At 73.1% G+C, this 114,720-nt stretch carries 99 protein-coding genes, 1 tRNA gene and 1 pseudogene (2 of these 101 only partly in view); 36 read left to right on the top strand and 65 right to left on the bottom strand.

What is annotated here, in order from left to right:
* The 10 genes from BRM1_RS10810 to dcd all read right to left on the bottom strand — a co-directional run.
* A protein-coding gene (locus tag BRM1_RS10810) for an ATP-binding protein (protein WP_268525826.1) crosses the window boundary here: on the bottom strand, positions 1–962 show its 5' portion. It extends 655 nt beyond the left edge of the window; 962 of the gene's 1,617 nt are visible here — the first part of the coding sequence; it begins with the start codon at positions 960–962; the stop codon falls past the left edge of the window.
* On the bottom strand, positions 959–1,711 hold the full coding sequence (locus tag BRM1_RS10805) for a response regulator transcription factor (RefSeq protein WP_268525824.1): 753 nt from the start codon (positions 1,709–1,711) through the stop codon (positions 959–961). Before BRM1_RS10805 ends, BRM1_RS10810 begins: the two co-directional genes overlap by 4 nt.
* 144 nt (positions 1,712–1,855) lie before the next feature.
* Positions 1,856–2,515 carry a monovalent cation/H(+) antiporter subunit G gene (gene mnhG / locus BRM1_RS10800; RefSeq protein WP_268525822.1) on the bottom strand — a complete coding sequence of 220 codons (660 nt, stop codon included), beginning with the start codon at positions 2,513–2,515 and terminating at the stop codon, positions 1,856–1,858.
* The gene (locus tag BRM1_RS10795) at positions 2,512–3,168 is read right to left on the bottom strand and encodes a monovalent cation/H+ antiporter complex subunit F (protein WP_202411002.1); all 657 of its coding nucleotides are present in this window, start codon (positions 3,166–3,168) and stop codon (positions 2,512–2,514) included. Before BRM1_RS10795 ends, mnhG begins: the two co-directional genes overlap by 4 nt.
* Entirely contained in the window at positions 3,165–3,815 is a 651-nt protein-coding gene (locus tag BRM1_RS10790) for a Na+/H+ antiporter subunit E (protein ID WP_160953692.1), read from the bottom strand. Before BRM1_RS10790 ends, BRM1_RS10795 begins: the two co-directional genes overlap by 4 nt.
* Positions 3,808–5,538 carry a Na+/H+ antiporter subunit D gene (locus BRM1_RS10785; RefSeq protein ID WP_268525819.1) on the bottom strand — a complete coding sequence of 577 codons (1,731 nt, stop codon included), beginning with the start codon at positions 5,536–5,538 and terminating at the stop codon, positions 3,808–3,810. Before BRM1_RS10785 ends, BRM1_RS10790 begins: the two co-directional genes overlap by 8 nt.
* A complete protein-coding gene (locus BRM1_RS10780) occupies positions 5,535–6,188 on the bottom strand; it encodes a Na(+)/H(+) antiporter subunit C (protein ID WP_268525817.1) in 654 nt (217 codons plus the stop codon). Before BRM1_RS10780 ends, BRM1_RS10785 begins: the two co-directional genes overlap by 4 nt.
* The gene (locus BRM1_RS10775) at positions 6,185–9,190 is read right to left on the bottom strand and encodes a Na+/H+ antiporter subunit A (RefSeq protein ID WP_268525816.1); all 3,006 of its coding nucleotides are present in this window, start codon (positions 9,188–9,190) and stop codon (positions 6,185–6,187) included. Before BRM1_RS10775 ends, BRM1_RS10780 begins: the two co-directional genes overlap by 4 nt.
* A 112-nt stretch (positions 9,191–9,302) precedes the next feature.
* Positions 9,303–10,331, bottom strand: a complete 1,029-nt coding sequence (locus BRM1_RS10770; RefSeq protein WP_268525814.1) for a hypothetical protein — start codon at positions 10,329–10,331, stop codon at positions 9,303–9,305.
* The gene (gene dcd / locus BRM1_RS10765) at positions 10,331–10,912 is read right to left on the bottom strand and encodes a dCTP deaminase (protein WP_268525812.1); all 582 of its coding nucleotides are present in this window, start codon (positions 10,910–10,912) and stop codon (positions 10,331–10,333) included. The genes BRM1_RS10770 and dcd overlap by 1 nt, the downstream gene beginning before the upstream one ends.
* Before the next feature lie 333 nt (positions 10,913–11,245).
* Here dcd and BRM1_RS10760 point away from each other — a divergent pair, with 333 nt between their 5' ends.
* Genes BRM1_RS10760 through BRM1_RS10750 form a run of 3 tightly spaced genes read left to right on the top strand, consistent with a single transcriptional unit; the run spans position 11,246 to position 15,181 of the window.
* Complete coding sequence (locus BRM1_RS10760; RefSeq protein ID WP_268525810.1) at positions 11,246–12,904, top strand: LPXTG cell wall anchor domain-containing protein; 1,659 nt, start codon at positions 11,246–11,248, stop codon at positions 12,902–12,904.
* A gap of 26 nt (positions 12,905–12,930) precedes the next feature.
* Positions 12,931–14,112, top strand: a complete 1,182-nt coding sequence (locus BRM1_RS10755) for a hypothetical protein (RefSeq protein WP_268525809.1) — start codon at positions 12,931–12,933, stop codon at positions 14,110–14,112.
* 43 nt (positions 14,113–14,155) lie between these two features.
* Positions 14,156–15,181 carry a hypothetical protein gene (locus tag BRM1_RS10750; protein ID WP_268525807.1) on the top strand — a complete coding sequence of 342 codons (1,026 nt, stop codon included), beginning with the start codon at positions 14,156–14,158 and terminating at the stop codon, positions 15,179–15,181.
* A 62-nt stretch (positions 15,182–15,243) separates the two neighbouring features.
* Here BRM1_RS10750 and BRM1_RS10745 read toward each other — a convergent pair whose 3' ends face one another.
* A complete protein-coding gene (locus tag BRM1_RS10745; protein WP_268525805.1) occupies positions 15,244–17,181 on the bottom strand; it encodes an NHL domain-containing thioredoxin family protein in 1,938 nt (645 codons plus the stop codon).
* 83 nt (positions 17,182–17,264) lie between these two features.
* Between BRM1_RS10745 and BRM1_RS10740 the strand changes: the two genes are divergently transcribed.
* From BRM1_RS10740 to BRM1_RS13995, 5 genes are all read left to right on the top strand, one after another.
* On the top strand, positions 17,265–18,578 hold the full coding sequence (locus BRM1_RS10740; RefSeq protein WP_268525803.1) for a molybdopterin molybdotransferase MoeA: 1,314 nt from the start codon (positions 17,265–17,267) through the stop codon (positions 18,576–18,578).
* Complete coding sequence (moaC, locus tag BRM1_RS14000; protein WP_326956927.1) at positions 18,575–19,258, top strand: cyclic pyranopterin monophosphate synthase MoaC; 684 nt, start codon at positions 18,575–18,577, stop codon at positions 19,256–19,258. The genes BRM1_RS10740 and moaC overlap by 4 nt, the downstream gene beginning before the upstream one ends.
* The gene (locus tag BRM1_RS10730; RefSeq protein WP_268525800.1) at positions 19,255–19,653 is read left to right on the top strand and encodes a TOBE domain-containing protein; all 399 of its coding nucleotides are present in this window, start codon (positions 19,255–19,257) and stop codon (positions 19,651–19,653) included. The genes moaC and BRM1_RS10730 overlap by 4 nt, the downstream gene beginning before the upstream one ends.
* A 129-nt stretch (positions 19,654–19,782) precedes the next feature.
* A complete protein-coding gene (gene modA / locus BRM1_RS10725; RefSeq protein WP_268525797.1) occupies positions 19,783–20,562 on the top strand; it encodes a molybdate ABC transporter substrate-binding protein in 780 nt (259 codons plus the stop codon).
* A gap of 52 nt (positions 20,563–20,614) precedes the next feature.
* Entirely contained in the window at positions 20,615–22,567 is a 1,953-nt protein-coding gene (locus BRM1_RS13995; RefSeq protein WP_326956922.1) for an ABC transporter permease, read from the top strand.
* A 63-nt stretch (positions 22,568–22,630) separates the two neighbouring features.
* Here the strand turns inward: BRM1_RS13995 and BRM1_RS10710 are convergent, their stop codons facing one another.
* The 3 genes from BRM1_RS10710 to BRM1_RS10700 are packed head-to-tail and all read right to left on the bottom strand — an operon-like array spanning position 22,631 to position 25,733.
* Complete coding sequence (locus tag BRM1_RS10710) at positions 22,631–23,377, bottom strand: uridine kinase (RefSeq protein WP_268525795.1); 747 nt, start codon at positions 23,375–23,377, stop codon at positions 22,631–22,633.
* On the bottom strand, positions 23,374–24,606 hold the full coding sequence (locus BRM1_RS10705) for a ThiF family adenylyltransferase (RefSeq protein ID WP_268525793.1): 1,233 nt from the start codon (positions 24,604–24,606) through the stop codon (positions 23,374–23,376). Before BRM1_RS10705 ends, BRM1_RS10710 begins: the two co-directional genes overlap by 4 nt.
* Complete coding sequence (locus tag BRM1_RS10700; protein ID WP_268525790.1) at positions 24,603–25,733, bottom strand: molybdenum cofactor biosynthesis protein MoaE; 1,131 nt, start codon at positions 25,731–25,733, stop codon at positions 24,603–24,605. Before BRM1_RS10700 ends, BRM1_RS10705 begins: the two co-directional genes overlap by 4 nt.
* 123 nt (positions 25,734–25,856) lie before the next feature.
* On the opposite strand from BRM1_RS10700, the gene moaA reads away from it, so the two are divergent.
* Both moaA and BRM1_RS10690 read left to right on the top strand, forming a co-directional pair.
* Positions 25,857–26,987: a GTP 3',8-cyclase MoaA gene (gene moaA / locus BRM1_RS10695; protein WP_268525788.1), complete on the top strand. Its 1,131-nt coding sequence runs from the start codon at positions 25,857–25,859 to the stop codon at positions 26,985–26,987.
* A gap of 2 nt (positions 26,988–26,989) precedes the next feature.
* Entirely contained in the window at positions 26,990–27,391 is a 402-nt protein-coding gene (locus BRM1_RS10690) for a hypothetical protein (protein ID WP_268525786.1), read from the top strand.
* 203 nt (positions 27,392–27,594) lie between these two features.
* On the opposite strand, the gene BRM1_RS10685 is transcribed toward BRM1_RS10690, so the two are convergent.
* The 11 genes from BRM1_RS10685 to paaA form a co-directional block, all read right to left on the bottom strand.
* A complete protein-coding gene (locus BRM1_RS10685; RefSeq protein WP_268525783.1) occupies positions 27,595–28,752 on the bottom strand; it encodes a TIGR03364 family FAD-dependent oxidoreductase in 1,158 nt (385 codons plus the stop codon).
* 109 nt (positions 28,753–28,861) lie between these two features.
* Positions 28,862–29,773, bottom strand: a complete 912-nt coding sequence (locus BRM1_RS10680; protein WP_268525781.1) for a LysR family transcriptional regulator — start codon at positions 29,771–29,773, stop codon at positions 28,862–28,864.
* Positions 29,774–29,984: 211 nt separating this feature from the next.
* Positions 29,985–31,481, bottom strand: coding sequence for an aldehyde dehydrogenase family protein (locus tag BRM1_RS10675; protein ID WP_268525780.1), 1,497 nt, complete (start codon positions 31,479–31,481; stop codon positions 29,985–29,987).
* A gap of 5 nt (positions 31,482–31,486) precedes the next feature.
* Positions 31,487–32,767: an MFS transporter gene (locus tag BRM1_RS10670; RefSeq protein ID WP_268525778.1), complete on the bottom strand. Its 1,281-nt coding sequence runs from the start codon at positions 32,765–32,767 to the stop codon at positions 31,487–31,489.
* Between the two features lie 238 nt (positions 32,768–33,005).
* Complete coding sequence (gene phnA, locus BRM1_RS10665; RefSeq protein WP_268525776.1) at positions 33,006–34,352, bottom strand: phosphonoacetate hydrolase; 1,347 nt, start codon at positions 34,350–34,352, stop codon at positions 33,006–33,008.
* 218 nt (positions 34,353–34,570) lie between these two features.
* Positions 34,571–35,371 carry an enoyl-CoA hydratase/isomerase family protein gene (locus tag BRM1_RS10660; protein WP_268525774.1) on the bottom strand — a complete coding sequence of 267 codons (801 nt, stop codon included), beginning with the start codon at positions 35,369–35,371 and terminating at the stop codon, positions 34,571–34,573.
* A gap of 107 nt (positions 35,372–35,478) precedes the next feature.
* Positions 35,479–36,624: a 1,2-phenylacetyl-CoA epoxidase subunit PaaE gene (gene paaE / locus BRM1_RS10655; protein WP_268525771.1), complete on the bottom strand. Its 1,146-nt coding sequence runs from the start codon at positions 36,622–36,624 to the stop codon at positions 35,479–35,481.
* Complete coding sequence (gene paaD, locus BRM1_RS10650) at positions 36,624–37,199, bottom strand: 1,2-phenylacetyl-CoA epoxidase subunit PaaD (protein WP_268529823.1); 576 nt, start codon at positions 37,197–37,199, stop codon at positions 36,624–36,626. The genes paaE and paaD overlap by 1 nt, the downstream gene beginning before the upstream one ends.
* Positions 37,200–37,363: 164 nt before the next feature.
* On the bottom strand, positions 37,364–38,404 hold the full coding sequence (gene paaC, locus BRM1_RS10645) for a 1,2-phenylacetyl-CoA epoxidase subunit PaaC (protein ID WP_268525769.1): 1,041 nt from the start codon (positions 38,402–38,404) through the stop codon (positions 37,364–37,366).
* Positions 38,401–38,775 (bottom strand): 1,2-phenylacetyl-CoA epoxidase subunit PaaB, encoded by a 375-nt coding sequence (paaB, locus tag BRM1_RS10640; protein WP_160953156.1) that lies wholly within the window; start codon positions 38,773–38,775, stop codon positions 38,401–38,403. The genes paaC and paaB overlap by 4 nt, the downstream gene beginning before the upstream one ends.
* Complete coding sequence (gene paaA / locus BRM1_RS10635; RefSeq protein ID WP_268525767.1) at positions 38,775–39,860, bottom strand: 1,2-phenylacetyl-CoA epoxidase subunit PaaA; 1,086 nt, start codon at positions 39,858–39,860, stop codon at positions 38,775–38,777. Before paaA ends, paaB begins: the two co-directional genes overlap by 1 nt.
* A 378-nt stretch (positions 39,861–40,238) precedes the next feature.
* Between paaA and paaI the strand changes: the two genes are divergently transcribed.
* From paaI to BRM1_RS10615, 4 genes are all read left to right on the top strand, one after another.
* Complete coding sequence (gene paaI, locus BRM1_RS10630) at positions 40,239–40,700, top strand: hydroxyphenylacetyl-CoA thioesterase PaaI (protein WP_160953158.1); 462 nt, start codon at positions 40,239–40,241, stop codon at positions 40,698–40,700.
* Positions 40,701–40,754: 54 nt separating this feature from the next.
* Complete coding sequence (gene paaK / locus BRM1_RS10625) at positions 40,755–42,125, top strand: phenylacetate--CoA ligase PaaK (RefSeq protein ID WP_442864253.1); 1,371 nt, start codon at positions 40,755–40,757, stop codon at positions 42,123–42,125.
* A gap of 58 nt (positions 42,126–42,183) precedes the next feature.
* Positions 42,184–42,873, top strand: coding sequence for a TetR/AcrR family transcriptional regulator (locus BRM1_RS10620; RefSeq protein ID WP_268525764.1), 690 nt, complete (start codon positions 42,184–42,186; stop codon positions 42,871–42,873).
* A 345-nt stretch (positions 42,874–43,218) separates the two neighbouring features.
* Entirely contained in the window at positions 43,219–44,322 is a 1,104-nt protein-coding gene (locus tag BRM1_RS10615; protein WP_268525762.1) for a zinc-binding dehydrogenase, read from the top strand.
* An 883-nt stretch (positions 44,323–45,205) separates the two neighbouring features.
* On the opposite strand, the gene BRM1_RS10610 is transcribed toward BRM1_RS10615, so the two are convergent.
* Both BRM1_RS10610 and paaZ read right to left on the bottom strand, forming a co-directional pair.
* The gene (locus BRM1_RS10610) at positions 45,206–45,916 is read right to left on the bottom strand and encodes a hypothetical protein (protein WP_268525746.1); all 711 of its coding nucleotides are present in this window, start codon (positions 45,914–45,916) and stop codon (positions 45,206–45,208) included.
* Between the two features lie 202 nt (positions 45,917–46,118).
* A complete protein-coding gene (gene paaZ / locus BRM1_RS10605) occupies positions 46,119–48,338 on the bottom strand; it encodes a phenylacetic acid degradation bifunctional protein PaaZ (RefSeq protein WP_268525744.1) in 2,220 nt (739 codons plus the stop codon).
* Positions 48,339–48,666: 328 nt separating this feature from the next.
* Here paaZ and BRM1_RS10600 point away from each other — a divergent pair, with 328 nt between their 5' ends.
* The 4 genes from BRM1_RS10600 to BRM1_RS10585 all read left to right on the top strand — a co-directional run bounded on the left by BRM1_RS10600 (position 48,667) and on the right by BRM1_RS10585 (position 53,421).
* On the top strand, positions 48,667–49,119 hold the full coding sequence (locus BRM1_RS10600) for an Lrp/AsnC family transcriptional regulator (RefSeq protein WP_268525742.1): 453 nt from the start codon (positions 48,667–48,669) through the stop codon (positions 49,117–49,119).
* A gap of 158 nt (positions 49,120–49,277) precedes the next feature.
* The gene (gene pdhA, locus BRM1_RS10595; protein WP_268525741.1) at positions 49,278–50,465 is read left to right on the top strand and encodes a pyruvate dehydrogenase (acetyl-transferring) E1 component subunit alpha; all 1,188 of its coding nucleotides are present in this window, start codon (positions 49,278–49,280) and stop codon (positions 50,463–50,465) included.
* The gene (locus tag BRM1_RS10590; protein WP_442864252.1) at positions 50,462–51,541 is read left to right on the top strand and encodes an alpha-ketoacid dehydrogenase subunit beta; all 1,080 of its coding nucleotides are present in this window, start codon (positions 50,462–50,464) and stop codon (positions 51,539–51,541) included. Before pdhA ends, BRM1_RS10590 begins: the two co-directional genes overlap by 4 nt.
* Positions 51,538–53,421 (top strand): dihydrolipoamide acetyltransferase family protein, encoded by a 1,884-nt coding sequence (locus tag BRM1_RS10585; RefSeq protein WP_268525739.1) that lies wholly within the window; start codon positions 51,538–51,540, stop codon positions 53,419–53,421. The genes BRM1_RS10590 and BRM1_RS10585 overlap by 4 nt, the downstream gene beginning before the upstream one ends.
* A gap of 164 nt (positions 53,422–53,585) precedes the next feature.
* On the opposite strand, the gene BRM1_RS10580 is transcribed toward BRM1_RS10585, so the two are convergent.
* The 6 genes and pseudogenes from BRM1_RS10580 to BRM1_RS10555 form a co-directional block, all read right to left on the bottom strand.
* Complete coding sequence (locus BRM1_RS10580; RefSeq protein WP_268525737.1) at positions 53,586–54,305, bottom strand: DedA family protein; 720 nt, start codon at positions 54,303–54,305, stop codon at positions 53,586–53,588.
* A 203-nt stretch (positions 54,306–54,508) separates the two neighbouring features.
* Positions 54,509–55,186, bottom strand: coding sequence for an ABC transporter ATP-binding protein (locus BRM1_RS13990; protein ID WP_326958654.1), 678 nt, complete (start codon positions 55,184–55,186; stop codon positions 54,509–54,511).
* Positions 55,187–55,719: 533 nt separating this feature from the next.
* Positions 55,720–56,427, bottom strand: a pseudogene (locus BRM1_RS10570) (ABC transporter transmembrane domain-containing protein); the annotation flags it as partial.
* Between the two features lie 235 nt (positions 56,428–56,662).
* Complete coding sequence (locus BRM1_RS13985) at positions 56,663–57,424, bottom strand: ABC transporter ATP-binding protein (RefSeq protein WP_326956904.1); 762 nt, start codon at positions 57,422–57,424, stop codon at positions 56,663–56,665.
* A gap of 119 nt (positions 57,425–57,543) precedes the next feature.
* On the bottom strand, positions 57,544–58,671 hold the full coding sequence (locus BRM1_RS10560) for an ABC transporter transmembrane domain-containing protein (protein WP_268525736.1): 1,128 nt from the start codon (positions 58,669–58,671) through the stop codon (positions 57,544–57,546).
* 20 nt (positions 58,672–58,691) lie between these two features.
* Positions 58,692–59,438, bottom strand: coding sequence for a siderophore-interacting protein (locus BRM1_RS10555; protein WP_268525734.1), 747 nt, complete (start codon positions 59,436–59,438; stop codon positions 58,692–58,694).
* A gap of 296 nt (positions 59,439–59,734) precedes the next feature.
* Here BRM1_RS10555 and BRM1_RS10550 point away from each other — a divergent pair, with 296 nt between their 5' ends.
* Both BRM1_RS10550 and BRM1_RS10545 read left to right on the top strand, forming a co-directional pair.
* Positions 59,735–61,192 carry an NAD(P)/FAD-dependent oxidoreductase gene (locus BRM1_RS10550; protein WP_268525732.1) on the top strand — a complete coding sequence of 486 codons (1,458 nt, stop codon included), beginning with the start codon at positions 59,735–59,737 and terminating at the stop codon, positions 61,190–61,192.
* A gap of 74 nt (positions 61,193–61,266) precedes the next feature.
* The gene (locus BRM1_RS10545; protein ID WP_268525730.1) at positions 61,267–62,457 is read left to right on the top strand and encodes a YibE/F family protein; all 1,191 of its coding nucleotides are present in this window, start codon (positions 61,267–61,269) and stop codon (positions 62,455–62,457) included.
* Between the two features lie 56 nt (positions 62,458–62,513).
* On the opposite strand, the gene BRM1_RS10540 is transcribed toward BRM1_RS10545, so the two are convergent.
* From BRM1_RS10540 to BRM1_RS10520, 5 genes are all read right to left on the bottom strand, one after another.
* The gene (locus BRM1_RS10540) at positions 62,514–64,238 is read right to left on the bottom strand and encodes an FAD-dependent oxidoreductase (protein WP_268525728.1); all 1,725 of its coding nucleotides are present in this window, start codon (positions 64,236–64,238) and stop codon (positions 62,514–62,516) included.
* Positions 64,239–64,302: 64 nt separating this feature from the next.
* Positions 64,303–66,147 carry a Na+/H+ antiporter gene (locus BRM1_RS10535; protein ID WP_268525726.1) on the bottom strand — a complete coding sequence of 615 codons (1,845 nt, stop codon included), beginning with the start codon at positions 66,145–66,147 and terminating at the stop codon, positions 64,303–64,305.
* 112 nt (positions 66,148–66,259) lie between these two features.
* Entirely contained in the window at positions 66,260–67,543 is a 1,284-nt protein-coding gene (locus tag BRM1_RS10530) for an amidase (protein WP_268525724.1), read from the bottom strand.
* Between the two features lie 27 nt (positions 67,544–67,570).
* Positions 67,571–68,521, bottom strand: coding sequence for an HNH endonuclease (locus BRM1_RS10525; RefSeq protein WP_268525722.1), 951 nt, complete (start codon positions 68,519–68,521; stop codon positions 67,571–67,573).
* A 17-nt stretch (positions 68,522–68,538) separates the two neighbouring features.
* The gene (locus BRM1_RS10520) at positions 68,539–68,967 is read right to left on the bottom strand and encodes a (deoxy)nucleoside triphosphate pyrophosphohydrolase (RefSeq protein WP_268525720.1); all 429 of its coding nucleotides are present in this window, start codon (positions 68,965–68,967) and stop codon (positions 68,539–68,541) included.
* 203 nt (positions 68,968–69,170) lie between these two features.
* On the opposite strand from BRM1_RS10520, the gene BRM1_RS10515 reads away from it, so the two are divergent.
* A complete protein-coding gene (locus BRM1_RS10515) occupies positions 69,171–70,130 on the top strand; it encodes a C-terminal binding protein (protein WP_268525718.1) in 960 nt (319 codons plus the stop codon).
* 162 nt (positions 70,131–70,292) lie between these two features.
* Here the strand turns inward: BRM1_RS10515 and BRM1_RS10510 are convergent, their stop codons facing one another.
* The 4 genes from BRM1_RS10510 to BRM1_RS10495 form a co-directional block, all read right to left on the bottom strand.
* Entirely contained in the window at positions 70,293–71,666 is a 1,374-nt protein-coding gene (locus BRM1_RS10510) for an NAD-dependent succinate-semialdehyde dehydrogenase (protein ID WP_268525716.1), read from the bottom strand.
* A 435-nt stretch (positions 71,667–72,101) separates the two neighbouring features.
* Entirely contained in the window at positions 72,102–73,442 is a 1,341-nt protein-coding gene (locus tag BRM1_RS10505; protein WP_160953867.1) for a Dyp-type peroxidase, read from the bottom strand.
* 221 nt (positions 73,443–73,663) lie between these two features.
* Complete coding sequence (locus BRM1_RS10500; protein ID WP_160953868.1) at positions 73,664–74,293, bottom strand: copper chaperone PCu(A)C; 630 nt, start codon at positions 74,291–74,293, stop codon at positions 73,664–73,666.
* A 632-nt stretch (positions 74,294–74,925) separates the two neighbouring features.
* Positions 74,926–75,654: a hypothetical protein gene (locus BRM1_RS10495; RefSeq protein WP_160953869.1), complete on the bottom strand. Its 729-nt coding sequence runs from the start codon at positions 75,652–75,654 to the stop codon at positions 74,926–74,928.
* A 419-nt stretch (positions 75,655–76,073) separates the two neighbouring features.
* On the opposite strand from BRM1_RS10495, the gene BRM1_RS10490 reads away from it, so the two are divergent.
* On the top strand, positions 76,074–77,558 hold the full coding sequence (locus tag BRM1_RS10490; RefSeq protein ID WP_268525711.1) for an APC family permease: 1,485 nt from the start codon (positions 76,074–76,076) through the stop codon (positions 77,556–77,558).
* Positions 77,559–77,816: 258 nt separating this feature from the next.
* On the opposite strand, the gene BRM1_RS10485 is transcribed toward BRM1_RS10490, so the two are convergent.
* From BRM1_RS10485 to BRM1_RS10435, 11 genes are all read right to left on the bottom strand, one after another.
* Positions 77,817–78,233: an LPXTG cell wall anchor domain-containing protein gene (locus BRM1_RS10485; protein WP_268525709.1), complete on the bottom strand. Its 417-nt coding sequence runs from the start codon at positions 78,231–78,233 to the stop codon at positions 77,817–77,819.
* Between the two features lie 40 nt (positions 78,234–78,273).
* A protein-coding gene (locus BRM1_RS10480) for an IS3 family transposase (protein ID WP_268525614.1) occupies positions 78,274–79,508 on the bottom strand; the annotation gives its coding sequence in 2 pieces (ribosomal slippage) (positions 78,274–79,226 and positions 79,226–79,508; 1,236 coding nt in all).
* Between the two features lie 112 nt (positions 79,509–79,620).
* Positions 79,621–80,346: a GntR family transcriptional regulator gene (locus BRM1_RS10475; RefSeq protein WP_268525707.1), complete on the bottom strand. Its 726-nt coding sequence runs from the start codon at positions 80,344–80,346 to the stop codon at positions 79,621–79,623.
* A gap of 89 nt (positions 80,347–80,435) precedes the next feature.
* Positions 80,436–81,299, bottom strand: a complete 864-nt coding sequence (locus tag BRM1_RS10470) for a fumarylacetoacetate hydrolase family protein (protein WP_160953991.1) — start codon at positions 81,297–81,299, stop codon at positions 80,436–80,438.
* Between the two features lie 62 nt (positions 81,300–81,361).
* Positions 81,362–81,679: a hypothetical protein gene (locus BRM1_RS10465; protein WP_160953990.1), complete on the bottom strand. Its 318-nt coding sequence runs from the start codon at positions 81,677–81,679 to the stop codon at positions 81,362–81,364.
* 141 nt (positions 81,680–81,820) lie between these two features.
* Complete coding sequence (locus BRM1_RS10460) at positions 81,821–81,970, bottom strand: VOC family protein (protein ID WP_160953989.1); 150 nt, start codon at positions 81,968–81,970, stop codon at positions 81,821–81,823.
* A gap of 330 nt (positions 81,971–82,300) precedes the next feature.
* Positions 82,301–82,579, bottom strand: coding sequence for a mycoredoxin (locus BRM1_RS10455; RefSeq protein ID WP_268525704.1), 279 nt, complete (start codon positions 82,577–82,579; stop codon positions 82,301–82,303).
* A gap of 352 nt (positions 82,580–82,931) precedes the next feature.
* Complete coding sequence (locus BRM1_RS10450; RefSeq protein ID WP_268525701.1) at positions 82,932–84,149, bottom strand: M20 metallopeptidase family protein; 1,218 nt, start codon at positions 84,147–84,149, stop codon at positions 82,932–82,934.
* A gap of 234 nt (positions 84,150–84,383) precedes the next feature.
* On the bottom strand, positions 84,384–85,196 hold the full coding sequence (locus BRM1_RS10445; RefSeq protein ID WP_268525699.1) for a TetR/AcrR family transcriptional regulator: 813 nt from the start codon (positions 85,194–85,196) through the stop codon (positions 84,384–84,386).
* A gap of 31 nt (positions 85,197–85,227) precedes the next feature.
* Complete coding sequence (locus BRM1_RS10440) at positions 85,228–86,037, bottom strand: type 1 glutamine amidotransferase (protein ID WP_268525697.1); 810 nt, start codon at positions 86,035–86,037, stop codon at positions 85,228–85,230.
* A gap of 135 nt (positions 86,038–86,172) precedes the next feature.
* A complete protein-coding gene (locus BRM1_RS10435; protein WP_268525695.1) occupies positions 86,173–87,645 on the bottom strand; it encodes a TIGR01777 family oxidoreductase in 1,473 nt (490 codons plus the stop codon).
* A 357-nt stretch (positions 87,646–88,002) separates the two neighbouring features.
* Here BRM1_RS10435 and BRM1_RS10430 point away from each other — a divergent pair, with 357 nt between their 5' ends.
* The 4 genes from BRM1_RS10430 to BRM1_RS10415 all read left to right on the top strand — a co-directional run bounded on the left by BRM1_RS10430 (position 88,003) and on the right by BRM1_RS10415 (position 92,237).
* Complete coding sequence (locus BRM1_RS10430; RefSeq protein ID WP_268525693.1) at positions 88,003–89,328, top strand: trans-sulfuration enzyme family protein; 1,326 nt, start codon at positions 88,003–88,005, stop codon at positions 89,326–89,328.
* 248 nt (positions 89,329–89,576) lie between these two features.
* Positions 89,577–89,963, top strand: coding sequence for a hypothetical protein (locus BRM1_RS10425; protein ID WP_268525692.1), 387 nt, complete (start codon positions 89,577–89,579; stop codon positions 89,961–89,963).
* A 119-nt stretch (positions 89,964–90,082) separates the two neighbouring features.
* On the top strand, positions 90,083–90,745 hold the full coding sequence (locus BRM1_RS10420; RefSeq protein ID WP_160953982.1) for an isochorismatase family protein: 663 nt from the start codon (positions 90,083–90,085) through the stop codon (positions 90,743–90,745).
* 91 nt (positions 90,746–90,836) lie between these two features.
* Positions 90,837–92,237 (top strand): dihydrolipoyl dehydrogenase family protein, encoded by a 1,401-nt coding sequence (locus tag BRM1_RS10415; RefSeq protein ID WP_268525689.1) that lies wholly within the window; start codon positions 90,837–90,839, stop codon positions 92,235–92,237.
* 28 nt (positions 92,238–92,265) lie between these two features.
* Here the strand turns inward: BRM1_RS10415 and BRM1_RS10410 are convergent, their stop codons facing one another.
* The 5 genes from BRM1_RS10410 to BRM1_RS10390 all read right to left on the bottom strand — a co-directional run bounded on the left by BRM1_RS10410 (position 92,266) and on the right by BRM1_RS10390 (position 95,323).
* Positions 92,266–92,919: a methylated-DNA--[protein]-cysteine S-methyltransferase gene (locus tag BRM1_RS10410; protein WP_442864356.1), complete on the bottom strand. Its 654-nt coding sequence runs from the start codon at positions 92,917–92,919 to the stop codon at positions 92,266–92,268.
* Between the two features lie 32 nt (positions 92,920–92,951).
* Positions 92,952–93,449, bottom strand: coding sequence for an RNA polymerase sigma factor (locus tag BRM1_RS10405; RefSeq protein WP_268525686.1), 498 nt, complete (start codon positions 93,447–93,449; stop codon positions 92,952–92,954).
* A 49-nt stretch (positions 93,450–93,498) separates the two neighbouring features.
* Positions 93,499–94,014 carry a methylated-DNA--[protein]-cysteine S-methyltransferase gene (locus BRM1_RS10400; RefSeq protein WP_268525684.1) on the bottom strand — a complete coding sequence of 172 codons (516 nt, stop codon included), beginning with the start codon at positions 94,012–94,014 and terminating at the stop codon, positions 93,499–93,501.
* Between the two features lie 191 nt (positions 94,015–94,205).
* Positions 94,206–95,084: an aldo/keto reductase gene (locus BRM1_RS10395; RefSeq protein WP_268525682.1), complete on the bottom strand. Its 879-nt coding sequence runs from the start codon at positions 95,082–95,084 to the stop codon at positions 94,206–94,208.
* A 155-nt stretch (positions 95,085–95,239) separates the two neighbouring features.
* Positions 95,240–95,323 (bottom strand) — tRNA-Leu (locus BRM1_RS10390).
* 224 nt (positions 95,324–95,547) lie between these two features.
* Here BRM1_RS10390 and BRM1_RS10385 point away from each other — a divergent pair.
* From BRM1_RS10385 to pknB, 7 genes are read left to right on the top strand one after another with little or no spacing between them, the layout of a single operon-like run.
* Positions 95,548–96,384 carry a DUF3662 and FHA domain-containing protein gene (locus BRM1_RS10385; protein ID WP_268525681.1) on the top strand — a complete coding sequence of 279 codons (837 nt, stop codon included), beginning with the start codon at positions 95,548–95,550 and terminating at the stop codon, positions 96,382–96,384.
* Complete coding sequence (locus BRM1_RS10380) at positions 96,381–96,956, top strand: FHA domain-containing protein FhaB/FipA (protein WP_160953976.1); 576 nt, start codon at positions 96,381–96,383, stop codon at positions 96,954–96,956. The genes BRM1_RS10385 and BRM1_RS10380 overlap by 4 nt, the downstream gene beginning before the upstream one ends.
* Positions 96,953–98,692, top strand: coding sequence for a PP2C family protein-serine/threonine phosphatase (locus BRM1_RS10375; protein ID WP_268525678.1), 1,740 nt, complete (start codon positions 96,953–96,955; stop codon positions 98,690–98,692). Before BRM1_RS10380 ends, BRM1_RS10375 begins: the two co-directional genes overlap by 4 nt.
* Positions 98,689–100,572: an FtsW/RodA/SpoVE family cell cycle protein gene (locus tag BRM1_RS10370; protein WP_268525675.1), complete on the top strand. Its 1,884-nt coding sequence runs from the start codon at positions 98,689–98,691 to the stop codon at positions 100,570–100,572. Before BRM1_RS10375 ends, BRM1_RS10370 begins: the two co-directional genes overlap by 4 nt.
* On the top strand, positions 100,569–102,038 hold the full coding sequence (locus BRM1_RS10365; RefSeq protein ID WP_160952045.1) for a peptidoglycan D,D-transpeptidase FtsI family protein: 1,470 nt from the start codon (positions 100,569–100,571) through the stop codon (positions 102,036–102,038). Before BRM1_RS10370 ends, BRM1_RS10365 begins: the two co-directional genes overlap by 4 nt.
* Positions 102,035–103,843, top strand: coding sequence for a protein kinase domain-containing protein (locus BRM1_RS10360; RefSeq protein WP_268525673.1), 1,809 nt, complete (start codon positions 102,035–102,037; stop codon positions 103,841–103,843). Before BRM1_RS10365 ends, BRM1_RS10360 begins: the two co-directional genes overlap by 4 nt.
* Entirely contained in the window at positions 103,840–105,789 is a 1,950-nt protein-coding gene (gene pknB / locus BRM1_RS10355) for a Stk1 family PASTA domain-containing Ser/Thr kinase (RefSeq protein ID WP_268525671.1), read from the top strand. The genes BRM1_RS10360 and pknB overlap by 4 nt, the downstream gene beginning before the upstream one ends.
* A gap of 182 nt (positions 105,790–105,971) precedes the next feature.
* On the opposite strand, the gene BRM1_RS10350 is transcribed toward pknB, so the two are convergent.
* The 4 genes from BRM1_RS10350 to BRM1_RS10335 all read right to left on the bottom strand — a co-directional run bounded on the left by BRM1_RS10350 (position 105,972) and on the right by BRM1_RS10335 (position 109,604).
* The gene (locus BRM1_RS10350) at positions 105,972–106,637 is read right to left on the bottom strand and encodes an anthranilate synthase component II (RefSeq protein ID WP_268525658.1); all 666 of its coding nucleotides are present in this window, start codon (positions 106,635–106,637) and stop codon (positions 105,972–105,974) included.
* Positions 106,634–106,810 (bottom strand): hypothetical protein, encoded by a 177-nt coding sequence (locus BRM1_RS10345; protein WP_235936187.1) that lies wholly within the window; start codon positions 106,808–106,810, stop codon positions 106,634–106,636. The genes BRM1_RS10350 and BRM1_RS10345 overlap by 4 nt, the downstream gene beginning before the upstream one ends.
* Positions 106,807–108,204 carry a class E sortase gene (locus tag BRM1_RS10340; RefSeq protein WP_268525656.1) on the bottom strand — a complete coding sequence of 466 codons (1,398 nt, stop codon included), beginning with the start codon at positions 108,202–108,204 and terminating at the stop codon, positions 106,807–106,809. Before BRM1_RS10340 ends, BRM1_RS10345 begins: the two co-directional genes overlap by 4 nt.
* Before the next feature lie 131 nt (positions 108,205–108,335).
* The gene (locus BRM1_RS10335; protein WP_268525654.1) at positions 108,336–109,604 is read right to left on the bottom strand and encodes an MFS transporter; all 1,269 of its coding nucleotides are present in this window, start codon (positions 109,602–109,604) and stop codon (positions 108,336–108,338) included.
* A 648-nt stretch (positions 109,605–110,252) separates the two neighbouring features.
* On the opposite strand from BRM1_RS10335, the gene BRM1_RS10330 reads away from it, so the two are divergent.
* Both BRM1_RS10330 and yczE read left to right on the top strand, forming a co-directional pair.
* Positions 110,253–111,137 (top strand): cell division protein CrgA, encoded by an 885-nt coding sequence (locus BRM1_RS10330; RefSeq protein ID WP_268525652.1) that lies wholly within the window; start codon positions 110,253–110,255, stop codon positions 111,135–111,137.
* Between the two features lie 4 nt (positions 111,138–111,141).
* Positions 111,142–111,798: a membrane protein YczE gene (yczE, locus tag BRM1_RS10325; RefSeq protein WP_268525650.1), complete on the top strand. Its 657-nt coding sequence runs from the start codon at positions 111,142–111,144 to the stop codon at positions 111,796–111,798.
* Between the two features lie 219 nt (positions 111,799–112,017).
* Here yczE and BRM1_RS10320 read toward each other — a convergent pair whose 3' ends face one another.
* Both BRM1_RS10320 and BRM1_RS10315 read right to left on the bottom strand, forming a co-directional pair.
* Positions 112,018–112,800 (bottom strand): rhomboid family intramembrane serine protease, encoded by a 783-nt coding sequence (locus tag BRM1_RS10320; protein ID WP_268525648.1) that lies wholly within the window; start codon positions 112,798–112,800, stop codon positions 112,018–112,020.
* Positions 112,801–112,843: 43 nt separating this feature from the next.
* Entirely contained in the window at positions 112,844–113,383 is a 540-nt protein-coding gene (locus BRM1_RS10315) for a peptidylprolyl isomerase (protein WP_160952041.1), read from the bottom strand.
* Positions 113,384–113,630: 247 nt separating this feature from the next.
* Here BRM1_RS10315 and BRM1_RS10310 point away from each other — a divergent pair, with 247 nt between their 5' ends.
* The gene (locus tag BRM1_RS10310; RefSeq protein WP_268525647.1) at positions 113,631–114,515 is read left to right on the top strand and encodes a hypothetical protein; all 885 of its coding nucleotides are present in this window, start codon (positions 113,631–113,633) and stop codon (positions 114,513–114,515) included.
* A gap of 128 nt (positions 114,516–114,643) precedes the next feature.
* Here BRM1_RS10310 and BRM1_RS10305 read toward each other — a convergent pair whose 3' ends face one another.
* On the bottom strand, positions 114,644–114,720 hold the final stretch of the coding sequence (locus BRM1_RS10305; RefSeq protein ID WP_160952039.1) for a CoA transferase. It continues 1,126 nt past the right edge of the window; only the last 77 of its 1,203 coding nucleotides appear in the window; its start codon lies beyond the right edge, outside the window; the stop codon is at positions 114,644–114,646.

Here is a 114,720-nt window from a genome sequence, read left to right as displayed (position 1 = left end):
AGGATGCGGCCGGCCCGCTGCGCATCGCGCGGGCTGCGCGGCGGCGCGACCTGCTCCCCGGCGCGCTGCGCCCCGGCCTCGCGGGCGGGATCGTCGGCGAGCACCGGCAGCAGCACGCGCACGCTCGTCCCGACGCCCTCCTGGCTGAAGAGCTCGACCGAGCCGCCGTGGCGGGCGATGATCGCGCGCACAAGCGAGAGGCCCATGCCCGAGCCCGCGACGCTGCGCACCCGCGCGCCCCGCGAGAGCTCCTCCCACACGCCCTCCTGCTCGTCGACGGGGATGCCGGCGCCGGTGTCGGCGACCTCGATGACGACCCAGCGGTAGCCGTCGATGACCTGCTCGTTGGCGCGCAGCTCCACGACGTCCGTGTCCGCCGAGTACTTGAGCGCGTTGCCCAGCAGGTTGAGCACAGCGGAGAGCAGCAGGTCCTCCTCGCCGGCCACGTCGGGCAGCTTCCACGGCGCGCGGGCCACCGTCGCCACGATCATCCGGTCCTCGGCCCCGGGGGCCGTGCGGGCGTCCTCGACCGCCTGGTGGATGAGGCTGTCCGTGTCGACGCGGCGGTAGTCGAGCTGGCGCGATTCGACGTCGGCGAGCTTGCGCAGGTCCGCGAGCAGGCGCGCCACGCGCCGGCTCGACGAGTCGATCTGGCGCACGGCGGGCAGCATCTCCGGTGGGGCGCCCGCCCCGTCGCCCACCGCCTCGCGCACGGTGGCCGCCGAGGTGCGCAGCGCTGTGAGCGGGTTCTTCAGCTCGTGGTCGAGGCGGATGAGCATGCGATTGCGCTTGGCCGTGGCCTCGCGCTCGGCCTCCGTGCGCACCTGCTCGCGCAGCGCGGCGTCGGCACGGCGGCGGCGGCGGCGCAGCCAGAGCCAGGCCCCGACCGCCAGCCCGGCGAGGACCAGCAGGACCACGAGGAGCAGCCAGCCGCGCACTTCGAGGACGACGAAGCTGTTCATGCGTCGTCCAGCGAGTCGGCGCCCGCGACCTCGGCGATGAAGCGGTACCCCTTTCCCTGCACGGTGGCGATCCAGCGCGGCTCGGCCGCGTCCTCGCCGAGCACCCGGCGCAGCTCGGCCACGCGGGAGTCCACGGCGCGCGTGCCCACCGCGTCGTCGAAGCCCCAGAGCACCTCGAGGAGGCGGCTGCGCTCGATCAGCTCGTCCTGGTGGACCATGAGGTATTCGAGCAGCGTGAAGCCCTTGGGGGTGATGACGAGCTCGCGCTCGCGCAGCCATGCCCGGCGCCCCACCCGGTCGACCTTCAGCCCGAAGGTCGACACGAGCACGGACGCGGTGGCCAGCGGGGGCCCGCCGCTGCGGGTGCGCCGCAGCACGGCGCGCACGCGCGCCACGAGCTCGTGGGGGTCGAACGGCTTGTTCAGGTAGTCGTCGGCGCCCTCCTCGAGCGCCATCGCGCGCTCGACCGCCTCGCCCACCTGGGTGAGCAGCAGCACCGGCACCCAGTTCTGCTCGCGGCGCAGCGTGCGCAGCACCTCGCGGCCGTCGGCGCCGGGCATGAGCACGTCGAGCACGCACGCGTCGGGGCCGTGGCGGCGGATCTCGTCGAGGGCCAGCCGGCCGTCCGGTGCGCTGATGACGCGGAATCCCGAGCGCGAGAGGAACGGCACGATCGAGCCGAGCACGTCCGGCTCGTCGTCGGCCACGAGGACGAGGGGGCGGTCATCGGTCTGGGCTCCGGCGCTCATAGTCCCTCGGATTGATCGGCGGCAGGCGGCCGCGGCGGTGGGCAACTCGACACCGTCATCATAGCCACAGCGCACGCGGCCGGGCCCGGGGATGCCCGTGCCCTCCCGGCACGGCGGTCGCGCCCCGTCCCCGCCCGATCCCGGTTAGCCCCGCTCGTCGGGCTCGCTGGCCTGACCCTCCGGCAGGCACACCGCGGGCGAGGAGCCGCCGGCCGTGGGGCGTGCGCCCGCACCCGCGTCGCCGTCGCCGTCGGCGTCACCGTCGCCGTCGGTCCGGGGCTCCGCCCGGCTTCGATCGGCGGTCGGGTCCTGGACGACGGCACGGTCCTGTGCCTCGGCACCATCCTGGTCGGCGGCGCGGTGCTGGTCGCCTGCGCGGTCCTGTGCTTCGGCGGAGTCCTGCGCGTCTGCGAGGTCCCGTGCCTCATCGGCCTCGGCACGCTCCTGGGCCGCGGCCCGCTCGCGGGACTCCGCGCGGGCGACAGCATCGGCGAGGTCGTCGCGGAAGAGCAGGGACGAGCGCAGGTGCTTCGTCCGGTAGCCGGCGCGGCCCACCATGTGCACGCCCACCGGGGTGGTCCCCATCTGGAACAGCACGATGACGATGAGGGAGGACACGGTCGCCCAGTGCGGATTCTGCAGCGCGGCCCCCAGCAGGATGAGCAGCAGGCCCAGGATCTGCGGCTTCGCGGCCGCGTGCATGCGGGAGAGGAGATCGGGGAAGCGCATGAGGCCGATCGCCGCGCACACGCTGAGCAGCGCGCCGGCGAGGATGCAGATGAGGGAGACGATGTCGGCGATCATGGGCGCTGCCCCTCCGGTCCGGCGGCACCGGTTCCGGCGGCATCGGGGCCCACCTCATCCGGGCCGGCCGCGTCCGGACCGACCTCGTCCGGCTGCCCGCCCGCCGGGGCCGAGGCGCCCGGGGCCTCCCCCGCGCCCTCGGGGCCGGCGCAGTCGGCACCGGTGTCCGAGCCCTCGGCGGGGGCCTCGGCCTCGGCCGGCAGCGCGGGCTCGTCGTCGAAGACGGGCCGGCCGCGGGCATCGCGGGGCCGCGCCTCACCGGGGGCCGGCAGCTCATCGCCGGCGACCTCGGACCGGCCCCCGGTGCCGTTGAGCAGGCGGCCCGCGGCGCTGAGCGCGGCATCGTCCTGCGCATCGTCGGCCGCGTGGCGGGTGACGTAGCGAGAGACGCCCACCGAGCCGATGAAGCCCAGTGCGGCGATGACGAGCATGACGGGCAGCAGGTCGACCCTGCCGTCGATCGCGACCACCGCGCCGATCCCGCAGAGCAGGGTGGCCAGCAGCACATCGGTGCCGATCATGCGGTCGAGGATGCTGGGCCCGCGGATGATGCGCACCACCGCGAGGACGGTCGCCGCGGAGAACAGCAGCCCGATGACGGGCCCGGCCCAGGCCAGCAGCGCGGGGTCGATGAGCAGGGTCTCCTCCGTCATGGCCGCTCACCTCCGCCGCGACGCCCGGCGGCGCCCCGGCGCCCGCGCAGCGAGCTGGCCTCGCTCACGGTCTTCAGGCCGTTCTCCGCGCGCCAGTCGTTGAGCACCTGCAGATCGTGGGCGGAGCCGATCGCCGCGACGACGAGCAGCTCGATGCGGTGGGTCTGGGCCCGCACCTTGGCGATGTCGGCCTCCGAATCGCAGCCGAGCGCGTGCATGTAGAGCACCGAGCTCGCGCGGTCGGCTTCGACGACGAACGAGCCGGGGATGAGGCTGGCGACCTGGGCGATGACGGTGAGCACGAGGTCGGAGCGCACGTGCAGCGTGACGGCGACGACGGACGAGGCCGGCATCCGGCCCGGCCGGATCGCGGCCCACGCCACCTCGGCCGATGCCGTGACCAGGGAGTAGGCGAACCACACCACGAACACCGCGAACCGCCAGACGTTGAAGCGGCCGGAGAGCTCGAACGCCGGCAGGTAGAAGGCCCGGGTGACGCCGAAGCTCACGATGATGCCGGTGAGCACGGTCATGGGGGTCACGGCCTCCCAGAGCATGACCCACAGCGCGACGAGCACGGTGATGAGCAGGAGCTGGCGCAGCGCGCGCACTGCGCGCTCGCGGCCCCGCACGGCTGCCTCAGCCATCTGAGCCTCCCCGCTGGGCGTCCTCGATGACCTGGCCCGAGCCGTTGTCCGGCGCCTCGACCGCATCCGGGCCGAGCACCTGCTCGGCATAGGCGCCGGGATTGTGGAGGTTCTCCGCGGCGCGGGTCGACAGGGCCCACAGCGGCCCGGCGAAGACCGTCAGCGCCACGCTCACCGCGACCATGGCGGCGGTGGGCAGCACCATCGTCAGCGGCAGCCGGGCCGGGGCGGCCTGCTGCGGGACGGTGTCGATGGCCGGCGCGATGGGCGCCTCGGGCACCGGCCGGCCCTGCTCCCCGGCGTGCTTCTCCGCCCGGCGGCGCAGGGCCTGCTGGCGCGAGCGCGACTCGCGCAGGTGGGCCATCTCGTCCACGAGCTCCGGGGTGGGCTCCTCGACCTGGTCCGGGTCGCGCCAGAAGGCGAGGTTCCAGGTCCGGCCGATGACGTAGAGCGTGAGGAGGCTGGTGAGCGCGCCGGCGGCGATGAGCGCATAGTTGAGCCAGTCGCCGCCCTCGGCGCCGGCCTGGAACAGCGCGACCTTGCCGATGAACCCGCTGAACGGGGGGATCCCGGAGAAGTTGAGGCCGGGCACGAAGAAGAGCACCGCGAGCAGCGGGGAGAGCAGGGCCAGGCCGCCGAGCCGCCGGGTGGACGTGGTGCCGGCCCGCTGCTCGACGAGGCCCACGGCCAGGAAGAGCGCGGTCTGGACGATGATGTGGTGGACCGTGTAGAACAGCGCGGCCGCGAGCCCGGCCACCGTCCCCATCGCCACGCCGAACAGCAGGTAGCCGATGTGCGAGACCAGCGTGAAGGAGAGCATGCGCTTGATCTCCGTCTGCGCGATGGCGCCCAGGATGCCCACGATCATCGTGAGTCCCGCGACGACGAGCAGCGGCACGCGCAGGTTCGAGGCGATGAAGATGACCGTCTCCGTGCGGATGATCGCGTAGATGCCCACCTTCGTCAGCAGCCCCGCGAACACGGCGGTCACCGGGGCGGGCGCGGTGGGATAGGAGTCCGGCAGCCAGAAGGACAGCGGGAAGACCGCGGCCTTGATGCCGAAGCCCAGGAGCAGCGCGATGTGGAGGATGAGCTGGACATCGGCGGGCAGCTGGTCGAGGCGCTGGGAGAGCTGGGCCATGTTCACGGTGCCGGTCGCCGCGTAGACGAGCGCGATCGCGACGAGGAACACGAGCGAGGAGACGAGCGAGATGACGATGTAGGTCGCGCCCACGCGGATGCGGTCGGCCGTCGCGCCGAGGGTGAGCAGCACATAGGAGGCCGCGAGCAGCATCTCGAAGCCCACGTAGAGGTTGAACAGGTCGCCTGCGATGAAGGCGTTGGCCACCCCCGCGCACAGGATGAGGTAGGCCGGGTTGAACACGCTCACCGGCGTCTCGCGGCTGGTGTCGGCCATCTCCTGGCCCACGGCGTAGAGGAGGACGCCGAGCGTCACGATCGTCGAGACGACGAGCATGAGGGCGGAGAGGCGGTCGACGACGAGGGCGATGCCGAACGGCAGCTGCCAGCCGCCCACGGCGACCACCTGGGTGCCGCCGGAGTCGACGCCCACGAGCAGCACGATGCCGATCGCGAGCACGGCGGTGAGGGTGCCGACCGTGACCGCGTTCTGCAGGCGCACGCGACCGGCGAACAGCAGCGTGAAGCCCGCGCCCAGCAGGGGCAGCACGACGGGCAGGGGAACGAGGGCTGCGATGCTCACAGGCTCTCCCCCCTCTCCTGGGACCCCGAGGCGCTGTCCGAGTCCCGGCCGACACCGGGTTCCGGCGCGGCGCCGGGCTCGGGCGCCGGCCCGTCCGCCCCGCCGGCGGCGTGCGCGGGCTCGGCCTCGTCGTCGAGCGCGGCCTCGTGATCGAGGGCCGAGTCGCGCTCGGCGGGGGTGCCGTCGCGGTCGACGTCCGGGGCGCCGGGCACGGGGTTCTCCGCCTCGTCGCCGAATTCGGTGTCCTCCTGGTCCACGCCGGTGCCGGCCTCCTCCTGCGAGCCCCGGCCCTTCGTCACGGCCACGCGGATGTCCTCGAGGTCGTCGTCGATGTTCTCGCGGCGCACGAGCCTCCAGGAGCGGTAGATGAGCGCCAGCAGGAACGCCGTCATGGCGAACGTGATGACGATGGCGGTGAGCACGAGCGCGTGGGGCAGGGGATCGCTCATGCCGTCGGTGCTCAGGTCCTTGCCATCGGTGATGGGGGGCCGGCCGGCCCTGCCGCCGGTGAGGACGATGAGGATGTTGGCCCCGTTGCCGAAGAGCAGGAAGCCCAGCAGGACGCGCGTGAGCGAGCGGTCGAGCATGAGGTAGGCCCCGCAGGCGAAGAGGACGCCCATGGTCAGCAGCATGACGAACGGCGGGGTCACAGCCGGCCCCCATCCGAGCCGGGCGCGAGGTCGAGGCTGTCGACCTCGCCGAGCAGCTCGTGCAGCCGCTCCTCGTGCGGAGCGTCGGCGACCTCGCTGATCGTCTGCGCGAGCGCCTCCTCGTCCGCCTCCTGGTAGAGGTCGACCTGGGCGCCCAGGCTGCGCAGGATGTCGAGCATGAGGCCCACGACGATGAGGTAGACGCCGATGTCGAAGATCGTCGAGGTGCCGAACGACAGGTGGCCCAGCAGCGGCACGTCGAAGGCGAGGTACTCGGACTGGAGGACGCTGTCGCCCCACACGAAGCCTCCGAGCGCCGTGAGGGCGACGATCGCCATGCCGAAGCCCAGCAGGCGCCCCGCATCGACGTGCGCGGCCTCCGCGAGCTCGTAGCGCCCGCCGGCCAGGTAGCGGGCGATGAGCGCGAGGCCCGCCACCAGTCCGGCAGCGAAGCCGCCGCCGGGCATGTTGTGGCCGGCGAAGAGGAGGTAGACGGAGAAGACCATCATGGGGTGGAACAGCAGCCGGACGATGACCTCGAGGATGATCGAGCGGTTGCGGGGGGCCAGCGTGCGCCCGGCCAGCAGCCATGCGCTGCGCCCGCCGGCCTCCTGCGCCGAATCGGAGGCCTCCGCGGAGAGCGCCTCGGCGACCGGGGTGAAGCGGCCCGTGCGGCTGAGCTCGGCCGGCGCCTCGAAGCGCTGCAGCTTGCCCTCGCGGCTGCGCACGAAGATGAGGCTCGCGACGCCGGTGGCGGCCACGACGACGACGGAGAGCTCTCCCAGGGTGTCCCACGCGCGGATGTCGACGAGCGTGACGTTGACGATGTTCTTGCCGTGGCCGATCTCGTAGGCGAGGCGGCCGAACTGCTCGGAGATGGGCGCGGCGTCCCGCGCGGCCATCGCCACGGCCGCGACGCCCATCATGAGCGCGCCGAACAGCCCGCCGACGATGGCGCGCATGGTCGGCGAGAAGCGGCCCTCCGATCGGCCGATGCCGGCCGGCAGCCGGCGCAGCACGAGGACGAAGACGACGATCGTGATCGACTCGACGAGGATCTGGGTGAGCGCAAGGTCCGGGGCGCCCTGCGCCGCGAAGAACGCGACCATGCCGTAGCCCGTGACGCCGACGATGACGACGGCGGCGAACCGCTTCGTCGCGACCGTCGCGGCGATCGCGGCGGGGATCATGCACACGGCGATGACGATCTGCGGCCACGAGTCCGCGAAGACGAAGTGCGCGGGCCAGGTGCCGTTGAGCAGCATGGCGAGGCCGATCGTGACGATCGCGACGACGTAGATGACGGCCTGGTAGAAGGGCAGCGAGCCGCGCTGCGTGCGGGCCGTGACCCACGAGGAGACGAACTCGACGCCCTCGACGATGCGGCGGTAGACGCGGTTGGCGCTGGGCAGCTGGGGCGCAGCGGCCTGGAACAGGGAGATCGGCTGGGCCGCCGCGATGAGCACGGCGCCCAGGCCCAGGGTCAGGGCGGAGAGCCACAGCGCCGGCTCGAAGCCGTGCCAGAGCGCCAGGTGGTAGGCCTTGCCCTCGCCGGCGAGCCCGGCCGAATGGGCCGTGACGAGGGGGTCGAGGAGGAAGACGAGCGGGCCGAGCAGCGCGCACAGCCCGGCCAGCAGCACGACGGGCGCCATGAACACCGGCGCGCTCTCGCAGCGCTTGACCGGCTTGACCCCCGGCTTGGAGCCGAAGGCGCCGAAGACGAACCGGGCGGAGTAGGCGACGGTGAGCACGGAGCCCGCGATCGTGCCGATGAGCGCGATGAGCCCCGCCGTGGTGCCCGTCTCGAGCAGGGTGGAGTAGACCGCCTCCTTCGCGGCGAACCCGAGCAGCGGGGGGATGCCCGCCATCGACGCCGCGGCGACCGTGCCGCACACCGCGAGGACGGGGGTGCTGCGCGCCATCCCGGAGAGCTTGCGCAGGTCGCGGGTGCCCACCTGGTGGTCGATGATGCCGACGGTGAGGAACAGGCAGGACTTGAACAGGGCGTGGGAGACGAGCATGGCAAGGGCCGCCGTGGCGGTGTCGCGCGTGCCGAACGCGCTGATGACGATGAGCAGGCCCAGCTGCGAGACGGTGCCGTAGGCGAGGACGAGCTTGAGGTCGAACTGGCGCAGCGCGGTCCAGCCGCCCATGATCATCGTCGTGATCCCGAGCGCCAGCAGCACGGGCAGCCAGCCGGGCATCGTGTGGAAGCCCGGGGCCAGCCGGAGGATGAGGTACACGCCGGCCTTGACCATGGCCGCGGCGTGCAAGTAGGCGCTCACGGGCGTGGGGGCGGCCATGGCGCCGGGCAGCCAGAAGTGGAACGGCACGAGCGCGGACTTCGAGACCGCGCCCACGACGATGAGGAGGACCGCGGTGATGACGAGGCCCGCGTCCGGGCCCCCGCGGTAGCCCGCGGCCACGATCGCGGAGATGCTGCCGGTGCCGTAGACCGCGGAGAGCATGATCATCCCGACGAGCATCGCGAGCCCGCCGAACGTCGTGACGATGAGCGCCTGGAGGGCGGCCTGGCGGGAGGCCTTGCGGCTGGTCGAATGGCCGATGAGGAGGTAGGAGAACACGGTCGTGCCCTCCCAGAAGATGTAGAGGACGAGCAGCTCGTCGGCGATGACGAGGCCGTACATCATGCCCGCGAACGCCATGAGCACGCCGGCGAAGCGGCCGATCGACGGGTCGCCGGGCTCGAAGTAGCGCGCGGAGTAGAGGAAGACGAGCGCGCCCACGCCGGTGACGAGCAGGCTCATCACCCACGAGAGGGGATTCATGCTCAGGCTCATCCCCATGCCCAGCGGCGCGAGCCAGTCGAGCGATTCGCGCACCTCGCCACCGGCGAGCACGGTGGGCGCCACCGCGATCGAGTAGCCCAGGGCCACGGCCGGCACGAGTGCCATGAGGAAGAAGGCGCTGCGGCCCATCCGGGCGAACAGCGGGGGCGCGATGAGGGCGGCGGCGAAGAACGCCGTGATCAGCGCGGTCACTGCCTCACCCCCGGTTCGCAACTGTCGGCAGGTGACATTGTTTCATGCTCGCGGCCCCGCCCCGTCCACCGCGTTCCCAGTCGCGCCGCGGGCGCCGCCGGCCCGGGTCCGCTCAGCCCAGCTGGCGCTCCGAGACGAGGAAGCCGTCGTGGTCGAGGGCGATGCCCGCGGTGGCGCGCATGATCGCCCCGGCCAGCGCCTCGATGCGCTCGGCGGCCCCTGCCCGCATGCGCCGCACCGCCGGGTCCGCGGTGTCGAGCGCCTCGCCGAGGTCCTGGGCCAACGGCTGCCAGCGCACCCGGTAGGCGATCTGCGGGCCCGCCGCGTGGGCCGCGACGATGCCGGGCACCGCCTCCTCGAGGAGGACCCCGATCTCGATGAGGCCGGCCTCCAGTCCGAGCTCGGCGAGGTCGACCTCCACCGCGTAGCCGTCGAGGACGATGGGCTCAGCGGGGTCGATCTCCGCCCCCAGGCGCTCGAGCGCCTCAGCGGACACGGGCAGCGGCATGCGCGCGCCCGGGGCCACGGCGCGCACCCGTTCGAGCAGGACGTCCGGGGCGAGCCAGTAGTGGGAGTAGACGGCGAGGTCGATGTGGGCGTCCGGATCCGGGGTGAGGATCCGCTCCGCGCTCGATTGCCCCGGTGTCGAACCCGCGGCGGCGAGCCCGGCGGGATCGGACTGCGCGGTGCCGCCCGAGGCCTCGTCGGCGCAGCGCACGGCGGTGTGCAGCCGGCGGGCCAGGGCGACGAGGAGCGCCAGCCCGCGGCCCTCCTCGCGGTCGGGCAGGCCCGCCGGGAAGTAGGAGGCGAGCTCGTCGGCGCGGCGCACCCACTCCGGCGGGGGCTCGGCCTCGCGGTCGCGGGGTCCGGCGAGCGCGAAGGCCGCGCGCGCCCACGCGGGCAGGCCGAGCTCCGCGCGCAGCGGCGCGTCCAGCGGGACCGGGCCCACGAGGCGGGAGTGGCGGCTGAGCCGGCGCTCGGGGATGCCCCCGGGCCCGGGCTGGGCCGCGGCCAGCTCCGGCTGGCGGTTGGAGATGAGCGCCGCGACATCGCTGGGCTCCACCTGCCCGTCGAGGAGGAGCAGGTGGCAGGCGGCGAGGAAGCCGGGCAAGCCCGGGGCGGCGGCGTCGGGCGCGGGCATCAGAACCCGCCGCGGTAGAAGTTCTCGAACGAGCGCGAGGCCGTGGGGCCCCGCTGCCCCTGGTAGCGGTTCGCGGTTGCCGGGTCCGAGCCGTAGGGGTGCTCGGCCGGCGAGCTGAGCTCGAAGAAGCACAGCTGGCCGATCTTCATCCCCGGCCACAGCGTGATGGGCAGGGTCGCGACGTTGGACAGCTCGAGCGTGACGTGGCCGGTGAACCCCGGGTCGATAAATCCCGCCGTCGAGTGGGTGAGGAGCCCCAGGCGGCCCAGCGAGGACTTGCCCTCGAGCCGCGCCGCGATGTCATCGGGCAGCGCGACCGCCTCGCGAGTGGCGCCCAGCACGAACTCGCCGGGGTGGAGGACGAAGGACTCGTCCGGGGCCACCTCGACGAGCCGGGTGAGGTCCGGCTGCTCGAGCGCGGGGTCGATGACCGAGTACTTGTGGTTGTCGAAGAGCCGGAACCAGCGGTCGAGCGTGACGTCGACCGAGGACGGCTGGATGAGCGCGGGGTCGAAGGGCTCAAGGCGCACGCTGCCCGCATCCAGCCGGGCGGCGATATCGCGGTCTGATAGAAGGCTCACACCGGCAAACCTACCGGCCGCGCCCGCCAGCGGCCAGCGGCTGCGGGGCCTGTCGCGCCGGGCGGGGCCGGCGGCCGCCGGGCTGGCCGCGCCGGGCGGGGCCGCACCGGGGCCGGCGCGGCTGCGCCGCCGGGGAGGCCCGCGCCCATATCACGATCCCGCAACGGTTGGGGCGGCGTGTTCACACGATTCCGCGTGTTCGCTCAGCCCATGCTCTACAGTGGAGCACGAACTACGCCCGCGCCGATGGTGCCTTCCCCCTTTGCCAAGGATGGGCGGGATGTCGCTATCGCCTTTTGCGTGGACGTGAAGCCACAACCGAAAGGCCATACTGTGAAGACTTTCAAAAGTCTTGTACTTGCCCCCGCAGTAGCAGCCGCCGCGGTTACCGGCATCATCGCCGCACCCGCCGCCGCTTCCACCGCTCCGACGAGCGCTCCCGCACAGTCCGAGGAGGACGGCGCCGCAGCGCTGCCGTCCGCAACGGCCGGGCCCGCCCGCGCCGTGCCGACGTCCTCGGCGCCCGCGGCCAGCGCAGCCCCGTCGGCCCCGGCGAGTACGAGCGCACCCAAGACCAGCACCGCGACGGCGAAGGCCGACGGCCCCGCCGCCCAGGTGGAGAGCGCCACCGTCAAGCAGTCGGTGATCGGCGACCAGGCCAAGGGCCTGAAGTTCACCGGCACCGGCTTCTCGGCCAACTCGAAGGCGACCGTCACCGTCGTCGCCCCCGACGGCAAGGACTACACGCCCGGTACCGAGCTCACCGTGACAGCCAAGGGCACGGTCAACGGCACGTACTTCTTCACCGTGGACAAGGGACAGAAGGTGCCGACCGGCACCTACAAGCTCTCCCTCACGGACGTCTCGACCAAGACGAAGACGAAGCCCGTCGAGTTCGAGGTCGTCTCGGATACCGCGCCCACGACGACCACTCCGGCCCCCGCGCCGGCGCAGTCGAGCACGGCCCCCGCGAGCTCCGCCCCGGCATCGAGCTCCGCCCCGGCACCGAGCACGGCCCCGCAGACCACCGCCCCGCAGACGCCTGCGAGCAGCGCGCCCGCGACGTCGGCGGCGCCCACGACGAAGGCGCCGGCTACCACGGCGGCGCCCACCACGCAGGCGCCCACCACCGCGCCCGCGACGACGCAGGCACCGAGCGCGAAGCCCACCACGGCCGCGCCGGCGACCACGCCGGCCGCCACGCCCACCACGACGGCACCGGCGACCACCGGCGCCCCGACGACGGCCCCTGGCACCGCCGCGCCCTCGACGGCCGCCGGGCCGTCGAGCTCGGCCGCCGTCCAGCAGCCCACCCTGCGCGTGGATCCCGAGCGGATCTCCACGACGGAGTTCTCCGATTCCGACGGCGGGGTCTCGATCGTGCTCGAGCACGCCCCGGCGAACACGAAGGTCACCCTCTCCGTCGAGCAGGCGCAGGGCAAGGTCAAGCCGTTCGAGCAGGTGAAGAAGACCGACGCGAAGGGCGTCGCGCGCTTCGGCGTCCGCTCGAAGACCGCCCCGGTGCTCGGCACCTACAAGCTCGAGGTGACGGGCAACAAGGTCGATGAGGCCGGCTCGTTCAAGGTCGTGACGACGCGCGCCGCGGACGCGGACCAGAGTGCGGCCGCAACCGACGGGGCCGGCGGCTCCAATGGGTCCGACGGGTCCGACGGCGCGAACGGCGCTGGCGGCTCCGATGGGTCGAACGGTGCCAACGGGTCGAACGGCGCCGGCGGTTCCGACGGCGCGAATGGGGCCGACGGTGCCAACGGCGCAGGTGCGGCCGACGGTTCGAACGGCGGTGCGGCCGGTGCCGACTCCGGGTCCGACGCCTCGGGCTCCGGGAGCACCGACTCCGCCGGCAGCGACCTGCCGCGCACCGGTGCCGAGATGACCGGGCTGGCGCTGGGCGCCGGGCTGCTCGTCGTGGGCGCCGCCGCCGTCATCATCACCCGCCGCCGCGCAGACTCGGCCGATCCGGCCGACTTCTGAGCCGCACGCACGGGCACGCGCGACCGGTGGGGGCCGTCGAGCTGGATCTGAGCACGATCGTGCTCGCCGGCACCCCGCTGGCTCCCGCACCGCTGGGCGCCTCCGACCGACTCGTTCTCATGGGGCAGAGCGAGGAGGTCGGGGGCGCCCTGCGCGCTGTCCGGGCGCTGCCCGGCGCGGCCGGCGTGCCCCGCCCGCCGCGGGACGGCCGGCGTGTGCGCGCCTGGGCCAGGGCCGCCCTCGCCGAGGCGCTCGCCGGGACCCGCATCCGCCGCTCCGCGGTGCGCGCGGCGCTTGTGCGCGCCGGCGCGGACTGGGGCCTGCCCCGCGCGGTCCTGACGCGCGCGCGCCTGCGCGACCTCACACCCCTGCAGCGCTCGCGCCTGCAGAGCGCACTGGCAAGCGCCGCCGCCGAACTGGGCGGCGCGGGCTGGCTCGTGCTCGAGGCGCCGTTCGGCGGTCTGGCGGGCCGCGAGCGCGCGGGCGCCCGCGACCACCTCGTGCGCACCCTCGCCCGGCGCGGCCTGGGCCTCGTCATGAGCACCGCGGATCCCGTGGACGCGGGGGTGGTCGGCGGGCGCGTCACGGTCCTCGAGAAGGGCCAGGTCGCCGATTCCGGCCCGTTCGGCGCGCAGCTCGCAGCCCCCCGCTCGAACCTGGCCGCCGGCCTGGCGGGCGTCAACGTCTTCTCCGCGCTGGCCCGCGGCGGGTGGATCTCGATCGGCCACTCGCAGGTGCGCGCGCGCACCGAGCTCGACGGCAAGCTCTTCGTCACGATCCCGACCTCCGCGGTGCGCCTGGCCGTCGACGAGTTCTCCGCGCACCTGACCTCCGATGCCGTCTTCGAGGCCGTCGTGGTGGGCATCCACGACCGCGGCGAGGGCGTCCAGCTCACCCTCTCCCCCACCGACACCGAGGCCGGGCTCACCCTGGCCGCCGACCTCTTCGACTTCTCCGCCGCCGCCGCGCACGCAGCCGCCGCCCGCGCCGCCGGCGCGCAGGACGCTGGAGCGGGGAGCGCTGAGGCACAGGCTGCCGAACCGGAGGGAAGCGGCGCGCCCGCATGGGGCATCCTCCACCCGGGCCTGGGCGCGGACGTCGCGGCGCAGCTCGCGGTCACCGGCGTGGGCGCGCACCTGTTCGTCGAGGTCGACACCGCGGCGCTGCGCGCGTACCCCGTGGACCGGGCGCCCACCGCGCTCCAGTAGCCGGCCGCGGGCTGGCGGCGGGCCGGCGCGGAGCCTTGCGATAGTGTGCACGAACAGCGCCCAGACCGAGCCGGAGGTGGACATGCGCGAAGCAGCGCGCAGCGCCGCGGCCTCCCAGTGGGCGCTCATCGCGGGCCTCCTCATCGTGGTGCTCGGCGTCGCCTCCGTGCCGCTGGCCAATGCGGTGCTCTACACCCCGCAGCGCGCCGTGCTCGCCTACCTCGACGCCCTGGGCGACGCCGATGCCGGCCGGGCCCGCGGCTACCTCCAGGCGCCCGACGCCGCCAACCCGTCCGCGCTCAGCGATGCGGCGCTCGAGGGCGCCGCCGCGCTGCCCGCCCAGGCGCGGATCACCTCGGCGCAGGTGGAGGGCGCGAGCGCGCGGGTGAGCGCGTCGTACGTGCTGGGCTCGAAGCCGCACGAGACGACGTTCGAGGTCATCCGCACCCGGCCCGTGTGGGGCCTCTACAGCCGCTGGGCGATCCGCATCGAGCAGTGGCCGACGCTCGACCTCGACGTCTCCGGCGCCTCCGCGGTGGACGTGGGCAGCGCCACCGTGGCCGCCGAGGGCGGTCCGCCCGCCGTGCTGTTCCCCGTCAGCTACGGGATCGGCTTCAACGAGAAGTACCTGCGCGCGCAGACGAAGCGGGTCGACGTCGTCAGCGCCGACGATGCCGCGCGCGCGGCGCTCAAGCCCCAGCCCACCGAGGAGCTGCGCAAGCGGGTCGACGAGATCGTCCGCTCCCAGCTCGACGAGTGCGCCAAGCAGCCCACGCTCATGCCCGCGGGCTGCGCGTTCGGCTACGAGACGAACAACGACGTCCTCGGCAAACCGCAGTGGACGGTCGTGAAGTACCCGAAGATCGAACTGCAGTCCGAGGGCGACGAACTGCGGGTCGTGCCCACGACGGTGGGGCTGCGGCTCACGGCGCGGATGCGCGACGCCGTCACCGCCTACATCTCCCAGACGCAGGAGCCGGTCTCCGCCCCCCTCGGCGCGAGCGTGCGCGTGGTGGGCGACGACGTCACGGTCGAGCAGGACACGGGCGAGTCGCTCGGCGGGAGCTGAGCCGGGCGCTGCGCCCAGCGCTCAGCCGCCCGCGGGGCAGGCCGCAGCACAGTCGGCGGAGCTCAGCCGCCCGCGCCGCGCAGGTCGAGGTCGAGCACCGCGGGGCCGTCCGCGCCCAGCTCCACCGGGATGCCCCAGTCCTGCTGGTAGAGGTGGCAGGCCGCGTGCAGCGGGATCTCGCCGCCGGGTTCGCCATCGCAGGCGGCCGCGCGCGCGGTGATGTGCAGCACCCCGGAGTCGAAGCCCTCGGCCAGCTCGATCGTCCGGTCGATGCCCTCGGATCCCCCGGCGCCGGCCGCGATGAGCTCGGGGGGCGTGGCGGAGACCTGCAGGTACGTCGGATCGCCCCAGCGGTCGTCGAGCTTCTGGCCCCTGGGGACGTCGAAGTGCACGCGCACGCGCACGCTCCCGGTGCCGATGCGGGTGGCCGGCCGGCTCGTCTGCTGCGCCCCCTCGGTGACCCGGGCCAGCTGGTCGGCGATGGCGACGGCGGTGAGGCGGTGGGCGGCCGATTCGACGACGAGCAGGTGCGCCGGTAGGCCGTCGGCCTCGCCCACGACGAGGAGGTCCGAGGGCTCCGCGAGGCCGCGGGCCAGCGTGCCGACCTCACCGGTGGCCGGGTCGTAGCGGCGGATGGCCCCGTTGTACGTGTCGGCCACCGCGATCGAGCCGTCCGGCAGCTCGGCCGCACCCAGGGGGTGCTGGAAGCGGGCCTGCTCCGCCGGGCCGTCCTGAAACCCGAAGTCGAAGAGGCCGGTGCCGACGTACGTCGTGACCTCCCCCGTGGCCGGGTCGAGGCGGCGCAGGGCCGAGGTCTCCGAGTCCGCCACGATGAGCGAGCCGTCGGCCGCGGGCGCCAGGCCGGAGGTCTGGGCGAACCACGCCTCCTCCGGCCCGCCGTCGACGAGTCCCTCGTTCATCGTGCCCGCGAACTGCCGGATGGTCCCGGCGGCCGGGTCGAAGGACCAGATCGTGTGGTTGCCGGCCATGGCGACGAGCACCTCGGCGGTGGGCTGCGAGAACGCGAGGTCCCACGGGCTCGACAGCTTCACGGCGCGGGCGGCGCCGCTGTAGCGCCCGGCCTCGCCGCTGCGGCCGGCGACGTTGTCGCTCGCGCCGATCATGTACTGCTCACCGGTGCCGGCGACGGTGCTCACGGTGCCGGCCGTCAGGCTAATGCCGCGCAGCAGGTGGTTGACCGTGTCCGCGGCGACGAGGTCGTAGCCCACCCGCTGGGCGAGCTCGGGCGGCAGCTCGACGGCGCCGCCCGGCTCCGCGAAGCGGGCGGCGGCGAAGTCCCCGTCGGCGCGGCCCCGCTCGCCGCTGCCGATGCGCTGGAGGAGCCGGGCGCCGCTGGGATCGTATTCGGCATAGGAGTGGTGGCCGGAGTCCGCGACGAGCAGATTGCCCTCGTGGCCGGGTGCGGTGAGCCGGATGACCTTGCCGGGGAAGCGCAGCTCGCCCTCCACCGGCTCCGGGGGCACGTAGGGCCCATCACCGCGGTGCAGGGTGCCCTTGGCCGCGTGCTCCGCGATGAGGTCCTCGATGAGCCCGGCCAGGCCCGCCGAGTGGCCCTCGCCGGACATCGAGGCGACGAGGTAGCCCTCCGGGTCGATGACGGCGAGCGTGGGCCACGCGCGGGCGGTATAGGCCTGCCAGGTCACGAGGTCCGGGTCGTCGAGGACGATGTGCTCCACCTGGTAGCGCTCGACCGCCTGGTCGACGGCCTCGACCGTGCGCTCGAACTCGAACTTGGGGCTGTGGACGCCGATGATGACGAGCTCGTCGCGGTACTTCTCCTCGATGGGCCGCAGCTCGTCGAGGACGTGCAGGCAGTTGATGCAGCAGAACGTCCAGAAGTCCAGCAGCACGACCTTGCCGCGCAGGTCGGCGAGGCTGAGCTCGCGGCCGCCGGTGTTGATCCAGCGGCGGCCGGTCAGCTGCGGGGCGTGCAGGCGCGGGGCGCCGCCGCGAGCCGGGGAGGGTGCGGATTCGCTCATGCGCACAGTGTGGCACGCAGCCCCAGCGCTCCAGGCGGCGCGGGTCACGGGGCGTCACGGCCGTCTCCGGCTAGGATCGGCGCATGGTCACGGTGAGCGAGTACCGCAGGACGATCTTCGACCTCGTGAGCCGGCTGCGGCGCAGCGAGGAGGTGCCGCTGGCCGCGAGTGCGGGGCACGTCCTCGTCCTCGCCGAGGACGTCCACAGCCCCGCCGACGTCCCCCCGTTCGACAACTCGCAGATGGACGGCTTCGCCGTGTCCTCCGAGGATCCCGCCGTCACCGGGGCGCAGGCCCCGGCCGCCCCGGCGCAGACCGCGGGGGACGTGCGCGCCGCCGCGGACGCGAGCTTCGGGGGCCCCGCCCTGCCGCTCATGCCCATGGTCCCCGCCGGCCGCGCGCCCGAGCCGCTGCGCCGCCGGCACGCCGCGCCCGTCATGACCGGCAGCCGGATGCCCGAGGGCGCCGACTGCGTGATCCCGGTCGAGCAGACCGCCGACGGCTTCGGGCGCGCCGACGCCGTGTCCTTCACCGAGTCCCTGGGCGAGCTCGCCCAGCCCGGCCGGTTCGTCAGGCGCCGCGGGTCCGACACCGCCGCCGGCGAGCGCATCGCCCGCGCGGGCGAGCGCCTGAGCCCCGCGCTGGCCGGCGTCCTCGCCTCCTGCGGGCTCGCCCACGCCCCGGTCTGGGCGCCGCTGCGCATCCTCGTCGTCTCCACCGGCGACGAGGTCGTGGCGCCCGGCGCCGAGCGCGGCGAGGCGCAGATCTTCGACGCCAACGGCATCGCCGTGACCGGCGCGCTCATGGCCGCAGGGGCCCGGATCGTCGCGACGCTGCACGTCTCGGACGATCCCGCGGACCTCTTCGCCCAGGTGGGCCGGTGGGCCGCGCAGACGGACCTCGTCGTGTCCATGGGCGGCATCTCCCAGGGCGCGCGCGAGGTCATCCGCCTCGCCGCCGCCGCGGAGGCCGAGGGTTCCGGCGGCGCGGTTGCCGGCGGCATGGTGTTCGACGCCGTGGGCATGCAGCCGGGCGGGCCCCAGGCGCACGGCAGGCTCGCGGGCCTGCCGTGGATCGCGCTGCCTGGCAACCCGGTCTCCAGCCTGGTGAGCATCGAGATGTTCGTGCGGCCCGCGCTGCTCGCTGTGTCCCCGGAGCGGGCGCCCCGGCCCGTCGCCGAGGCGCGCCTCGAGCTGGCGGCGCCCCAGGACTCGCCGCCGGGCAAGCTCCAGGTCCGCCGCGCCCACCTGCGCCCGGACGCCACCGTCGAGCTCATCTCCGGGCCCAGCTCGCACCTGCTGGGTGCATACGCGCGCGCCGATGCCCTGGCGCTCATCGGCGCGGAGACCACGCAGATCGCCGACGGCGACGAGGTCATCGTGTGGAGCATCGCATGAGCGGCGGGGCGCACCGGCCCGGGCCCGCGCAGCGCGAGCCCGCAGCGGAGCGGGGGCCGGCGGGCGCCTCGGGCGCGGCGGGCCGGCTCAGCCACCTCGACGAGGCAGGCCGGGCGGTCATGGTCGACGTGTCGGACAAGGACGTGACGAAGCGCAGGGCGGTGGCCCGCGGGAGGGTGCGGACGACGCGGCAGGTCATCGCGCTCATGCGCGCGGGCGGCCTGCCCAAGGGCGAGGCCGTGCACACCGCGCGGCTGGCCGGGATCATGGGGGCCAAGCGCACCGCCGAGCTCATCCCCATGTGCCACCCGCTCCCGCTGTCGGGCATCGACGTGGACATCGAGCTGGGTGAGGCCGAGGTGCGCCTCGTCGCGGCGGCGAAGACCACGGGCCGCACCGGGGTGGAGATGGAGGCCCTCACCGCCGTGAGCATCGCGGCGCTCACGGTCGTGGACATGATCAAGGCCGTGGACCCGGCCGCGGTGATCGGCGACATCACGGTCGTGGAGAAGTCCGGCGGCAAGTCTGGCCACTGGCACAGCCCAGCGGACCCCGCCGGCACCGCAGACGCCACGAGCACCGCAGGCAGCGCAGACAGCGCAGGCAACACAGAGACCGCAGGCACCGCACAGCGGTCAGCAGACACCCCGGAGCACCCAGCAGAGACGGAGCCATCATGAGCATGCACCGCGTCGCCCAGGCAGCAGCGTTCGTGGGGGTGAGCACGGACACCCTGCGGCGCTGGATCGCCCAGGGGCGCCTGAGCGAGCACCAGGACTCGGCGGGCCGCCTCGTGGTCGACGGGGCCGAGCTCGCGGCCCTCGCCCGCGACACCGCCATCCTGCCGGCGGACCCGAGCGGCGTGGCCTCCTCGGCCCGCAACCGCCTCGTGGGCCTCGTCACGAAGGTCACGACCGATACGGTCATGGCGCAGGTCGACATGCAGTGCGGGCCCCACCGGATCGTCTCCCTCATGTCGCGCGAGGCCGTCGAGGACCTCGACCTCAAGCCCGGCGATGTCGCGGTCGCCTCGGTCAAGGCGACCACCGTCGTCGTGGAGACCCCGCGGGACTGAGTGCGCGGTTGCCCCGTTCGGCACACTCTGACAAAACACGTGAAATCCCGCGCGGAGCCGCACCTGCAGGCGAACGCGGCCACCGCAGGCGCATATGATGGAATCACCAGCCCCCGTCAAGGAGATCCCATGCTGCACCGCACCCGTCTCACCGCCGCCCTCGCCGGCTCCGCCGCGCTCGCCCTCGCCCTGAGCGCCTGTTCGGGCGGGCAGGGCTCCGATTCGAAGGACGGCGGCGAGAAGACGCTCACCGTCTTCGCTGCCGCCTCGCTGAACTCGACGTTCACCCAGATCGGCAAGCAGTTCGAATCCGACCACGACGGCGTGAGCGTGAAGTTCAACTTCGCCGGCTCCTCCGACCTCGTCAGCCAGCTCAAGGAGGGCGCCCCCGCGGATGTCTTCGCCTCCGCGGACGAGAAGAACATGAAGAAGGCCACCGACGACAGCCTCATGGACGGCGAGCCCAAGGCCTTCGCGACGAACGTCCTCACGATCGTCACCGCCCCGGACAACCCCAAGAAGATCACCGGGCTCAAAGACCTCTCGAAGAGCGGCGTCCAGACCGTCGTGTGCGCGGACGGCGTGCCCTGCGGCAACGCCACGAAGGAGGTGACCGAGAAGGCGAAGGTCACCCTCAAGCCCGTGAGCGAGGAGTCCAAGGTCACGGACGTGCTCGGCAAGGTGGAATCCCGCCAGGCCGATGCGGGCCTCGTCTACGTCACGGACGCCAAGAGCGCCGGCGACAAGGTCGAGGAGGTCGACTTCCCCGAATCGAAGTCCGTCGTCAACACGTACCCGATCGGCGTTCAGGCCGCCCAGGACAAGGACCTCGCGCAGCAGTTCGAGGACGCGGTGATGTCCGAATCGGGGCAGAAGGTGCTGGGCGAAGCGGGCTTCGGCAAGCCGTGAGCGTCCTCCTCCGCGCGGCCGGGCCTGTGCGCCCGGCCCGCCGGAGGCACTGATGCGCGTTCCGCTGCCCCGCTGGCTCTATGCGCCCGCGGCACTCGGCGCGCTGCTCATCGTGCTGCCCCTGGTGGGGCTCATCGCGCGCGTCGACGTCGCCGCGTTCTGGGGCCTCATCACGTCCCAGAGCGCGCTGACGGCCCTGGGGCTCTCGCTGCGGACCTCCCTGGTCGCCACGGCGATCTGCCTGCTGGTGGGCGTGCCGCTGGCGGTGGTCCTGGCGCGCAGCCGGTTCCCGGGCCAGCGGCTGCTGCGCACGCTCGTGCTGCTCCCGCTCGTACTGCCCCCGGTGGTGGGCGGCATCGCGCTGCTCTACACGTTCGGCCGGATGGGCCTCGTTGGCACGTACCTCGAGGCCGCGGGGATCCGCATCGCCTTCACCTCCGCGGCGGTCGTGCTCGCGCAGTCGTTCGTGTCCCTGCCGTTCATGGTCATGACGGTCGAGGGCGCCCTGGCCAGCCAGGATGAGCGCTACGAGGTCGTGGGGCTGGGCCTGGGCGCCTCACCGGGCTACGTGCTGCGCCGCATCACGCTGCCGCTGCTGCGCCCGGCGCTCGTGTCCGGCACGGTGCTCTCCTTCGCCCGTGCGCTGGGCGAGTTCGGTGCGACGATCACGTTCGCCGGCTCCCTCGAGGGCACGACGCGCACCCTGCCGCTCGAGATCTACCTCCAGCGCGAGACGGACCCGGATGCCGCCGTCGCGCTCTCCCTCGTCCTCGTCGTCATCGCCGTCGTCATCGTGCTGGCCACCTACGGCACCCAGGGCGCCAGCGCCGGCGGTGCCCTGCGGCGGCTGCGCGCGTTCCGGCGCGGGCACGGGGAACGCACCGGGCGCGGGAAACGCGGTGCGCACGGTGGGCACACGCCGCTGGGCGATGCGCCCGAGCGTCCCCGCGGGGACGCCGTCGCGGTGAGCCCCTCCGGGCAGCCCCCCGCCGCCGAGGCGCCCGCCGGGCCGGCCGCGTCCGCACCCCCAGAGCCGGTGCCGATACCGATACCGGGTGAGGATGCCAGCGATGCTCCGGCCGGCGCCACACCCGAGGCCCCCGCTTCCGAGGCGCCCGCGGGGCCGGTCGCGCCCGCGCCCCCGGTGGCCGCCGAGGGCACGAGAGGGGCTCCGGCCGGTCCCGCATCCGAGTGTCCCGCGGACACCGGGTTGCGCGTCGCGTTCGCGTGCCCGGAGCGTGGGATCGCCGTGGACTTCACCGTGGCCGCGGGCTCGACCACGGCCATCATCGGGCCGAACGGCGCGGGCAAGTCCACGTGCTGCGAGGTCATCTCCGGCCTGCTGCGCCCCGCGGCGGTGCTCGTCGAGCTCGACGGGCGCGTCCTGGCCCGCGAGCATCGGCGCCGCGGGCACGCACCCACCGCGGAGCCTGGGGGCACGGGGGGCGCGGGGGTTGACGAGATTCGCGCCGCGATCGCCGATGCGGGGAGCGGGCGCGCGTGGGTGCCCTCGCACCGGCGCGGGGTCGTACAGCTGGCGCAGAGCCCGCTGCTGTTCCCCACGCTGCGGGTGGAGGAGAACGCGGCGTTCGGACTGCGCGCGGCGGGCGAGGGCCGCACGGCCGCGCGGTCGCGGGCCCGTGCGATGCTCGCGCGGGTGGGCGCGCTCCCGCTGGCGGACCGACTGCCGTCCGAGCTGTCCGGGGGGCAGGCCCAGCGCACCGCGATCGCGCGGGCGCTGGCGGCCCGGCCGCAGCTGCTGCTCCTCGACGAGCCCATGGCCGCGCTCGACTGGGACTCCGCCCGCGCGATCCGCGAGCTGCTCGGCGGTGTGCTGGCCGCTCAGACGGCACTGCTCATCACCCACGACGTGCGCGATGTGCGCGCCCTGGCCGACCACGTCATCGTGCTCGAGGACGGCGGGGTGCTCCAGTCCGGCACCGTCGCCGAGGTGTTCGCAGCCCCCGCGTCCCCGTTCGTTGCGCGCTTCGCCGCGCAGGGGTAGCAGCACGGCACGGTGAGAGGCCGGCCGGCGACAGCAGCGGCGGACGGGCTCAGCGGCGGGGATTTAGCGGAGCACCGGGCGTTCGAGGTCCGTGTTGTCGAAGATCCAGTCGGCGCGCTCGCGCGGGCGCGCCTCGGCCAAGTAGAGCCGCTGGCCGCCCACGTAGCGGTGGTTCGAGTGGGCCTCGGGGTCCGGGTCGTGGAGGCCCGGATAGCGCTGCGCGCCCCGCGGGACCGTGACCTCGAACGGCGCATCCACCCACACGACCGCATCCCAGACCCTGCCGAGTTCGGGGCGCTGCAGGAAGATCCCGTCGACCACGACGAGCGCGCCCGGTGGGACGTCCACGGAGCGCGGCTCAACAGGGGCGTCCACGTCGACATCCCAGACCTCCGGGGCGATCGGCTCGCCCCGGCGCAGCGGCTCGACGACGCACGCCCGGAATGCGGCGTAGTCGTAGGAACCGCGATAGGCGCCCTCCGGGCCCAGGCCCGCGGCCGCGCGCTGGGCTCGGGGGACGTGGAAGCCGTCGATGCCGACGTTCACGACGGGTCGGCCGCCCGTGCGCTGGGCGCGCAGCACGAGCTCGGCCGCCAGGTGGGACTTGCCCACCCCATCGACGCCGTCGAGGGCCACGAGCGCACGGCGCTCGGGGTGCACCGCGCGCAGCCGCTCCAGTAGGCGCTCCACGACGAGACCCCGGCGGGACTCCGACGGAGCATCGGGTTCACCGGGCTCCGCCTGTGACTTCGACTCCTGCGCCGATCCCGGTTCGCTCGCTGGCTCCGCTCCCGCTCCGCCAGCGCTCATGCCGGCTCCGTGCGGGTCCACGCCTCGAACCCGCCGGTCACATCGAAGACGCGCGGGGCTCGGGGGCGCGCGCGGGCAGCCGCCAGGAGCGCCTCGACCGCCATCGCGGAGCGCGCGCCGGAGGCGCAGTGGACGTAGAGGGCGCCGTTCGCCCCGGCACTGGCCTTCGGGTCCCCTGCGGCCGGCCTACGCGGCCCTGCCGCCGGCTCCCACGACGCCGACTCCCCCGGCGCCGCGAGGTCCAGGACCGCCGCGGGATCGGCCAGCACGCGGGCGAGCGGCACGTTGACTGAGCCGGGGATCGCACCTGCGGCCGCCTCTGCGGGCTCGCGGACATCCACGACGACCGCGCCCTGCCCGGCGGTCGCCAGGACCTCCCGCAGCCGCGCGGCGGTGACGGACGCGGCCAGGCCGGCCCCCACCTCGGCGGCGGACTGCGGGCGTCTGACCTGCGGGTTCGCGGCAAGGGGCAGCTCGTCCCAGCGGCCGTCGCGCATGTCGTAGACGGCCACGCGGCCCACCAGCGGCTCGCCCCAGCCCAGGGTGAGCTTGAGCGCCTCGGCCGCCAGGGCCGTGCCGAGGATGCCCGGCACGGTGCCGAGCACGCCCGCCTGCGCGCAGCTGGGCACGGAGCCGGCCGCGGGGATCGTGGGGAACAGGTCGCGGTAGACGGGGCCGCGGCGGGCGTCGAAGACGCTGAGCTGGCCGCCGGAGCCCAGCACCGCCGCCCACACGTGCGGAATGCCGAGCAGCGTGGTCGCATCGGAGACGATGTAGCGGGTGGCGAACGTGTCCGCGCCGTCGATGACGAGGTCGTAGCCGGCCACGAGTTCCAGGGCGTTGCCCGCCTCGAGGCGCACGGGATGGGCGATGACAGTGGTGTGGGGGTTGAGCGCGCGCAGCCGCTCGGATGCGGAGTCCGCCTTGGATCGTCCCAGGTCAGGCGTGGCGTGCAGCGGCTGGCGGTGGAGGTTGCTGAGCTCGACGACGTCGTCGTCGATGATTCCGATCGTGCCCACGCCGGCCGCGGCCAGATAGGTCGCCGCGGGCGACCCCAGGCCACCGGCGCCCACGCACAGCACCCGCGCCGCGGCGAGCCGGCGCTGGCCGTCCGGTCCGACACCGGGCACCGCGAGCTGGCGGGCGTAGCGCGGATCGGCGGCCGGGTCAGCGCAGGCGCCCGATGCAGCGGTGGCATCGCAGCGCGGAGCGTGGCCCGTCCCGCTCACTGGAGTCCCACCCAGTCGTGGCCGCCGGCGGCGTAGTGCTGCTGCTTCCAGATCGGCACGCGCGCCTTGACCTCGTCGACGACCTGCGCGCAGCACGCGAAGGCCGCCCCGCGGTGCGCCGCCGCGACGGCCACGACGATGGCGTCCTCGCCCACAGCCAGCTCGCCGATCCGGTGCCGGCAGTAGACGCGCACCCCGGGGTGGCGCTCGGCGACCTCGGCGACGACGCGCGCCATGACCGCCTGCGCATCCGGGTGCGCGGTGTAGTCCAGGCCCACGACGTCCTCGCGGCCGGCGTCGTGGTGCCGGATGAGGCCGCGGAACTGCGCCACGGCGCCCATCGCGGGGGTGACGACCGCGGCCGCCGCCGCATCGGCGTCGAGCGGCGCGGCCCCCACGGCGGCCTCGACGACTGCGGAGTCCTCGGTCGCGGGCACTGCGGCCCAGGCGCGGGGCGCGGAGGACCCGTCGGCGGGCGCTGTGGAGTGCGCACCGTGGCCCTTGCCACCGGTGTGCGGCCCCGCTCCGGCATGCGGACCCACGCCCGCGTGCTCCTGGGCCTGGGCCCTGGCGTGCTGCTGGGCGCGCGGGGCGTGGTCGCGGATGTCGTCGAGCTGGGCAAGCAGGTGCGGCAGCAGCGGTTCGAGCACGGCCATCCCATCGCGCACCCCGCCCTCCGAACCGGGCAGGTTGACGATGAACGTGCGACCGGCCACCCCGGCCAGCCCCCGGGAGAGAACCGCGGTGGCGGTGTTGCGGGTGCCCGCCTCCCACAGCGCGTGGGCGATGCCCGGCAGCGTGCGGTCGAGCAGCGGGGCGGTCTGCTCGGGGGTGAGGTCCGCGGAGGTGACCCCGGTGCCGCCCGAGGTGACGATGACGCGAGGGCGGCGCGCCTCGGGCTCGGCCAGGAGCGCGGCGAGCGCGGCGCCCACGGGCGCGCCATCGGCCACGACCTGCGGCTCGCCGCAGCGCAGGCCCAGGCCCCGCAGCCACGCGACCAGCCGCGGACCGGTCGTGTCCGCCGACCGGCGGGCGGCCGCGGAGTTCGAGGCGATGATGACGGCGGCGCGGTGGCCCGTCACAGCGTGTTCCGAGCTCGCGTGAGCCGCATGCGATTCGCTGTCCATGCCCACCACGCTACCGCCGCCGGCGCGCGGTCCCTGCCCGCACCGCTGGGCCCCGCGGCGCCGCGCAGCCGGGTCGACCGCGGCGCCTGCGGGCGCACAGCCCGCGTTGTTACGATGGTCCGCATGTCCATCGCGCTGGGTATGCCCTCGCTGCGCGCCCCCGAAACCCCCGGTGAGCGCGCGCTCGAGCTTGAGCGCGGCCTGGCCGAGCGCGCCGGCGATGCCCCCCGCTCGGCAGCGCTGGGCGATCGCTTCGGCCGCGCCGCCACGGACCTGCGGATCTCCCTGACGGACAAGTGCAACCTGCGCTGCACCTACTGCATGCCGGCCGAGGGGATGGACTGGATGTCGCAGTCCTCCCTGCTCACCGCCGCGGAGGTCGCCCGGCTCGTGCGGATCGGAGTGGAGCGCTTCGGCATCGCCGACCTGCGCCTGACCGGCGGGGAGCCGCTCATCCGCCCGGACCTCGAGGACATCATCGCCCGCGTGCGCACCGCCCACCCCCGGCTGCCCATCGCGCTGACGACGAACGCGATCGGCCTGGCCAAGCGCGCACACGGCCTCGCCCAGGCGGGCCTCACGCGGATCAACATCTCCCTCGACACCATCGACGCGGACACCTATGCGGCACTCGCCCGGCGCGACCGCCTGGGCCAGGTGCTCCAGGGCATCGACGGGGCGCTGGCGGCGGGCCTCGCGCCCATCAAGATCAACGCGGTGCTCATGCGCGGCGTCAACGACGAGCAGGCCCCGGAGCTCCTGCAGTTCTGCCTGGACCGCGGCCTGCAGCTGCGCTTCATCGAGCAGATGCCGCTCGACGGCGAGCACGGCTGGACGCGGGAGAACATGGTGACGGCCGCTGACGTGCGGGCCCGCCTGGCCGAGCGCTTCGACCTGCTGCCGGACTCGCACGCCCGCGGCGGCGCCCCCGCCGAGCTCTTCCGGGTCACAGCGCGCGGCGGCGGCCCGGTGCTGGGCCGGGTGGGGGTCATCGCCTCGGTCACCGAGCCGTTCTGCGCCGCCTGCACCCGCACGCGCATCACCGCCGAGGGCAAGGTGCGCTCGTGCCTGTTCTCCCACGAGGAGTTCGACCTGGGCGCGCTGCTGCGCTCCGAACGCGACGACGCACAGGTGGCGCGCGCCTGGCAGCAGGCCATGTGGCTCAAGCCGCGCGCCCACGGGATGGACCACACCGGCCTCGGCGCTGCGGACTACGTCCAGCCAGAGCGCTCGATGAGCGCGATCGGCGGCTGAGCATGCTCACGGTCCGCTACTTCGCCGCGGCGAAGGCCGCCGCCGGCCTGCCCTCCGAGCAGGTCGACTACGCGGAGTTCGCCGCCGAGGTGCGCGCGCAGGCCTCCGCGTCCGCCGGGCTGGTCGGAGTGGCCGGGGACACGGCCGGAGCGACGGCCGGGCAAAAAGGCGACGACGCGGCTTCGGGTGCCGACGGGGAGCGCCTCTCCCCCGCCGAGGTGCACCGGCGGGCGCTCTTCGCCCTCCTTGCGCGCCGGCATCCTCAGCCCCCGCCCGGGGAGCCCAGCCTGGAGACGGTGCTCGCCCAGAGCACGTGCCTGGTCGACGGCCTGGCCCTCACCGGTAAGGCGCAGCTGGCCGACGGCGCGCGCGCGGACGTGCTGCCGCCCTTCGCCGGCGGCTGAGCCGTACCCCGTCGCCCGGGGCCGGTCCCGCGCCTGCGCTCCCTTCCGCTCGTGTGCCGCGCCCGCGCTGGCCCCTGAGCCCCGCGGGCGCACAAAGGCGGTCGGTCGGTGCCCGAACCGGGCCAGCACAGCCGGTCCGGGCACCGACCGACCGCCGGTCCGGAGGTGCGGTGCCCCGGTGGCGCGCACCGGGCACCCGGGGGTCAGCGCGCAGCTGCCCCTGCACCCGCGCCCACGGGTGCCGCGCCCAGGTCGTCGAGGGTGTACGAGGCGATGCCGAACGACAGCGTCATGCCGATCCCGCTCGTCACGGAGATCGCGCGGGTGCGCACGTCGACGTCCTCGCGCACGAGCGAGGTGAGCGGCGAGGAGGCGTAGATGCCCTGCCAGCGCTGCGTGATGGGCAGCGGCGCGCCGATGATCTGGGAGATGTCGCGCACGGCGCGCTCCGTGATGGAGTCCTCCATGAACGGGGGCATGGTGTCCGCGTACGCGTGGCTGTCGCCCAGCAGCATGGTCCCGTCGGGGCGGCGGGTGAACATGATGTTCGCGCCGAAGTCCAGCATGTCCTGCGAGGACTGCTGCAGCTCCGCGAGCACCTCCGCGTAGCCGGGCATCGTGGTGAAACCGTCGTAGCGGGTCATCGAGGTGCCCGTGAGCACCGCGGACTCGGTGGTGAACGACGCGGGCGCTGGCGCCATCGCCATCTGCAGCGAGCAGCGGGTGATCTGATTGGCCGCGGCGACGTCCGGCTTGAGGTAGTCGAGGTCGTGGCCCACGCAGATGAGCACGCGATCGCCCGTGAACTCCCCGCGCGAGGTGCTGACCGCGCCATCGGCCACCGCGCCCACCGTGGTGCCCCACTCGATCGAGACCCCGGGCTGCTCCTGGAGCCACAGTCCCAGCTCAGGGGCCGCGGTGCGCGGGTCGACCCGCAGGTCCGCGGGCAGGAACGCGCCGCCGACGATCGTGGGATCGGGGGTCCCGCCCAGGCGCTGGCCGACCTCGTCCTTCGTCTGCATGATGACAGCATCGTCCCCGCGCTCCTGGCGCAGCTCATCGAGCACGGCGAGCTCGAGGTCGGTGCGGGCCACGACGATCGCGCCGGCCTCGCGGGCCCAGAAGCCGGCGGCCTGGGCAGCGGCCAGCCAGCCGTCGCGCGAGCGGTAGGCGATGGGCAGCAGGTCTCCGGCCTGCGCCGTGATGCAGGCGTGGCCGAAGTTGCGGATGGAGGCGCCGTTGGGCGCCCAGTCGCGCTCGACGACGCGCACGCTCAGGCCGCGGCGGTGGGCCTCGAAGGCGTGTGCGAGGCCGATGATGCCGCCGCCGACGATGAGGAGGTCGGTGTGCTGCTCGGTCATGGTGTCGCTCCTTGTGCTGGATTCCGTCGTGGTCTGGCCGCCGCGCGGGCGACGGTGCTGGTGGCAGAGGCGATCGGGCGGTCAGCGCGGGGCGGCCGCCACGCGCGGCTCAGGCCGCCGGCCACGCCTCGAGGCCGGTGAAGGCCGCGGTGAACTGCGCCTCGAGATCGGTCAGCCGGACCCCGGCGGGCTGGAGGGCGGTGACCGGCCGGCGCGGTGGGGGCGGGGCGATGCGCAGGGCCGTTAGGGTGCCGAACTCGAGGTCCTGGGCGATGACGTGCTCGGAGACGAGGACGATGCCCAACCCGGCGCGGGCGCATTCGCGGGCGCCCTCCGCGCCCCAGATCGTCCACTGCTCGGCCTCGGCGAGCTTCCAGGCGGCCAGCGTCGACTCCTGCACTGAGCGCGTCGCGGAGCCGATCTCCCGCATGAGGAACCGGTGGCCCCGCAGATCCTGCAGGTGCAGCTCCCGCTCCTCCTGCGCCAGCGCCAGCGGGTGGCCCGGGGCGGCCGCGGCGACGATCGCCTCGTCGAGGAAGAGGGTGCTGCGCAGCTGCGGATGGTCGATCCGGCCGGCCGCCAGACCCACGGTGGCCTCCCGGTCGATGACCCACTGGATCACCTGCTCCGCATTGCCCACGCGCAGCTCCACTCGCACCGACGGGTGGTCGGCCGTGAAGCGGGCGAGCATCTGGGGGACCAGGTAGCTGCCCAGGGTGGAGGTCGCAGCAACCGCGAGCCGGGAGTCGACGAGCCCCTGGGCCGCCGAGACCTCGGCCTCGATCCCCCCGATGACGGAGAGGATCTCCGCCGCCCGCGCGGCCAGCACGCGCCCCGCCGCAGTGGGCGTCACGCCCGTGGGCGAGCGCTCGAGCAGGTGCGTGCCGAGCGCGGTCTCGAGGCTGCGGATCTGCGCGGAGACGGACGGCTGGCTCATGTACTTCGCCCGCGCGGCCTTCGACAGGCTGCCGTGCTCGACGACGCTGAGGAAGATCCCCAGGCTGTGCGTGCTCAGGTGCATGCTTCATTCCACCACACGCGCACCGCCTGCGGAGCGCCCTCTGCGCGCCGGGCAGCTGAAGTCTGGGTGACCCGCCGGTGACGGCCGCCGCCGGGCTCGCGAAGGTCCCCGGGCCCGCAGCCTCCGGCGCGCGCGCTGCCGCCCCCGCGCGCGGCAGCGCGGGGCACCGGGGCGGCATACGGGCGGCGGAGGCGGCGGTCATGGTCTCGGCTCAGCTCGGGAAGGCGACGCAGGCCGAGCGCCACTCGGTGTAGAAGTCCCAGGTCTCCGCCGAGCACTCCGGTGGGCCGTACTGCGAGAGCTTGGCGCCCATGTGGGGCATGTGCGGCCAGGCGCCTACTCCGGGGCGGCTGACGTGGAGCATGCCGGCCTCGAAGCGGTCGAGGGCGTCGTAGATGTGCCCGCGGTCGTTCGTGAAGATCGTCCCGGACATCCCGTAGACCACGGAGTTCGACACGTCCATCGCATCGTCGAAGCCGTCGACGTCGATGACGGAGAGCACCGGGCCGAACACCTCCTCCGTGCCGATGTAGGAGTCCCGGGCGACGTCGGTGAGCACGGTGGGCTGCATGAAGTAGCCGCCCTCGAGGTCGCCGTCGGTGGCACGCTTGCCCCCCGTGACGATCGTCGCACCGTCCTGCTCCGCACGCTCGACGGCCGCGAGGCAGGCGCTCAGCCGGGCGTCGTCGACGACGGGTCCCAGGGTCGTGCCGTCCTGCGCGGGGTCGCCGATGACGAACGCGTCGAGCCGCTCGCGCAGCCGGCCCACGAGGTCGTCGCGGACCCTGCGGTCGACGAGCACCCGGCTCGTGGCGCTGCAGCGCTGGCCCGCCTGGCCGAACGCCCCGAAGACGATCGCGTCGGCCGCGGCGTCCAGGTCCGCGTCGTCGAGGACGATGACCGCGTTCTTGCCGCCCAGCTCCAGCTGGGTGCGGGCGAGGCGGCCGGCGGCGGCCTTCTGGATGGCCTGGCCCACCGGCAGCGAGCCGGTGAATGAGATGCCGCGGACATCCGGGTGCGCGGTCAGGGTCTCCCCGGCCTCGCGGTCGCCCTGGACGAGGTTGAGCACGCCGGCGGGGACACCGGAGTCGATCATGATGTCGACGATCGCGGCGGTGCACAGCGGGGCCAGCGGCGAGGGCTTGATGATCGCGGTGCAGCCGGAGAGCAGCGCAGGGGCGATCTTCCACACGGGGATGGCGACGGGGAAGTTCCACGGCGTGATGAGGGCGACGATGCCCAGGGGCCTGCGCCAGGTCAGCGCCATCGTCCGGCCCGAATCGGCCGGCAGGGTGGAGCCGTGCATGCGCCGGCCCTCACCCGCGGTGAAGCGCAGGATGTCGATGCCGCGCTGGACCTCGCCCCGCGCCTCGGCGAGGGTCTTGCCCTGCTCGCGGGTGACGATCGCGGCGAGTGACTCCTTGCGCTCGGCCATGGTCTGGGCGGCCGCGAAGAGGATGTCCCCGCGCTTGATGGAGCCCAGCTTCTCCCATTCGGCCGCCGCGTCCGCGGCCGCCTGGATGGCGGCGAGCGAGTCCTCGCGGGTCGATTCGGGGAACCTGCCGATCACGTCGGAGGTGTCCGTGGGATTGATGTCGGCGAACGTGGCGCCGTCCGAGGCCGGGACCCACTGGTCGCCGATGCGGTTGAGGAGCAGCCGGCTGGGGACTGCGGTGGGCGTGGTGGCGGATTCGACTGTCGTGGTCATGGTTCTCACTCCGAATTCGGTCGCTTGTTCCAGCAGGGGATGAGGATGAGCGCGGCGACGGCGGCGGCGCCGGCGAACACGTAGAAGACGGTCGCGGTGCTGAGGAAGCCGGGCAGCAGGCCGCCCATGATCGCGCCGATCGAGCCGCAGCCGTTGATGAAACCGGTGGCGCCGGCCGCGTACTTGCTCGTGCCGAAGTCCACGGCGGCCACACCGGAGACCATCGCGTCCGCTCCGTAGGCGGTGAGGCCCACGACGCCCAGGAGCACGCAGACCAGCGCGATCGACTTCGTGTGCGCGGCGGGGCTCCACAGGATGAGGGCGATGACGAGGATGCCCAGCGAGAGCACGGTGGGCGGGATGCGGCGGGCGTGGAAGAGCGTGTCCGAGGTCCAGCCCACGGCCACCGGGGCGATGACGCCGGCGATGCCGAACGCGATCGGGACCATCGAGGCGGTGACGGCGGAAAGCTCGGGGATCGCGTCGAGCACGAGCACGGGGCCCCACAGCAGGACCGCGTAGCGCGCCGGCTTGATGAGGAAGTACACGATGCCCAGGCGCAGCACCATCGCGTCATTGCGGGCCGCGGCGATGAGGTCGTGCGGGGAGAACCTGTTGGCGACCTTGACCACCGGGACGGGCGCGCGCGTCTTGCGGTGCTCGTACGGTTCGTCGAGGCCGGAGAGGTCGTCGTCGATGGCGGGCAGGCCCACCTCGCGCGGGCTGTTGCGCTGGAAGACGAGGAACAGCGCGAGCGCCAGGAAGATGACCGCCGCGCCGGCGAAGAAGGCCGCGTGCCACGTGTGGAAGATCGAGTAGGCCACCCAGCTGAGGATCGGCACGGCGACGAGGCCGCCGAAGGCGTAGCTCGTCGAGAACAGGCCCATGGCCCGGCCGCGGGTCCTGATGGTGAAGAACGAGGCGATGTTCTTGCTCAGGGCGGACCAGCCGGTGGACTGGGCAAGGCCCTGGACGATCATGAGCGGCATGAACAGCCACAGGGCCGGGATGAGGCCCATGAAGAGCGCAGCGACACCGGCCATCGCCATGCCACCGGCAACGACGACGCGGGTGCCGAAGCGCTCGGCGAGCGCACCCCAGACGAACTGGCCGACCGCATAGGCGGCGAGGTAGCCGGAGTCGAGGATGCCCAGGTGCTGGCGGGACATGAAGCCGTCGTCGAGGATGCCGACCTTGGCGGCGGAGAAGGCGTTGCGGGGGAAGTAGAACGCCGCGTAGGACAGCCAGGACAGGGCGAAGATGCGCAGCTGCCACGTGCGCAGCACCTGGCGCTTCGTCTTGCGGACCCGGCCGTCGGGGCCGATGCTGCGGCTGGTGGCGGGCTGCGCCGACGACGCTGTCGGCGACTGGGGGCTGCGCTCGGGGGCTCGGGGGAATCGCGGGGAGCGGGGGCGGCTGTGCCGGCGGTGCCTGAGTTCTGCGGGTCGATCATCGTGATCTCACTTCCGTCTCAGTCCGGCCGGCGGCGCGGGCGCAGTGCCCGCGCCGCCGGGCGGGGAGGAATCACACCGGGGCGCCTGCGGTGACGGCGGCGTGGGTGGTGACGACCCAGTAGGCGTCGTAGTTGTGGAGGATGGCCGTGCTGCCGTCGGGGCCGGTGGCCTCGGTGTCCGTGGGGGCGGGCAGCGTGCGGTTGATGATGAACGGGATGTTCAGCTCGCCCAGTCCGCCGTGCGAGCGCAGCGGCACCTCGAGGTTGCTCAGGTCGTGCCAGGCCGGGAAGCGGCCGATCGCGGCGTCCTTGTCGGAGAGCACGGTGAGGTCGCCCATGCGGTCGAGGGGCATCTCGTAGATCTCCGCGGCCTCCTCGGACGGCAGGACGGCGGAGACGCCCTCGCGCCCGCGCAGCGCCTCGATGACCTTGTTCCGGTGCGCGCCCTCGGGCAGGTAGACGTTGGCGAACGAGCCCAGCGCGCCGTGGTGGACGGTGTAGGGGTCGGTGATGGGGAGGATGACGCGGCTGCCGGTCTCGCCCTCGCCGATGCCCAGGATCGTGTCGACCTCCTCCTCCAGGTAGATGACGCGGGGCGTGCCGTCCGCATGGTGCTTGGGCGACATGCCGTGGTCGGCGGTGATGGCGACGACGGCGCCCAGCTCGTCGAGCTGCGAAGCGTAGGTGTCGACCATCGCGTAGAAGTCGTTGGCCACCTCGGTGCCCGGCGCGTTCTTGTGCTGGATGTAGTCGGTGAGCGTGAGGTACATGACGTCGGGGCGGCGGGTGCGCAGCAGCTCGACGCCGGCCGCGAGCGCGAACTTGCTGAGCTCGGCGGAGTAGACGCTGGGCAGCTCCATGCCGGTGAGGCCCAGGGCGTCCTCGATCCCGTTGTTCTCCTGCGTCACCGTGTCGGCCTTCTCCGCGGAGAAGCAGATGCCGGGGTTCTGGGGCTCGACGTACTCGCCGGAGCCATCGGGGTCGAGGCCGGGCTGCGTGATGCCGGAGGCCAGCAGGCGGCGCAGCTTGTCCTTCGCGGTCACGACCGCGACGTCGAGGCCTGCTGCGGCCGCGGCGGCGAAGACGGTGGGGGCGCGCAGGAACTTGGGGTCGTTCATGAGCACCTCCTCGCCGGTGGAGGGGTCGAGGATGTAGTTGCCGCAGATGCCGTGGTAGGCCGGCGGGCGGCCCGTGGCGATCGACATGTTGTTCGGGTTGGTCAGCGTGGGGATCGCGCAGTGCGCGCCCCAGTACTCGCCCGTCTGCGATTCGAGGAGGTTCTTGAGCCACGGCATGCGCCCGGCCGCGATGGCCTCTTCGTGGTACGCGGGCTCGCTGCCGTCGATGCAGATGACGACGACCGGTGTGCCGTCGTGGACGTATTCGCGGCCGTTGACGTCGAACTTCACAGTGCTCATTTCGGCTCCTTGTCGGTGTGCTGGTGAGTTCAGTCTTCGCCAGCGCACTCCGAAGCAGAAGTGGGCGTTTATATATGGGGGTATAGGCGCGCTCTATGGCCTGCGCTGCGCGTTGGGAACATCCCGCGGGCAGCGGGGGGCAGCGGGGCAGGGGGCACGTGCAGACTCCGCCGCCGAGGCGCGGGCCGGGCACGGCGCGCCCGCGCCGGCTGCGGCCGTCACCGGCCGGTGAACTCCGGGCGCCGGCGCCCCTGGAAGGCCGTGAAGCCCTCCCGGTAGTCGGCGGTGGTGCGCGCGGCCTCCTGGAGCCGCGCCTCGGCGGCGAGCACCTGGGCGACCGGCGGGCGCTGGTCGAAGGCCTCCTGGGTGTACGCCTTCTCCATGGCGGAGGCGCGGGCCGGGCCCGCGGCGAGCCGCGCGGCCGTGGCGGTCACCCGCTCGGCCAGCTGCGCGGCGGGCAGGGCGCGTGAGACGAGGCCGGCGGCTGCCGCATCGGTGCCGGTGAGGAGCTCGCCGGTGAGGATGAGGTCCATGGTGCGGTGGTAGCCGAACGCGTCGAGGAAGTAGCGGTGGGCCCCGGAGTCGAGCACGGCGCCGAGTGCGGCGAACGGCGAGCCGAACTTCGCGTCCGCCGCGGCGTAGACGAGGTCCGCGGCCGCGGCGAGCCCGAACCCCAGGCCCAGCGCGGCCCCCTGGACCTGGGCGATGACGGGGATGGGCAGGGCGCGCAGGGACTCGAAGACGGGCCCGAAGTGCTCGGTGAGGAATGCGTGGGCGTCGTCGCGGTCGACGTCGACTGCCGCGATGTCGCGCCCGGCGCAGAACACGCTGCCCTCGCCGCGCAGCACGAGGACGCGCACGCGCCCCGCGGTGTCGAGGGTGCCGGCGGCGGCGGTGACGCGGTCCACGGCCGCGCGCAGCTCGCCGAGCGCGCGGGTGTCCAGGGCGTTGCGGGTGCGCGGCCCGTCCAGGACGATCGTCGCGATCGCACCGTCGATCTCGAGGCGGATGTCCGTCATTGCTGCTCCTTCTTCCGCGGTTTCCTCCGCGGCGTTCGCCGGCCGCGCTCGGCCTGCCCGTTGCGCTCGGCGTTTCCGCCGTGCTGTGCCCTCCGACGCCGCGCCGCCTACTGGTCGTAGTCGACGTCGACGACCTCGCTGGTGGGGGTGGACTGGCAGGTGAGCACGTACCCGGCGGCCAGCTCGTCGGGTTCGAGCGCGAAGTTGTCGGCCATGTCCACGGTGCCCGCGCACAGCTTGGCCTTGCAGGTGCCGCACACCCCTCCGGCGCACGCATAGGGCACGTCCGGCCGCGTGCGCAGGGCCGCCGCGAGGATCGTCTCCGGGCTGCGCCGCGGGGTGCGCACGGTGCCGGTGCGCCCGTCGAGGGTGAATCGGATGCTCGCCTGGGGCCCGGTCTCCTCGTCCGGGCGGGCGCGGCGGGGGGCCGGCGCGCGGTCCTCCCCGGGCCTGCCCGTGTTGAACAGCTCGAAGCGGATCCGCGCGCGCTCGACGCCGCGCGCGTCGAGGTGCGTGCGCGCGAGCTCGACGAGCGGCAGCGGTCCGCACAGGAACCACTCGTCCACCGTCTCCGGCGGAACCAGGTGGGTGAGCAGGGCATCGAGCTTCGGCGCGTCGATGCGTCCGGAGTAGAGCTCCGCGGAGCGCCCCTCCGCGGAGAGCACGTGGTGCATGTCGAAGCGCACGGGATAGCGGTCCTTGAGGTCGGCGAGCTCCTCGAGGAACATGACGTCGGCACTCGAGCGGTTGGCGTAGACGAGGGTGAACGTGCACCCCGGCTTCTCCCGCAGGGCCGCGGCTCCCAGCGCCATGACCGGGGTGATCCCGGAGCCCGCCGCGATCGCGACGATCCGCCCGGACTGGACCTCGGAGGTGAATGTGCCCTGCGGATTCATCACCTCCAGCTCGTCGCCCACGGTGAGTTCGCGGCGCACGAACGAGGAGAACAGCCCGTCCGGGGTCTCCTTCACGCCGATGCGCAGCTGGCGGCCGTCCGGGGGCGCGCACAGGGAGTAGCTGCGGCGCACCTCGTGCCCGTCGATGCGGGTGCGGACCGCGATGTGCTGGCCGGGCACGAAGGAGAACTCCTGGGCCAGCGCCTCGGGCACGGCGAAGGCGACCTCCACGGCGTCGGCGGTGAGCTCGCGGATCTCCTGGACGCGCAGGGAGTGGAAGGCCAGCCGGCGCCGAGGCGGGGGCTGGGTCGCGGGGCCGCCCTCCTGGGCGGCGGCGGGCGCGGCGGTCTGGCTCATCAGTGCACCTTGAAGTAGTCGAAGGGCTCCAGGCACTCGAGGCACTGGTGGAGCGCCTTGCAGGAGGTGGAGCCGAAGCGGGAGAGCTCGCGCGTGCGCAGCGAGTGGCAGCGGGGGCACTTGACCGCCAGGCCCAGTGCGACGGGCCCGGTGGGACGGGCGGCGGCGATGCCGCTGGGCGGGGCGATGCCGTACTCGGCCAGCTTGGCCCGCCCGGCGGCGCTCATCCAGTCCGTGGTCCACGCGGGCTGGAGCGACAGGTCGATGTCGACCCGGCCTGCCCCGGCGCTGCGCGCGGCGCGGGCGATGTCGTTGCGGATCGTCTCCATCGCGGGGCACCCGGAGTACGTGGGGGTGATGACGACGCGGACGCAGGGGGCGAGCGCCTCGTCGGCATCCGCCTGGCGGCCGTGGGCGAGTCGTTCGGTGTGCCCCCGGCCGTCCGCCGGAGGGGATGGCCGGTCGTCTGCCGGTTCCGCCCGCGCGTCGAACTCGAGCGCGCGGAGGATGCCGAGGTCCGCAATGCTGAGCACTGGGATCTCCGGGTCCGCGACGGCGGCGATCGCGGCGCGGATCCGCGCGCGGTCCGCCGACTCGTCCCGCGGAGCGGCCGCAGCCGCCGCGGCATCGGGCCCGCGCGCCACCTCGGGCTCCCGAGTCCCCGCGGGTGCGGGCGGACCCTCGCCCACCCCTCCGGGGACAGTGCGCTGGCCCACGCGGTCCTGGCACACGGCGGCGCTCACCAGGTCGCCCCGGGGTGCTGGCGCGCGAGCACCTGCATCCCGGCCAGGAGGAAGCCCAGGTGCGGGGTGTGGCGGCCCTGGCGCGCGCCCACCATGAGCGGAGCAGCGGTCGGAACGCTCAGCGTCGCCTGCTCGATGACCTCGGCGACCCGGGCCTCGAAGGCCTCGCGCAGCCCTGCGCGCTCGGGGGCGATGCCCGCGGTGATGAGCTCGGCGTTGCCGGTGTCATCGAAGAGCTCGGCCACGGCCGGCCACACCTCCGCGAGCCCCTGCTGCATGCGGCGGTGCGATTCGGCCGTGCCATCGCCCAGCCGCAGCACCCACAGGTCCGCGTGCTCCACGTGGTAGTCGACCTCCTTGAGCGATTTGGCGGCGACGGCGGCGAGGAACTCGTCCGCGGAGCCCAGCAGGGCGCCGTAGAGCAGCTGCTGGAAGTGGGCGACGAGGAAGACCTTGGCGATCGTCTGCGCGAAGTCGCCGTTGGGCTGCTCGACGAGGGCGCAGCAGCGGAACTCCGACTCGTCGCGGAAGTACGCGAGCTCGTCCTCGCTGCGGCCCAGCCCGCGGCCGGCGTACTGGAGCAGCAGGCGGGCCGCGCCCAGCTGGTCGAGCCCGATGTTCGTCAGCGCGATGTCCTCCTCCAGCTCCGGGCCCTTGGCCACGAGCTCGCCCAGGCGCTGGGCCATGATGAGCGCGTCGTCGCCCAGCTCGAGGGCGTAGCGTGCGGTCGCCTCAGCGGGGACAGCGGTGATCGCGGCGGTGAGCGGCGTACCGGCCTGCGGGTCGAGGGCATAGGCCTCGAGCTCGTCGGCGACGGCCGGCATGCCGTACGCGGCCGGCTGGGCTGCGGTCTGCTCGGCGGCGTGGCCCGCCACCTGATCCGGGGCCTGCTCGGCGGCCTGGCCGGCAGCCTGGCCCGCAGGCTGGCCCGCGCGCTGCCCCTCGGCCTGGCCCGCGGTCTGCTCTGCCGCCTGGCCAGCCGGTGCCGCGGCGGCGGGCGCCTGCGGCTCCGGCGCGTGCGCGTCTGCCCCGTTCACAGGTGCGGCACCCCCTCCGCGCGGGCGTAGAACGTGGGGTGGCGGTAGACCTTGTCGCCCGCCGTCTCGAAGTAGGCGCCCCTGCGATCTGGATCCGAGGCGGTGATCTGGGCACTGGGCACCACCCACAGCGAGACGCCCTCGGAGCGCCGCGTGTAGAGATCGCGCGCGTTCTCCAGCGCCATCTGGGCATCCGCGGCGTGCAGCGAGCCCGCGTGCACGTGGCTCAGCCCGCGCGCCGAGCGCACGAAGACCTCCCACAGCGGCCAGCTGCGCGCGGGCAGCTCGGCCACACCCGCACCCTGCTCGGCGGGCGAGCGCCGATCCTCCCCGCTCGCCGTGGCATCCCGAGTGCCCCGCTCGTCGGCCATCAGCTCGCCTCCGCCATCCGCCGATCGTGTGCCGAACCCTGCCCCGAGCCCTGCGCTGCGGCCCGCTCCTCGTTCGCAGCCGCGCCCCCTCCGGCCTGGGCAGCGGCGCGCGCAGCCTGCTTCTGCGCGTAGGCGGCGGCCGCCTCGCGCACCCAGGCGCCGCCCTCGTGGGCGCGCCGGCGGTTGGACACGCGCAGGGCGTTGCAGGGCCCGCGGCCCTTGAGGACCTCCGTGAACTCCGTCCAGTCGATCTCGCCGGAGTCGTAGTGCCCCGTCGCCTCGTTCCAGCGCAGGTCCGGATCGGGCAGGGCGAGGCCCAGCACCTCGGCCTGGGGCACGGACATGTCGATGAAGCGCTGGCGCAGCTCATCGTTGGTGAAGCGCTTGATCTTCCACTCCATGGACTGGGCGGTGTTGGGCGAGTCCGCGTCCGGCGGGCCGAACATCATGAGCGCCGGCCACCACCAGCGGTCCACGGCCTCCTGGGCCATGCGGTGCTGGGCGGGCGTGCCGTGGCTGAGCTCGTAGAGGATCTCGAAGCCCTGCCGCTGGTGGAAGGACTCCTCCTTGCAGATGCGCACCATGGCGCGGCCGTAGGGCCCGTAGGAGGCGCGGCACAGCGGGACCTGGTTGCAGATCGCGGCGCCGTCGACCAGCCAGCCAATCGCACTCATGTCCGCCCAGGTGGGGGTGGGGTAGTTGAAGATCGACGAGTACTTGGCGGTGCCGTCGATGAGCTGCTCGGTCATGGTCGTGCGGTCGATGCCCAGCGTCTCCGCGGCGCTGTAGAGGTAGAGCCCGTGGCCCGCCTCGTCCTGCACCTTGGCCATGAGGATGGACTTGCGCTTGAGGCTGGGCGCGCGGGTGATCCAGTTGCCCTCCGGCTGCATGCCGATGATCTCCGAGTGCGCGTGCTGGCCGATCTGGCGGATGAGGGTCCTGCGGTACGCCTCCGGCATCCAGTCGCGCGGCTCGATGCGCTGCTCGGCCGCGATGGTCGCGTCGAAGCGCTCCTGCAGGTCATCGAGTTCCGCCTGGTCCACGAGGTGTGCGCCGTCGGCGGGCGCGGTCTTCGCGTGCTCCATTGCTCCTCCACGAAGGCTGTCCGGCTCCATCGCCGGGAATTACTGACCGTTTGGTCTTTAAATATAGCCGCCGAGGCGCGGGCCGGCAAGGCGCATTCCGCGCCCGCCGCTCAGATTGCCCGCCCCCGAGGCGCGGGCCCGCAGGGCGTGCGCTCGGCGCACCCGCCCGCCGAGCCGTCCCCGGGGTGAGGGTCGGTGCGGTGCTCGCGCCCGCCGCCCGCGCTGCGGCAATCCGGCCGCGGCTTGACAGGCGGCAGGCGTGCGGTGTTGATTTAGTGACCGTATGGTCGGGAAATGCCGCGCGGAGACCCAAGCGGCGACGGCGAGGGCAGCACCGCCCCGCCGGCCACCCCGCCACGGCGGCTCAAGGAGGAGCACATGGGCACGACGCCCCTGACCCCGGGCCTGGCGCCCTCGCCCGGCTCCGATGGCACCGGCGTCGTCGAAATGTACGCCGGCGACCGCGCCTCGCAGGCCCTGGGCATCGTCGTCGAGGACTTCGGTGAGGACTGGGCACGCTGCTCCATGACCGTGGGCCCGGACATGGCCAACGGCCACGGCATCACCCACGGCGGCTACCTCTTCCTCTTCGCGGACACGACGTTCGCCATGGCCTGCAACACCGAGGGCTCGGTGACGGTGGCCTCCGGCGGAGACATCACGTTCCTCAGGCCCTCGCACGTGGGCGATGCGCTCACCGCGGAGGGCCGAGCCGTGGCCACGACCGGGCGCTCGGGGGTCTACGACATCACGGTGCGCCGCGGCGACGAGGTCATCGCCGTCTACCGCGGCCGCTCGCGCACGCTGCCCGCCCGCCCGGCTCCGCCCGCCGCGGGCTGAGCCCGGGCGCACCGCGAACCGGCCAAGCCCACAGCAGACGAAGGAGTCACGCGCATGGCGACAACCACCTCGGCGGCCCAGCCCGCGAACCCCACCGGACGCGCCCACCCGGGGCGCGGGGACGCGGGAGCGGGCGCAGGACTCGATCCGGCCGAGGCGATGGGCCTCGACGAACTGCGCGCGCTGCAGCTCGAGCGGATGCGCGCGACCCTCCAGCGCGCCTACGAGGCCATCCCGTTCTACCGGAAGAGCTTCGACGCGGCCGGGACCCATCCCAGCGAGCTGCGCGAGCTCGCGGACCTCTCGCGCTTCCCCTTCACCCGCAAGTCGGACCTGCGCGACCAGTACCCGTTCGGGATGTTCGCCGTGCCGCGCGAACGGCTGGCCCGCATCCACGCCTCGTCCGGGACCACCGGCAAGCCCACCGTCGTGGGCTACACCGCAGGCGACATCGAGGCGTGGGCCGGGCTCATCGGCCGCAGCCTGCGCATGGCCGGTGGGCGGCCGGGCGACATGATCCACAACGCCTACGGCTACGGGCTCTTCACCGGCGGGCAGGGCGTGCACACCGGCGCCGAGCGCTCCGGCTACTGCGTCGTGCCCATCAGCGGCGGCCAGACACCGCGCCAGGCACAGCTCATCAACGACTTCCGGCCGGACATCATCACCGCAACCCCCACGTACCTGCTCACGATCATCGACGAGTTCGCCCGCCAGGACATCGACCCCGCGGGGACCTCGCTGCGCATCGCGGTATGCGGCGCGGAGCCGTGGACGGACGGGATGCGCCGGGAGATCGAGGGCGCGCTGGGCGTGGATGCGGTCGACATCTACGGGCTCTCCGAGGTGATGGGGCCGGGGGTCGCCATGGAGTCCGCGGAGACGAAGGACGGGCCCACGGTGTGGGAGGACCACTTCTGGCCCGAGATCATCGACCCGTTCACCGGCGACCCGGTGCCCGACGGCGAGGAGGGCGAACTCGTCTTCACGTCGCTGACGAAGGAGGCCACACCGGTCATCCGCTACCGCACCCACGACCTGGCGCGCCTGCTCCCGGGCACCGCTCGGCCGGCCATGCGGCGGATGTCGCGGATCACCGGGCGCTCGGATGACCTCATGATCATCCGCGGCGTCAACGTCTACCCCGCCCAGATCGAGGAGGTGCTCTTCGAATTCCCGGAGCTCAGCCCGCACTTCCAGCTCGTGCTCACCCGGCCCGGCCGGATGGACGAGCTGACGGTCGAGGTCGAGTCGCGTCCGGGCCACGGCGCGGGGGGCGTACCCGGCCTCGCGACGTCCGTGATCGCGACGATCAAGGAGCGGGTGGGCGTGACCGCGGCCGTGTCGATCGTCGAGCCGGACACGCTCGTGCGCTCCGTGGGCAAGCTCAAGCGCATCATCGACCGCCGCGAGGGCGTGCGCTGAGGTGGGTGCCGCGCAGGCGCCGGCGAGCCGCGGTGGGGTCGTCATTAGGATGAGGGGCATGGCGCACCCCGGGACCCCAGCGAGCGCCGGCCCGCCCCCGCGGCCGGCGGTGCGCAGGCTGTCCGCCGTGGGCTCCCCGCCCAGCCCGGAGCGCGGGTCGAGGCCCGGCCGGGGCCGCCCCGGCTACGACCGGGAGACGCTCATCGCCCGCGCCATCGAGGTCTTCATGCGCCGCGGATACGACGGCACCTCCATGGATGTCCTGGCCCGCGAGCTGGGGATCACGAAGTCGGCGATCTACCACCACGTGGGCTCGAAGGAGGAGCTGCTGCGCTCGGCGCTGTCCGTGGGTCTGAGTGAGCTCGACGCCGCGCTGACCCGCCAGGAGCAGCGGGTCGGGATCAGCGCGGGCGAGCGCCTGCGCGGCGCGGTCCGCTCCGCCGTCGAGGTGCTCGTCGCCCACCAGGCCTCCGTCACGCTGCTGCTGCGCGTGCACGGCAACTCGGAGGTCGAACGCGAGGCCCTCGAGCAGCGCCGCCAGATCGACCGCCGCCTCACGGCCCTCGTCCGGCAGGCGCAGGCCGAGGGCTCCGTGCGCGCGGACCTCGACGCCCACGTCGTGGCCCGCCTGCTGTTCGGCACCGTCAACTCGCTCACCGAGTGGTATCGCACGGACTCGCCGATCTCCGCCGGCGAGGTCGCCCACGCCCTCACGACGATGGCCTTCGAGGGCCTCTCCGTCCGGTAGCGCGGGGCCGCGGGGCCGGGGACAGCCGGCACGAGCGGGGCGCTGCCCCCCGCTGAAGGCGCAGTCTGAGCGCAGGCGCACCCCAGACCGAGCCCGGTGCTGTGCGCTCGCCGGCCCGTCTTCTCTCGCGATGGCACTGCCGCGGGGCCCTCGAGTGCGAGAGCGCCCCACGCACCCCGCGACACCCCGCTCAACTCGCACGGCAGCCACGCGCCTCGAACCCCGCCGTCGCGTGCCCTCCCCCACCAGGGGCCACTCCCTGTCATCCCACCCCCGCGACCCTCGCCGGCCACCTTCCCTTCACCCGCCCGTGCGAGCATGAGCCCACGCAGAAAGGGGCGTCTCATGGCACAGGAGCGCACAGCGCAGACGGCCGGCACCCACACGCCGGATGCAACCGCCACGGCGGCCGTGTGGTCCGGAAGGGCGCTGACCGTCGAGCAGCTCGCCCTGCCCCGCCTGTCCCCCGGCGAGGTGCTGGTGCGCACGGAGCTCGCCACGATCTGCGGCAGCGATCTGCACACGATCAACGGCGATCGGCAGACCCCGGTGCCCACGATCCTCGGCCACGAGGCGATCGGCGAGGTCATCGCCCTCGAGGGCGAACCGCGCTGCACCGACGGGACGCCGGTGGGCCTGGGTGACCGCATCACCTGGACGATCGGCACGTCCTGCGGGGAATGCCCCCGCTGCTCCGCCGGCCTGTCGCAGAAGTGCGAGTCCGTGCGCAAGTACGGCCACGAGGCCATGGACGACCGCTGGCGCCTGAGCGGCGGCTTCGCCTCGCACATCCACCTGCTGCCGGGCACTGGCCTGGTGCGCGTGCCGCCGGACATGGAAGCGGCGCTCGCCGCGCCGGCCAACTGCGCCACGGCCACAGTCGCCGGAGCAGCCCGCCGCATCGCCCTGGAGGCCCGCGACACCGTGGTCGTCATGGGCTGCGGCATGCTGGGCCTCACCGCCATCGCCTACGCCCGCCACCGCGGGTGCTCCACCGTTATCGCCAGCGACGTCGACCCGCGGCGCCTGCGGCTGGCGGGCGAGTTCGGAGCAACGGCCACGGCGACTCCCGCTGAGCTGGGCGCAGCCGTTGCCCGGGAGCACGGTGCCGATGCCGTCTTCGAGCTCTCCGGCAGCCACCGGGCGGTGCAGGCGGCACTGGACCTGACGGCGATCGGCGGACGGATCGCGCTCGTCGGCTCGGTTTCGCCGGGCCCCGCCGTGCAGGTGGAGCCCAGCTCCATCGTCAAGAGCCTCACGAGCATCGTCGGCTGTCACAACTACCGGGCCGACGACCTGGAGGACGCCATCGGCTTCCTCCAGCGCAGCGCGGTGCGCGACAGGCTCGCCCAGCTCGTCTCCGAGCCGTGGCCGCTGGCCGAGATCGAGGCGGCGATCGCGGCCGCCAACACCGGCACGCACCCCCGCGTCGCCGTTGCCCCGCATTGACCTAGGACCGCACTCACCGTCCTGCGCCATCGCCACATCGGCCACGTGTAGCCGAACCCGCCGCATGGCATCGCCGAGCAAAAACCGCAATCTTCCAGGCCGCAAGTCCGGCTCACACAGCCCCAACACTGCCAGCGAAGGCATCACCGGATAGCCGACTACTCTGCTTCCGGAGCGGCACGCTGGCGCACGAGGCCCTCCCACCAGCGCAAGAAAAGGATTTCAACGGGCGATAATGAAAATCTGCTGCGTCACACACGGCCGGTACAGGCCGCTCAGGCGGCGGCCCTTTTCTCAGACAGGGTCGACGACCCACGACAGGTGCCTCACCAACACCCTAGAACTCGCCGCGTCGGAAAGCGCGGACTGGATAGTCAACACCGTTGACCCTGCGAAAGTGACCACGTACTTCATGTGCATGAGTTGACACACCCCGATTCCGCATCATTCGGCCAACACTTGAATGCCGGTTCAGCACACTCACTGCGGGTACCTCACTAAATTCATAGGCAGAAGTCAAAGTTAAACCGAGTCCAAACTCTTCTTGAATGCGAAGCAGGGAACCATCCAGCGGGATTTTAGTCAACGGTTTAGTACTCGAAAATGTCGCAACGAGTATAAAGACGGCTATTTGGCGATCGAACACCTCTATTTCAACGTTTGCGGACGCTCGCGGGAATGGAAAACTGACGTACGCCTGTCTGTTGACGTTGTTGTGCAATACAACCTGCAGGCCCGATTCTCGCGTCGCAACCTCCATCAACGTGATGTTCATTGATCGACTTACAGCAACGGGATGCTCGAATGCTATAAACCACCGTTTATTTACGCTCAGCTCACCCGCAAGCCAATATACGTCGAAAGTTAATTTTCCGTCGAATTGCTAACGAAGATCTTTTACGCAGGCCGCGACAGCGCTGGCTGTCCATTTCACAACCGCCCCGCGGTCGCCGGAGCTGCCATATTCAGTCGCTATTGACTCCTTCACACTCTGATCCTCTAACGGCTCGGCGTTCCCCGCTTGAGAGCTGTTCACCGCTTGGTGCCCTGTCGGCCGCTCTGCGCCTGCTCGTATGCTCGCATGGTTGGCGCGCACGGTCTCAATAGGCACGTAGAGAATACTTCGCCAGCCAAGATCAAAGGCAACCAGAATGTAACTTCGGCGTTGTGACTTAAGGTGCTCAGCGTACAGGGTGATCGCTTTTTGAAGCGCAAATTGGGTGGACCTCCTTGCGGTCGGTCCACGCTTCGAAGCTCTCAGCATAGCTTGGAGTTTTTCCCGTGATCGTTTTTCTTGCCCAAACACCATCGATGTGATGAGTAGTATTTGCAGTGCCCAGCCTATTTCTTTGGCCCTCCGTGCAATCCGTTCTGCGATCATTCTCGCGACCTTATCGCCGAAACTTCCGCTTAGCCGCTCACTGTACTCGAAGAGCTCAGACACACTTGCGTTCTCGATTATTTCGCTTAGATACTGCGCAGTTTTTGAGTCACTCTTCAAGCCGCGCCTAATCTTTTCCGAAGCAAGATTGCCGGGGTCCGCAACCGGCCCTCGCTTCAGTTCATTCTTTATAGCGTCTATGGCATCCAGCATTTACGCGGCCCCTCGCACTCCGATTCACCAGGTATGAACCTCGAGTTCCGGTCGAGATCTGTGTTCAGCACTGTCCCTGAATTTGCTTTTCTCTCAGCGCTCTAATCTTCTAACCCAGACTTTCGCACCCTCTGTCACACGCCAGTTTAGGAGGGTCTGGTCGACGCCGCCGTAACCAGCTGGTGACTCGCGTCGGCTCGTACTAAGACGGCCGTGCCCCCGCGCGCTCCTTGGCCACGAGCGTGAGCACGTCGTAGGCGGCCACGGGCGCCCCGTCCTGGTTGACGACCTGCGCGTCCCAGCGCACCTCGCCGTAGTCGGAGCCCTCGCGCGGGGTGATCTGCTTGGCCGTGAGCGTTACGGTCAGCGCATCGCCCGGGCTCACGGGTGTGATGAACGACAGGTTTTCCAGCCCGTAGTTGGCCAGCACCGGACCCGGGTCCGGCCACACGAAGAGGCCCGCGGCGAACGAGACGACCAGGTAGCCGTGGGCCACGCGCCCCGGGAAGAACGGGTTGGCCCGCGCGGCCTCCTCGTCCGTGTGCGCGTAGAAGGTGTCGCCGGTGAACTGCGCGAAGTGGTCGATGTCCTCGAGCGTGACCGTGCGCGGCCCAGCGATGATCGCATCGCCCAACCGCAGCTCGCTCAGGCTCAGCGCGAACGGGTGCTCCCCATCCGTGTGCCGCGGCGCACCCTCGATCCATGTGTGCGTGAGCGCGCCCAGCATCTGCGGTGAGGCCTGGAGGGCGGTGCGCTGCATGAAGTGCGTGACGCCGCGCAGTCCGCCCAGCTCCTCACCGCCGCCGGCGCGGCCCGGGCCGCCGTGGATGAGCTGCGGCAGCGGAGACCCGTGGCCGGTTTGTCGCTTGGCATCGTCACGGTCGAGGACGAGCAGCCGCCCGTGCCACGGCGCGGTGCCCATGACGACGGTCCGCACCGTCTCGACATCGTGGCTCACCACGGAGCCCACGAGTGAGCCGCGCCCGCGCCGCGCCAGTCGCACGGCCTCGTCGAGGTCCTGGTAGCCGATGAGCACGGCCACCGGCCCGAACGCCTCCACATCGTGGATGGCATCGGCCCACGGATCCTCGGCCACGAGCAGCGTGGGCGCCACGAACGCCCCGCCCACGGTCACAGCGTCCGCCGCATCCGCGGCGTGCGCTGCATCACCCGCCGAGGCACCGCTCCCGGCCCGCTCGCCGCGCTCATCGCGTTCGCTCAGCCCGTCGCGCTCACCGCGCTCCGCCCGCAGCCGCCGCGCCAGCTCATCCGAGGCCTCCCGGCCGCCCACGGCGGCCTGCGCTCCGGCCGCGATGAGCGCGTCCACCGCCTCCAGTACGTCCTCGCGCTGCGCTGCGGAGACCAACGGCCCCATCGTGGTGCCCGCCTCGCGGGGGTCGCCGACCACGACCGCGGCCAGCCGCTCGCACACCGCCTCCCGCACTTCGGCGACCGAGCCCGCGGGCACGAGCGCGCGGCGGATGGCCGTGCACTTCTGCCCGGCCTTTGCGGTCATCTCCCTCACGAGCGAGTCGACGAACAGCTCGAATTCGGGCGCACCCGGCCGTGCGTCGGGGCCCAGCAGGGAGAAGTTCAGCGAGTCGGCCTCCGCGGTGAACCGCGTGCCGCGCTCCACGACGCAGGGGCTCGCGGCCAGGGTGCGCGCGGTGGCGGCCGAACCGGTGAACGCGATGGCGTCCTGCTCGCCCAACTCGTCGAACAGGCCGTCCAGCGACCCGCACACCAGCTGCAGCGCCCCGTCCGGCAGCAGGCCGGAGTCCACGATGTCGCGCACGACGGCCCATGTGACCTGCGCCGTTGCGGTGGCGGGCTTGACGATGGCCGGCCGCCCGGCGACCAACATGGGGGCAAGCTTCTCGAGCATGCCCCACACGGGGAAGTTGAACGCGTTGACCTGCACGCCCACCCCGGCCGCACTCGTCCACACGTGCGCGCCTGCGAACGTGGAGTCCTTCGCCAACCGCTCCACCGCACCGTCGAGCATGAGCACGTCGTTGGGCATCTGGCGCCGGGCCACCGAGGAGTAGGCGAGGAGCGTGCCGATGCCGCCCTCCACGTCGATCTGGGCGTCGGCGGCCGTTGTGCCGGTCGCCTGCGAGATCCGGTGGTACTCCGGTGCCCTCTCCAAGAGGTGCTGCCCGAGCTTCTTGAGCACCATGCCGCGCTGGTGGAAGGTGAGCGCGGTCAGCGCGGGCAGGCCCGCCTCGCGGGCGTAGGAGACGGTGGCGGGCGCATCGAAGCCCGCACTCGTCACGCGGGTGACGGGCGCCCCCGTGCTCGCGTCGCGCACCTGCGCCGCCGAGGCGCGGGTCGCCTCGGCCGGTTCGTGCCAGCCGCCGTGGACGAAGGAGGGCAGGACGTCGGGCAGGTCAACGCGCGGTGCGGCGGCGGTCTCGGTCATGTTGGCTCCTCGTCGAGTCGGGCGGTGCGCGGCGGCCGGGCGGGCCGGGTGCAGCCGCGCGGGCCGCGCGGGCCGCAGCGGCAGCCCGGCGGGATTCGGCCCCGGGTGCGCCCGCCGCACACCGGGCAACGCGGCGGACGCACAGCCATACGCTATACCAACCATTCGGTCGGTAATTGGCGCCTATGGCTGACCATGCGGTCGGCTATCCTTCGTACAGCGCGGCCCGGCTCTGCCCGGGCCGGCCGCGGCGGATTCGCACGCCGCGGCCGCCGCCTGCGGACCCGCGCCCGCCGGCGCCGCACCGCCCATGCTCCAAAGGAGAAGCATGAAGTACCGCCTCGACGACATCGACCGGCGCATCGTCGCCGAACTCGCGGAGGACTCCCGCCTGTCGGTGCGCCAGCTCGCCGAGCACGTCCACATCTCGCGCTCCGCCGCCCACTCGCGCCTGGCCGCACTCGTGGCCGACGGCATCATCCGCCGCTTCACGATCGACGTCGACCGCGCCGCACTGGGCCAGGGCGTCTCCGCGATCATCGTCGTCAAGATCGGCGACCGCCCCTGGCCCGAGGTGCGCGACGAGCTGGCCCTCATCCCCTGCGTCGAGCGCGTGCAGGCCGTCAGCGGTGACATCGACGCGCTCGTCACCGTCCACGCGGAGTCGAACACGGAGCTCTCGCAGGTCATCCTCGCTCAGGTCCACGAGGTGCCCGGGGTCGTCGCCTCCCGCTCGCTGCTCATCCTCGACGAGGCCGAGGGGCAGGCGATCCGGAGCTGACCCCGGGGCCGAGCCGCACCCGGACAAGCCCGGACAAACTGCTCACCTGGGAGCCCTTTGCCGCGCACCTGTCCCGAATCCACCGGACAGGCCGCCACCCGTCCCCCATCGCCCCGCGGCGCTCGCACCGTGAATCACATCACATCACGATGGAGCGCATGACGATCGAACTCCCGCGCACAGCAAGGGCGCTGCCGCACACCGATCCGGTCTCCTTCATCGACCCGGCCGGCCGGCCCGCCGAGCCGGGCCTGAGCGCCGGCTACACCCTGCCGAGCGCCCAGACGCTCATTCGGCTCTACCGCCGCATGGTGCGCGCCCGCCGGTTCGAATCCCAAGTCACCGCGCTGACCCGCCAGGGGCGCCTGGCGACGTACCCGTCCGCCTTCGGCCAGGAGGCCTGCGAGGTCGGGGCCGCCTCCGCGCTGGCGGCCGATGACTGGCTCTTCCCCACCTACCGCGACTCCGCAGCGATCCTCACCCGCGGCGCGGAGCCCGGTGACATCCTGGGCTCCTTCCGCGGCGACTGGCACTGCGGCTACGACCCGCAGGAGCTGCGCACCTCGCCCCAGGCCACCCCCCTGGCCACCCAGACGCTGCACGCGGTGGGCTACGCCATGGCCGCGAAGCTGCGCGGCACGGACCAGGCGACGCTCACGTTCATCGGCGACGGGGCGACGAGCGAGGGCGACGCCCACGAGGCGTTCAACTTCGCCGCCGTCTGGCAGACGCCCACCGTGTTCTTCATCCAGAACAACCAGTACGCGATCTCCGTGCCGCTGTGCGAGCAGTCGAACGCGACGATGCTCGCGGACAAGGCCGTGGGCTACGGCATGCCGGGCGTCCGCGTGGACGGTAATGACATCGCCGCCGTCTTCGCCGTGGTCAGCGCCGCACTCGAACGCGCCCGCCGCGGCGAGGGCCCCGCCCTCGTGGAGGGCCTGACGTATCGCCTCGAGGCGCACACGAACTCCGACGACTCCACCCGCTACCGCTCCTCCGACGAGGTCGACATCTGGCGCACCCGCGACCCGCTGGCGCGCCTCGAGGCCTACCTGCGCGCCGCCGGCGAACTCGACGACGAGGCCGTCGCCGCCATCGCCGCGGATGCCGAGGAACTCGCCGCCCACGTCCGCGAGCTCATGAACACTGAGGCCCAGATCGATCCCACGGAGCTCTTCGCCCACGTCTACGCCCACGAGCGCCCCCAGCTGCGCGAGCAGCAAGCACTCCTCGAGGCCGAACTCGCCGCCGCCGGCAACGCTCCCCAGTCCCACCCCCCAGTCCTGTCCCACTCCCCGGTCCAGTCGCAGCCCGCGCCCCGGCCCCAGCGGGCCGGCGCGTGAGCGCGCAGGCGACCCGCGCCTCGGCGGGCATGCAGGCCGACACCGCCGCGAGCGGCGAGGCAGCACCGGATGAGGCGCACGCCGCACCCGGCGCGCGGCCCAAGCCCGTGACCATGACGAAGGCGCTCAACACCGCGCTGCACGATGCGCTCGCAGCCGATGACTCCGTCGTCATCTTCGGCGAGGACGTGGGCCGGCTGGGCGGCGTGTTCCGCGTGACCGACGGGCTGCGCGACGAGTTCGGCCCCGAGCGGGTGTGGGACTCACCGCTGGCGGAGGCCGGGATCATCGGCACCGCGGTGGGCATGGCCATGGCCGGCATGCGCCCGGTCGTGGAGATGCAGTTCGACGCGTTCTCCTACCCTGCGTTCGAGCAGGTGGTCAGCCACGTCGCGAAGATGCGCAACCGCACCCGCGGCCGCGTGGAGCTGCCCCTGGTGATCCGGATCCCCGTGGCCGGTGACATCGGCGGCGTCGAGCACCACTCGGACTCCTCGGAGGCCTACTGGTGCGCGACGCCCGGCCTCACCGTGGTCACCCCGTCCAATCCGGCGGACGCGTACTCGATGCTGCGCGAGGCCATCGACGCCCAGGACCCCGTGATCTTCATGGAGCCCAAGTCGCGCTACTGGTCGAAGGACGCCATCGAGCTGCCCGTGCGCACCGAGTCCATGTACTGCGCGCGCGTGGTGCGCGAGGGCACGGACGTCACGCTCCTGTCCTACGGCCCCACGGTGCGCACCGCCCTGGAGACCGCGGAGGCCGGCGCGCAGGACGGGCTGAGCGTCGAGGTCATCGACCTGCGCTCGCTCTCCCCCTTCGACGATGCGACGGTCACCGCCTCCGTCCGCAAGACGGGCCGCGCGGCGGTCCTGCACGAGGCCGCGCAGTTCGGCGGCTACGGGGCGGAGGTGGCCGCCCGCGTCACCGAGCGCAGCTTCTTCCACCTGGCCGCACCCGTCCTGCGCATCACCGGCTTCGACATCCCGTTCCCCTCCCCCAAGCTCGAGGAGTTCCACCTGCCCACGCCCACACGCATCCTCGATGCCCTGGAGACGTGGGAGTGGGAGCTGTGAGCGCGGAGACCGTGGCCGCCGGCCAGGACTTCATCGTCCCGGACCTGGGCGAGGGCCTCACCGAGGCCGAGGTGGTGAGCTGGCTCGTCGCGGTGGGCGACGAGGTGGCCGTCGACCAGCCGGTCGTCGAGCTCGAGTCCGCGAAGAGCGTCGTCGACCTGCCCTGCCCGTTCGCGGGCACCGTCACCGCCCTGCACGCCCAGGTGGGCGACACCGTCTACGCCGGCAATGCGATCCTCACCGTGGGCGGCGCGGCCTCTTCGGGTGGTGGGTGCGCCTCCGCTCCCGAGGCGCGGGCCGGCGCCGCGGCCGCCTCGCCGGCCGCTGGCGCCGGCTCGGAGGGCACGGCGCACGGCGGCCCCGGGGACGTGCAAGGGTCGACGAGCACCGCGGACGTGTCGGAAGGCACCGGTGCGGTCGGCTCGGTGGCCACAGGCCAGGCAGACTCAGCGGGTGCGGACTCAGCCTCGGTGAGCGCCGCGCTCGGCGCCCCGCCGGCCTCCGGCGTGGATGCCGGGGCTCAGGCGCCCGAGGCGGTTCCCGGCACGGCCCTGCGCGACGCTGCGGCAGGCGAGGGTTCGGCGGACGGCGGTTCGGCGGACGGGGGCTCGGGTGCAGTGCTCATCGGCTACGGCACGAAGGAGAAGGCCGCGCCCAGCACCGGCCGCCGGCGCAGCTTCGGCTCGCGTACGGCCGGCACGGCGAGCGCCCAGTCAGCCGAGCGGGGCTCTGCGAGTCCGGCCGCCGCCGCAGCAGCAGCCACAGCCGCAACCGCGGCCGCAACCGCAGGCCAGCCCGGGGGCTGCTCACCGGTGGTCTCGCCGCTCGTGCGGATGCTCGCCCACGAGGCCGGCTTCACCGCCAAGGATCTGCGCGGCACCGGCCCCCACGGCCTCGTCACGCGGGCCGACGTCATCGCGGAGATCGCGCGCCGTGCCGCGGCCGGCACCGAGTCTTATGCCACCGTGGGCACCGCCCAGGCACCGGGCGCAACGGCTCCCCCCGCTGCCGAGCCGAGCGCCGCGGCGGCACCCCCCGCAGGTGAGAGCGTCCCGTCCGGCGCGGGCTCGGGGCAGCCGGGGGCGGCGGGCGCGCCTGCCGACGGCGACCCGCTGCGCGCCTCGGCCGCGGGACGCGGCGCGCACTCCCCCGCGCACGCCCGGCCCCACTCGCAGACCGATTCGCGGGCCGCGGTCGAGCGCATCCCGCTCACCGGGCTGCGCAAGGCGGTGGCGGCGAAGCTCGGGCAGTCGCGCAGGGAGATCCCCGAGGCGACGATCTGGCTCGACGTCGACGCGACCGAGCTGCTGGCGTTCCGCAGGCGGCTCGAAGCGCGCAGCGGGGAGAAGTTCTCGCTGCTCACACTGCTCGCGCGGTTCACGATCGCGGGGCTGCGGAAGTACCCCATCCTCAACGCGACATTCGACCGGGATGCGCAGGAGATCGTCGTGCACCGCGACATCGACCTGGGCATCGCCGCGAACACGCCGCGCGGGCTCATGGTGCCCGCCGTGCGCGGCGCCGGGAGCATGACGATGCGGGCGCTGCGCGATGGGATCGGCGAGGTCGTGCGGGCCGCCGCCACCGGCAGGTTCGCCCCCGAGCAGCTGTCCGGCGGCACGTTCACCCTCAACAACTACGGGCCGCTGGGGGTGGACGGCTCCGCGCCGATCATCAACCACCCGGAGGTCGCGATGCTCGGGATGGGCCGCATCATGGACCGGCCGTGGGCGGTCGACGGCGAGCTGGCGGTCCGCAAGGTCACGCATCTGTCGCTCGTCTTCGACCACCGTGTGTGCGACGGGCTCGAGCCCAGCGAGTTCATCACGTTCGTCGCGCGCTGCATCGAGGATCCGATCGGCTTCTTCGCCGAGGTGTGAGCCGCGGTGCGTCCACCGCGGCGGGAGCCCGGGTGGGGGTTCCGCGCCGCGCGCGGGGCGGGCACGACCCGCCGCCTGCGCGCGGGGGTGACTGCCCGGAGTGCGACACGGGGCCGGGCCGGCCGGTCGAGCCGGGGCTCAGCGGGAGGCGATTGCCCGAAGCCTCAGCGGGGCGTGTCGGCGGGGGTCTCCCCCGCCTCGGGCGCGGTGGGCTCGACGACCTCGCGGCGCTTCGTGCCGCGGCTCTTGAGCCACGCGATCACCATGGGGATGACGGAGAGCCCCACGAGCACGATCGCCCACAGGTCCACGTGCTCGCGGATGATGTCGATCGAGCCCAGGAAGTAGCCGGCGACGGAGAGCAGCGTGCCCCACAGGATCGCGCCGGAGACGTTCCAGCCGATGAAGCGGCGATAGGGGTAGGCGGCGATGCCCGCGGCCAGCGGCGTGAACGTGCGCACGAACGGCACGAAGCGCGCCAGCACCAGGGAGGGGCCGCCGTGCTTGGCGAAGAACTGCTCGGCGGCGTGGAGGCGGGTGGTGTTGAGGATCTTCGCGTCGTCCTTGAAGAACCTGCGGCCGAAGCGCCTGCCCAGGAAGTAGCCCACCTGGTCGCCCAGGATCGCCGCGGCCCACACGACGACGATGAACAGCAGCAGATTCACGCCCATGGCCGGGGCGAGCATCCCGCCCACGAACAGCAGCGAATCGCCGGGCAGGAACGGGAACAGCACGCCCGATTCGATGAAGACGATGAGCGCGACGACGGCCAGCATCCACGGGCCCGCGCCCTCGAGGATGGGCGTGGGGTCGAGCAGGCCGGAGGCCTGGACATCGAGGGCGGGTGAGACGTCGGCGGCCGCGGTGGCGAGCACATCGAGCATGTGTGAGAAGTCCTTTGGTCGGGGCGTCCCCTCCATGATGCCGGATCAGCCTGTGACTCGCCTGCACCGCGCGGTGGGCCGCCGAGGCGCGGGCGGGTGGGTGTCCTCCGCCCGGGGGTGGGCTCGGGGGGCGCCTCCGGGCGCACGCAGGTGCGGCGGGCGGCGGGGGCGGTGAGCCGGCTCCTCGGCCCGGTCCTCCCGGTTCACCCGCCCGCCTGCGCGTGGGCGCCGCGCGACCACGCCTCCCACAGCCGGGCGTAGAGTCCGCCGGCTGCCGCGAGCTGTTCGTGCGTGCCCTCCTCGGCGATCCGACCGGCGTCCATGACGACGATCCGGTCCGCGGCCGCCGCCTGGGACGGCCGGTGGGCGATGACGATGCCGCCCCGGCCTCGGAGCACGGCGGCCGCAGCCGCATCGAGGGCCCGCGAGCCGGCCGATCCCGCCTCCGCGGTCGCCTCATCGAGCACGGCGAACGCGGGTCCTGCCGCCTGCAGCCGGGCGAGCGCGAGCATCTGCTCCTGCATGGGCGTGAGCGGATGTCCGGTGCCGCCCACCCGGGTGTCCGCACCCTGTGGCAGTGCCGCCACCCACGGCGCGGCTCCCACCGCGGCGAGCGCGGCCTCGAGCCGCTCGCGCGGGGCACCGTAGGCTCCAGCGGCCACGTTGTCGAGCACGGTGGCCTCGAACGTGTGGACCTCCTGGCTCACCATCGCGATGCGGCCGCGCAGCGCGGCGGCGGGCAGCGACCGCACCGGCACGAGCACCGGCGCGGGGGCGGATGCGGGCACGGGCGCGGAGGTGGGGGCTGGGCCGGCGGGGCCGACCGGGTCGGCGGCGAATTCGAATGTGACCGAGCCGCCGGTGGGCTCGAGCGCGCCGATCGCGGCCTGGGCGAGCGTCGTCTTGCCCGCCCCGCTGGGCCGACGATCGCCACCACCTCGCCCGCCGCCACCCGCAGCGAGACCGCATCGACGGCCGGGTGCGCGCCTCCGTAGTCCACGGTGACGTCGGTGAGCACGAGTGCACAGGGTTCGCCTGTCGCCACAGCGCTCGACCCCGCAGCGTCCGATCCCATAGCTACCGGCATCGCAGCACCCGAGCCCACGGTGCCCTGTCCCTGGGCGGCGCGCGCATCGGCAGACCGCCCGCCGTCATCCCGTGCTGCGCTGCGCCCCTGGCCGCTCGCGAGCCCCCGTCCCACGCGCGCCGAGCCCGCGCGGACCGCGGGCTCGTCCGCGGGCCCGTCCACCTCGGCAGTCGGCGCCTCGCCGCCTACCTCGATGACGCCCACCATCCGGGTGAGCGAGGCGCCGGCGGACTGCACCTCGTCGAAGAGGTCGACCACCACGCTGATGGGATCGAAGAGGCGGTGGAAGATGAGCGCCGCGGTGCTCACCGCGCCGGCGGTCGTCCAGCCCGCCGCCACGAAGGCGAAACCGCCGCCCAGGAGCGCCGCCAGCGTGATCGCCTCCGCCCGGTTGTTGCGCGCCGCGGCCAGTGTCAGCAGGCGGAACACGCAAATCGACAGGTCGCGCGCCCGGCCGGACGCCGCGTCGATGCGGCGCAGCTCGCCGCGTTCGGCCGCATAGGCGCGCAGCGTCTCCACTCCGGTCAGCGCGCCCAGCATGCGCTGCGCGCGCACCCCGAACGCCGCACGCTCCCGGCGGTACAGGGGCGCCGAGCGCGGCAGGTACCACCGCACGGTGAGCGCATAGAGCGGCAGCGCGATGAGCCCGATGAGCGCCAGGCGCCAGTCCACCGCGGCCAGCCCCGTCGCTGCGACGACGATCGTGAGCCCCGCCTGCAGGAAGAGGGGCAGCACCTCGGAGGCGGATTCGGAGACCCGGTCCGCATCCGAGGTGACACGCGAGACGAGGTCCCCGCGCCCGCTGCGCTCGATGCGGGCGGTATCCGCCTGCACGGCGGCGTCGAAGACCCGGCAGCGCAGCTCGCTCACGGCGGGCTCGGCGAGCCGGCCCAGCCACCGCTCGCTCAGCCACGCGCCCACGCCGGCGACGACGGCGGCCACGCCGATGACCGCCGCACCCAGCGCCACCGGGCGCATGGACGGCTGCGCGCTGAGGACATCGACGAGGCGGCCCACGACGTACGGGCCCAGCATCGCCGCGCCCGCCGCGAGCAGGCCGGCGCACACGATGCCCAGCAGCAGCGCGCGGCGCCCGCGCAGCAGAGCCCAGACGGCCGCTGCGGTCGCCCGCCCGCTGGCGGCGGGAATGGAGGCGCCCGCCGGGGCCGCTTCGGCCGCTTCCGCTGGCTCGGAGAATGCCACTGCTCCGGCAGACTCCTCCGCTTCGACCGGTTCCTCTCGTGGGGCCGATGCGGCCGGTCGGGCCCGTTCAGTCATGATCGCGCCTCCGATCGGCGGTAGTGGGCGCGGCGGGGGTGCGGGCCGCCGCTGCAGGCCCGGTCTCGGTCGTTCCGGCAATGCCCTGTCGAGCGTCGTGCCGCCCCGCCTCGCCGGCCCGGGCCCCGCTCATCACCGCGGCACCCGCTCCCGCCTTGCCGGGTCGGACACCGCCCGTCTCCCCGTTGCCGCCGCGGGCAGCGGGCACCTCGATGACGCGGTCCGCGGCGGCGCGGAAGGCGGGTGAGGCGCTCAGCACGATCGTCGCGCGGCCCGCGCGCTGGCGGGCCACGCCCGCCGCGATCTGCCACTCGGTCACCGAGTCCACCGCCGAGGTCGGATCGTCGAGGACGAGCACCTGCGGGTCCGCGTGGAGCGCGCGGGCGAGCGCGATGCGCTGGCGCTGCCCGCCCGACAGATTGCCCCCGCCCTCCGCAATCGGATGGTGGAGACCTGCCGGCAGGAGCGTGAGGATGTCGGACACCGCCGAGGCGCCCAGCACCTCGGGTGCCACGCCCGTCCGCTCCCGGCTCGGCGGCCGGTTCGGCCTCACCGCCGTCATCCCGTTCGCAGCCGCAGGACCGGCCGGCGCGTCCTCCGCGTCCGGTCGCAGCGTGATGTTCGAGGCGATCGTGCCCTCGAAGAGGTGGGCCGCATGGGGTGCGGCGATGAGCCCTCCGGTGGCGCCGTCACCGGCCGCCGCGAGGGCCGCCGCGCACTCGCGGGCCAGCGCCGGGTCGGCGATGTCGAGCACGGTGAGGCCGGGCGCCAGGAGAAGGCCCTGAGAACCAGAGGCGGCGTGCGTGCCGCACGCGTCGGCAGCGGTGACCTCCGGTATCCGCGGCCGCGGCCGTGGACCCGGGGTCAGCGGCCTCAGCCGCCGCCTGCCCAAGCCCGCACAGGCGCACCGAGCCGGTGGACACCTCGGCGACAATGCGCGCGCGCCGCTTCGCCATCGGCACCGCCGGCACCCGGCCCATCCACCGCGGCGACCCCGGCGCCGCGCGCCTCCACCCCCGCGTCCGCCCCGCTCAGGAACTCCGCGATGCGCGCGGCGGCGCCGGAGGCGCGGGCGAAGCTCGCAAGCGCATTCGTCACCGTGCTCATGGGCCCGGCCAGGTAGGCGGCGGCGCCCACGATCGCCACGAGCTGTCCCGGGGCCAGGGCGCCGTCCACCACCCTGCCGCCGGCGGCCAGGACGATGACGGCCAGCAGCAGCGTGACGGCGCCGGTGCCGATCCCGGTGACCCGCCCCTCGGCGTCGGCCGTCGCAGCGCCGGCCGCGGCCGCGCGCTGGGAGGCCGTGCGATAGCGGCGGCGCGCCCACGCCTGCCCGCCGATCGAGGAGAGGATGCGCAGCCCGGACATGTGGTCCGCGGCGGAGGCCGAGGCCTCGCCGATCGCCTCCTGCTGGGCGTGGCTGCGCTGCGAGATGCGGCGGGCGGGCGCGGCGACGAGCGCCAGCGTGAGCGGCACGCCCAGGAGGACGGCGAGGCCCGCGGGCACGTCGGTGCTCAGCAGCCACACCGCGGTGCCCACGATCCCGGCGAGCGCCCCGCCGCCCAGGGCGAGCTGGCGGAAGATGAGGCTCGCGCGCTCGGCATCGGACGTCGAGAGCGCGATGACCGCGCCCGGTGCTCGCCCGCCCAGCGCGGACTGCGAGGTCAGGGCCGTGCGCGCGATCTCCACGCGCAGCGCGTGGGACTCGCGGTGGACGCACGCGTTGAGCAGGCGCGCGCCGAAGCGATAGCTCAGGCTCAGGACGGTGAAGAGCACCGCGAAGGCCGCGAGCAGGATGAGCAGCGCCGGCAGGCTCCGGGGGATGATGGCCCGCTCGACGATGATGCCGATCGCGATGGGCACGGCCGCCTCGCACAGCTGCCACAGCGCCATGAGCACCATGCCCGCCGCGACGGTCCCGCGCCGGCGGGCGATGGCGCGGCGCAGCAGCGCGCGGGCCGTGCGCGGGGCCGGCTCACCGGGGTCCAGCGCCGGGGGCACGGCTGTGTGCGTGGGCGCGCTCAGCGGCCGGCCACCCCTTCGATCCAGTAGTTCTGCGCGTGCTGGTGGGCGCGGTCCAGGCGGAGGACGTCCTTGACGATCGCCTTCGCCGCCCGCACGAGGCGCCGCTCGCCGGCCATCCACGCGTAGGCGCGTTCACGGCCGACGGTGAGCTCGCGCAGCGCGGGCGCGGCCAGGGTGCCGCGCTCGGCACCGCCGAGCGTCAGCCACTGCCAGGCGAGGTTCGGATGCGCGGGCACGGGGATGCCCGATGGGGCCGGGTGCTCGTCCTCGACGATGACGCTCACGGCGGCCTCGGGCCGGTGCTCCGCCGCGTGGGCGATGACCGTGAGGATGGCCGGCAGTGCGGTGGAGTCGCCCACGAGGATGAAGCGCTTCACGTCCTCGGGGGCCGCGAGGCCGCTCTTCGACGGCATGGCCTCGACCCGGTCGCCGGGGCGGGCGCGCTTGGCGAAGTCGCCGGCCGGTCCCGGCGCCTCGTGGAGGACGAAGTCGATGTCGAACGTGCCCGCGGCCGCATCTGCCCCGATGAAGGTGTAGCCGCGCTGGCTCACGTCCTGGCGCTGCTCGTTGGGCACCCACAGGCGCATCCACGTCGTGGGGCGGATGCTCGCGGCGGCCAGGAGCTCGGGGCCCTCGAATCGGATGCGGCGGTACCAGGGCTCCAGGTCCTCCGTGCCCACCACCGCGGCGGGGTAGGCGTGTGCGCCCATGGCGCGGAGCACCCCGCGCTGCCAGTTGGCCATCGTCGTTCCCTCCTGTCGACCCTGCCGTCGAGCGGCCCACCGGCCGCCGCGTGCCACGCGCCCGGCCCGCCGGCCTGCGGCGCAGGCGCCGCGCGCTCTTCGGCCGGGTGAAGTTAGGCAGGCTTTACTCACCGTACCCGAGGCGCGCGCGGGCCGGCCAGCGCCCGTCCGCCTGCCGAGCAGCCGGGCCGGTTCGGGCCGCGGGTGCCAGACTGAGGTCGTGGCCGCCCGAGCGCTGCAGGCGGGCGGGCCGGGCAGGACACGCGACAACGGAGCCGCACAACCACGGGAGCGCCATGGACTACCGCAACGGAGAGATCTCGCACTGGATGCGCGGGGCTGATGAGGCCGGCCCCGCCGCGCCCGCCCACCGGCCGCTGCCGGGCGCCGCGCAGGACCTCGTCATCGTCGGCGGCGGCCTCACCGGGCTGTGGGCGGCGTACTACGCCAGCCAGCGGCACCCGGAGTGGTCCATCACCATCCTCGAGACGAAGCGCGTGGGCTACGGGGCCAGCGGCCGCAACGGCGGCTGGCTCTCCGCGCTCATCCCGGGCAACCGTGCGGCCTATGCGCGGGCCGTCGACCGCGCGGGCGGCAACGGCCTGCAGGCCGTGCGGGCCTTCCAACGGGAGCTCTTCGCCACGATCGACGAGGTGCTCGCGGTGCTCGACGCGGAGGGCATCGACGCCCACCAGGTGCGCGGTGGCAACCTGGAGGTCGCGCAGACGGCGGCCGGAATGGAGCGGATGCGCGCGCGCCGCGCGGCGGACGTGGAGTACGGGTACGCGGAGGACCAGGCCCAGCTCCAGACGCCGGAGCAGACCACGGCGCGCATCAACGTGGCGCGCGCCCACGGCGGGGTCTTCTACCCGGAGACCGCGGCCGTGGACCCCGCGCTCCTGTGCCGGGGCCTGGCCCGCGTGCTGCGCGCCCGTGGCGTGCGCATCTGCGAGGACGCGCGAGCCCGGAGCGTCGCCTCGGCGGCGGGCTCGGGGCAGGCCACCGTCGTGACCGAACGGGGTCCGGTCAGCGGTGCCACCGTGCTCGTGTGCCTCGAGGCCTACTCGGGCGGCCTGCGCAGCGACCTGCCCGCGCTCGCCCCGCGCCAGGTGATCCCGGTGAACTCGTCCATGATCGCCACCGAGCGGCTGAGCGCCGCGGACTGGGCGCGCATCGGCTGGGACGGCCGCGCCTGCCTGGGGGATGCCGCGCACACGTTCGTCTACGCCCAGCGCACCGACGACGGGCGGATTGCGATCGGGGGGCGCGGTTCGCCCTACCGGTTCAACTCCGGGACGCCCGGGGCCGGCGAGGTGGACGCGGGCACGGTCGAACAGCTCAGCCGCCAGCTCGCCGGCCTGTTTCCCGAGGTGTTCCCGCATGGCCATGCGCCCGTGGCACACGCGTGGCGCGGTGTCATCGGCGTCACCCGGGACTGGTGTGCGGGGGTGTTCTTCGATGAGCGCGCCCGCGTGGGCACGGTCCGCGGCTACGCCGGCCACGGGGTCACGGCGGCCAATCTGGCCGCCCGCACGCTGCTCGACCGGGCGGAGGGCCTGGACACCCCGCTCACCGCGCTGCCGTGGAACGACCACGATTCGGGCAGGTGGGAGCCCGAGCCCATTCGCTGGGCCGGCGTGCACGGCATGTACCGGCTCTTCGGGGTCGCCGATGCCTGGGAGGAGCGCCGCGGGGCCCAGCACACCTCGCTGCTCGCCCGCCTGGGGGGCCGGCTCGCGGGCCTCGCCGAGTAGGCCGGCCGCTGTGCGCCCACGAGCGCGGTCGTCGGCGCGCACGCCCGCCCAGCGCACCTCGGTAGCATTCCCCCATGCACCTGCACTCGGACTCAGCGCCGCCCCCGCCCGCCTCGCCCGCGGCGCGCATCGCCATGCTCGTGCTCGTGGGGCTGCTGGCGGCCGCGGCGCTCACCGGCCTCATCGCCCTGTGGCCAGCGCACGGGGCACAGGGCGCACAGGGCAGTCCGGGCGGCGAGGAGCAGGGCGGGCTGTCCACCGCCGTCGTCACCGCCGTGGACTCCTCGGCCTGCGCGGACGCGGCGGGCGGCGCCGGGACCGGCGGCGATGGCTGCGCCTCGGCCCGTGCGCGGGTCGATGGGAAGCCCGTGCGGCTCTACCTGCCCTCCCAGGCGATCGCGGACCTGCCGCAGGTGGGCGACCGTGTCAAGGTCACCGCCGGCCGGGACGCGGACAGCGCGGTGTTCGTCGACTACGACCGCGCGCTGCCCATGGGCCTCCTCGCCGCGCTGTGCGCGCTGGCGGTGCTGGGCGTCGCCAGCCTGCGGGGGCTGCGGGCGCTGCTGGGGCTGGCCTTCGCGTTCGCGGTGATCCTGGGCTTCATGCTGCCGGCCATGCTGAGCGGGCGGCCCGCCCTGCTCGTGGGCCTCACGGCCGCGGCCGCCATCATGCTCGTCGTCATGTACGTGGCGCACGGCTTCACGCTGCGCACCACCGCCGCGCTGCTGGGCACCGCGGCGGGCATCGCCATCACGGGCGCCCTGGCGCTCGTCATCACCCACCGCGCCCAGCTCACCGGCCGCTTCGAGGACGACTCCTACGTGCTCGCCGCCTACCATCACCTGGCGAGCGGCGACGTGGTCGTCTGCTCCATCCTCATTGCGGGCATCGGAGTGCTCAACGATGTGACGATCACCCAGGTGTCCGCGCTCTGGGAGCTGGCGCGGGCGCAGCCCCGCAGCGGTCGCTGGGAGCTGTTCTCCGCGGCCATGCGCATCGGCCGCGACCACATCGCCTCGAGCGTCTACACGGTCGCGTTCGTCCTCACGGGCGGTGCGCTTGCCACCCTGCTCGTGGTCTCCACCTCCGGCCGCCCGGTCTTCCAGCAGCTCCTGCTGGGCCAGCAGGCCGTGGAGGTCGCCAATATCCTCGTCTGCCTCATCGGGCTGGTCCTCGCGGTGCCGCTGACCACCGCGATCGCGGCGATCGCGGTCCCCCGGCACCGCGCCGAGGCGCCCGCGCAGGCCCGCACGGCCCGTCACTGAGACCCGCGCGGGTCTCCGCGCCCTGCTTTCGACGAGCTCGGCGCACCTCGGCAGACTCAGCGCACCTCGGCGGCGGGCACGAGGCGCGCCACGCGCTCGTGCACGAGGGACACGACGGCGGCGCCCTCACCGGTCGCCGAGGCAACGCGCTTCATCGAGCCCGCGCGCGCATCCCCGGCGGCGTAGATGCCGGGAATCGAGGTCTCCAGGTCCGCGGGCGGCACGTCGGAGGCCCAGCGCTGCCGCGGCAGATCGCGACCGGTGAGCACGAACCCGCGCTCATCGCGCGCCGCCTCCGGCGGCAGCCACTCACAGTGCGGCTCGGCGCCCAGCAACAGGAACAGCCCCTGGGCAGCGACGCGCTCGCGCTCGCCCGAGTCGACGTCCTCGAGCGCCAGCCAGGCCAGCTGGCCCTCCTCGGCCCCGCCATCGGCCACGCGGGTGGAGCCGCGCACGGTGATGCGGGGGTTCGCCTCGATCTCCGTGATGAGATAGGCGGACATCGTCGCGGCGAGGTCCGGGCGGCGAATGGCGATGGTGACCGAGCGGGCGAAGCGCGAGAGGTGCACGGCCGCCTGCCCCGCGCTGTTGCCGCCGCCCACCACCACGACATCGCACCCGCGCATCTCCCGGGCCTGCCCCATGGCCGCCCCGTAGTTCACTCCCTTTCCCACGAGGCCCTCAAGCGCCTCGACCCCCAGGCGCCGGTACGCCACACCGGTCGCCACGACCACCGCACGGGCGCGCAGGGAACCGGCGTCGGTGATGACCTCGTGCGGCTGCCCGTCGCGGCCGGGCCGCACTCCGGTCACGGGCCAGCCCGTGAAGAACCGGGTCCCGAAGCGCAGCGCCTGGCTGCGGGCGCGGAACGCCAGTCGCATCCCGGAGACGCCATGGGGGAACCCCAGGTAGTTGCGGATCATCGAGCTGGTGCCGGCTTGGCCGCCGATCGCCTCGGCTTCGAGCGTCACCGTGCTCAGCCCCTCGCTGGAGGCGTAGACGCTCGCCGCGAGGCCGGCGGGGCCGGCGCCCACGACGACGACGTCGAGCACCTCGGACAACGCCTCGAGCGCCCCGGGATCCGGCCGGCCGTAGACCTCGCGCGCAATGACCTGGACATCGGGGCAGTGGGTGAGGGGCCGACCGCCCACGGAGACGAGCGGCCACTGGCCGGCCGCGCCGTCGTATTCGGCCAGCAGCCGGCACCCCACCGTGGAATCCGGGGTGTGGACGCCGTACGGCCAGCCGGTGCGGAACAGGTACTCACCCAGCTGGCGGGCGGTGGCATCGCCGCTGGGGGCCACGATCTGCACGGTCTCGACCTGGGGCGTCCCCGTGGTCGCCGCCCAGTCGTTGAGCAGGTCGACGACGACGGAGTGGAATTCCTCGTCGCGCGTACCGCGCGGCAGCAGGAGGTGCGTGTCGAACACGCCCATCGCCACCTTGTGCCGCAGCCGTGGGACGTGGTCCAGGTAGTGCTCCCAGGCGGTGACGGCGAGCCTGCGGGCGCTGGGAACCCAGGTCCGGAAGGACTGGAGGGCCTCCATGAAGTCCGCAGGAGCCGCGTCCGTGTCGATGACGGCCAGGACGATCGGCACGCCCGCCTCCTTGAGGGCGCGGGCGCAGTGCCCTGCGGCCGCGACGGTGTCCTCCACGTGGATGGCGTATTCGCGGTCGTAGCGGCCCAGCTGGGTGCGCAGCACGCCCGCATTGGCCGCGGACAGGCAGACGATCGCGGGCAGCGCGGGGTCGATGGCGTGGTTCGCCGAGGGGTCCGTCATGTCGGTCCTGTTCGTCGGTGGGGCAGTCGTGAGGGGGGCGAGGAGAGCGCGGGGAGCGGGCCAGCTATGCGGCCAGACGGTGGACGTAGCACCAGCGCCACGTCTCACCGGGTTCGGCGGACTGCATGACGGGGTGGCCGGTGTGGTGGAAGTGGGCGGTGGCGTGCCTGCCCGGCGAGCTGTCGCAGCAGGCGACCTCCCCGCACTCCAGGCACATGCGCAGCGCCACGGGGTGGATGCCCGCCTCGTCGCACAGGCGGCAGCTGGCGCCCTCCGGCGCGGTCGTCGAGGCGAAGGCCGCGAGGTCGTCGCAGTAGCCGCCCTGTCCGCTGCCGGTGGCGACGATGGGCTCGCGGGCCTCGTTCTCCGGTTCGAGCATGGACTCCTCGTAGTCGAGGGTGGTGAGGACCTCCTGCACGATGTGGGAGGGGAACTTGCCCTTGCGCCGGATCGCGAGGACCCGCGCGCGCTCGGCGGCGATCATGCGGCGGCGGATGCGCGCATAGGCGTCGCTGGGCGTCTCCTGCCCCGGAGTAGTCGACAGCCGCTCCCAAGCGGCGAAGGAGCGCTCCTCGACGCGCTCGCGGATGAGCTGGGAGACGCCGTGGGGATCGCGGTCCTCGCACTCGGAGAGCTCGGCGAGGCCGGCCTCGCCCGCCTTCTGGAGCAGCGAGGCCCGGGCCAGCGCCTCGGCGGCGGGGTCCGCGGCGCTCACGCGCAGGATGCGCGTGACGAGCGGGAGCGTGAGCCCCTGGATGTACAGGGTGCCCAGGACCACCGTGAGGGCGGCGAGGACGAGCACGTCGTGGTGCGGGACATCCTGGGGGATGACGAAGACGGCCGCGATCGTCACGACGCCCCGCATTCCGGCCCAGCCGATGACCAGGGCCGATGACCAGGGCGGGCGCTGGTCGCGGGAGGTCCGCAGGTTGCGCAGCGCGTGGGTGGCGCACAGCCACACGAGGCGGGTGACGATGACGGTTGCGAGCACGGCCGCGCACAGGCCCGCGACGGCGAGCGGGGACATGCCGTCCTCGCTGCCCATGAGGATGCTGGCGGCCTGCAGGCCGATGAGCAGGAAGACCGCGTGCTCGAGGAGGAACGCGGTGGTGGCCCACGTGATGCGCTCGGTGATGCGCGAGCCGGTGGTCTGCACGATGGGGGCCTTGTGGCCGATGAGCAGGCCCGCGACGACCACGGCGATGACGCCGGAGGCCTCCACGGCCTCGGCGGCCAGGTAGGCGGCGAAGGGGACGACGAAGCTGATGCCCATGTCCACGAGCGGGTCGCGGATGAGCGGGCGGACCTTGATGACGATCGTCGCGAGGACCAGGCCCACGACGATCCCGCCACCGGCGGCGATGAGGAACTCGAGGGCGATCTCACCGGCCGCCACGCTGCCGGCGATGGCCGCGACGGCCGCGCGCAGGGCGACGAGGGCGGTGGCGTCGTTGAGGAGCGACTCGCCCTCCAGCACCGTGACGATGTGGCGGGGCAGGCCGATGCGGCGGGCCACCGCGCTGGCCGAGACGGCATCCGGCGGCGCCACGACGGCGCCCAGCGCGAGCGCGACGGACCAGGGGATGTCCGGCGCGAGGAAGTGCACGGCCGCTCCCACCGTCACCGTCGTGACGACGATGAGGGCCACGGAGAGCGAGGCGACGGAGGTGATGTTCGCGCGGATATCGACGATGGAGGTCTGGAGCGCCGCCGAATACAGCAGCGGCGGCAGGAGCCCGTAGAGCACGATGTCCGGCGAGAGCGTGATGGTGGGGACGAAGGGCAGGAACGATCCCACGACGCCGATGACGATGAGGACCATGGGCGCGGGCAGGCGCAGGCGCTCGCTCAGCGCGGTGCCGGCGAGGACCGCGACGGCCAGGCAGACGAGCAGCAGGACGGTGTGCACGCCTGATTCTTACACGCGGCGCAGACATGGCGGCAGGGGCTGAGCGTGGCGAGCGCCTCGGCCGCGCGCACGGGGAGCGGGTGCGGCGCGGGGCGGGCTCCGCGGCATGCGGTCAGTCCTCGCGCATCGCCTCGAGCAGGCGGCCGGCTGCACGCAGGACCTGCACGTCCGCCCCGGGCTTGCCCACCACCTGCAGCGCAACGGGCACCCCCGAGGGCGCGGTGAGCGGCGTGGGGATCACGACGGCCGGCCAGCCCAGCACGTTGAAGGGCATGGAATAGCGCACGAAGTCATCCGCGGTCGCCTCCGTCACCGCATCCCAGGTGGGCACGTCACCGCGGATGGCGGGGGTGATGAGGAGCTGCGCGTCCTGTGTCTGGGCCAGGGCCCGCCGGCGCAGGTCGGCGAGCATCCGCAGGTGCTGCTCGTACTCGCCGGGGGTGATGCCCTCACCCGCCCGGATCATGCGCAGCACGCCCGGCTGGTAGAGGTGGGCGTAGTCGGCCAGGTAGGGGCGGTGGATGCGGTAGGCCTCGTAGCGGCGGACCACGCTGTAGATGGGGCCGGCGGCATCGAGGAGCGTCGCGAGCGCGCGGGTATTGCCGCTGATGGCGCGGGCCCCGGGCAGGGCTTCGGCCGCCGCGCGCGCGAGTCGCGCGATGTTCGGGGCCTCCGGCGTGCGGTCGGACTCCGCGCCGTGCAGCAGGCTGAGGTCGATGGTCAGGGGTTCGTCGGCTCCGGGCACGCCGGCGTGCGGGGCGGCCTGCGAAGCGCTCTGCGGTCCGGTCTCCGGAGCGGTCGCCACGAAGGCGCGCTCGATCACCTCCGTGTCTCGGGCGAAGAAGCCGGGCGTATCGAACGAGGGTGAGAGCGGGAAGATCCCGTCGACGGGCAGCGCCCCGAACGTGGGCTTGAAGCCGATGATGCCCGTGCAGGCGGCTGGCACCCGCACGGAGCCCGCAGTGTCCGTTCCGATGCTCAACGGGACGTCGCCGGTGGCCACGGCAATGGCAGACCCCATGCTGGACCCGCCCGTCACGAGGCCGGGACCCAGGGGGTTGATGCTGCGGCCGTGGGCGGATTCGTCGCCCAGGATGCCGTAGGAGAACTCCTGGCAGTTCGTCGTCGCAACGACCGAGGCGCCCGCCCGCTGGAGCGTGCGCACCAGCGGCGCACTGCGCTCGGCTGGGGCGGGCCGCGCGGGCACGCGCGAGCCGAACGTGGCGCTCACCCCGGCGACGTCGATGACGTCCTTGACGGCAATGGGTGTGTCCGCGAGCGGCAAAGCACGCGCGTCCCGGTCCGCACCCTCTTGCGGGCGATCGCGCCCTCCGTCCGGCAACCGAGTGACGTACGCGTTGAACCCGTCGACCTTGGGGGGTGTCGTATCCGTCATCGTTGACTCCTCATCGTTGATCCCGGTTCACGCATCGCCAAGAAGCCCCGGATCGGCGTCCTCGACGGACGCTGCGCGAAACGCTTCGTAAGCCTGTTCCAGCAACTCCCGGTCGGGACGAGCGGCTCGTTGGCGCGGGATCTTCATGAGGTCGCGGCCGTTGAGTTCTTGCAACCCATGGCGCAGCATCGGGCCGTCTACCTCGTCGAGAAGGTCCTGCCGAATCTCCACGCGGAGGTTGCCGCTGCCAGCCGTTCCGGGCCGAATCCCTAACAAGTATCCATCGAAGGCGGCATGATGGATTTTGCACATCGCCATGCCATTCTTCACCTGAGCAATTCCACCCTCCTCACGGTCCGGCACGATGTGAGCGGCGTCAAGCAGCTCGGAATGTGCAAGATTGCAAATCGCGCAGTGGTTTTCGTAGGCGAGCAACACCTCGGATCGAAAGCGCGGCTGGTGGAGTCGTTGTTTGACGCTGCGGCGTATATAGCGCTTCTCCAACTCCCGGAAACCGTGTTCCAGTGCGGACCCAATCTCGACCGGTGGGGCGTCATCCATCGTGACCGGCATAAGTATGAACCGCTTGGCGTCCCATTCTTCCCCCACCACGTAGACGGGGCACACCGCGTTATAGCGGGGTGCCGGTGAACCTGAGACTCCCACAAACCAGATGATCGGCACGTGGGCAGCCATGGCATTACGCAGCCCGACATTGTTCGCGTGGGTTCCGTCGTCTCCCATCCATGCGTAGCGCACGAGTCCGTCGCCACCCACTTCATCGTTATACGGCGGCGTTTGATCCGGTGGCGTGAATTTCGTGAGCACCGACAGGGTTGATTCCCACCCCGCTGGGCGCCAAATGCCGCGCATGCGGTCCATGAGCGGCTGCCGCTGCCCTTCAACGTGGAAGTCGGCAATCTCCTCGCGCGACAGCGGAATCTGGCCGTCGTGTGTCCGCATGGTCAGCCACTCCATGGCAGCCTGCCTGACGCCTACCGGTTCCACTCGGACTCCCAGTGTTCGATGTTGTCCCCGGCCGTTTGTAGAACGTGTACGGCTGGCAGATCCGGCGCTGCCCATTCCACGTGCGAAAGCTCATGTGGAGCCAGCCACCTCATAGCATCGTGGTCGGTGCTCGTCCGAGGCTCCTCGTTGGCGATCACCCACCAGCAGTGGAGTTCGATGAGCCTGGCACCGACCGCTGTTGTCGCCGCACTCACGTGCTCCCCCACCTGCACATCAATATGCAATTCTTCGTTCAGCTCACGTCGCAGGGCTTGAGGCTGTGTTTCCCCCGCTTCAACCTTTCCACCGGGAAACTCCCAAAGGCCGCCGGCCGAACGATCGGGCGCGCGACGGCAGGCAAGAATGCAGCCCCGGTCAACGATGACGGCCCCGACGACGAGCAATGGCTCCGACATGTGCCCACCCTACGACACCACATCACCCCCGAACCCGCATGACCCCCGCGCCAACAGTGCCCCTCCCCCGGCTGAACTCACACCCACACGCCCCGCCAACCACCGCCGGCTGGACTAGCGTGGAAGGGAAGCGCACGTCGGCCGCCTGCGGGCACCTCGGCGGCGGGGCGGGCGCCAGCCGAACACCGTCGATAGGAGCAGCCATGAAGCGTGTCGTCGTCACCGACCACATGTTCCCCGACCTTCACCACGAGCGCGCCATGGCGCAGGAGTGCGGAGCGGAGTTCAGCGAGGAGAAGGGGCTCACCGACGCCCAGGTGTCCCGAACCCTCGACGGAGCGGACGTCGCGCTCATCGGCACGCTGCAGGTGGACGAGGAGGCGCTGCGGCGCCTCAACCCGGGCGCGGTGGTCATCCGCTACGGCATCGGCTTCGACTGCGTGGACATCGACGCGGCCATGGCGTTGGACATCCGGGTGTGCAACATCCCGGACTACGGCGCGGACACGGTTGCCGACCACACCGCCATGCTCGCCCTCGCCTCGCTGCGCCACCTGGACGAATACAACCGTGCCCTCAAGTCAGGTGACGACGGGTGGTGCGCTCCCGCGGACGTGGGTGTCATCCCGGCGCTGACCGACGTCACCGTGGGCCTGGTGGGCGTGGGCCAGATCGGCCTGCTCGTCGCCCAGCGCCTGCGCGCGTTCGGCGCGCGCATCATCGCCGCGGACCCGTACGCGGACGCCGAGGCGCTGGCCGGCTCCGGCGTGGAGCTCACCTCGCTGCCCGACCTCTTCGAGCGCGCCGACATCGTCTCCCTGCACGCGCCGCTCAACGACGAGACGCGCCACCTCATCGACGCGGCGGCGATTGCGGCGATGAAGGACACCGCGATCCTCGTCAACACCGGCCGCGGCGCCCTCGTCGACACGGCGGCGGCCGCGCAGGCGGTGACGGACGGCCGGCTGGGCGGGCTGGCCTTCGACGTCTTCGAGTCCGAGCCGCTGGAGCCCGGCCATCCGCTGCGCCGCAGCCCCCGCACCCTGCTCACGCCGCACTCGGCCTTCTACTCCACCCGCGCGATGGACAATCTGCAGCGCTTCGCGGCCGAGGAGATGGGCCGCGCGCTCCGGGGCGAGCCGCTGCGCTGCCCCCTCAACTGAGCGCACGCGCATCCGAGCGCACGCATACGCCCGCGACACTGACCGCCCGCGCGCGAGCGAGCGCACGCGCATCCGCCCCCGTCCGCGTGGACGGGGGCGGATGCGCGTGATTGCACGGTCTGCACCGCGGGCTCCCGGGCAGGGCTCCGGGAGCCCGGGGGCTCAGTCGGCGACGAAGTACAGGCGCTTGTTGACGAACTCGTCCATGCCGATGGGTCCCAGCTCGCGGCCGTAGCCGGAGTGCTTGACGCCGCCGAAGGGCAGCTGCGCCCCCTCGGCGGAGTACGAGTTGACCTTGGCCATGCCCACCTCGAAGCCCTGGCCCACCTTCTTGGCGCGCTCGACGTCCTTGGCGAAGACCGTGCCGCCCAGGCCGAACTGGGAGTCGTTGGCCACCTCGAGCGCCTCCTCGTCCGAGGACACCGCGTAGACGACGGCGACAGGGCCGAAGAACTCCTCGTAGTACACGTCCGAACCACGCGGGATGTCCGTGAGGACGGTGGGCTCGAAGTACGCCCCGTCACCGGTCATGGAGCCGCCGATCTGCACGGTGCCGCCGGCATCGCGCACCTGGTCGATCTGCGCCGCGAGGTTCTCCGCGGCGGACTTCGACGACAGCGGCTGGTAGACCGTGGGGTCGTCCGAGTCGACGGGGCCGGGCTTCATCTGCTGCGCCTGCTCGATGAGGGCCGCCACGAACTCGTCGTAGATGTCCTCCATGACGATGAGGCGCTTGTTCGAGTCGCACGCCTGGCCCGTGTTGTACATGCGGGTCTCCCAGGCGTCCTTTGCCGCCGCCTTGACGTCGTCCGTGTCGAGGATGACGTAGGGATCGGAGCCGCCCAGCTCCAGCACCGCCTTCTTGAGGTTCTTGCCGGCGATCGCGCTGACGGCGGCGCCCGCGCGCTCCGACCCGGTCAGGGAGACACCCTGGATGCGATTGTCCGCGATGATGTCCTCCACCTGCTCGTGCGAGGCGAAGACATTGGTGTAGACGCCGGCGGGCACACCCGCGTCGTCCATGATCTGCTGGATGGCGAGCGCGGACTTGGGGCAGATCTCCGCGTGCTTGAGCAGGATGGCGTTGCCCAGCATGAGGTTGGGGGCGGCGAACCGCGCCACCTGGTAGTAGGGGAAGTTCCACGGCATGATGCCCAGCAGCACGCCCACGGGCCTGCGCTCGAGCATCGCCTTGCCGTTGTCCGCCTCCAACGGCTGCGGGGCCGCGAACTTCGGGCCGTTGTCCGCGTAGTACTGGAAGATCTCGCCGCAGTATTCGGCCTCGCCCACGCCCTCGCTCACGCGCTTGCCCATCTCCTGGGCGATGATCTTCGCGAGCTCGTCCTTGCGCTCGTCGAAGAGCGCCGCGACCTTCGACACGACGCTCGCGCGGTCCTCGATGGGCTTGGCGGCCCACTGGGCCTGGGCCTTCGCTGCGGTGTCGAGGGTCTGTTCGAGCTGGTCGTCGGCGATGAAGTCGAACGTCTCCTCGACCGTGCCCGTTGCCGGATTCTCAATGCGGTAGCCAGCGCTCATTGCGCGTCTCCTTCTCTGTCCTCGCGACTCGCCGCGGGCAAGCGCCCTCGACGTGCCCGCGCGCACCGCGGGCCAGTGTGCAGCCGGGCGCCCTCGGCTATGCCGCGGCGCCCGTGGTCCGGCCGCGGGTGGGCTACGCGGGCACGTGCCCCGCACGGACGCCCCGGCGCGGACCGCTGCCGCCAGCCTAGCGACGCCGCCCCGCACCGGACAGACCCGCTCGGGCATTCGAGACGAATGCGCCCGGGATTCCCAGCCCGGGCGCCTGGCCGCACATCCGGCTCGCCGCCCACCCCGGGACTCCCAGCCCCAGCACCCGGCTCGGGCGCCAGGCCACCGTGCTCGACGCTCACCCCGGACGCCCACCCTGGCCCTCCGCCGCCGAGGCGCGGACCGAGCCCGCCCGCGCCCGCACCTCGGGCGCGGGGCGGCGCCTCACCCGAACAGCGAACTGCCCACGTAGTCCCCCGGGCCCCGGGCGCCGGGAGGGATCGCCCACACCGTGGAGCCGATGGGCGTCGTCCACTCGTTGAGCAGATCGACCTGCGCCAGGCGGTGCTGGATGGGCTGGAACTGGCGTTCGATGTCGGCCTGGAAGGAGGCGAACATGAGGCCCGTGCGATCGAACTCGGCCTCCTCGGCGGCGGCGTCCTCGCGCGCGGCCGGCCCCGTGCTGCGGGGCACGTGCACGCCGCCGGTCACCACCTCCTGGTAGGCGTAGACCCGGCGGTAGATCTGCTGTTCGGCGGGGGCCTGCTCTTTGCCGTCCAGCCGGGCGCGCGCCATGTGGCAGGCGGCGGGGATGACCGTGAGCCCGCGGGCGTCCGTGGCGGCGAAGTCCGGTTCGTCGCGCTCGGTGCGCCCGGTCAGGGGTGCCCCGGTGTCCAGCGTGCGGCCCACGGAGAACTCCCGGGCGGGCCGGTCCGCACGGTCCCACGTCGCCATGTTCATGGCGATGTCGCGCAGGACCAGTGCGGTCCCGCCGCGCAGCCAAGCAGGATTGCCCGCGGCCAGCCCCAGCGGCGGCAGGCCCCGGGCGGTGTTGTCCGGGACATCGGAGCCCGCGGTCTCACCCCACACGAGCCGTGCGAAGTCCTCCGTGCCGGGGGCGGGGTTGGCGGTCCCGTCCACCTGCCCGAAGGGATTGCGCAGGGTCGTGCCCGCCGGGTCGGAGCCGTAGGCGCGCCGCTGGGCCGCCTGCGTCCACGCGATCCGGGTGAAGCTGCGGGCGTCCTTGAGCAGCATGCGCACGGCGTGGGAGACGGCCTGCGCATCGTCCGCGCAGACCTGGAGCAGCAGGTCGCCCGCGCACAGCCGCGCCTCCAGCCGGTCGATCGGGTAGTGCGGCAGCGGCCCCAGCCAGGGCGGGACCGCGCGCCGGCCGGCCAGGGAGACGAGCCCGCGCCCGAATCCGAACGTCACGGTCAGCCGCGCCGGGCGCAGCGCGAGCTCCGGCTCCGTGTCCGCAAGCGGCCCCTCGCCCTGTGTGAGCGCGGCCGCGTCGTCGCTGAGCAGGCGCAGCAGGCGGATTGCCCCGGCGGCGTCGACGCCGTCGCGTAGCGTGAGCGCGACGAACTGCGCGTGGGCCGGCGGGGGCGTCTCCACGCCGGCCTGGTGTCCCCCGTAGAACGGGACGCGCTCGGAGCCGTTGGCGCCCTGCGCATCGATCCGCGCCTCGGCGGCATTCCCCGCCCCGGGCCGGGCACCGGCCGCACTGCTGGCCAGCAGCGCGGCCCCGGCGCCCAGCCCGAAGCCCGCGAGGCCCCCGCCCAGCACCCCCCGGCGCGTCGTGCCCCGGTGGGGGCATGCGGGTGCGGGCTGCGAAGAGTCACCGCGGGGCGGCGGGCCCGGCTGTTCGCCCGGCCCCTCCGCGGAGCCCTCCGCATGCGTCTCGACGGGCCCGCTCGTGGGCCGGGCGCCCGGGCCGGCACCGGGTGCCGCACCGGCACCCCCGCCCGGCGCGCCCCGGGCCGGATCCGCTCGCCGCCTGCGCCAGCTCATCCGTGCGAGTGCCCCTCGTGGGCGCCCTCGGAGGCGTGGCCGGCATCCGACTTCATGCCCGGCATGTCCGACATCTGCGTGGCCGCCCCCGAGGCGTCCGACGGGCTGGCCCCGCCGTACTCCTCCTGCGCCCCGGCGAAGTCCTTGGCGCCCACGGTCAGCTTGGCCTCGCCCGCACTGGTCTGCAGCGTGAGGTCGATCTGCGCCCCGGGCTTGAGCGCCTTGCCGAGCTTCATGAGCATGATGTGATCGCCGCCGGGCTTGAGCTCGTAGACCCCCTGCCCGGGGACCTTGAAGCCGCCCTTCTTCTCCTGCATGGTGGTGCCGCCGCTGGAGTCCGTGCTCGTCTCGTGCAGCTGCACCATGCCCGCGGCGTCCGTGGCGGCGCCGGTGACCGTGATCGCGGACGCGGAGTCGTTGCTCAGCGTGCCGAAGACCGCGGTCATCTGGCCCTTGCCGGCCGCCTTCACCCAGCCGCGCTCCAGGTGCAGGGCATCCTGTGCGCTCTGGGGCTGGGCCGCGGAGCTCTGCGCCGCGCCACCGGGCCCGCCGCATCCGGCGGCCCCCAGGGCGAGGGCAAGCGCAGCGGCGGGGGCGGTCAGGGCGATCGCAATGTTCTTCTTCATGGTGATCCTTCGTGTCAGCACGGCGAGCGTGCGTGGGTGGGGGCGCGCGTGCGCCCGGTGTCTGTTGTGTGGGGGTCGCCGAGGCGCTCCTCGGCGGCCGCTGGTCGCGCACCGACCGGGGCCGGCGCAAGGGGCTGCGCGGCTGCCCGGAGTCGGGTCCGCCGGCGAACCGCGGTGAGCGCTCTGACCCGCCCAGTGCCCTGCTCCGCCGAGTGCCCTGAGCCAGGCGGCCGCGGGCGCGGTGCCCCGCGCAGCGCGCACCGGGTGCGCTGCCGCGCATTGCACCAGGGGCACCGCGGAGCGGGGCAGACGGGCCGCAGAGCGGCGAGTCCACGGGCGTGGCCGAACGGGCGCCGAGCCGCGGGGCTGACCCTCGCGGCAGCGCCGATCGGGACCATTGCGTCCGCTTCGCTCGCTCCGCTCAGGCGGCGGCAGGCGGCGAGGACCGCAGCCGGCGTTCGACGGCCGGCAGCCGCGGCCCGCTCGCATCGGCGCCGAGCGGCAGCACCGCGCACGGGTGCCCGAACCGGACCGGGAGGTCACGACCCCGGGGCGATCCACCACTGGCGGGTCGCGGGGGTGTCAGCTCCCGGAGAACGGGGCGGGGGGCCCGCGGAATCGGAACCGCGGAATCAGGCGCAGGCGGAAGGCGGGCCGCGCAGCACCCGCGGGACTGTCAGGGCGGGAAGGAGAGGGCGGGGCGCATCGGCGGGGCGAACCCGGATGCGCGGGCGCGCGAAGCGCACGGGAACGAGGACGGCGATGCGCGCCACGGTGCGCAGCAGCGCGGCGGGAAGCGCCCGCAGGGCAGCCTCCCCGTAGCGCAGGAGCACCACGGTGACGGCGGCCGCGAGGGCGTGGGCGAGGAGCATGCGCAGGTTCGCCGAGGCGCCATCGGCATGCGCAGCCGGCCCGTGGGCGTGCGCGGCCGCGTGCGGGGCCTGGGCGCCCGTGCCCGCCGTTGCCGCAGACCGCCCGGTGCCACCGGCCGCAGGTCCAGCGGATGCCGGGGCGGTGTGCGAGTGCGAGCCGTACGAGCGCTCCAGGGCCGACGACGGCGCGTGCTGGGCATGAGGTGCGGCTCCGGCGTGTTCCACCCCGGGCTCCTCGGAGACCGTCAGCTCCGGCAGCGCCACGGCGCCGAAGACTCCCATGAGGCCGTGCATGAGGAGCTGGGCGCCGACGACCGTCACGGCAAGGCCCGCCAGGCTGAGGCGGCGGCGCAGCAGGATGAGCGCAGCCCAGAAGGTGAAGAGCAGGCAGACGAGGGCCGCAAGCAGCGAGGCCGCCCCGCCCACCGCGTGGTGCAGCGCCAGCGCCGCACCGGTGGCGACGGCGGAGGCACCGAGCGCACGGAGCACGCGGGGATTGGCCCCGGTCATCTCCACCTCCGCTCTGCCCCGCCGTTGCGGCGCGCCGGTCGTTGTCAGTCGGCCGCCCGCCCGGGCGGCAGGCTCATTGTCCCATGGCTCCGAACTCACCTCCGCAGGCCCGCGCGTGCACTGAGACCCGCGGTCTCGTTTCGTGAGCAACCGCGAAAAGGCCCCATAATGTGCCGGTGGTCCGCTTTTTCCGTCGAATCAGCGCATTCGCTGTACGGAAACCGCAATCTGCCTTAGTGTGTTCCCCGACACATAGCCAGCCCGGCCCGACCGAGCGCGACCCGGCCCTCCCCTCGGCGCCGGACCACCCCAGCCGCCGGAGGCTCCCACCGCACACCGCACACCGCGTGCCCGCCGCGCCCCGCTCCCCCGGGCGCACCCCACAAGGAGTTCGATACATGGCCAACACCACCCTGAAGCGCAGCCTGGGCCTGTGGGCCATCGTGGGCCTGGGCCTGGGCTATATGACGCCCACGGTCGTCTTCGACACGTTCGGCATCGTCTCGGACGAGACGAACGGGGTCGTCCCGCTGGCCTACCTCGTGGCGCTCGTCGTCATGCTGTTCACCGGCATCAGCTACGGCAAGATGGTCCGGGTCTTCCCCTCGGCGGGCTCGGCGTACACGTACACCCGCGAGACGATGCACCCCGCGCTGGGCTTCATGGTGGGCTGGTCCGCCCTGCTGGACTACCTGCTGCTGCCCATGGTCAACGTCCTCATCCTCCGCATCTACATGACCTCGCTGTTCCCCACCGTCCCCGCCTGGGTGTGGGTGCTGGGCATCGTGGCGGTGTGCACCAGCATCAACGCGTGGTCCATGAAGGGCACCTCGAACCTCAACGCGATCCTCGTCGTCTTCGAAATCGTGCTCATCGCCGCGTTCCTGGTCTTCGGCTTCATCGCGCTGAGCAAGGGCATGGGCGACGGGACGATCCTCACGGTGGACCCCCTGTTCCGGCCGGGCACCGAGGTCGCCACCGTGCTCACGGGCGCCACCGTCGTGTGCTTCTCGTTCATCGGCTTCGATGCGGTGACGATGTACACCGAGGAGGCCAAGGACCCCCGGCACATGCCCAAGGCGATCCTGCTGACCATCATGATCGGCGGCGGCATCTTCTTCGTGGGCGGCTACATGGCCCAGGCCCTCTTCCCCAGCGTCGACGTGTTCACGAACACGGACGATCCCCTGCCGGAGATCGGCCTCATGGTGGGTGGCAAGCTCTTCCAGCTCGTCTTCGTGGCGGGTGCGTTTGCGGCGACGTTCGCCTCCGCCCTGGCCTCGCACTCCTCGGTGGCGCGCCTGCTCTACGTCATGGGCCGCAACGGCGTGCTGCCGCGGCGTGCGTTCGGCTACGTCCACCCCCGGCTGCGCACGCCGCTGTTCAACATCATCCTCGTGGGCGTCGTCTCCCTGGCCGCGGTGTCGATGAGCCTGGAGCTCGTCTCCAGCTTCATCAACTTCGGCGCGCTCATCGCCTTCACGTTCGTCAACCTGTCCGTCATCGCGTACTTCGTCTTCATCAAGAAGCGCTACAAGACGGCCAAGGACGTCGTCTCGTTCATCGTCCTGCCCGTGGTGGGCGCGGCCCTCACCGGCCTGCTGTGGGTGAACCTGCAGCTCGACGCGCTGGTGGGCGGCGTGGTGTGGGCCGCGATCGGCCTCGTCTACATGGTCTTCCTCACCCGCGGCTTCCGCCGCTCCATCCGGTCCTTCGACTTCGAGGACGTCGAGGTCCGCGAGGCCGAGGAGGAGCTGGGCTACCACCGCCATCACGGTCATGGGGCGGCGGCCGCGGCCGATGGCGGGAGCGGGGCCGGCACCGGGGCCGGCACCAGACCGGGGGCAGATGGCGCGTCCGGAGCCGATACCGCCGAGCGCTGAGCCCGCAGGCGGGGCTCCCGCTCGCGCGGGAGGTGTCGGCTCGGCCGCCCCGCCGATGATCGCCGCACACGCGAAGGACCCCACCCGGGGGAAGGTGGGGTCCTTCGCGCAACCGCGCCGCCTACCCGCCCGGAGCGGCCGGCGGGGCGGGCGGGCTGCCCCGCGCGGTCGGGCTGCCCCGCGCGGTCGGTTCGTGCGATGACCCCTGCGGGGTCAGTCCCGATCCGGACGCAGGAGCGCGGCTTTCCCGGGTTCCGCTCAGCCGCGGCGACGGCGGGTGAGCATCAGCGAGACACCGCCGATGGCGAGCAGTCCCGCACCCAGACCCAGCGCACCCAACTCAGCACCGGTCCGCGGCAGCCTGGAACCACCATTGCCACCATCGGAACCGCTGCCGTTATCCGAACCATTGCCGTTGCCCGAACCGCTGCCGTTATCCGAGCCGCCGTTGCCGTTGTCCGAACCGCTATCGCCATCGTCATTCGAACCGGGCTTCCCGTCATCACCCGAGGACACCTTCGAGACCACCTCAAATGCCCCGCTGACCTTCGGATCCGACGACTTCACCGAGTACGTGCCCAGGTACGCAGACGGCTTCGACGCATTCGTGCCATACACCGCAAAGCGCGCAACACCCTTCGCATCGGCCTTTTGCGTCAGCTGGGACTGATGCACGATCAGGTGTCAGTGAAGCGCCCTGGGTTTCGTTCCGCGCTTATGTGGTGACGAGGGCTCTCGCCTGGGATTGATCGTAGGCCGCTTCGACCTCGGCGGGCGTGCGGTAGTCGAGAGCTTCGTGCAGGCGTTGACGGTTCCACCAGCTGACCCACTCCAGCGTCGCCAATTCGACCGCCGATGTCGACGGCCACGTCGTGCGTGAGTAGATCAGCTCGGCCTTGTACAAGCCGTTGACCGTCTCAGCCAAGGCGTTGTCATACGAATCGCCTACTGTCCCAACCGAAGGCGCGACGCCGTGCTCGGCCAACGTGTCGGTGTACGCCAGCGAAACGTACTGGACTCCGCGGTCGCTGTGATGCACGAGCCGTCCGCTCTGACGCGCCGCCGGGGTCGTGGTGATCGCCTGCTGCAACGCGATCATCGGCAACGCCTGCGTCGTCAGCGACGACGCGACCGACCAGCCGACGATCTTCCTTGTGCACGCATCGGTGATGAACGCCGTGTACGCGAACCCACCGACGGTGCGCACGTACGTGATGTCCGCCACCCACAGCTCGTTCGGCGCCAACGCGTGGAAGTCACGCTCGACCAGGTCCGGGCGGTGATCGGGCAGCTTCGACGCGACGGTCGTGAACGGGTGACGCCCGCGCCGAACACCGTGCAGCCCAGCGACTTTCATGAGCCGGGCGGTCTGGTCGCGTCCGATCATCCAGCCCTGGCGGCGCATCGCGTGCCACATCTTGCGGTGGCCATACACGCCGTAATTCTGCTGGTGGACGCGCCGGATCTCGTCGATGAGGACCTCGTCACGGATCGCTCGCGCGCAGCGCGGGCGGGCTTTCGCTGCCCGGTAGCCACGCGACGTGATGAACCCACACTCCGTCGCGCCCAGCACGCGACAGATGGACTCGACCCCGAACTGACCCTTGTGTTCGTCGATGAACCGGATCATCTCGTCGTGGGGCGGTCGAGTTCCGCTGCGAAAAAAGCCGATGCTTTCTTCAAGATCTCGTTCGCGCGCCGTGTCTCTGCGAGTTCGCGGCGAAGGCGCCGGTTCTCTTCCTCGAGCGACTCACGCGGCGCTGCCGCGCCCGCCATGGCTAGTTGTTCGCCGGCACGGGGCATCCAGTTACGGATGGTCGCCGGCGCGATACCGAGCGAGGCTCCGACGGCGTCCATCGCGACGCGCTGTGAGCATGCTTCGGCGGCGCGCTTGTCGAGCACCATCCTGACGGCGTGCTCACGCAACTGCTGGTCGTACTTCTTGGGCATGATCCGATTCTCCTTCAGATGAGTCGGAACCAAACCCGGGGCGCTTCAGGGTCCACTCCGCGATCGGAGCCCCGCCCATCAGCAGACTCAACAACCTGCCTGGACATCACAGCTAGTCGCGCGGCGCTGTCACCGCGTCGCGCAGCACGCCGTTGAGCGTGGTGGCCATGTGCGCCACCTGCAGCCGCGCGCACTCCGCGGGATCGCCCGCGCGCAGCGCCGCGAAGATCGCCCGGTGATCCACCTGGCCCGCCGCGATCCGCTCGCGGTCGACGTCCTGGGAGCCGGCCGCCCCATCGTGGAGGTAGGCCAGGCGGTAGCGCTCGGAGTGATCCCACATGTCCTCGAGCAGGCGGCAGATGCGCGCCCCGGCGTGCTGGCTCAACCCCAGGTGGAACGCCTTGTGATGCGCGCGGAAGGCATCCATGTCCTCCGCGGCCATCGCGGCGTCCATGCCGTCGAGGTGGCCTTCGATCGCACGGCGCTCCGCCCCCGTCAGCTGGGGCGCGGTCCGCTCGATCGCACCGGGCTCCACGCCCATCCGGATCGCGTAGATCTGCTCGAAGTCCGCGAGGTCCAGCTCGGAGACGCGCATCCGCCGGTTGAACTCGGAGGTGACGAGCCCCTCGGCGGCCAGGCGCGAGAGCGCCTCGCGCAGCGGGGTCCGGCTGATGCCGAGCTCCGCTGCCACCTTCACCTGGGAGATCGGCGCCCCCGGGGCGAGCTCACCGGTGAGGATGGCGCGGCGGGCCCGCCGGTAGGCGAATTCGACGGCGTCCGCGCTCTGCGGGGCGTTCGCGCGGTGCTGTGCGTCGGCGCGGTGCTGTGCGTCGGACACCGGCGGGGCATCCGCAGACCGCCCTTCCCCGGCGGTGGCCGGCGCAGCAGCGGCCGACGCCTGCGCCTCGGCGGTCCCGGCCATGGCCGTCACCGTCCGACGAACGTCTGTTCGATCTCGCCGAGCCCCTCGATCTGCGTGCGCAGCACGTCCCCGGCCTGCAGGAACACCTGCGGGTCGCGGCCAATGCCCACGCCGTCCGGGGTGCCGGTGAAGATGAGGTCACCGGGGTAGAGCTCGACGATCTTCGACAGGCGCGCGATGAGGTCCGGCACGGTGAAGATGAGGCTGCTGGTCCGCCCGCTCTGCAGTTCCTCGCTCGTCCCGTCGGGATGGGTGACGGTGCAGCTGAGCGCCAGGTCGCTGCGGTCGGCCGCCGCATCGACCTCGTCGAGCGTCACGACGGCGGGGCCCACCGGGGCGAAGCCCTCCTGCGACTTGCCCAGGCTGAACTGCGGCGGATTGCCCCAGAACTGCACCTCGCGATCGGAGATGTCCTGGCCGACCGTGAGGCCCGCGACGTGGTCCCAGGCCTGGGCCTCGGGGATGTTGCGCCCGCCGGTGCCGATCACGGCGACGAGCTCCACCTCCCAGTCCACCTGGTCACCGGTGACCGCCACGTCTGCCCTGGCACCGGTGAGGCTCGAGGCGAACTTCGCGAAGACCACCGGGTTCTCCGGCAGGTCGAAGCCGGACTCCGCGGCGTGGTCCGCGTAGTTGAGGCCGATCGCCATGATCTGGCGGGGGCGCGGGACGGGGGCGCCCAGCTCCGCGACGTCGAAGGGCTCGCCGGCCGAGGCGTCCTGGCCCTCCGCCCACTGCCGGAACGCCTCCCAGCGCTCGTAGGCGTCCTGGGGATCCGGGCCGAACGCGCCGTCGCTGGCGCGCTCGACGTCCAGGGCGCGGTCGCCCTCGATGAGGACGAGACGTCCGCTGCGGTTGCCGATCTGCATGGTTGCTGCCTTTCCTGGGGCGGTGCGAATCTGGAGGGTGCGAAGCTAGACGGTGCGCGGTGTCACCAGAGCTCGGGGAGGTAGACCTCCGGCACGACCTCGGGGCGGTATTCGCCCTTGCGCGCCCGCTCGTGAATCTCCTTGCCGTCCGCCCCGGCCTTGTGCGCCTCGACGATCTGGTCCGGGTCGAAGTACTCCCCGATCGGGTTGTCGCCGAACTCCTGGCTGGCCCACATCCACTCCTTCGAGGTGCGCCAGTCGCCGAACGTGTCGAACTGGATCTCCACGCCGTTGCCGTCGGGGTCCGGGTAGTACATGGACATCGTCATGCCGTGGTCGAGGCACACGAAGGGGACGATGCCGTCCTTCTTCAGCCGCACGTAGTTGACGATCCAGGACTCGAACGTGGGGTACTCGAAGGCCGTGTGGTGCAGACCGGTCGTGTGCCCCTTGTCCTCGGGCTCCTTGAGGCCGGGCAGGGCCAGGAGGGCGATGCGGTGGTTGGCCTCGTCGTTGCTCAGTCAGGCGCCCTCGTCGCCGTAGAAGACGGGCTCGAGGCCCGCGATCGCCTCGTAGAAGGCCACCATCTCGTCGAGGCGGTTGGTGGCGAAGGTCGTGTGGTGGAAGACCGGACGGGTGATGGGGTTCCGGCGGCTGCGGTTCTCGCTCATGGTGCTCTCTCTTCTCTCGTCGTTGAGGAAGTGCACGCGTCCCGACGGGGACGCCGATGCTTCCGAACGATCCCGGCAGGGGATCTGCACCAGACTGTATACAGGTTTTTGCGATCTGTCTACAGATTTGATCTCTCGTCCTCGCTTGCCCGTGTGCGGGCGCTGGGCGGATGCACACGACGGCGCCGGGACGGTCGTGGACCGCCCCGGCGCCGTCTGGCACGGTACTGCCTTGCACTTCCGCGCCTGGCACGCCCGCGTCTGGCGCTCCGCCCCCGGCCCCGAGCGCCGCGGGCTGCGGGCTGCGGGCTGCGGGCTGCGGGCTGCGGCTCAGCCGATCGCCGCGAGCTGGTCCTTGACCTGGGCCAGCGAGGGGTTCGTCAGCGTCGAGCCGTCGGAGAACAGCAGCGTGGGCACCGTCTGGTTGCCGCCGTTGGCCGCCTCGACGACCTGCGCGCCGTTGGGGATGTCCTCGATGTTGACCTCGCCGTACGCCACACCCGCCTGATCGAGCTGCGGGCGCAGGCGCTTGCAGTAGCCGCACCACGAGGTCGTGAACATCGTGACCTCGCCGGCCTCGGGCAGGAATTCCGCGGTATCCGCGCTCATCGGTTTGCTCCTCCGTGTCTTCGGTTCCGCCGCGCTGTGCGCTCGACGGCTCACCCAGCAGTGAACAGCCGCCGCAGCGCGGTCATTCCCGGCCCCGGCTGCTTCGCCCCCGCCTGCGCCACCCCTCGGTACCCCCGCGCCGCTGCTCCCTCGCAGCTGACCCCCCGCACCTGAGGGCCGCCGAGGCGCCGGCCGGCACCCGCTCGGCGCGCGTCTTCGCGGTACCACCGGGACACGAGGGACCAGGACACGACGCGGCGGCACCAGAACACAGGGTGCACCGGGACTCAGGGGGCTGCAGCGCAGGGGCACCAGCACGCGCGGGACGCGAGCGGTGCCGCGACGCAGGTGCTTATACTGCGGGCGCCTCGGCGGCCAGGCGGGCACGGGCGAGTGAGGCGAGCGCGGCGGCCTCGATGCCCAGCACGGAATCGTCGAAGACCACGCGCGGAGAGTGGTTGTTCGCCCGCTCCGCCGCGGGGATCGACGGGTCGCCCGCGCCCAGCATGACGAAGGCACCGGGGACGGCCTCGAGGACATAGGAGAAGTCCTCCGAGGGCATGATGGGGTGGTCGGCCTCGATCACGCGGTCCTCGCCCACCAGCTCGCGCAGGACGGCGAGCGCGCGCCGCGCCTCGCCCGAATCGTTGACGGTCACGGGGTAGTCCACGCGGAAGTCCACCTCCGCCGCGCAGCCGTGCGCGGCGGCGACGCCCTGGGCCACCCGCTGCGATTCGGTGCGCACGATCTCCAGGGACTCGTTCGACAGCACCCGCACCGTGCCGCTCAGCGTCGCCGAGTCCGGGATGATGTTGTGCGTCTGGCCCGCGCTCAGCTGGGTGAGCGAGAGGACCACGGGGTCGAAGACGCTGATCCGGCGCGTCACCATGGCCTGCAGTGCCAGGATGATCTCCGCGGCCACCGGCACGGGATCAACGGCGTCCTGCGGCTGCGAGGCGTGGCCGCCCTGGCCGCGCACCGTGATGGTGAGGAAGCACGAGCCCGAGGCGAGCGTGCCCTCCCGCGTGGAGAACACCCCGCGCTCGCTCGGGCTCACGTGCGTCGCGTACGCGGCCACGATGCGCGGGCCCGCGGCGTTGAGCACGCCCCCGGCGATCATGTTGCGCGCTCCGCCGTAGCCCTCCTCGCCGGGCTGGAACATGAAGACGACGTCGCCGGGCAGCTCATCGCGGTGGGCGCCGAGGATCCGTGCGGCGCCCACGAGGGCCGCCATGTGCAGATCGTGCCCGCACGCGTGCATCGCCTCGCCGGTGGCCGCATAGTCCAGGCCGGTGAGCTCGGTCAGCGGCAGGGCGTCCATGTCCCCGCGCAGCAGCACGGCCGGCGCGGGCCCCGCTCCCCCGCCTGCGCGCCCGGTCCCGCGCAGCACCGCCGTCACCGAGGTGGTGGACTGGCCCAGCGCGATCTCCAGCGGCAGCCCCTCGAGTGCGTCGAGCACCCTGCGCTGCGTGCGCGGGAGCTCGAGGCCCACCTCGGGGTCGGCGTGGATGGCGCGGCGCAGCGCGACGAGCTCGTCGAGCATGGCCTCTCCGGCGGCGGCGAACGTCATGGTCTCCCCTTCTGCACCCGGGCCCGCGGCGGCGCGGGTGCGCGGTCGGTCCCGAGTCGCTGCCCAGCCTGGCACGCGCGGCCGGGCGAGGGGGCGGGTGCTCAGATCCCGGTATCACCGCTCAGGTCGGCACCGGGTTCAGCCTCGGCAACCGGAACGGCCTCGGTGACTGGGTTCGACCGCGGCACCCGGATCGGCCTCGGCGCCTGCACCGCGCCCGTGGCCGCCACGCGCTCAGGCGGGCGGCCCAGCCTGCGCGCCGGGCTCGGTGCCGGCAGCCGCGTGCGCGGCGCGGCCCACGGGCGCCAGCCCCTCGCCAAGCGGCAGGTCGCGGCGGGCCGGGGAGTCCTCGCGCAGCGGCGGGTTCTCCACGAGGGCGCTCACGACCGGCCGGATCTGCTCCCGGCTCAACCGCTCGCTCTGCAGGGACACGCGGTAGAGGGTGAGGCCGGCCAGGGTGTCGAGGATGAGCTGGGCATCGACGTCCTCGCTGAGCTCGCCGCGGTCCATGGCGCGCTGGATGACGGTCAGGCCCATGTCGCGGCGGCGGGAGAGGAAGTCGTGGCGGAAGTGCTCGTAGACCTCCGGCTCGCTCATGACCGACCAGACCGGGTGGGGCAGGTCCGCGCCGCGCATCCGGCGCTGGTTCGTGGCATTGCACCACGTGTGCTCCACGAGGTCCTCCACGAGGTCGCCGGTGTCCGGGATCTCGCCCAGGTCGGAGAGCATGATGAGGGCCGCGGAGGCCAGTGCCCCGCGGGTGGGCCAGCGCCGCAGGATCGCCGAGCGCGCACAGCCCGCGGCGCGGGCGATCCGCTCGAGCTGGAGGTTCGCGTAGCCGTGGCCGGCGATCTCGTTGAGGGTGCGGCGCAGGATCTGCACGGTCAGCTGGGCATCGGGGCCCTGCTCGGCGGCCGCGGAGCGCGCCGCGGCGACGGTGGCGTCTCCCGTGGGAGCGCCGGTGGCCGCTGCGGGCACGGCGCCGTCCGCCGCGGTCGAGGTGGGGAGCGGCGCCTGGGAGGTGGGCGCCAGGGGACCTTGCTTCATAGCCCCAGATCTTAGCGGGCGCGCATATGTCTCAGCGCGCGGGATGCGCGGTGAGTCCCCGGCGCACGGCGCGCACGAACGCCCGCGCCAGCGGGGCCTGCGCGGTCTCGAGTGCGCGCTCGGCCGCGGCGATCTCCTCGACCACGGCCTCGGCGGGCCGGCCCGCGTAGTCCTCCATGCTCGCATGCTCGTTCGTCTTGGCCGCCCAGTGCGCCGCGAGTTCCCGCCCGGCCTCCGGGTGGAACTGGGTGCCCCACGCGCACGGGCCCACCCGGAACGCCTGGACGGGGGCGTCCGTGCCGGTCACGAGCAGCACGGCGCGCTCGGGCAGCTCGATCTGCTCCTCGTGCCACAGCACGGTGGGAAACTCGGCGGGTGCCGCGCCGAACACGGGATCCTCCGCCGCCCGCGCGGTCGCCTCCACGGTGTGGAGGCCCACCTGCGGGTACGCGCGGTGGGTGCACGTCCCGCCGGCGGCAACCGCCAGCAGCTCGCCGCCCAGGCAGATCGAGAAGCTCGGAAAGGCACCCGCCGCGGATTCCGCGAGCAGCTCGCGCACTGGCGCCAGCCAGGGCGCCTGCTCATCGTCGAGCGGGCCCAGGGCCCCGCCCAGCACCACGAGCCCGTCGAACTCCGCGGGGCCGGGCAGCGCCTCACCGCGGTCGGGGCGCACGGTGCGCACGTCCGCCCCCGCGGCGGCCAGCCAGCGCCCGAACCGGTTGGCATCCGTGCCGTCCTCGTGCTGGACGGCCACGAGGCGCGGGGCCCGGCCGGAGGCAGCACCGGGGTGAGACGCGGACCCGTCCGCGGGGTGGGAGGAGGTGCCGGGATTCGCAGTCATGGCGCCATTGTGCGCCACCGCACAGCCGCGCGCTCCCGCGTCCGCGGCCGTGGGCGCCACCCAGCGCACACCCGCCGCCGAGGCGCGGGCGAGCGGGTGCCCGCCCGCGCCTCGGCGGCGAGGCAGCAGGCTCCCTCAGCCCGCCGGTGCGGGCTGCGCGGCGGGGGCGTCGGAATCCGCATCGCGGCGGATGCCCAGCGTGGCCGCGAGCGCGGATTCGAGCGACGGGTGGGCGAACTCGTAGCCGGCGGCGGCGAGTGCTGCGGGCACCACGCGCTGGTCGGCGACGGCCAGTTCCGCGGCCGCCTCGCGGCCGAGCACCAGCCGCGGGGCCAGCGTGGGCAGCGGCAGCGCCGCCGGGCGCGAGAGCATGCCCGCCAGCGTGCGGGCGAAGTCCGCCTGGCGCACGACGTCCGGGGCGACCGCGTTGACGGGCCCGCTCAGCTGCGGGTCCATGACGGCGCGGGCGTAAATGCGGGTGATGTCGTCGAGCGAGACCCACGCGAGCCACTGCTCGCCGGAGCCCACGCGGCCGCCGAAGCCCAGGAGGAAGAGCGGCAGCTGCAGGCGCAGCACGCCGCCCAGCGTCGACATGACGACGCCGGTTCTGATCGAGACTCGGCGGACGCCGTACTGCTCGACCTGCGCGGCCTCGCGCTCCCAGGCCTCGCAGACCTCCGCGAGGAAGCCCTCGCCGCGCGCGGCGGACTCCGTGAGGTGCTCGTCATCGCGGTCGGAGCCGTAGTAGCCCACCGCCGAGGCGCACACGAAGGCCTCCGGGCGCTCCGAGGCCGGCAGATCGCCGATCGTGAGCGCCAGCAGCTTCGTCGAGTCGACGCGGGAGTCGAGGATGCGCCGCTTGCCCTCCGCGGTGAAGCGCCGGCCGATGCTCGCGCCGCCCAGGTGGACGACGACGTCGGCCCAGGCCACGGCGCCGCGGTCGAGCAGGCCCAGGTCCGGGTTCCAGCGCACCTCGTTCTCGCGGCGCGGGGTCGAGCGGATGAGGCGGCGCACCTCGTGCCCGGCGGTCTGGAGCATCGCGACGACCTGCTGGCCCACGAGCCCGGAGGAGCCGGCGACGAGGATCTTCTTGGGGCCGCCGAACGCGGCGAGCTCGGCATCGTAGGCGAGCTCGTCCAGCAGGCGGTCGTGGCGGCCCTCGAAGGCCGCGCGCAGGGTGGGCTCGAGGGCCGCCTCGTCGAATTCGGCGGCACCGGGGAAGCCACCGGGGGCCACCGAGTACTCGACCCGGTCGGTGATCCGGCAGAACCCGTCCGGCGAGTCCGCGGTGGGCGACTTCACGGTCTCGAAGGTGTGCGTGTGCTCCCACGTCTTCATGGGGCCGCGCACGAGCGTCTCGGCGAATGTGTCCGGCGCCGGCGGCTCGGTGTGCTCGGTGACGAACGGGACTCGCACAACGCCGTACGAGCCGGGCACGCTCACCTGCATCTGGGCCTTCGCACCCGGCGCCAGCGGCGGGTGCGGCTCGGCCTCGATCGCCATCGAGAACTCGGGCGTCAGGCGGGTCAGGGCGCCGGGGCGCGCGTGCCAGCGCTCGACGACCTCTCGGGGGTAGGGGACAACGGTGGAGGTTGAGAACTCAGCCATGGGCCCATTCGATCAGGTTTTGATGTGAATTGGCACACCGCAACGCCGGGTTTCGGCGCCCGCGCGGCGGTGCCGGGCCGCCGCTGCGAGCGGTGCCGCCGGGCCTGGTCTGTCGCGGCGCCGCCGGCCTTGGCCTGTCGCGGCGCCACCGGCCCGTCGGGCCCGCCCGGTGATGGCGGCACCGGGGTCCGCGCGGCGGGGCGGGGAGCGGCGGGGCGCTGGCGCGGCGGAGGGGCGGCACGGCGGAGGGTGAGCGCGACGGTACGGGGTGACGGCCGGTGACGGTGCGTGACGGCGGCTGACGCCGTGTGTCACCAGCGCGGGCCCGGGGCCAGGCGCGGTGCCTACCGTGCTGGCATGAGCCTCCCCGACACCGCATCCCCCCTGCCCCCGCGGTCGCCCGGACCCGCCGGAACCCCGGCCGCGGACCCGGCGGCAGCACCCACCCGCGCCTCGACCGTGGACTCGCGCGCGGACCCGAGCGCGGCACCCGCCACGGAACCGGGAGCAGCCCCGGCCGCGGGACCGGGCGCGTTCGCCACCCGCGCCATCCACGCGGGCGGCGGCCCCGAGCCGGCCACGGGCGCCGTCGTCCAGCCGCTCTACCTCAGCACCACGTACGCGATGGACTCCCCCGGCGTCACGCGCGGGGCATACGACTACGCGCGGGCGGGCAACCCGAACCGCAGCGCGCTCGAGGCCACACTCGCCGAGCTGGAGGGGGCGGACGCCGCGCACGCGGTGTCCTCGGGCATGGCGGCCGTGACCGCCGTGTTCTCCGCGCTCCTGGCGCCCGGTGACTCCGTGGTGGTGCCGCGCGACGTCTACGGCGGCACCGTGCGGCTCCTCGAGGACGAGTACGCGCGCTGGGGCATCACGATCATCCCGGCGGACATCGCGGACCCCGCGGCCCTTGCCGCGGCGCTCGCGGCGGGCCCGGCGCTCGTGTGGGTGGAGACGCCCAGCAACCCGAGCCTGGAGATCATCGACATCGCCGCCACGGCGCGGGCAGCCCACGCCGCCGGCGCCCTCCTCGCGGTCGACAACACGTTCGCCACCCCCTATCTCCAGCAGCCGCTGGGCCTGGGCGCCGACGTCGTCGTCCACTCGACGACGAAGTTCTGCGGCGGCCACTCCGATGTGGTGGGCGGCGCCGTGCTCGTCAAGGACCACGGCGAACTGCCCGCCGGCGCGCAGGCGGGCGCGCGGATCGACCGCTGGACGGCCTCGGCCGGGGTGGGCAGCGCGCCGTTCGACGCCTGGCTGACGGCGCGCGGGCTCAAGACCCTGGCCGTGCGCATGGAGCGCCACTGCGACTCCGCCCTGCGCGTGGCCCGCTGGCTGCGCGCGCACCCGCAGGTCGCCGAGGTGCGCTACCCCGGCCTGCCCGACCATCCCCAGCACGAGCTCGCGGCCGCGCAGATGCGCGGCTTCGGCGGCATCGTCACGTTCCGCGCGGCCAGCGAGGCGATCGCCCTGCGGGCCGCCGAGCGGGTGCGCGTCTTCGCGCTGGCCGAGTCGCTGGGCGGCGTCGAGTCCCTCTTCGACCACGCCGCCACGATGACGCACCTGTGCCTGCGGGGCACCGAGTTGGAGGTCGGGCCCGATGTCATCCGCCTGTCCATCGGCCTCGAGGACCCCGCCGACCTCATCGCGGACCTCACCGCGGCGCTGGCCGACTGACAGGGTTGGCCCACGAACCGAGTTCGGCTGCATGCGGACTCACCCCCTCCTGCGCCCGAGGTGCGGGACCGCCCAGACCCGGCCCGCACCTCGGGCGCGGGGGCGGGAGGAGCCGGTGGGCGCCGGTGGGCGAGCGCGGCGGGCCGCACCCCTGCACCCAGTGGGCCGGCCGAGCCCGTCCGGGTTGCCGGACCTGGTTGAATGGGACCACGCGCGGCACTGTGGCCGCCATCACCAGGGAGACCGCCATGGCCGCTATGGGCCGCAAGAAGCACAACCGCCTCATCATCCTCCTCAGCGAGCTCTACGGCCGCCAGGAGTTCGCAGCGTTCGGGACGGTCGCGCAGGCGATCGGGTTGGAGGACAAGAAGCGCAGCGCTGCGCTCGTCCTGGCCCGGGCCATCGAGTCCGACCCGACGCTGCCGCGCGAGCTGGCCACGCGCCTCGTCGATGCGAACGGGCTGCTGAAGTCCCAGCGCCGCAGCGCCGGCCAGCACGCCTACACCCCGGCGGACTTCCTGCGAGACGACGACGCGTTCGCCGAATCCGGCGAGGGTGCCCTCGTGGACCCGGCCTCCATCGTGACCAAGCCCAAGAAGCTGAAGAAGCTGCTCAAGGAGCGCAGGCTCGACTGATTCGCCAGACCGCCCCGGGCGGTGCGCCCTTGTCGCAGGCCGGGGCCAGGCCGTAGGTTGCACGTGGGCGCCCGCCCGCCTCCGCGGAACCGCCGCGCTGGCTGCAGAAAGGGATCGACATGACCCGCAAGACCAGCCCCGAGCCCGTCCGCGACCAGCGCGAGGATCACCTCCTCACCCCGGAGAACTGCGTGCTGGCGCTCATTGACTACCAGCCCGAGCAGTACGGGACGATCACCTCGACCAGCCGCGAGCGCATCGACCTCAACGTCGTGGCCCTGTGCAAGCTGGCGATGGCCTACGGCGTGCCCGTCGTGCTCTCCACCGTGGGCGTGGACCTGGGCAAGAACGAGGGCACCGCATCGGCCATCAAGGACGCGCTGCCGGGCGTGGACGAGATCGACCGCAGCGGCGTCAACGCCTGGGAGGACGCGGACTTCCGCGCGGCCATCGCCGACTCCGGCCGCAAGAAGGTCGTTATCGCGGGCCTGTGGACGGAGGTCTGCCTGACGTTCCCCACCCTGGACATGCTCGCGGAGGGCTATGAGGTCTACCCGGTGGCCGATGCGGTGGGCGGCATCAGCGCGGTCTCGCACGACCGCGCGTTCGAGCGCATGGTCCAAGCCGGCGCGCACCCCGTCACCGCGATCTCGTTCGGCGCGGAGCTCATGCGCAACTGGGCCCGCGAGGACGCGGACAAGCTGCGCGAGGTCATGAACTGGTACTTCCCGCGCAAGCAAAAGCTGGACCGCGCCGAGGGCGTGCAGTTCTTCAACGGCTGAACCGGTGGCGGACACGCAGCCGGCGGCCCCGCCGCCCCCGGGCACTCGGGCAGCACCGAGTACGCAGACGGCCCCGGCAGATGCAGCCCCGGTGGGTCCCGGCGATGAGCCCGATGTCGTCGTCATCGGCGGTGGCCCGACGGGTGAGAACGCCGCCCAGTATGCGCTCGACGGCGGCCTGAGCGCCGTCCTCGTCGAGGGTGAGCTCCTGGGCGGCGAGTGCTCCTACTACGCGTGCATGCCGAGCAAGGCGCTGCTGCGCCCCGTGGACATCCTCCACACCGCGCAGCACCTGCCCGGGGCGGTAGGCGCGCGGCTGGATCCCGCGACCCTCCTGGCCAGGCGCGATGCGTGGGTGTCCCACTACGACGACCACGGCCAGGAGCGCTGGGCGGCCGGGGCCGGCATCGGCGTGGTCCGCGGGCACGGGCGGCTGTCCGCCCCGCGAACCGTGACGGTCACCAATCCGGACGGTGAACAGCGCACCCTGCGCGCCGGCACCGCCGTCGTCATCGCGACGGGCTCCGAGGCCGTCGTCCCGGCCGAGTTCGAGGCCGTGGAGCCGTGGACCTCGCGCGATGCCACGGGCGTGACCGAGGTCCCCGAGTCCCTGCTCATCGTGGGCGGCGGCGTCGTCGCCGTGGAGGCCGCCACGTGGCTGGCCGCCCTCGGCTCGCAGGTCACGCTCCTGGTGCGCGGGCAGCGCCTGCTCGCGGGCCTGGAGCCCTTCGCCGGCGAACTCGTGGCCGCGGGGCTGCGCGAGGCCGGCGTGCGGGTGGAGTTCGGCGCGCACATCGCAGCCGCCGCCCGCCCCCGCGCGGAGGCGACCGGGCTGGGCCGCGTCCACGGCGGCCCGGTGAGCGTCGACCTCGCGGACGGGCGCTCGCTCACCGCGGCCGAGGTGCTCGTCGCCGCGGGCCGGCGCCCGCGGCTGGCCCATGTGGGCCTGGAAGCGGTGGGCCTCGACGCAGCCGCGGTCGCGGCGGGCCGGCTGCCTGACTGGCTGCACGTCATCGGCGATGCGGGAACGGGCGCCCCGCTGACCCACATGGGTAAGTACGAGGCGCGGGTGCTGGGCTCGCGGCTGGCCGGGGCAACCGACGTCCCTGCGCCGGCCGACGTCCCGGTGCCGCAGGTGGTGTTCGCCGAGCCGCAGGTCGCGGCCGTCGGGCTGACGGAGGAACGGGCCCGGGAGCGCCTGGGCGCGGAGGCGGTGGTCGCCTCGGAGGCGGAGTTCACCGCCGCCGCGGGTGCCGCGCTGCTGCGCGACGATGCCCGCGGCCGGGCCAAGCTCGTCATCGACCGGCGCAGCGGTGCCGTGGTGGGAGCGACCTTCGCGGGCCCGGAGGCCGGTGAGCTGCTCCACGCCGCCACCATCGCCATCGTCGGCGAGGTTCCCGTCTCCCGCCTGCGCCACGCGGTGCCGGCCTATCCCACCGCCTCGGAGCTGTGGCTGCGGCTGCTCGAGGCGCTGCCGCGCGAGCTGCGGTAGGCGCGCCGCTCGCGCTCACGTTGCGCGCTTACGCGGCGGCTTCGAGGCTCAGCAGCGCCTCCTTCGCGTCCAGCCCGCCGATGTAGCCGCCCAGGCCGCCGTCGGTGCGCAGCACCCGGTGGCAGGGCACGACGACGGGCAGCGGGTTGGTCGCACACGCACTGCCGACGGCGCGCACGGCGCGCGGGCTGCCCACGAACTCGGCGACCTCCCGATAGGACCGCGTCTGCCCGTAGCCGATGTGGGGCAGCCAGCGCTGCACGAGCTGGCGGAAGCCGGCGGAGAGCCCATAGTCCAGGGGCAGGTCGAAGGAGCGCCGCGTGCCGGCGAAGTACTCCTCGACTTCCGCGGCGACCGCGTCGAGGCGCCGCGGGGCGCGGAGCACCCGTGGGCTGAGCTTCGCCGCCAGCGCCTCGAGCACGGCGTCGAAGCCCTCGCGCTCGAACGCGACGCGCACGAGCCCGGCCTGAGTCGCGGCCAATAACAGGGGGCCCACGGGAGTGTCGATCGTGCGGTAGGCGACGTCGAGCAGGCCGTGCTCGCCCGCACGTTCGGCCAGGCGCGCCCGCAGGCGGTCCAGGGCACCGGCCTCGAGGGGGAAGAGGTCCGCGTCGTCGGTGCTTGCGGCGGTTTCGGCCGGGAGGCCGGGCTCGGCCGCGGTCGTATCGGTCGTGTCGGTCATGCGGGTGGTGTCGGTCTTGGAGGTGGTGTCGGTCATCGCGGTGCTCCGTTCGTGTATTCGCCCGCGCCATAGGCTCGCCGCAGGCTGCGGATGCCGTCCGCCGCGGCGCGGCGCACCGCGGCGGCGCTGCCGCCGATGAGCGCCGCGGTCTCCGCGTGCGGCAGTCCGCCCAGGTAGTGATAGGCGATGGCGAGGCGCTGCCGTTCCGGCAGGGCGGCGACCGCCGCCCAGACCGTCCGCTCCTCGCCTCCGGGGTCGCCGCCCGGGGCGGCCCGCTCGGGCAGGTCGGCGGCGGGGAGCGCATGCCGGGCCCGCGCGCGGATGACGTCGATCGCCTTGCGGCGGGCGACGCGCACCAGCCACGCCTCGGCGTTCGCATCCGCGGGCAGCTCGGGCCAGGCGCGCAGCGCCGCCACGAAGGTCTCGGACCACGCATCGTCGGCATCGGGGCCGGGTCCCAGCACGGCACGGCAGACCCGCAGCACGGTTCCCCCGTGCCGCTCGACGGCCTGTTCGAATGGCTGCTTCATCTCCACACACGGTAGACGTGCCGGCTGCCCGGAACGTGAGGCGCGAGGCTCAGAACAGCCGCGAGCCCGCCACCGCGGCCGGCTCCTCCAGCTCGAGCAGGAACCGCTTGCGCTCCAGGCCGCCCGCGTAGCCGGTGAGCGCACCGTCCGCGCCCACGACCCGGTGGCACGGGATGACGATGCTCAGCGGATTGCGCCCCACCGCCTGGCCGACGCGCTGGGCGAGACCCCGGTCGCCCAGCCGCTGGGCGAGCGCTCCGTAGGTGGTGGTCGTGCCGTACGGGATCTCGCGCAGCAGGGCCCAGACGCGCTCGGAGAAGCCGTCGCCGCGGGTGCGCAGCGGAACGTCGAAGTCCCGCCGCGCTCCGCGCAGGTAGGCGTCCAGCTGGGCCCCTGTCCGCGCGAACACCGCGTCCGCTGCGGTCTCGACCCGCACGCCGAACGCCGAGGCGTCCGGCAGGTGCCGGTGGCCGGGGAAGTAGAGCCCCGTGAGGCCATCGCCGTCCGCCACGAGGGTGAGCTCGCCCAGGGCGGTGTCGATTCGCGTGTGCCGGAGGTCCGTCATCGTCCTCACCTCTCCGTGTGCACCGCGCGGGTCCGTGCTCGCTGCTCGGATCCGTACCCGCTGCGTGAGTCCGTGCCCCCTGCGGGTACGGATCCGCTGTGCGGTGCGATCGTCGTCCTCTTCACCCTGCAGACGCGCCGGAGGCGGTGGATGTGAGGTGGCCCCGCGACATCTCCACCTGGGCCGGCCGTTCAAGCCTCGGGGATCTCGCGCCCGAAGGCCTCGAGCGTGACCTCCGCGGGATCGGGCCCGCCGCGCTTGCCGGTGTCGAGCGCGTCGATGGCCGCCAGGTCCTCGGCGGTGAGCTCGATGTCGAAGACGTCGATGTTCTCCCCGATCCGGGCGGGCTTGACAGACTTCGGGATGACCTGGCGGCCCTCGGCGATGTGCCAGGCGAGCATCACCTGGGCCGGCGTCCTGCCGACCCGGTCCGCGATCGCGGTGATGGTCGGATCGTCCAGGGTCGAGGTGTGCCCGGCCTCCCGGTAGAACGTGATCCCGCCGATCGGGGACCATGCCTGGGTGAGGATGCCGTGCTCGCGGCCGAACGCCTGGACCTCGGGCTGCTGGAAGTAGGGGTGGACCTCGATCTGGTTGACGGCGGGCACGACATCGGCCTGGTCCAGCAGCCGGGTGAGGTGGTCGACCATGAAGTTGCTGACGCCGATCGCGCGCACCAGGCCATCGGCGAGGAGCCCCTCGAGGGCGCGGTAGGCCGCGAGCGTGCGCTCGAAGTCCGAAGGCAGCGCCTGGTGGAGGATGAACAGGTCGAGCTGCTCGAGGCCGAGCTTCCCCGCCGCCTTGTCGAAGGCATGCAGGGTCTCGTCGTAGCCGTAGTCGCTGATCCAGACCTTCGACTCGACGAAGACGTCATCGCGGGGCAGGCCCGAGGCGCGGATCGCCTCGCCCACTTCCCGCTCGTTGCCGTAGGCGGCGGCCGTGTCGATGTGCCGGTAGCCCTGGATCAGGGCCGAGGACACGGCCTGCGCCGTCTCCTCCGGGCTGGACTGGAAGACGCCGAGCCCGAGGGCCGGGATGTCGACGCCGTTGTTGAGGGTGAAGGACTTCACGAGGCGCTCCTGTCTGCTGCGGCCGCGCGGCTGTCGTGGCAGCGGTTGCCGCCGCGGATGCTGCGGTCGGATTCGACCCTAGGCCCGCCGGCCGGGATGCGAGAAGGCCCCCGGCCGGGAAGCGGATCCCGGCCGGGGGCCTTCTGCGCGTTCTGTGCGCGAGGGGGGACTTGAACCCCCACGTCCTTTCGAACACTGGCACCTGAAGCCAGCGCGTCTACCTATTCCGCCACTCGCGCAAGCAGCAGAACGAAACAATACACGCTGGCCCGCGCGCGGGCCAAACGGGTGCCGCAGCCGCACCCGGCCCACATGTGAACTGGCCGCGCAAACGCCCAGGCGGCCCTGCGGGAATATGGCCTCCCCAGGCCGAACCGGTAGCATGGGCCGTTGACCGCATACGAGACTGCACCCGGTCGGCCGCCTCACGCGCCCGGCCCACTTTCCCGGAGGAGGCGAATCCATGGGCGTTCTCGACCGCTTCGAGCGGGGCATCGAACGCGTCGTCAACGGCGCGTTCGCGAAGGCCTTCCGCTCACAGGTCGAACCCGTGGAGCTCGCGGGCGCCCTGCGCAAGGAGTCCGACACCCGGGCCGCCGTCGTCTCCCGCGGGCGCACCCTCACCGCGAACGCCTACACGATCGAACTGGCCCGCAATGACTTCGAGCGCCTCGAGCCCATCTTCGGCGAGCTGCGCAACGACCTGCGCCAGGTGATCGGAGAGCACGCCGTCGAGCAGGGCTACAGCTTCGTGGGCCCCGTGGGCGTCGCCATCGAGGAGGCCAACGATCTGGACACGGGCATGTACCGCGTCCGGGCCAAGACCAGCCGGCCGGACGGCACGGCGGCCGCGCAGCCGGCCAACCGCGGCGGCTACGACCCCGAATCGCGCGCCCACCCCATTGTCCCCGAGGCCTATGAGCAGTCCCAGCGCCAGCGCAGCTCGCAGCCCGTGCCCGCGCCCACGGGGGGCTCCCCCCGCCGCTCGGGCCAGCCGGCGCGGCGGGTGGAGTTCTCCGTGAGCGCGGGCGGGCGCCGCTACCGCCTGGAGCCGGGCACCACCGTCTTCGGGCGGTCCTCGAACAGCGCGGACATCGTCCTTGACGACCCCGGCATCTCCCGGCGCCACTTCGAGATCACGGTCGACGGCGACCACGCCACGGCCACGGACCTGGGCTCCACGAACGGCACGCTCTTCGACGGCCGGCGGATCACGAGCATCACGCTCACCGACGGCGTCGAGCTCGTCGCCGGCGACACCGCCGTGACCTTCCACGAGACGGAGACGGGAGACCGATGAACGAACTCACCGCCATGGTGCTGCGGCTCGCGTTCTTCGCGCTGCTGTGGATCTTCATCTTCTCGATCGCCGGTGTGCTGCGCACCGACATGTTCGGCCAGCGCCGCAAGTCCAAGCGCCAGCGCGCCCGCGCCATGCGCGCCGCGCAGCGCTCCCGCGGCGGCATGAACGCCAGCGCCAATGACTACCCGGCCCCCGCAATGGCCGGGGCAGCGGCGGCCGGCGCCGGCGCCTCGGCGCCCCCGGCGGGGAGCGGAGCCGGCTACGCCCCCGCACCCCAGCGCCCCCATGAGCTCGTCGTGGTCTCCGGCCCGCGGACCGGGGAGGTCGTGGCGCTGGGCACCGGAGCCGTGACGATCGGCCGGGCGGAGGACAACGTGCTCGTCATCGATGACGACTTCGCCTCCGGCCACCATGCCCGCATCTTCCCGCAGGGCGGCATCTGGTACGTCGAGGACGCGGGCTCCACGAACGGCACCTTCCTGGGCGATGAGCGCGTGCGCGGCGCCGTGCCGCTGGCCGTGGGCGCCCCCGTCACCGTGGGCCACAGCATCGTGGAGCTGCGTTCGTGACACAGGGCGGACAGGGCATCATGTTCGACTTCGCGGCCCGCTCGAACACCGGGCTGGTGCGGAAGAACAACCAGGACTCCGGCTATGCCGGCCCCAACTTCCTGCTCATCGCCGACGGCATGGGCGGCCACGCAGGCGGGGACGTCGCCTCGGCGATCACCGTCTCCCGCCTCGCGGACCTCGACGAGGCCGACTTGGGCCAGGACGCCCTCGAGCGCCTGCGCACCTCGATCCTCGACGCGAACGAGCGGATCTCCAACAGCGTCGTCGAGAAGCCCGAGCTCGCCGGCATGGGCACCACCGTCACCGCGCTGCTGCGCGCCGGGGACCGGCTGGCGCTGGCCCACATCGGCGACTCCCGCGGCTTCCTGCTGCGCGACGGGGTGCTCACCCAGGTGACCGCGGACCACACGTTCGTCCAGATGCTCGTGGACGAGGGCCGCATCACGCCCGAGGAGGCCGAGCACCACCCGCAGCGCTCCGTCGTCATGAAGGTGCTGGGCGACGTGGGCGCGGCCCCGGAGCTCGACCTGTCCATCCGCGACACCCGCGTGGGCGACCGCTGGATGCTCTGCTCCGACGGGCTCACCGGCTTCGCCTCCCACGAGGACATCCTCGAGGCCCTCACCGCGATCGACGACCCCGGCCGCTGCTGTGAGAAGCTCGTCGACCTGGCCCTGGCCGGCGGCGGCGCGGACAACGTCACCGTCGTCATCGGCGACGTCGTCGAGGCGACCCCGGCCGGCGAGCACGAGCTCGGCGAATCCGTGGGCAGCGTGCGGATCAACCCCCACTTCGCCCTGCTGGGCCAGCGCGACCGCCCCACCGAGCTCATCGACACCGGCGGGCAGCGGGCCGTGGGCTCCGAGACGCCCACGGAGGCCATCCCCGATGACGAGATCCTCGCCGCCGAGGCGCGGGAGGACTCCGCTGCCGGCGACGCCCTGCGCGCCTCCGAGGCCGGCGAGCTCGACGGCGGTGCCGCCCTGGCCGCCGGCGGCGCGACCGCGGCAGCGGGTGGCGCGGCGGACAACGAGGCCGCCGCCGCGGCCGATGCCGAAGCGGCGGGCGATTCCGCCGCCGAGGCGCCCCCCGGCTCGCGCCGCGCACGCCGCCGCGCAGAGCGGGCGGCCGAGGAGCGTGCCGCCCAGCAAACCGCAGCCGATGCTGGCGCCGCAGGCCACGATGGCACGGGCGAGCGCCGCAGCCGCGCCGAGCGCCGCGCCGACTGCCAGGCCGACAGCGAGGCCGCCCATGAGCTCGGCGCCCCCGCCGATGGCCTCGACGAGGACCTCGACGACGAGCCGCGCCCGCGCCGCCGCGCCCTCAAGGGCCTGCTCGCCGCGCTCGTCGTCGTCGCGGTGATCGGCGTCGCCGGCCTGCTGGGCTGGAACTTCGTGCGCTCGCAGTACTACGTGAGCAACGACGGCGGCTACGTCACGGTCTACCGCGGCGTGTCCCAGAAGATCGGCCCCGTGGCGCTCAGCCGCGTCGAGGACCGCTCGGACATCCAGGTCACCGGCCTGTCCTCCTACAGCCAGCACCGCCTCGAGGAGACCATTCCGGCCGGTTCCAAGGAGTCCGCGGAGAAGGTCGTGGGCGACATGCGCCGCGAGTCGGAGGCCAACTCCCAGCGCACCGGGATCCAGCCCGGGGCCTCGGACGCCACCGAGTCCCCGGACCCGGCGCCGAGCAGCCCGGTGGGCGCCAGCGCCGATGCGGGGGCCGGCGCATGAGCTACGCACCCGCCGCGGCGGCCCAGGAGGCACCCGCCCCCGCCGCCGCGCAGGCCGCCGAATCCTCGGAGCTGCGCGGCCCGCGCACGTACCGCATCGCCGAGCTGCTCTTCGTCCTCATCGCCGTCGCGATCTCCGCCGCGGCCTACGTGCTCGTGGGCCTGGGCACCTCCGACTCCGTGCCCGCGGACGTCTACGAGTACACGTTCTGGCTCGCCGGCCTGGGGATCGGCCTGCACATCGTCACGTGGTGGCGTGCCAAGTACGCCGATCCGGTGCTCGTGCCGATCGCGGTGCTGCTCAACGGGCTGGGCCTGGCGATGATCTTCCGCCTCGACATCGCGGCCGACAAGCACCAGGCGGACAGCCAGATGATCTGGATGACCCTGGGCTGCATCCTCGCCGCGGCCGTCGTCATCGTCATGCGCGACCACCGCATCCTGCGCCGCTGGATCTACCTGTCGGGCCTCGCGGCGATCGTGCTGCTCCTGCTGCCCCTGGTCCCCGGCCTGGGCACCACCGTCCACGGCGCCAAGATCTGGATCTCCGTGGGCCCGTTCTCGTTCCAGCCCGGCGAGGTCGCCAAGCTCCTGCTCGCCGTCTTCTTCGCCGGCTACCTCGTGAACTACCGCGATCAGCTCGCCCTGGCCGGCAAGAAGGTGCTGGGCCTGCGCCTGCCGCGCCTGCGCGACACCGGGCCCATCGCAATCGCGTGGCTGGCCAGCGTGGGCATCCTCGTCTTCCAGCGCGACCTGGGCACCTCGCTGCTGTTCTTCGGCCTGTTCGTGGCGATGCTCTACATCGCCACCGGGGTGAAGTCGTGGATCGCGCTGGGCACTCTGCTCTTCGCCGGCGGCTCCTACGTCGCCTACCTGCTCTTCGACCACGTCCAGCAGCGCGTCGACGGCTGGCTCCACGCCCTGGACCCGGAGGTGTTCAACCGCCAGGCGGGTGGGTCCTACCAGCTCGTCCAGGGCCTGTTCGGGATGGCCAACGGCGGGCTCATGGGCACCGGGTTCGGCGAGGGCCGGCCGCAGACGGTGCCGTTCGCCAACTCGGACTTCATCTTCGCCTCGCTGGGCGAGGAGATGGGCCTTGTGGGCCTCTTCGCGATCCTCGCGCTCTACCTCATCTTCTTCGAGCGCGGGATGAAGACCGCGCTCATGCTTCGCGACGGCTTCGGCACGCTGCTCGCGGCGGGGCTGTCGTTCACGTTCGCGTGGCAGACCTTCATCGTCGTCGGCGGCGTCACCCGCGTCATCCCGCTCACCGGCCTCACGACCCCGTTCCTGGCCGCTGGCGGCTCCTCGCTCGTGGCCAACTGGATCATCGTGGGCCTGCTCCTGCGCATGTCGGACAACGCGCGCCGGCCCGTCGCGGAGATCCCCACGGGCGTGCTGCCCGTGCTGCGCGACGAGGACGACTCGCCGCGCCGCCGCGCCCGCCGTTCCTCTGCCGCCGAGGCGCCCGCGGCAAGCACCGCCGGCTCGGCCAGCGCTGGGCCGGCCGGCGCCGATGCACCGGTGGCTGCCGACTCCGCCGCCGGCGCCTACCACTCGGGAGCGACGGGCGAGTTCAGCGACGAGGACCTGGCCCGCGCCTCGGGCCCGGATGACGACGACGCCTGGCGGGTGGCCGGCAGCGCGCGGCCCAGCCGCGCCGCGGCCGCCCCGCAGGCCGAGGGCGGGCCCGCCGCCCGGGCCGGTCACCCCGAGGACGAGGCGCCGACGTCCGCGCTGCCCCAGCACGGGGCGCAGGCGGCCTCACCCGGAGTGCCGCCGCGGCCGCAGGAGGCTCCCCTCGGGGATCCCGAGGAGGCCGCGACGACCGCCCGGCCCGCCGTGAGATCCCGCAACCGCATGGGAGGTGAAGACCAGTGAAGAACCCGCTCAAGCACGTCGCCGTCGTGGGCTTCGTCCTGTTCGCCCTCCTCTTCGGCTCGACGAGCGCCATCCAGTACTTCGCCGCGGACAGCCTGCGGCAGAACCCGCTGAACAACCGCACGGTCATCGCCGAGCTCGCCCGTCCGCGCGGGCCCATCCTCGTCGACGGCAAGGAGCTGGCCGCCTCGAACCCCGTGGACGACGAGTACAAGTACCAGCGCACCTACGGCGGGGACGGCCTGTCGGCCAAGGCGTACGCGAACATGACCGGCTACTTCTCCATCGTCTCCGGCACCACCGGGCTCGAGCGCTCGGAGAACGACCTGCTCTCCGGCACCTCCGACGCGATGTTCTACGACCGCGTGGGCAGCTGGTTCACCGGCCAGCAGCCCTCCGGCGCGGCCATCGACCTGACGATCAACGCGAAGGCCCAGCGCGCGGCCTGGGAGGGCCTGGGCGATCAGCGCGGGGCCGCCGTCGCCCTCAACCCGAAGACCGGCGAGGTGCTCGCGATGGCCTCCACCCCGGGCTTCGACCCGAACACGCTGGCCACGCACGATCGCAGCAGCGCGCAGGACGCCTACCAGCGCCTCGAGGGCGCCAAGAGCAAGCCGCTGTACAACCGCGCGATCGGCGGCAATCTCTACCCGCCGGGCTCGACGTTCAAGCTCATCACGGCCGCCGCCGCCCTGGAGAAGGGCGACGTCAAGCCCGATTCGGAGATCTCCGCGCCGGATTCGCTCAAGCTGCCCCAGACCAGCCGCTCCCTGCGCAACGCCGGCGGCGAGACGTGCGGTTCGAACGGCCGGGCCACGCTCAAGCACTCGCTGACGATCTCGTGCAACACCGCATTCGCCCAGCTCGGCATGGACCTGGGCGGCAAGGCGCTCAACGCGCAGGCGGAGAAGTTCGGCTTCGGCAAGCGCTTCGACATGCCGCTGTCCGTCTCGCCGTCGACCTTCCCGGCGGATGCGAACGAGCCCAGCCTGGCGATGTCCGCGATCGGCCAGTACGAGGTGCGCGCCACGCCCATGCAGATGGCCATGGTCGCCGCCGCGATCGCCAACGGCGGCCGCGAGATGACGCCCAACCTCGTCAAGCAGGTGCGCAACGCCAAGACCCTCGAGACCATCGAGAAGCCCTCCCCCAAGGAGTTCTCGCGGCCCATCAGCTCCGGAACCGCGGACTCCCTCACGGACATGATGGAGTCCGTCGTGGAGGACGGCACCGGCACCGCGGCCCAGATCAGCGGCGTCAAGGTGGCCGGCAAGACCGGCACGGCGCAGCACGCGGAGGGCGGCTCCCCGCACGCCTGGTTCACCTCCTTCGCCCCGGCCGACGACCCGCAGGTCGCGGTCGCCGTCGTCGTCGAGGACGGCGGCAGCGCGGGCAGCGAGGCATCCGGCGGACGGGTGGCGGGCCCCATCGCCAAGGACATCATGGAAGCGGTGATCGACAAATGAGACCCCAGCCCGGAACGATGCTCGGCGGCCGGTACGAGCTCACCAGCCGCATCGCCGTGGGCGGGATGGGCGAGGTGTGGCGCGGCCGCGACACGATCCTCGACCGTCAGATCGCGGCGAAGATCATGAAAGAGGAGTACCTGAGCGATCAGTCGTTCCTCGACCGGTTCCGCGCGGAGGCCCGCAGCATGGGCGCCGTGTCCGACCCCGGGATCGCCGGCGTCTACGACTACGGCGAGGAGAACGGCTCGCCCTACCTCGTCATGGAGTACGTCCCGGGTGAGCCGCTGTCCTCCATCCTCGACCGCAACGGCGGGATGAGCGAGCACGATGCGCTCGACGTCACCGCCCAGGCGGCCCAGGCCCTCGATGCCGCGCACCGCGCGGGCGTCGTCCACCGCGACATCAAACCGGGCAACCTGCTCATCACGCCCGACTTCCGCGTGAAGATCACCGACTTCGGGATCGCGCGCGCCGCGGACCAGGCACCGCTGACGAAGACCGGCCAGGTGATGGGCACAGCGCAGTACCTGGCCCCCGAGCAGGCCACCGGCAAGGGCTCGGTGCCCCAGTCCGACCTGTACTCGCTGGGCGTCATCCTCTACGAGATGCTCGCCGGCCAGCGCCCCTTCACCGGCGACTCGCAGGTGGAGATCGCCATCGCGCAGGTCAACCGGCAGCACCCGCCGCTGCCCGAGACCGTCTCCGAGCCCGCCCGCCGCCTCGTCGACCTCATGCTCGCCAAGAAGCCCGAGCAGCGGCCGGACTCCGGGGCCGCCGTGGCGGCCGGCGCTCGCGCGCTGGCCAACGGCGACATCGCCGCCGCGCAGGCCGCGATCCCCCAGCTCGCCCAGGGCGCCGGCAGCGAGGACGCCACGCGCGCCTTCCAGCCCAGCGCCGGGGACCAGGCCACGCGCGTGCTGCCCGTGACCGCGCAGAACCCCGTCGTCGGCTCCGAGCAGCCCGGCACGGGCCAGTACGGGCAGGCCGCCGATGCGCAGGGCGCGGACGCCCAGCGCCCCGATGAGCTCCAGGACGGCCGGCGGAAGATGTCCGGCGGCAAGGTCTTCGCGATCGTGCTGGCCAGCATCCTCGTCTTCGCGCTGCTCGTGTGGGGCGTGTGGACGTTTGCCACGAGCGGTGACTCGCAGCCCGATCCCGGCCCCACCGCGCAGCAGTCCCAGACGACCGACAGCGCGACGGTCACCCTCGACCCGGATGACTACATCGGCCTGAGCCAGGAGTCCGCCACGAGCAACATCGAGCAGCTGGGCCTGACGGTGCGCGCCGTGACCGTGAGCTCGAGCCGCGATGCCGGCACCGTCACCCGCGTGCGCCGCGGCGATGACGGCTACACGTTCGCCAAGGGCGACCGCGTGACGATCGAGGTCTCGCGCGGCTCGGGCTCCTCGTCGAACGAGGATTCCTCCGGGTCCTCCAATGACAGCGGGTCCTCGTCGAAGAAGACCTCCGGCAACGGCTCGGGGTCCAACGACAGCGGCTCGTCGTCGAAGAAGACCTCCGGCAGCGGCTCGGGGTCGAACGACGACTCGGACTCCGGCAGCGGATCCGATTCGGGCTCCGACAGCGGCAGCGACTCCGGATCCGGGTCCGGCAACGACTCCGGCGACTCCGGCGATTCGGGCTCCGACAACGGGGGCAGCGATTCGGACAGCGGAGGCGACTCGGGCGGCTCCGACAACGGCAGCGGGGGCGACGCCGGCGGCGGTTCGGACAACAACGGCGCCGGCGACTCCGGCGGCTCGGACAGCGGCTCCGGCGCGGGCAGCGGAGGAGATTCATGAGCGAGCCCAGGATTCTCTCCGACCGCTATGAGGTGCGCGACCTGCTGGGCCGCGGCGGCATGGCGGAGGTGCACGCGGGACTCGACACGCGCCTCGGGCGCCGGGTGGCGATCAAGCTGCTGCGCTCCGACCTGGCGCGCGACCCGTCGTTCCACGAGCGCCTCAAGCGCGAAGCGCAGTCCGCCGCGGGCCTCAACCACCCCGGCATCGTGGGCGTCTACGACTCCGGCGAGGAGACGTTCACGGAATCCGGCGGCTCCGCCGTGCAGGTGCCCTTCATCGTCATGGAGTACATCGACGGGCAGACCCTGCGCCAGGTGCTCTCCGCCCACGGCCACCTCACGGTCCGCGAGGCCCTCGACGTCACGGCGGGCGTGCTCGCGCCGCTGGAGTACAGCCACCGCAACGGCATCGTCCACCGCGACATCAAGCCGGGCAACGTCATGCTCACCCCGGACGGCGACATCAAGGTCATGGACTTCGGGATCGCGCGCGCCCTCGAGGACACCGGCAGCCTGACGAACACCCAGTCCGTGGTGGGCACCGCCCAGTACCTGAGCCCCGAGCAGGCGCGCGGCGAGATCGTCGATGCCCGCTCGGACCTGTATTCGACGGCGTGCCTGCTCTACGAGCTCCTCACGGGCCGCCCGCCGTTCACCGGCGATTCGCAGCTGGCCGTCGCCTACCAGCACGTGGGTGAGACCCCCAGGCCCCCGTCGGACTTCGTGGCGGGCATTCCCGCCAGCGTCGACCGCCTGGTCCTCCACGCCCTGCAGAAGGACCGCGACAAGCGCTATCAGGACGCGTTCACGTTCCGCGAGGACGTCCTCGCGGCCCGCGACGGCCGCCCGCTGTCCATCGACGGCGAGGACGCCACTCGGGCGATCACCCAGGCCCCGCCCACCGTCGTGGCCCCCCTCCCGGTGCCGATGGGCCAGGGGGCGGCGCCCACGGGCGGCACCCCCACGGGCGCCGTCGCGAGCATCGGCCAGGACCCCCATCCGGCGACCTCGGGCCTGTCCGCCCTGCCGGACGCCGGGCCCGAAGAGCAGGCCGCCACCCGCCGCAAGCGCGGCTGGCTGTGGGCCGGCGCCGCGCTCATGGTCCTCGTGCTCGCGGGGCTGGGCCTGTGGGTCTACAACGCCACGAAGCCGGAGGAGAACCCCCCGTTCGCCCTGGCCGACCTGGTCGAGCGCAAGGCCGACGACGCCGCGCAGTACCTGCAGGAGCAGGGGCTGCAGTCCAAGCAGCAGGAGATCGCGGACGACGACGTCGACTCCGGCAGCGTCGTCAAGACCGATCCGAACGCGGGCACCGAGGTGCGCCGCGGGGACACGGTGACGCTCTACGTCTCCACCGGTCCCGATGAGGTCAAGGTGCCGGACACCGGCGGCGACACCGAATCCCTGGCGCGCCAGAAGCTCGACGACGCGGGCCTCAAGGCCGGCAACAACACGGAGAAGAACTCGCCCACCGTGGAGAAGGGCAACGTCATCTCCACGAAGCCGGGCAAGGGCAAGACCGTGAAGAAGGGCTCGAACGTCGACCTGGTGCTCTCCACCGGCCTCGTCGACGTCCCGGACGTCACCGGCAAGTCCGGCGACGACGCCTGCAAGATCCTCAAGGACGACAAGTACCAGCTGGGCTGCCAGGTCGAGGAGGAGGAGACCGCGGACCACGACGCGGGCAAGGTCTTCCAGCAGAACATCAAGGGCGGCGGGCAGACCGACCAGCACGCCACCATCACGGTGACCGTGGCAAAGGCCCCGCCCACGCCGGAGCCCACCACCGAGGCGCCCCTGCCCTCGGCGACCGGCGGCCCGCTCCCGGTTCCCTCCGACCAGAACAACGGGGTTGACGGCGATGACTCCGCCCCCGATCCCGGGAATGCGGACAGCGATTCGAGCGCCGTCGACGAGCTCATCGAGAGCCTGCGGCGCATGTAGCCCGTGCGTTCGCCCTCGCCCTCAGCGGCCGGCACCCATCCGGGTGCCGGCCGCTGTGCGCGTGCCGGGGCGACCGGGCTCGTGAGCTCGCTCGTGGCCGGGATTCGCCGGGAACCGGGCCGAGATGGGAGGTTCCGGCGAGGCCGGACCGTCGGCCGCGCCTCGGCGGCTGCAGCCCAGGCTCAGGCCCGGTTGAGGCCCGCCGAGGCAATGGGCGAGCGCCCCCGCGCGGCCTGGGCCGCCTCGGGCATCCCACAGACGGCGAGGAAGTTGCCCACCATCTGGTAGCCGTCCTCGGTGAGGACGGACTCGGGGTGGAACTGGACGCCGAAGAGCGGTGCGGTGCGGTGCGCGATCGCCATGACCACGCCGTCGCGGGTCTGCGCGGTCGTCTCGAAGACCTCGGCCGGCAGCGTGGAGTCGACGATGGCCAGCGAGTGGTAGCGGGTGGCGGTCAGCGGGTTGCGGCAGTGGGCGAACATGCCCTCGCCGGTGTGCTCGACGAGCGAGGTCTTGCCGTGCATGAGCGTGGGCGAGTGCGCCACGGTCGCGCCGAAGACCTCGCCGAGGGCCTGGTGGCCCAGGCAGACGCCGAACAGCGGCAGGCGGTGGGCCTCCGCCCAGGCGATGACCGCGGGGCTCACCCCGGAATCCGCCGGCGCACCGGGGCCGGGGGACAGGAGCACGCCGTTGAAACCGGGCAGCAGCTCGTCGAGCTGGGCCGCATCGAAGTCGTCATTGCGCATGACGGTCGTGCGCGCACCGAGCTCGCGCAGGTAGCCCACGAGCGTGTAGACGAAGCTGTCGTAGTTGTCGACGACGAGGATGTGCGCACCGGCTCCACTCACTGCCCGCCCCCTTCGTCCACCGTGGCGCCGTTGAACGGCATGTACGGGGCGATGACGGGGAAGACGAACTGCAGGAGCAGGTAGCACACGGCGGCGATGAGGATGAGGCAGATGAGCAGGCGGACGAACCACGGCCCGGGGAGGTTGCGCCAGATGAATCCGTACACGGTCACTTGCCTCCTGCATCTGCGAACGCGGGCGAGTCCTTGATGTCCGTGGGCGCGCCCTTGGACGCCGGCCGCCAGTCGGTGAGCTCGGAGTAGGCGATGTAGCGCTCACGCGCGGAGAACATGGGGTTGCACGCCGTCATCGTCATGATCCGGTCCTTGCCCTTGTACTTGGGGTAGGCCGGGACGGGCGAGAGCACGTCGGTGTCATCGGGCAGGACGATGTCGAAGTTGCGGAACGTGTACGTGTAGTAGCCATCCGCGGTCTGCACGATGATCTTGTCCCCCGGTCGCATCTCCGCGATCTGGTTGAGCGGCTTGCCGTACGTCACGCGGTGCCCGGCCAGGGCGAAGTTGCCCACGTCGCCGGGCATCGCGGTGGACGGGTAGTGGCCCAGGCCCATGTTGTTGAGCACGGGGTCCAGGGAGACGCCCTCGGCGAGCGTGCGGTAGTAGTCGTCGCCGAAGCGGGGGATGTAGACGATCCCGAAGGCCTTCTCCGCCTCCGGCGCCTTGCCCACGACGGGCTCGTCCGGGTCATCCGGCAGTTCGTCCTTGGGGTTGTCCTTCCACTGCGTGGTCAGCTGGTCCGCGAGCTTCTGGTTGTCGTTGTCCGCGGCGAAGTCGGTCCACCACAGCTGCCAGACGACGAAGAGGATGAGGACGAGGCCGGCGGTGATGCACAGCTCGCCGAACGCGCGGATGGTGCCGCGCACGGGGCCCAGCGGCTCGTACTCCCGGTTCCGGCTCCCACCGCCAGCGCCGGAGTCCCCGGCGCCCGCCGCCGAGGTGCTCCCGGCCACCGCGGGCGCCGCGGGCTGGGCCTGCTGCTGGCCGGCCCACGGCTGGGTCCGCGCCGAGTAGTCCGCGGCCGCGGGGGCCGCGGCGGTGGGCCAGCCGTACTGCGCGGACTGGGGATGCGCCTGACCGCCCGCAGGTGGGCCGGAGGGCGCCGCGGCGTTCGGGTGCTGCGCCGGCGCGTGGGGTGCGCGGCCCGCGTAGGCGCGGCCGCCGGTGCCGTAGCCCTGGCCGAGTGCCGCCTGCTGGCCGGTGGGCTGCGCCGAGCGGATGACGGGCCGGGCGGCGGACCCCTGTCCACCGCCGATCGGATCGAAGCGCTCGGTCGGGGGCTCGCCACCCGACTGCTCGTTACTCACCTGCTCGGCACTGAAATGCTCGGTGCCGCGCCGTCCGCCGCGGGACTGCTCGCCGCTGAGCTGCTCGCCCCGCGCGGCCGCCTCGCCGGCGGTCGGCTGGACCGCGGACTGACGACCCACAGGCGGCCGACCGGACGCGGGCTCCGCGGCATCCGCAGCGGACGCGGGGGTCCCTCCGCGCTGAGCCTCCTGGGCGGCGCGCTCCTGCGCAATCCGCTCGCGGCGGCTCATGGGCTGGTCCACTGATCATCTGCTTTCGGCTGCTCAAGCGGGCAGGCGCCCGCACGGTCCCCTCGTATTCTAAGCCGAACCGCACCGGCGCGCGGCGGCCAGCGCCTCAGGCCAGGGGCCCGCACTCCCGCTTGGCCCACGCCTCAGTCCACGGCTGCGCCTGCACCGCCTGGATCGCCCCCGTCCTGTGCCAGGCCCGCCTGCGCCAGCGCGGGGTCCACCGCCTCACCCGCGTGGGCTGCGCCATCGCGGCGCAGCCGGGGGCTGGCCCAGACGAACCCGGCGATCGCCAGGGCCGCGGCGGTGCCGAGCAGCAGCGGAACCGCCGGGGCGAAGCCGTAGAGCACGGTGGCGAGCAGCGGTGCGACGATGATCGTGAGGGCATTGACGGCAGCGATGAGGCCGGCGATGCTGCCCTGCTCCGCGCGCCCCACGACCAGGGTGGCGCCGCTGATGGCCCCCGGTGAGGCCATGCCCATGCCGATGCCGGCGAGGAAGACGCCGCCGAAGATGCCCACGGCACCGAGGTCCGGCACGAGTCCCGCGAAGACCAGGGCCGCCACGATGGCGCCCACGAGCATGAGGCCGCGCGGGCTCCAGCTGCGCAGGCGCACGATGACCGTCTGGCTGAGGACCAGCCCCACGCCGGCGGCCACGAGCGCGAGGCCGGTGGTGAGCGCCGTGCGCTCAGGAGACTGGCCCAGGCGGTCCTGGGCGACGAAGCCGATGAGGATGTCGACGAAGCCCAACGCCGTGAACATGCCGAACGAGACGACCAGGTATGGCAGCACGCGGCGGTCGAGCGGGGAGACCCGCGCGGTGGGGTCGGTGGCCGCCCCGCGGCGCGCCGGCAGGCCGATGAGCACGATGAGGAGGGCGGCCGCCAGCAGTCCGGGCGAGGCCCAGACCGGGGCCATAAGGCTGATGCCGCCCAGCAGCCCGCCGGCGGCCGGGCCGATGAGCATGGAGACTCCCTGCGCGGCGCCGATCGAGGCCATGCCGCGCACGCGCGCCTCCCGGCTGTCGGTGAGTGAGGCGACGTAGGTCTGGGCCGTGGGGACGAGCGCCGCCTCGCTGAGGCCGAACCACACCCCGCGCGAGGCGATGAGCCCGCCCACCACGGTGAGCACGGACAGCGCCCCCGCGAGGCCCGCCTGGGCGACGAGCGCGAACGCGACCATCGCGAGGATGCCGTTGCCCAGGCTCACGGCCAGGACCCGCTTGGGCCCCCAGCGCTGCGCGGCACGGCCCCACCGCGGCCCGGTGAGCACGATGCACAGGGCCGCCACGGAGATGACGAGGCCCATCTGCCATTCGGCGATCCCCAGCGCGCGGGCGAACGGGGCGATGACGGGCACGATCGACGTGAGAGCGGTCTGCGCCAGCAGGACGATCGCGGCGACGCCGAGCACGCGCCGTCCCGCCGCATCCGGCGGGCCAGGCGGACCCGGCGGGGCCGCCGCACTGGGACTCTGCGCGCCGGGACTCGTCGCCCCGGGGGCCGCCGAGGCGGTCCCCGGTTCCCGCACACCCGCCGGCGGGCCGACAACGGGGTCGCCGGGGTGCTGGCTCCCGGGCCACTGGCCGCCGTGGGCCGAGGCGTCCGAACCCGGGCCGCTCGAGACCCGGCTGTGCGGGTCCGCATCGCCCGAGCCCCGGCCGCTGGGGTCCGGGGCGTGTGAACCCTGGCCATTGCAAGCCTGGATATTCGGACCCTGGCCGGTCGAACCTTGATCATTCGGGCCCTGGCCGGCCGCTCCCCGGTGATCCGGGGCGTGGTCGTCGGGGACGGGGCCGGGGCGCTGAGTCATCTGCTCCTGAGTCCTCGTTCGACGGCGGATAAGGACAGGCTATGCACGCGGTCGAGCGCACACAACCCCGCGCCCACCGCGCGAACAAGGCACACGGCACCCCATCGCGCACCCGCCGGACGCACTGCGCGGTGCGCGGGAATGGGCAGCGCTCGACGATCCCGCGTAGACTTCACTGCATCTGACAGCCTGCCCACTGGTGAGCGGGACGACCCGACGTGCGATCGGACCCGCACCCTAAGGAGAGACGTGGCCAACTCGAGCCGCGGCAAGAAGCCGCACCGGACCCAGCGCACCCCCGCCTCGGCGGCGGAGACGACACCGGATCCCGCGCTCATCGACGACATCGACGACCCGCGCGCGCAGCCCATCGACCCCGAGGACCCGGGCCTGCCGGAGCAGCTCGCCGCCGAGGACGAGCGGGAGCAGCGCGCCGAGGCACGTGCCCGCGCCGACCTCGAGGCCGCCGAGGACGAGGAGCGCCGCGCCGAGGCGGACAAGCGCACCGATGAGCTCGCCGGCAACGACGACGCGGTCGCAGCCGATGAGCACCGCGTGAAGAAGGCCAAGGCGGACAAGCGCGCCGCCCGCGCGGAGGCCAAGGCGGCCGAGGATCCCGATCCCGCCGACCGCGCAGGGTTCGCCGAGGAGGAGGCGAAGGACCGCGCCGAGGCCGCCGAGGAGGAGGCCGCCGCGAAGGCCGCGGACTCGAAGGGCTCGAAGGCCTCGGGCACCAAGGGCTCGAAGGACGCGGGTTCGAAGGACGCGAAGACTGCGGGTGCCACGGGCTCGAAGACTGCGGCGAGCGCGAAGGGCGCCAAGGAGAAGGCGAAGCAGCCCGCCAAGGGCGAGCGCTCGCCCAAGCGCACGGCGCGCTCCGGCAACCCGGCGAAGCGCTCGAGTTCGCGCAAGCAGTCGAGCTACACGTCCTCGGAGACCCAGCAGTCCATCAAGCCCAACCCGCGCTGGTTCGTGCCGGTGCTCCTGAGCATTCTGGGCCTGGGCCTGCTGTGGCTCGTCGTCTTCTACGTCTCCGGCGGCAAGTGGCCGGTCGAGGCCTGGGGCAACTGGAACCTGCTCGCGGGCTTCGGCATCCTCGTGGTGGGCCTGGGCATGTCCACGCGCTGGCGCTAGCCGCGTGGCGGCAGGGGCGGGCGGGCACTTCCGCCTGCTCGCGAGCTATCCGCTGCCCGTGCGCCTGGTCGCGCTCTACGCGGGCCTGGCCGGGTTCGGCTTCTCCAGCGGGCTGCTCATCCTCTCAACGCTCGGCAACACCCCCTGGGATGTGCTCCACCAGGGCCTCGCGCTGCACATCCCGCTGTCGATCGGCACGATCGCCGTGGGCCTGTCGCTGCTCCTGCTGCTCCTGTGGATCCCCCTGCGCCAGCGGCCGGGGCTGGGGACGCTGTCCAATGCGCTGCTCGTGGGGCCCTTCATCGACCTCACCCTGCGCTTCGTGCCGGAGCCGGACGCGCTCTGGCTGCAGCTCGCCTACATGGCCGCGGGCATCGTCATCAACGGGGCCGCGACGGTGCTCTACATCATCCCGGCGTTCGGCCCGGGCCCGCGCGACGGGCTCATGACCGGCCTCGTCGAGCGCACCGGCAGGCCCGTGCTGCTCGTCCGCTCCTGCATCGAGGTCCTCGTCATGGCGGCCGGCTGGCTGCTGGGCGGCCGGCTGTTCATCGGCACGCTGCTCTACGCGTTCGGCATCGGCCCGGTCACGCAGGCGATGCTGCGCCTTGCCGCGCGCGTGCTGCACCCGCCGGACCCGTTCGCCTCCGACGACACGTAGGACGGCCGCTGCCCCGCCCGCCCCGCGCCCGAGGTGCGGGCCGGCAGCGCGCGCCTGCGCGCCTCGGATACGGGGCTCCTCATGCGCGGAGCCGGGCCGGGTACGGGGCTGCTCAGGCGAGGGGTCGGTTGAGGCGCGGAACAGGTACGGGGCCGGGGCCGGGGAAGGCACAGTGCGCCGCGGGCCGGGGCAGGCGCAGGCCGCCTCGGGCGCCGGGATTCAGGCGAGGGCGTAGAGCGCGCCCATGACCACGGCCAGTGCCCCGGCGCCCACCCAGAAGACCGGCGGGCCCAGGCGCCGCGGGGGCAGCAGCCGCAGGCAGCCGAGCACGAAGCCCACGAGGAGGCCCCCCAGGTGCGCCTGCCAGGCGATGGTGGGCTCGATGGCCATGTAGCCCACGTTGAGCACGACGAAGAGCACGACCCCGCTGATGTTGCGGTCGAGGCGGCGGGTGGGAGTCAGCAGCACGCCCACGATGCCGAACACGGCACCGGAGGCGCCCACGTAGCCCGCGTGCCAGTTGGCGGCGGACGGGGAGGACAGCAGGAGCGTGAGCAGCGAGCCGCCGAACGCGGCCAGGACGTAGACCGCCACGAGGAAGCGGCTGCCCACGGAGCGCTCGACGAACGTGCCGAAGAAGAACAGGCCCACCATGTTGAAGAACACGTGCCCGGGGTTGGGCTGGGCGTGGACGAGTGCGGCGGTGAGCGCGCGCCAGGGCTGCGACTCCGCGAGCGCGGGCGAGAACGCCAGCGCCTGCTGCAGGTGCAGGCCGGGGATGAACTGGAGGACGAAGCACGCGAGCGTGACCGCGATGATCGTCGCGGTGGCAGAGGGCCGCCGCGGCCGGCGGCCACCCGCAGCGGGGCGGGCCGGGGCGTGCGCGGGGGCGGGGGCCGGCCGGGGCGCTCGCTCGGACGGGCCGAACCCGGCGCCGGCCTCACCGTGGGAGGGCCGTGCGCCGGGTTCGGGTGCGCCGTGGGCGCCGGGATCGTGGGTCACAGGTGCGCCCGGTCCACTGGCCCGGTCCGCTGAGCCGACTCGATCAGGACGCCGGCAGGACGTCGACCGAGGTGATGGTGACGGGCTCCATGGGGCGGTCCATGGGACCGGTGGGGACCTGCTCGATCTTGTCGACGACGGCCTTCGAGTCGTCGTCAGCGACCTCGCCGAAGATCGTGTGGGCGCCGTTGAGGTGCGGGGTGGGCACGGTCGTGAGGAAGAACTGTGAGCCGTTCGTGCCCTTGCCGCCGCGCTTGCCGGCATTGGCCATCGCGAGCAGGTAGGGGCGGTCGAACTTCAGCTCGGGGGAGATCTCATCGTCGAACGTGTAGCCGGGGCCGCCGGTGCCGGCGCCCACAGGGCAGCCGCCCTGGATCATGAAGTTCTTGATGATGCGGTGGAAGCCCAGGCCGTCGTAGAACTTCTGCGGGTTCGTCCGGCCCGCGTCGTCCTTGTACTCCTTGGTGCCCTCGGCCAGGCCGGTGAAGTTCTCGACCGTCTCCGGGGCCTGCTCGCCGAACAGGTTCACGGTGATGTCGCCCATGGTCGTGTGCAGGATCGCCTGCTGCGTTGCATTCGTCATGGCCGCCATTCTTCCACGCCGCCCGCACCGCTGTCCGCCGCGCCTGGGTGTGAGCGCCCAAAGCACAGCGGGCGGGCGGCGGAGTCTGCGCGAACGCTCAGCCCAATTGCCGATACCGGCCCTGACGTGGTGCGGGTGAGGCCGTAGACTGGCCGCGAGGGGCCGGTGCACGGGAGCCTCAGCGCAAGCTGACGGCGCTGCACCCCGAGATGCCGGCGCTGCGTACACGCTTGCGACGGAGGTTGAGATGTTCAAGAAGAAGGCCCAGCCCAAGAAGAAGGCCCATCGGCTGCTCAAGGACGTGAATCACGCTGCCGCGAACGTGGGCGACGCGGTGCGCGAGGGCACGGCGCCCTACCTGGAGCGCGCCAATGAGCTGCTGCACGAGGGCGGCGAAGCCCTGGCGCCCAAGCTGCGCGAGGCCAGCGAGTACCTCCAGCACACCGCGGACCGCGTCCGCCCCCGCCTCGAGGAGCTCGGCGAGCGCGTCGAGGCCAAGAGCCGCGAGGGCCTCAAGGACGCCCGCCGCTCGTTCGACAAGACGGCCGACGAGGCCGCCGGCCGCGCCTCGAAGTACCTCGGGGATGCCTCCGATGCGCTGGGCAGCGCCAAGACCCCGGCCGCGGTCGCCGTCCTGGCGGAGAAGCTGACCGGGGACAAGAAGGCCGCGAAGAAGGCGCAGAAAAACCTCGCCAAGCGGGGCCGCGCGCTGGCCAAGCAGACGAAGCCCAAGTCCAAGGCTGGCTTCGGCATGTGGCTGTTCTGGATCCTGCTCACCGGTGCCGTGGGCGGCATCGGCTACTACATCTGGAAGAAGGCGCAGCCGGTCGAGGACCCCTGGTCGACGCCGCTGCCCGGCAACCGCCCCGCCGATGCCCGCCCCGTGGGCTCGACGCCCCGCTCCGAGCAGGGCGCGGCGGCAACCGCGCCGGTCGTGAGCGAGGTTCCGGTCCCCGAGGCCGCGACCTCCGCGACGACGGATCAGGATGCCGACCTCGCCACCGGCGACGAGGCCACCGCCGTGATCGCCGAGAGCGAGACCGACAGCCTGGACTCCGAGCTCGACCGCGAGCAGTTCCTCGAGGACAACGACGACTCGATGTTCGAAGAGGTCGACAAGCCCAAGCACTGAGCCGGGCCGGGCGCTCGCGGGCGCCCGCCCCGAGCCGCCGCAGGCGGCAGGCAGGCGCCAAGCGGGCCCGAGGCAATTGCCTCGGGCCCGCTTCGCCGTCCCGGGTCCGGGCCGGGGATGGAGTTCGCTCAGGCGATGACGCCCTGCGCGGCCAGGTCGTCGAGTTCCGCGGCAGTGAGCCCCAGACGCTCGGCGAGCACGCTGC

The sequence above is a fragment of the Brevibacterium sp. BRM-1 genome (assembly GCF_026802075.1).
Taxonomy (GTDB): Bacteria; Actinomycetota; Actinomycetes; order Actinomycetales; family Brevibacteriaceae; genus Brevibacterium; species Brevibacterium rongguiense.
This window is presented reverse-complemented; position numbering and strand designations above follow the sequence as displayed.

Excerpts from the sequence above, each read along its gene's own strand:
- BRM1_RS10455 (WP_268525704.1), bottom strand. The coding sequence starts at position 82,579 with ATGAGCGCGGATACCGCGGAATTCCTGCCCGAGGCCGGCGAGGTCACG.
- moaC (WP_326956927.1), top strand. The coding sequence starts at position 18,575 with ATGAGCGGCGGGGCGCACCGGCCCGGGCCCGCGCAGCGCGAGCCCGCA.
- BRM1_RS13995 (WP_326956922.1), top strand. The coding sequence starts at position 20,615 with ATGCGCGTTCCGCTGCCCCGCTGGCTCTATGCGCCCGCGGCACTCGGC.
- BRM1_RS10710 (WP_268525795.1), bottom strand. The coding sequence starts at position 23,377 with ATGAGCGCTGGCGGAGCGGGAGCGGAGCCAGCGAGCGAACCGGGATCG.
- BRM1_RS10600 (WP_268525742.1), top strand. The coding sequence starts at position 48,667 with ATGAAGTACCGCCTCGACGACATCGACCGGCGCATCGTCGCCGAACTC.
- BRM1_RS10360 (WP_268525673.1), top strand. The coding sequence starts at position 102,035 with ATGAGACCCCAGCCCGGAACGATGCTCGGCGGCCGGTACGAGCTCACC.
- BRM1_RS10550 (WP_268525732.1), top strand. The coding sequence starts at position 59,735 with ATGGACTACCGCAACGGAGAGATCTCGCACTGGATGCGCGGGGCTGAT.
- BRM1_RS10315 (WP_160952041.1), bottom strand. The coding sequence starts at position 113,383 with ATGACGAATGCAACGCAGCAGGCGATCCTGCACACGACCATGGGCGAC.
- BRM1_RS10400 (WP_268525684.1), bottom strand. The coding sequence starts at position 94,014 with ATGACGGACCTCCGGCACACGCGAATCGACACCGCCCTGGGCGAGCTC.
- paaI (WP_160953158.1), top strand. The coding sequence starts at position 40,239 with ATGGGCACGACGCCCCTGACCCCGGGCCTGGCGCCCTCGCCCGGCTCC.
- BRM1_RS10380 (WP_160953976.1), top strand. The coding sequence starts at position 96,381 with ATGAACGAACTCACCGCCATGGTGCTGCGGCTCGCGTTCTTCGCGCTG.
- BRM1_RS10515 (WP_268525718.1), top strand. The coding sequence starts at position 69,171 with ATGAAGCGTGTCGTCGTCACCGACCACATGTTCCCCGACCTTCACCAC.
- BRM1_RS10410 (WP_442864356.1), bottom strand. The coding sequence starts at position 92,919 with ATGACCGACACGACCGATACGACCGCGGCCGAGCCCGGCCTCCCGGCC.
- mnhG (WP_268525822.1), bottom strand. The coding sequence starts at position 2,515 with ATGATCGCCGACATCGTCTCCCTCATCTGCATCCTCGCCGGCGCGCTG.
- paaE (WP_268525771.1), bottom strand. The coding sequence starts at position 36,624 with ATGAGCCAGACCGCCGCGCCCGCCGCCGCCCAGGAGGGCGGCCCCGCG.
- BRM1_RS10370 (WP_268525675.1), top strand. The coding sequence starts at position 98,689 with ATGAGCTACGCACCCGCCGCGGCGGCCCAGGAGGCACCCGCCCCCGCC.
- BRM1_RS10740 (WP_268525803.1), top strand. The coding sequence starts at position 17,265 with ATGGTCACGGTGAGCGAGTACCGCAGGACGATCTTCGACCTCGTGAGC.
- BRM1_RS10510 (WP_268525716.1), bottom strand. The coding sequence starts at position 71,666 with ATGAGCGCTGGCTACCGCATTGAGAATCCGGCAACGGGCACGGTCGAG.
- phnA (WP_268525776.1), bottom strand. The coding sequence starts at position 34,352 with ATGAGCACTGTGAAGTTCGACGTCAACGGCCGCGAATACGTCCACGAC.
- BRM1_RS10615 (WP_268525762.1), top strand. The coding sequence starts at position 43,219 with ATGGCACAGGAGCGCACAGCGCAGACGGCCGGCACCCACACGCCGGAT.
- BRM1_RS10405 (WP_268525686.1), bottom strand. The coding sequence starts at position 93,449 with ATGAAGCAGCCATTCGAACAGGCCGTCGAGCGGCACGGGGGAACCGTG.
- BRM1_RS10795 (WP_202411002.1), bottom strand. The coding sequence starts at position 3,168 with ATGACGGAGGAGACCCTGCTCATCGACCCCGCGCTGCTGGCCTGGGCC.
- BRM1_RS10620 (WP_268525764.1), top strand. The coding sequence starts at position 42,184 with ATGGCGCACCCCGGGACCCCAGCGAGCGCCGGCCCGCCCCCGCGGCCG.
- BRM1_RS10685 (WP_268525783.1), bottom strand. The coding sequence starts at position 28,752 with ATGACCGAGCAGCACACCGACCTCCTCATCGTCGGCGGCGGCATCATC.
- BRM1_RS10545 (WP_268525730.1), top strand. The coding sequence starts at position 61,267 with ATGCACCTGCACTCGGACTCAGCGCCGCCCCCGCCCGCCTCGCCCGCG.
- BRM1_RS10540 (WP_268525728.1), bottom strand. The coding sequence starts at position 64,238 with ATGACGGACCCCTCGGCGAACCACGCCATCGACCCCGCGCTGCCCGCG.
- BRM1_RS10430 (WP_268525693.1), top strand. The coding sequence starts at position 88,003 with ATGAGCCTCCCCGACACCGCATCCCCCCTGCCCCCGCGGTCGCCCGGA.
- BRM1_RS10680 (WP_268525781.1), bottom strand. The coding sequence starts at position 29,773 with ATGCACCTGAGCACGCACAGCCTGGGGATCTTCCTCAGCGTCGTCGAG.
- BRM1_RS10385 (WP_268525681.1), top strand. The coding sequence starts at position 95,548 with ATGGGCGTTCTCGACCGCTTCGAGCGGGGCATCGAACGCGTCGTCAAC.
- paaA (WP_268525767.1), bottom strand. The coding sequence starts at position 39,860 with ATGGAGCACGCGAAGACCGCGCCCGCCGACGGCGCACACCTCGTGGAC.
- pknB (WP_268525671.1), top strand. The coding sequence starts at position 103,840 with ATGAGCGAGCCCAGGATTCTCTCCGACCGCTATGAGGTGCGCGACCTG.
- BRM1_RS10690 (WP_268525786.1), top strand. The coding sequence starts at position 26,990 with ATGCTCACGGTCCGCTACTTCGCCGCGGCGAAGGCCGCCGCCGGCCTG.
- BRM1_RS10440 (WP_268525697.1), bottom strand. The coding sequence starts at position 86,037 with ATGACTGCGAATCCCGGCACCTCCTCCCACCCCGCGGACGGGTCCGCG.
- BRM1_RS10420 (WP_160953982.1), top strand. The coding sequence starts at position 90,083 with ATGACCCGCAAGACCAGCCCCGAGCCCGTCCGCGACCAGCGCGAGGAT.
- BRM1_RS10445 (WP_268525699.1), bottom strand. The coding sequence starts at position 85,196 with ATGAAGCAAGGTCCCCTGGCGCCCACCTCCCAGGCGCCGCTCCCCACC.
- pdhA (WP_268525741.1), top strand. The coding sequence starts at position 49,278 with ATGACGATCGAACTCCCGCGCACAGCAAGGGCGCTGCCGCACACCGAT.
- BRM1_RS10520 (WP_268525720.1), bottom strand. The coding sequence starts at position 68,967 with ATGTCGGAGCCATTGCTCGTCGTCGGGGCCGTCATCGTTGACCGGGGC.
- BRM1_RS10470 (WP_160953991.1), bottom strand. The coding sequence starts at position 81,299 with ATGCAGATCGGCAACCGCAGCGGACGTCTCGTCCTCATCGAGGGCGAC.
- BRM1_RS10450 (WP_268525701.1), bottom strand. The coding sequence starts at position 84,149 with ATGACGTTCGCCGCCGCCGGAGAGGCCATGCTCGACGAGCTCGTCGCG.
- BRM1_RS10675 (WP_268525780.1), bottom strand. The coding sequence starts at position 31,481 with ATGACCACGACAGTCGAATCCGCCACCACGCCCACCGCAGTCCCCAGC.
- BRM1_RS10745 (WP_268525805.1), bottom strand. The coding sequence starts at position 17,181 with ATGAGCGAATCCGCACCCTCCCCGGCTCGCGGCGGCGCCCCGCGCCTG.
- BRM1_RS10805 (WP_268525824.1), bottom strand. The coding sequence starts at position 1,711 with ATGAGCGCCGGAGCCCAGACCGATGACCGCCCCCTCGTCCTCGTGGCC.
- modA (WP_268525797.1), top strand. The coding sequence starts at position 19,783 with ATGCTGCACCGCACCCGTCTCACCGCCGCCCTCGCCGGCTCCGCCGCG.
- BRM1_RS10555 (WP_268525734.1), bottom strand. The coding sequence starts at position 59,438 with ATGGCCAACTGGCAGCGCGGGGTGCTCCGCGCCATGGGCGCACACGCC.
- BRM1_RS10530 (WP_268525724.1), bottom strand. The coding sequence starts at position 67,543 with ATGACGGATACGACACCCCCCAAGGTCGACGGGTTCAACGCGTACGTC.
- BRM1_RS10790 (WP_160953692.1), bottom strand. The coding sequence starts at position 3,815 with ATGGCTGAGGCAGCCGTGCGGGGCCGCGAGCGCGCAGTGCGCGCGCTG.
- BRM1_RS10500 (WP_160953868.1), bottom strand. The coding sequence starts at position 74,293 with ATGAAGAAGAACATTGCGATCGCCCTGACCGCCCCCGCCGCTGCGCTT.
- BRM1_RS10580 (WP_268525737.1), bottom strand. The coding sequence starts at position 54,305 with ATGCTCGATGTGCTCGCCACCGCGGCCGCCGACGTCTCACCCGCCCTC.
- BRM1_RS10525 (WP_268525722.1), bottom strand. The coding sequence starts at position 68,521 with ATGGAGTGGCTGACCATGCGGACACACGACGGCCAGATTCCGCTGTCG.
- BRM1_RS10730 (WP_268525800.1), top strand. The coding sequence starts at position 19,255 with ATGAGCATGCACCGCGTCGCCCAGGCAGCAGCGTTCGTGGGGGTGAGC.
- BRM1_RS10770 (WP_268525814.1), bottom strand. The coding sequence starts at position 10,331 with ATGCCCGCGCCCGACGCCGCCGCCCCGGGCTTGCCCGGCTTCCTCGCC.
- BRM1_RS10660 (WP_268525774.1), bottom strand. The coding sequence starts at position 35,371 with ATGACGGACATCCGCCTCGAGATCGACGGTGCGATCGCGACGATCGTC.
- BRM1_RS10310 (WP_268525647.1), top strand. The coding sequence starts at position 113,631 with ATGTTCAAGAAGAAGGCCCAGCCCAAGAAGAAGGCCCATCGGCTGCTC.
- paaK (WP_442864253.1), top strand. The coding sequence starts at position 40,755 with ATGGCGACAACCACCTCGGCGGCCCAGCCCGCGAACCCCACCGGACGC.
- paaB (WP_160953156.1), bottom strand. The coding sequence starts at position 38,775 with ATGGCCGACGAGCGGGGCACTCGGGATGCCACGGCGAGCGGGGAGGAT.
- paaZ (WP_268525744.1), bottom strand. The coding sequence starts at position 48,338 with ATGACCGAGACCGCCGCCGCACCGCGCGTTGACCTGCCCGACGTCCTG.
- BRM1_RS10610 (WP_268525746.1), bottom strand. The coding sequence starts at position 45,916 with ATGCTGGATGCCATAGACGCTATAAAGAATGAACTGAAGCGAGGGCCG.
- BRM1_RS10460 (WP_160953989.1), bottom strand. The coding sequence starts at position 81,970 with ATGAGCGAGAACCGCAGCCGCCGGAACCCCATCACCCGTCCGGTCTTC.
- BRM1_RS10435 (WP_268525695.1), bottom strand. The coding sequence starts at position 87,645 with ATGGCTGAGTTCTCAACCTCCACCGTTGTCCCCTACCCCCGAGAGGTC.
- BRM1_RS10700 (WP_268525790.1), bottom strand. The coding sequence starts at position 25,733 with ATGGACAGCGAATCGCATGCGGCTCACGCGAGCTCGGAACACGCTGTG.
- BRM1_RS10425 (WP_268525692.1), top strand. The coding sequence starts at position 89,577 with ATGGCCGCTATGGGCCGCAAGAAGCACAACCGCCTCATCATCCTCCTC.
- moaA (WP_268525788.1), top strand. The coding sequence starts at position 25,857 with ATGTCCATCGCGCTGGGTATGCCCTCGCTGCGCGCCCCCGAAACCCCC.
- BRM1_RS10490 (WP_268525711.1), top strand. The coding sequence starts at position 76,074 with ATGGCCAACACCACCCTGAAGCGCAGCCTGGGCCTGTGGGCCATCGTG.